The sequence below is a fragment of the Paenibacillus glycanilyticus NBRC 16618 genome (assembly GCF_004000805.1).
Classification (GTDB): domain Bacteria; phylum Bacillota; class Bacilli; order Paenibacillales; family Paenibacillaceae; genus Pristimantibacillus; species Pristimantibacillus glycanilyticus.
In genome coordinates this window covers 1-81,945 of the sequence record NZ_BILY01000033.1, presented here as the reverse complement: position 1 = coordinate 81,945, position 81,945 = coordinate 1, and the positions used below count along the sequence as shown (strand labels likewise).

Sequence of the window (81,945 nt, the reverse complement as noted above, 5' to 3'; positions counted from 1 at the left end):
CCCAAGTAGGCTAGACAAGCAGCGAATAAGACCCCGCAAGGGTCTTATTTTGTTATGTAGCGCATGGATGTGGCGTTTTAGCGCGCAAAAGTAAGAGGTAAGACCCTGCCGGGGTCTTATCTCATTCGAGCAGAGCGGCAATAAACGAAATAAGACCCTCACAGGGTCTTATTCGGTCTGGAGCTATCAACTTGGCGAAGCTCCCCGCCTACCCCTTGCCCATCAGCTTCGAGTCCTTCGGCAGGAAGAACGCGCAAAGTCCAAGCAGCGGGAGGAAGGAGCACAGCTCAATCGTAAAAGCAACGTCCTTCACGTCGGTCAGCCAGCCGAGCAGAACGGAGCCAAGTCCGCCCATGCCGAACGCGAGACCGAAGAATAAACCGGATACGGTGCCGATATGCCTTGGCATCAGCTCCTGCGCATAGACGATGATAACGGAGAAGCCGGACATTAGAATCAGGCCAATCGCGCAGCACAAGACGAGGGCAACTGCCGGGCTTGCGTAAGGGAGCATCAGCGAGAATGGCGCCGTTCCGGCGATGGAAATCCAGATCATGGTCTTGCGGCCGAACTTGTCGGCAAGCGGTCCGCCAAGCAGCGTGCCCACCATGCCCGCGAATTGCAGAGCGAACAAGCAAATTTGCGCGCGCGAGAACGACAACCCGTAATGATCGATGAAATAGAACGAATAATAACCGGTCATGCCCGCAATATACACAAACTTGGAGAACAGCAGGATAATGAGGAGCGCCATCGTGCCGGCCACGAACAACGTGGAATGGGGCGATGGCTGATCCAGCATCCGGTTAGCCGCTTTTTTAATTGATGCGGCAGCTGCTAATTGACCGGCATACCAGCGGCTGATGATTTGTTGTATGACGATTCCGGCAACGGCGAAAATCGTAAACCACAGGAAGCCTTTTTGGCCATGCGGCATTAACAGAAAAGCAACCAACAGCGGCGCCAGCGCCTGGCCGGTGTTGCCGCCGACCTGGAATACCGATTGCGCCATCCCTTTCCCGCCGGATGCTGCCATCCGGGCTACCCGGGAGGATTCCGGATGCAGGACGGACGAGCCCACCCCGATAAGGGCGGAAGAGACGAGCAGCATCCAGAAGCTGTCCGCATATGCGAAGCCAACTACGCCGGCCAGCGAGAAGAGCATGCCAAGCGGCAGCAGGAAGGGCATTGGCCTGCGGTCTGATACGTATCCGATAAACGGCTGAAGCAAGGATGCCGTAATGTTGAGCATAAAGGCTACCCAGCCGATTTTGGTGAAGCTCAGATGCATCTCGGATTGGAACAGCGGAAAAGCGGAAGGCACGGCGGTCTGCATCGCGTCATTCAGCAGATGGGCGAAGCTGACGCCAAACAGCATCCAGATCGCCGGATTGCGCTGCGCCTGTAAAGCAGCGGTCGTATTCATGGAACGGTTCCCCCTTTTCATTTTTTTCAGTATAGCGGGGGAGGCGGAAAACGGTCGTTGCGAAAAGTGCTGCAAATGGAGCAACTTTTGCTATAATGATGGCAGGTGAAGATACATGGAGATGAAAGTAGAGACCAACTGGATCGAGCTGTGGCAAGGAAGCCATAGCTTCAAGAATGTTCCCCATAAGCATGAGGACTGGATGCAGGTTACGCTTCCGATCAAGGGCACGGTTCACTTTACGCAGGAAGAGCGGAGCTATGGCCTGAAGCAAGGCAACGGCTTGCTCCAGCCGCCGGGGACCGAGCATCATTTTTATCTGGGCGAGCAATCATCCGTAATCATTATCAAAGTCCGCGAACGCGGAGACGGCGGGATGGAATCCCTGCAGCCGCATTTCATGGCGGGAGCCGGGCAGGACATCCGGCAGGAATTCCATACCGGAGACATGATAGGCCGGTTCCGTCAATGGATGATGGCGCTGATCGAAGGGCAGGCTTTGGCCGATCCGATTGCGGTGCAGGAGGTGGAGCAGGATGTGCTCGCCTATCTGGGCGGCATGCTTAAGCTTGGCCAGAAGGAGCTGCTGCCGCCGGGCATTAACGATCCGCATATTCGGCGGGCCCTGACCTATCTCCATGACTGCTACGACCATACGATTAACATCGAGGAGCTTGCCGGAATCGCGCTTCAAAGCCGCTATCATTTTATCCGCTCTTTCCGCGAAGCAACCGGTACGACGCCGTATCAATATTTGCTGCGGCTGCGCATTACGGAGGCCATGAACAGACTGCGCCGTTCCGATTCTACGATCGGGCAGATCAGCGTGGATCTCGGCTTCTCGAGCACGAGCCAATTTCATCGCGCTTTCCTGAAAATGACCGGCGTTACCCCGCAGGCGTACCGCCAGCAATAGTAGCGAAGGGCTGTCCCGCATCACGATTGTTAGACTTCCTCTTTCGAGCGAGGTGAGGAATAACGATGTTAACGATTGAACGTTATTTGACGCTGTACGGGCGGTTTGCGAGTGTGCTTGGAGCCGGGGCAGCGGCGGAGGCAACGCTGGAGCAAATAGCAGATGCGCTGTATTGTACAGAACGAAATGCCAAGCTTGTTCTCCGCAAACTGTCAGAGGAGGGCTACATCAAGTGGAAGGCAGGAAGAGGCAGGGGAAACCGCTCACAGATTACCTTCCGGGAAGACCGGGAGAAGCTGCTTCTGGATCTGTCACGACAATATGCCGAAGATGGCGATTATAATAAGGCTTTTCATCTACTCCAGACCTTCGGGGAAGGAACGGCGGCCAACGAGAGATTCATGGAGTGGATGAGAGGCAGCTTTGGCTTCCACAAGCACCAGGGAAAATTGGCCGATGTGCTGCGCCTTCCTATAACAAGGACGATCACGACCCTGGATCCGGCAGAATGCATCTTTTCATTTGATGCGCATATGATTCAGCAGATTTGTGACCGGCTTGTCGTGCTAGAGGAGAATACGGGCCGCGTATTGCCCGGTATCGCCCATGAGTGGGAATGCAATGAAGATGCTACGGCATGGACTTTTCATCTGAGGAAAAGCGTATTATTCCATGACGGAACCGCACTTACCGCAGCCGACGTTGTTTTTACGATAGAGCGGCTGAGAAACGGAAAGCTTAACAGCTGGATTTTGCGGTCGTTGGATAGAGTCGAGGCCGTATCGGAACGAACTGTACGTTTTCATTTACATACACCCAACTGGTTATTTCTTAAATACGCTTGCTCCGTTGTAATGTCAATATTGCCTTCAGGGCTGCTGGGGCAAAGCGAAGAGATGTTCTGGAAGCGTCCCATTGGCACGGGCCCTTTCCAGATTGAAGAGTGGACCAGCGGAAGGCTGTTGCTTGAAGCAAATGTACAATATTTTCAATCGCGTCCTCATTTAGACCAGGTCGAAATCGTACATGTTCCGCAACATGAAGCTCTAAAGGCTAATGTGGCCACATGGAAGCAACTCATCTGTGATCCGAAGCTGCAGGCTGTGACGGAAGAGAACGGCTGGGTTAAGCTTGAATCCAAAAATGTCTGTACGAGTATGCTTAGCTTTAACATGCAAAGAGAAGGACTTCAGCAATCGAAGCTGTTCCGCAGTATCATAGATCAGCTGCTTGATCGGAAACGAATGATTCACGAACTGGGAGGCGCAAGGTATATGCCGGCCAAAGGTTTTTTTCCTGAATCAGAACCTTTTGCTGAAATAGGAGAAGCAGTTTGTGATGAGGAGCTGCGCAAGCAGATTATCCGATACGGTTTCGATCAATCGCCTATTACGTTGTGTTCACATTCGATTCATGAGGCCGATGCCCGCTGGATTCAGAAGCAGTGTGCCGACTATGGCATTAAAATGCTGGTTCGTGTTGAGGCGCCGGAGAATGTGCTGGACGAGGTTGATATGACGCTGTATTCGCTCGTATTTCCTGAAGGCGAGGTTACTTTGATCGAGAGCTGTGAACAGGAAGACAGCTTCTTAAAGAGTATGATGACGCCGGAGCTGTCGGCTTGGACGCTTGATCGATTTGATGAGGCGCTTGCCTGCAGAAATTCGCCGGACCGAATGGCTATCTATGCAGATATTGAAGAGAGACTTCGGAGAGAGTGCCAGGTCTTATTCATGCTTCATAGTAAATTTTATACCGACTACCATCCCTCGTTAAAAGGTGTCCGGATCAATTCGCTTGGCTGGATTGATTTCAAACACATTTGGCGTTCCTAACAATTGGCCGAAGAGATTGATAAAAACCCATCGTTGTTGGGGACTGACCCCCTAGTATGAGACAAATTAAAACACCTTCAAGAGAAAGCCTCCATGTCGTAAGATATGGGGGACAACTTTGGAGGTGTTGTTTTTGCATTGGCAACAAGAGTTAGTTAACCGTTCGGAGGGAAAATGCTGTACCTCTCGAGCATCTTGGATTTGTTTAATGGTGAGGTTGTTGCCAGCAGCATCTCAGATAAGCAAGATACGGCATTCGTACTAGATACGCTTAATCAGTTACCAGATCTTCCTGGAGCTGTTCTGCATAGCGATCAAGGCAGTGTCTATACATCTCAAGCGTATCAAGATGCGATCAAAGGAAAAGGCATTACCATGAGCATGTCCCGCAAGGGAACGCCCGCTGATAATGCCCCCATCGAATCGTTTCATTCCACTCTAAAGTCTGAAACGTTCTATCTCGAAGGTTTAACCCAAACAACGACGGCCATCGTTGAACAGAACGTTCGAGAATACATTACTTACTATAACTTAATTCGAATTCAAACGAAACTAAATAACCAGTCGCCAATTGAATATCGACGACTGGTTGCTTAAACTTGAAAGGTGTTTTGATCCCTGTCTCACAAACGGGGGTCAGTCCCTTGTAAACGATGGGTTTTTGAGTAGTCAGCAACAGGGAAAAGCACGATTAACGCATTTGCTGGAGTAAATCCAATATATGATTCATCTTGACCCTCACATTAATGTGAGGGTATATAATCGATTCGAATCGACGATGCAGGAGGCGTTAAGGATGAAAATCGGAGAGCTTGCGACGCGTACGGGAGTTAGTCTGCGGTCGCTTCGTTACTATGAGGAGCAGGGACTGCTTACTCCCATCCGGCTGGAGAACGGGTACCGGGAATATTCGCCGCTTGCCGAGGAGCAAGTGCGGACGATTCAGCTGTATCTCCAGCTTGGATTATCGACGGAGCAAATCGCCGGTTTCCTGCACTGCGTCTTGAAGAACAAAGAGGCGTTCTGCAAGGAGGTGCTGCCGATCTACCGCGAGAAGCTGGGGGAGATCGAGACGCAGATTCAACTCCTGAGCAGCATTAAACGCAATCTGGAGGACCGCATTCAGTCGATTCTGGAAGAGCAGAAGGAAACGGAGGAATGAAGATGAGCGTTAGAAAAATAGACGGGCAGTCGTTCCATCAGGCTGTTCGCTCGAATGGAGCAACTTTAGTTGAGTTCGGGGCCGCATGGTGCCCGCCGTGCAAGGTGCTGCTGCCGATTCTGGATGAGCTTCAGCAGGAGGAAGGCGAGCGTGTCTCCATCCTTCAAGTGGATTGTGACGAATCGCCGGAGATTGCTTCCGAATTTGGCGTGATGTCGATGCCAACGGTTATCGTTTTCCATAACGGCGAGCCGGTCGACAAATATATCGGACTCCGTCCGAAGGATGTGTACCAGCAGGCAATTGCCCGGTATGCGTAAGGCGTGAGGGGAAATGGCCGGTCACTTATGTGGCCGGCTTTTTCAATTAGCAGGCAGGAATTGGAAGGTTCTTGGGAGAAGTTCAAATAGGCTCATTATCTTCCAGATGGAGGTTATACGAATGGAGTTACAGTCTTACATAAATGATCTGTTCCAGGCGGCTCAGAGCGGCGACGCAGCCAAAGCGCAAGAGCTGATTGAGGCCCATCCGCAGCTTGCCAATACCGAGAATCAAGACGGACTTACCCCGCTTGGCTATGCCGCGCATTTTGGCAACGCGAAAGTTACACGTGTATTGCTGGAGTTAGGCGCAGACGTCAATGCCGTCTCCCATTCCGGCATTTCGTTTATTCCTTCGAATACGGCCCTGCATGCGGCGATCGCGGGGGAACGGAGTCTCGAAGTCATTAAGCTGCTGCTTGCAAAAGGGGCAAATCCAACAATCCTGGACAGCAATGGCCATACCTGCCTGCACTCGGCGGCTTTCCATGATGACAATCTGGAGATGATCCGCCTGTTAATGGAGCATGGAGCGGATATAAACGCCTCGGCGGATGGCGGTGACACGCCATTGTCGCTGGCTGTTCAGCAGGGGCACGAGAACGTGGCGAGCTTGCTTCGGGAGTATGGCGCGCTCCGCTAGAGCGGGGCGAAGCCGTAAGGAACAACTTTTGCAGGCTAAAAGAGAATCACAGCACAGCGCACAGCGCAAAACAGGATTCGGCAACCATGCCTGACCCAAAAAACAGTCCCCCGGCATGCCGAGGGACTGCTTCTATTATTTCAGGCCTTTTTGCGCAAGGAAGGCATCCCACTGCTTCTGCACTTCCGCGTCTACCTTTTCCGCGCCGGAAGCTTTCAGCTTCGAGATATATTCCGGCAGCACTTTGTTAGGATCAACGGCGCCGGTCTCCAGCGCGGTTTCGTATTCGTTCTTCACCGCGTTGATGTTGGCGACCTCCGCTTTGAAATTCTCCTCGTTTACCGTAAAGCCGCTGCTCGCCAGAACGACGGCGTTGTCGTTCAGCTCAATGGTCTTCTGCCATGTATCCGCAGCCATGCCCGGCTTCAGATAAGCGTTAAATTGGTTGCCGAATACCCAGTCGCCGTTAGGCGCGTAACCGGAGCCTTCGATCGGCTCGATGTACTGGTCGTCGACTTTTTTGTAATGCTTGCCTTCAATCCCGTTGCAGATCAGGTTATACAAGTATTTATCCGTATTCAATAGGTTGATAAGCATAAGGGCGCGTTCCGGATTTTTCGAGTTTTTGTTGATGACATGCATGGCGCTTGCGATACCCGTGAAATAGCTCTCGGAGATTGGAACATATACGACATCGTTGCCGCCGTTGATCGCTTTTTCGCCAATCTCGCCGCCAGGCTTCGAAGTGAACTCGATCGATACCGCAACGTTGCCTTTTGCCTTCAAGTCGTTAATGTTCTGGAGGACGGGAGCGTCCTGGTTGATATAGCCCTTCTCGTACCATTCATGCAGCTTCTGGAAGTATGGAAGACGGTCATTGGCCGTGTTCAGGAACGTCGACAGCGTGTAAGCTGAATCGTCTTTTTTATAGTAAACCGGGGAGCCGTCCGTGCCTGCAACGGTTGGGTCGATATACATGCCTCTGGAGTTTTGCGCGAGACCAAGCGGCACGACATCCGGCTCGTTTTCCTTCAAGGTTTGCAGGAACGGCTCGATATCGCTGTAGGTATGGATGCTGGAGACGTCAAGATTGTATTTGTCGATAAAACGTTTCTGGATAATCAAGCTCTTTTGCTTCGCCGCTACTTGATAGATCGGGAAGCCGTACACCTTGCCGTCGGCGGCAAGCATATCCGGCCAGAATTTATCCGGGATATTCGCGCGTGCTTCGGGAGCATACTTGGCAATCATGTCATCCGTAATTTCATGATAAGCGCCGCGGTCGATATAAGGCTGATAGTTGCCAAGCCAGCCCTTGGAGCTCCAGGCAATGTCGAAGTTCTCGTTCGCCGCGAGCATCGCGTTCAGCTTCGGCTCGTATTCGTCGAAGGTGAGCGGTTTCAATTCGACGGTGGCGTTGATCTTTTCCTTCAAGTATTTGTTGATCTCGTCGTTAACGAGCTTTTGATCCGGACCGGGATCAGCCGCTACCGGATAAAGGAATGTAAGCTTAACAGGATCCAGAGCCGGCTCCGTTGACTCGGCAGGCGTATCGCTGGCCGCGGTTGACGGTTCCGCCGAAGGCGTTGGAGCTTTGTTGTTATTGCCGTTATTGTTGCTGGAACAGGCTGCGAGAATGCCAAACAATAAGATGACCGACAGCAGCGTTGCGAACAATCTTTTTTTGTTGTTGTTCACCGTAAACCCTCCAATTATCGTTCCTGTTTTATTATTACTACACGCCGTGAAGCAGACCTTCTTAAGCCGCGCAAAAGTGTGCGGATCACCTCCTAAAAAGAATTGACACACGCTTTTTGTGGCAATTCTTGCTTCGAAAGCATGGGCTTTTGATTGTCATCCCTTCAAAGAACCAACCGTTAACCCTTTGACGAAATACTTCTGGAAAAAGGGGAAGATCACCAGCATCGGCCCGCTGGCCACGATGGCCATCGCCATCCGAACGGTCAGCGTAGGGAACTGCGCAAATTTCAGCTTATCCGCCACCTCGGCCATTGGCGAGTTTGCCAGAAACTCCGCTTGCGATAAGATCCGGACGAGCAGCAGCTGAAGCGGTACGTATTTGTCGTTGTCGATGAAGAGAAGGGCGTTAAACCATTCGTTCCAATACCCGAAAGCAATGAACAAGCCAAGCGTGGCCAAGGCGGGCGTGGAGAGCGGCAAAATGATGATGAAGAAGATCCGGTATTCCTTTGCCCCGTCCACCTTTGCGGATTCGATGATTTCTCTCGAAATTTTGTCGAGGAAGCCTTTCATAATCATGATGTTGAACGGGCTCATCACGGCGGGAATGATCAGGGCGGCCAGCGTGTTTTTCAGATGCAAATATTGCGTCATCAGAATGTAGAACGGAATAAGTCCGCCGTTGAACAGCATCGTGAAGAAGACGTAGAACGTAAGCGGCCGTTGATAGCGGAAGTCGCTGCGCGAGATCGGATAAGCCATCAAGGCGGTCATGAAGAGCGACAGCACGGTACCAATGACGGTAATCGCAATCGTCACCCCGTACCCTCTAAGCAAAGGTTCGGGTTTCTCGAACACAATCCGGTAAGCCTCAAGGCTCCATTCCTTGGGCAGGAATTGATAGCCGAACTGATGCAGGCTGTTCTCCGAGCTCAGCGAGATCGCGATAACGAGAACAAAAGGCATGGCAATAAGCAGACAAACAATCAGGAAATACAGGTTAATGACGATATCGGCGATTTTGATTTTCATGGGTAGGCAGGCCTCCTCGGTCAGAAAAGCGCATTGTCTTTGTCAATGCGGCGGACGATCAGGTTCGCGGTTACGACGGTCACAAGCCCAACGACGGATTGCAGGAATCCGACCGCGGCGGCGGAGTTGATGTCCCCAAGCTTCGTTAAGGCGCGGTAGACGTAGGTATCGATAATGTCCGTGGTAGGGAAGTTAGGGCCGACGTTATTCGGAACAAAGTAATGCAGCCCGAAATCTCCTCTGAAAATATTGCCGAGACCTAAAATAAACAAAATGATAACGAGCGGCTTCAGAAGCGGCAGCGTAATCCGGGTCATCATCTGCACGCGGGAAGCTCCGTCCAGCCGGGCTGCTTCGTAATAATCGGTGCTGATTCCCGTAATGCCGGCGAAGTAGACGAGCGTGGAGAAGCCGACTCCTTTCCAGAGGGCGACAAGCGGAAGGATAAAGATCCACGGCGTTGTCTCGAGGTACCAGTTATGGCCCTTCTGGCCGAACAATTCAAGGATCGTGTTCAAGTACCCGTTCTGGAAGTCGAGAAAAGCGTTGCCGATATAGCCGACCAGCACCATGGAGATGAAATAAGGAAGGAACAAGGTCGTCTGGTACACCTTGATCAGCTTGCTGGTCAGCTCGTTAAGCAGAAGGGCCATGAGGAGCGAGACCGCCATCGTGAGCAGGATGTACGTAAAGTTGTACAGCAGCGTATTGCGTATAATGCGGAAGGCATCCTGCGCTTTGAACAGAAACTCGAAGTTGTCGAAGCCAACCCATTTGCTGCCGAATATGCCTTGGTCATACCGGAAGTATTTGAAGGCCAGGATCAGCCCGACCATAGGCAAATAGGCAATGATCAGTTTGAATAAGACGCCTGGGAGGGCAAGCAGGATCAGCTCGCGGTTTCGCCGGATATGCCAGAGCTCTTTGGCAAGCCAGCTTTTGCGTTTAACGGGAACAGGGGCTGCTGGCTGCTCGTGGCTGCTTGGTAGACCGGCAGGCGGGATGTTAGGCAAGTGAATCTCCTCCAATCTTTGATGAGTCCAGCATGCCATGACCCGAACCGGGCCGGATAGAGTTCATTGTTTGAATAACTGTAGAAGCGGGCTGTACTTATTGCGAATAACTGTTTTATCCCGCTTGCGGCAGCAAAAAAACGCCTGCTTCCTTGGGAGGAAACAGGCGGCTTAGCTTCAGGAGATTGATTTTTTTATGCGGAATTCCTTAGGCGTCGTGCCGAACTTGCTTTTGAATAGGCGGAAAAAATAGCTCTGGTTGCCGTACCCGACCTTCTCCATAATCTCGGTAATGGTGCCGTCCTCCTTGAGCAGCAGCTCCTGCGCCCGGCGCAGGCGGACGTCGTTGAGATATTCCGTAATGGTCATTCCGCAGCTGTCCTTAAACAGCTTGCCGACGTAAGCGGAGCTTAATTTGACGGTTGAGGCGATGGATTGCTGGCTCAAGTTGTAGTCGCTGTATTTTTGCCAGATGAGCTCCTTCACGGTTTCGATAATCATTTCGTTGCGCTCCATGCTGGAGGGCTTCGCTTCCTCGCATATCGCGGTGCAGAGGGACAGAAAAGCGAGATGAAGCTCATCCAGCGTATAGTAATCCTGCGGCAGGAGCGGGATGCGTTCGATGTCGACGGACAGCTGGGTAATGCGGTTGCTCGTAATCTCGGCCGCCGCGTTTTTGATAATCCAGGCCATATCGGCGATCGCTCTTCTCATATCCTCCAGCTGCAGCGCGGCCAGCAAGGCAAAAGCCCGTTCCAGCTCGCTGCCGGCTTCGGTCAGCTTGCCTTTCTTGATGGCCTCGGACAGCTTTTTCTCCACGTCGCCTGACAGAGACTTTTGCTTGTTCTCGAGATTTGTACGTATATCCTGTGTTTCTATAATCGCTTTGTAGCCCATTAGAATACTATACTGGCTAAGCTGATAGGACTGGTAATAGCTTGCGGACAGCTGGGTCAGCTGGGTAACGGTTTCGCCGATCCCGCAAGTGAGAGAGAGGTTGTAATAACGCTCGAGAATCTGCTGGACATCGAAGATAGCGGGTTTGACCGCTGCCGGATCAAGCAGCTCTTCCTTGCCGGACAGCAGGATGGTGAAATGATCCTCCTGCATATCGACCATCTCGCAGCGGAAAGCCCGCGACAGCACTTCCTTCGCGATATTCATAACCGCAAAGCTATGCAGCTTCTTCATGCCGGAGGATGTCCTTCGGTCGTATTCATCGTACCGGTCGAACCGGAGCGTGCAAACCATATACGGCCCGCTTGGCGCCAGCTGCAGCTCGTGCTTTCTGATCAGCTGCCTCATATCCAGCTCGGAAAGGCTGCGGTTATCGGTCAAAAACTTGCGGATATAGTATTTGCGAACAATCTGCTCCGAGCTGATCTCCTGCAGCTGTCCGGAGAGCTGCTCGTAAAGATCGCCCATGGCATCCAATTCGTTGCGCTTGCCCGAATCCGGGGCGGCATTCCTCATATGCGGGAGAATCCGCTTCAGCATTCCTTCGATTGGACCGTACAGCTTGTAGCTCAGCCAGACGGAGATTCCGATGGAGAGCAGGATAAAAGCGCCGGTCAGCGCGAAATTACGGGTCCGCATATCCGAGACGGCCTTCATGATCTCCTTGTAAGGCTGAATGTACAGAATCGTCCAGTCGCCGATGCCGTGCAGGTACGTAACCATCACCTTTTGCCCGCCGGAATTGCCGATCACGAAGCCGGAATCGTTCGATGCTCCGGTCGCCTCGTTAGGTGCTTGTATCAGCTTGCCTATGCTTGCTTGATCGAGAGGCAGGGTCTGCCGGGAATGGCCGCTGTCGAACAGCTGCCCGCCGGACGTTCGGATCAGAATCTCGCCGCTGCTCCCGCTGCTTATGCCGTTCAGCTTGCTTAAGCTGTCGAATACCCAGTCGGGCTTGATGAACAATATAATAGCCGATTGGCTTGGGGTGAACGGACCATACGAATCCGTGACGATAAACGCAAAGGCATCAATCTGGTTGGAATGCTGGAAGCTGAACGGGATGAGCCGGGATGCCGGCAAAGAACCTTCCGAGGAATGGAGCAGCCATTCGAGGATGCTGCTTTTTGTCGTGCCGCCATCTACCAGGAAATCGCTGGAGGAGCCGTACAGCTCCCGGGTTGAAGCGTTATAGACCGCCATCGAATGCAGGAACGAGGAGCTTTCAAGCATATTGTACATTTGCTGATAGCCGCGGATATAGTCCATTTTGGGCAGGTTGTTGCTGAACATCAGCGGAATCAAGGCGTTATCGCGAAAAGCGAAGGTAGACAGGTGGACGATGATTTCGTTCATATAAGAGAGGTTGTATTGGGTCTGGGTCAACACCTTGAGGTTCGCGTCCTCCTGGACATGCTTGACGGACCGCTCGAGCAGGTACGTATTGGCTGCGGACAAGCCGGTAAGGATTAGAGCCATCGTCAGCATGATTGAAAATAACACGCGCTTGAAATATTTTTTCGAGGTAAAGTAGCCGTACGCTTTCATGAGTATCCTGCCCCTTTATCCAGCATGTAGTCTCTCTATGTATAGTTGTAAACGCTGCCAAACCGTTGCGCAAGGGTTATTTTGGCCGGAATCACCTTGGAAAGCAGTGAACCGGATATCGTACGCTTTTTAGCGTTTTGTGCAGTTTACAGTATGGCGTATGCTGTGGCAGTGTGAAGTCAAACAGCAGGCAAAAGGCGGTGGGGCGATGCTTGAAATCTATGTAAGCGCATGGGGAAATGATCATGGGGACGGAAGCGAGGAGAAGCCGTTTCGCAGTATTCGGGAGGCTCAGGCGACCGTTCGTTCTATGGTGAAAAAAGGGGTGACCGGCGGAATAACCGTTATTGTGGGAGAAGGGACCTATACGCTTGATGAACCTCTCCGGTTTGGAAGCGGCGATGCAGGAGGGGAACGCTGCCTTGTTACATACCGCAATGCGGAGGGGCGGACAGCGGAGTTGATTGGCGGGAAAGTCCTGTCCGAATGGAAGGATGCGGGGAATGGAGTATGGACCGCGCAGGTGCCGAAGGGAGTGCGGTTTCATACCTTGTACGCCGATGGCAGACGTATTTCGAAAGCGAGAATGCCTGCCTCCGGTTATTACCGCTCGCTTCCGCTCGAAGAAGACGGACGGGCCGGCATCCGCTATGAGGAAGGGGAGTTTCCGGATATTCCGAAGGAGGACGCGGATAGCTTGCAGATTTATGTATGGCCGGGCGGCGGCGAAGCGAACTGGTTCGCGGAGACCATTCCGGTGGCCGGAATGAAAGAGGGCAAGATTTTATTTAAACGGCCTAGCTGCTGGGAAATTGGAGAAGGCTCCCGTTATTACTTGCAGGGCTCGCGTGCCTTTCTGCGGGAGCCTGGCCAATTCCATCTGGATGAGGCGGCAGGCTTGCTGTATTACCGGCCGCGAAGCGGGTCGCCGCTTCATGAGCGGGTGGTTGCTCCGGCTGTCGGCCGAATTTTGCATATCCAAGGAGATAGTGATGCGGAGAGGGTGTCCGGACTTACATTCTCGGGACTGACGTTTGCCTGCACGGACTTTACGGAGGACTTTCGGATGATGCGGGAAGAGCCCGGCATGGACAACGCGGAGCCCGATGAGAACCGGAACGGTATCGTATACATGCGGAATGCCCGCGGAATCGAGGTTTCGGACTGCGTTATTCGAAATTCCGGAACATGCGGGGTCTATCTCGACCGCAGCGTTGAAGGCGTGCGGCTGCTTCGCAACCGGATCGAGCGGATGGGGCATACCGGCATCTATGCCTCGGGCTATGCGCCGGGAGAAGGAGCTTTTCAAGATCAGCTTGCCGCTTATCGGAACAAAGGGCATTGCATAACGGACAATATCATCACGGATGGCGGCGAGCTTGTTGGTCATGGCAGCGGCATTGTGCTGTATCAGAGCGGAGATAATGAAATTGCTCATAACCGGATAGCGAACATGCCCCGTTACGGGATATCGATGAAGGGTCTTCGCTACCAGCGGATGCCGCAGGAGCTTTGGGGAGTTCCCGTAACCTGGGATAATCATGCTTCGTTTCTGTTCACCCGCAACAATGTCATTCGTCATAACGACCTGTCCAATGTCATGACCGACAGCCAGGACGGAGGCATCATTGAATCCTGGGGAATCGGCCGGGGCAACGCGATTTATGGCAACCGCCTTCATCATAGCGGCATCCATTTTTCCTTCGGATTCGGTATTTATCTGGATGATGCTTCAAGCGATGTGGAGGTGACCCATAATCTTCTTGATCATTTGTACCAGACGGGAGAAGGCAAGCTGTGGATGGCTATATTCTCGAAAGGAATCGGCAACCGGATTATCAACAACTTAATCGCGAATAACGAATCGGAATGCGCCTTTGGCACGCAGGAAATGGCTGGCGAGAGCAATAGGGATATTGTTATCCGTTCGAACATCGTATCGAATTCGGGATACATGTACGCGCATGTGAATTGGAGCGATGAGCGGCTGGCCTCGGCTGACTGTAATTTATACTGGCGAGGCGGCGAGCCTCCGCTTGTGACCAGCGAGGAGCTGCCGTTTCCGGCGGTTGGCGAGAGCAAGGTCTGGGGGAAGCTGTATCATTGGGACTCCTGGCGTTCGCTCGCGGATGGAAAGCTTGATGCGCAGACGATACTGGCACCTGCCGGTTTTGTGGACGAAGCAGCGGGAGACTACCGCTTGCTGCCGGCTTCTCAGGCCTACCGGCTTGGCTGGCAGGATATCGACTTCTCGCGGTTTGGTCCAAGATTGAACCCACAGGAAGGGCAGTGATTGAAACAGAAAACGCCCGGGCGGAAAATCAAGCCGATTCAATAAAAGCGCGACCCCTGGAAGGGCCGCGCTTGTCATATCATAAGGCCAGTTCAAATGCCTCTTAAACGCGTTAACCGCGCTTGCTTATACCGTCGTCCCCAGAGTCTTTTTGCCCGCCGCATAAGTGCCCGCCGCATTAGCTACGCGCGTTCCGAGAGCTTCGCCAAGCGCCAGCCCTTTCGCGAAGAGCGATTGGCTCAGCGGATCATGGGTATCCTCAACGGGAGATGTGACGCCAACGCCGTAATAACTGCCGTACAGCGCATTTGCGGGAATATTGGCCGGCAAGCCGACGATGATCATCCCTTGGTGAAGCATCGGCGTAATCAAGTTCAATAAGGTGGCTTCTATCCCGCCGTGGATGGTTGCAGTCGTGCAGAAAACGGCGCCGATTTTATCAACCAGCGTTCCGTTGGCCCATAAATAGCCGAGTTTGTCGATCCACTCTTTCATGCCGGAACTGATCGTGCCGAAGTGCCCGGGACAGCCCCAGATAATGGCATCCATCTGAGCGAGGTCTTTGACGTTCGCCTGTTTGACGTGATTGATGAAGACCTCCGCTCCTTCCACGCTTTCGGCACCTTTGGCAATGGAGCGGGCAAGTTGTTCCGTGTGGCCTGCTTCGCTATCGTAAACAATATAAATTTTCATCGTTTAATCTCCTCTCTTGGCTCTGAAAAAACGCGATTTCTCATTCGCTTTCTTTTTGCGGTTTGTTGAGCTTCTTAAGCGACTCCCGGTATGCCTTATCGTTCATTTCTTCCTGGCGGTCATCCTGTTCGGGAGTGCCTTTTAACCTTAGAATCGCCTTCCGGTATTCCTGATCGTTAAAGTGTTCGTTGTTCTTGTCTTTCGGCGGTTCAGGCGTAAGGAACCCGCGGATGGCGTTGCGGAATTCGCCGTCTGCGCTTTGCCGGTTCGAGCGATTTTCGTTGTTAGCCAATTCCGCGGCAGGCGCCGCCTCCTTCTCCGCCTTATCCGGCATCTGCACCGCCTCCGCAGTCTTATCCGGCACCTGCACCGCGTCCTCGGCAGGCTTCACCTTGCGGATGAAGAAGGCGAGCACGAGTGCGGCAATCGTCAACCATGTCGCGACGACGAACGATTGGTTAATACCGTAAATCGTCGATTGTATGGTGATTTCGCCCATTTTTGCTTTGTCGGACGGCGAGATGTTGCCGGTGATGATCAGCTCCTTCGCATGCGACGCGGCTTTGTTGGTCATGATGGTGACGAGGATCGCGGTACCAAGCGCGCCGGAGACGTTCCGGAGCGTTTGTGACATGGCCGAGCCATGCGCATTCAGGCGGCGCGGCAGCTGGTTGAGGCCAGCTGTCTGGATGGGCATCATCAGCATGGACATACCGAACATCCGAAGCGTATAGAAGAGCATCATGTGATTGTACGACGAATCGATTGCTAAATGACTGAATTCGTACGTCGTAACGGCTGTAATGGCGAGGCCGACGACGGCCAGCCAGCGTGCGCCGATTTTATCGAACACCATGCCGGTGATCGGCGACATGATACCCATCAGGATAGCGCCCGGGAGCAGCAGCAATCCGGATTCGAGAGGCGTAAAGCCGCGGATATTCTGCAGGAAGATCGGCAATAGAATCATGCCGGAGAACATGGCCATGGTAATAATGGCGTTGATCAACGCGGTAAGCGAGAACATCGGATACTTGAATACGCGCATCTCAAGCAGCGGAGCTTTCATCAATATCGAACGGACAATGAACAGAATGAGCGCAATCGCGCCGACGGCCAAGCAAACGATGACTTCGGTGGAATCCCAGCCTTCCGTACCCGCTTCACTGAAGCCGTATAACAGGCCGCCAAAGCCAAGAGTGGATAGCACGACGCTCAGAATGTCGAGATTAGGCCGGGACGTTTTGATGACGTCCTTCATCGAGAAAGCGCCGAATACAACGGCGAGAATGGAGAGCGGCAATACGATATAGAACAGCACATGCCAGTCGTAGTGCTCGACGACCCAGCCGGAGAGCGTTGGTCCTACGGCCGGTGCGAAAATCATCGCAACGCCCATCAGGCCCATCGCTTTGCCGCGCTCTTCGACGGGGAAGATGGTCAAGGTGACGATAGTCATCAGCGGCATCAGAATGCCGGCGCCGCATGCCTGTACGAGACGCCCGGCTAACAAAGAGCTGAAGTCGCCCGACAGGGCGCATACGATCGTACCGATCGCGAATAAGGATGAGGCGACCAGAAACAACTTCCGGGTCGTAAACCGATTGATCAGATAAGCGCTGATTGGGACCAGCACGCCGTTCACCAGCATGTAGCCGTTGGACAGCCATTGGATCGTGCTTTCGCCGACGTCAAGATCTGCCATCATTTTCGGCAACGCGACGTTAAGCACGGTTTGGCTCAATAGAGCCACGAACGCCGCGATGAGCAAGGAGGCCATTATCGGCCCTTTGCGCAATTGATTGGACACAGCTGTTGTCATGGCTTAAGCTTCCTCCTTGGATTGTTTTAGTAAACGCAATACTTCGTTCTGGAGCCGGCTCAGCTCGCGGTGATCTTGCTCGGTCATGGACAGCAGGGGACGCATCATATTCATGCGCGTCGCATCCGTCTCGCGCCAGAGCTCCTTGCCTTTCTCAGTCAGCTTCATCGTCATCGCCCTGCGATCCGCTTCCGTTCGTTCGCGCTCCAAGATGCCTGCCTTCACCATCCGGTCCACGATGCCGCTCATCGTGCTGTTGCCCACATTCAGCTTCTCGGCCAGCTCGGACATGCGGATTTCGGGGGTTTCGTGCAGTACTCGCAGCACCAAAAGCTGAAGAGCGGTCAAGTTATGCTTGCTAGCCGCTTTGGATAATATCTGGAAAAAGACTTGATTGATTTCGCGATAAGCTTGAAAAATGCCCACGATCCGCTGTTCTTCCACTGCAGCTTTCCTCCAAAAATAGTTTGCGTGCGAATTATTATGAACTAAAGTAATATGAGGTGTCAATCAGACTTCTGGCCGTTAGTTTCCGCAAAGGTCCTGCTGCTTATCCCGTAACCGAGGGTTTGGTACTTCTTTCCCAATGTTGTGAAAAGGTCATATGATGTCGGTTCTGGAAAGAAAATATCCGATCTTCGCAGGACCGATTACCGGTCATTGCATCTTTGAATCAGCCCTGCTATAATCAACGATAATTATTCGAGTTTGAATGAAGGAGTTACGCATATGCGGACATTCGCGTTTAATCAACTTCATCATCACTACAAAAAGCGTTAGCACCCCTGATACAAAAATTCAGGGAGGCTAACGCCATTCGCGTTGGCCTCCCTGCGGCATACGTGACGCGCAGGACCAAGAGGTCCTGCGCGTTTTTTATTTTAAAATATAAGAAAGTATACGTTTTTCTATACTGTGCTTATATTTCATTCGCGAAACGTATGCTGCCCCTCCTAAGGACGGCGCAGCCGTTTACGCTTGCCCAAAATAAAAGGAGAGTGCCGGGTTATGCAAAACGTAAAAGGAACCTACGATTTTTTCGGAAAGGAACAAGCCGTCCGCCAGAAGGTTAGAGGGGTGCTGCAGGAGGTTTTCGAGCTGTACGACTTTGAGAGCATGGAGTCTACGGTGCTTCACGAGCTGGATTTATTGACCTCCAAATATGCGGGCGGCGACGAGATATTGAAGGAGATGTACCGGTTCACGGATCAAGGCGGAAGGAAGCTGGGGCTGCGTTACGATTTGACGATTCCTTTCGCGAAGGTCATGGCTTTGAATCCCGGAATCAAGCTTCCGTACAGACGGTACGAGATCGGGAAGGTTTTTCGCGATGGTCCGGTGAAGCGCGGCCGCTTGCGGGAATTTCTCCAATGCGATGTGGATATGGTAGGCGTTGAGGGGCCAGAAGCGGAAGCGGAGCTGATGCTGATAGCGGTTGAGGTGTTCAAAAGGCTCGCCATTCCGGTCACGCTGCGCTGGAATAACCGCCGGTTTTTAAGCGAAATATTGGGTGCGGTAGGCGTGCCGGCGGAGGAAAGCCTGTCCGTGATGCTTACGCTCGACAAACTTGAGAAGATAGGCAGCGATGGCGTTCTGGCGGAATTGAGGGACAAAGGAATTTCGAGGTCAGCCGTTGAGGAGATTGCAGAGCTTATTGCCATGGATGAACCTTCTTTCGGCCTTCTGGCGGGGCGCTATGGTCTCAAGGAATCGCAAGGAGCTGCCGAGGTCCGCGCTCTTCAGATGCTGATCGACAAGCTTAAGCTTTCGGACATTTGCCGCTTTGATCCTTTTTTATCGCGGGGATTGTCGTTCTATACGGGAACCGTCTATGAGATTTTTGATGCCAGCGGCGTTTATGCATCCAGCATAGGAAGCGGCGGGAGGTACGACGCGATAATCGGCAAGCTGATCGGGAACGAGGATATGACTTACCCGGCGGCAGGCTTGTCGTTAGGCATGGAGTCCATCATGGAAATGATCCGGGACCGGCCATTCCCGGGGCAGGCTCCAAAGGTCGTTGTCCTATCCATCGGCGATACAAGGGGGGATGCCTTGATGGCTGCGACCGTCCTGCGCTCGGGTGGGATTCAGACCGGTATGGAGCCGGCGGGCAGAAAGCTGAAAAAGGCTCTGGCCTCGCTTGAAAGCAGGGCGATCCGTTACGCGCTGCTTATTGGCGAGGAAGAAGCCCGAACCGGCAAAGTGCGGCTGAAAGACATGAAGGCCAGGGAAGAGTATGTGGTTCCGCTTGATGAAGCATTATATCTATTAGAAAAGAACGAAACGTAAGCTAACCGTCTTCGTCACGCCTTCTGCGCCATAACCGTGCTCATCGCATGCTGATGGGGAATGCCGCTGGAGTTGCAGTCGAACACGATCTCGGCGCTGTCTTTAATCAGCCAGTCCCGATAGTGCGACAACAGCTCGCCCGAATGCCATTTGTAGGCATGAGGTTCGTTTTCAGGCGGCGGGGCGATAAACGGTTTATGCACGAATACGTTCAGGACATGGATTCCGCCGGGGTTAGTGAACTGCTTGTAGTTCGCGAATATCTCCTGGCGGAACTCAGGCTTGATGTAATGAAGAACCCCGCTGGAATAAATAATGTCGTATGGCTTGTCGAGACGGAAATCCAGCACATCCGCTTTCAACACGTTAACCTGGACGCCAGCGTATTCGGCCAGCCGTTTTGTTTTCTCAATGCCGGCATCCGAAACGTCGATTCCCGTTACCTCATAACCGTTCCGGGCGAAAAATACCGCGTCCCTGCCTTCACCGCAGCCAATATCCAGAAGCTTCAGCCGCCTGCTCGGCGGCATAGCCTTCAGCACCTCGTATACGCCGCTGTTCGGCTCCGTTCCCCAATAATAATTTTCCGTCTTATATTCTTCTTCATAAATCGTAATCGGCTTATCCTGCGAGACGTAACCAAGCAGTTTGTCGATGCTGACTTCAAGCGTGCGGCATAACTCCGGCACTAGCGAGAGGTCCGGCATAGTCACGGCGTTCTCCCATTTGGATACGGCCTGGAACGAAATGCCCAGCCTGGTCGCCAGCTCCTCTTGCGTTAATCCTCTTTCTTTCCGGTAAATGGCGATGTTCCGCGCCAGTTTCTCCTTCATGTTCGCTCACGCTCCTTTTGATACTCCTCATTCTATTGAAGTTACCCCAGCCGGACAATAACGCATGGATTGAACTTTCGCCGGACTCAACCTGCGGTTGAGATTTGTAGAAGTTTGGCTAAAGAGAGTATACTGGAGGTATCTTGGGCCATTAGCAGGAGGGCAGTCATCCATGTTTACGCAATCAGAACCAATCGGGATTATTCAGAATCATATAAAAGTATTCCAGGCCACGGAAGGGGATACGCCAGCCGTGCTGGGACTGCTGGTGCAGACGGCGGAATGGCTGAAGAGCAGAGGCTCTACGCAGTGGAGCGGACTGCTGCAGGGCGAAGACTCCCATCGTACGCCGGAAGCGATCAAACGCGGGGAAGTGTATATTTTCGTACAGGATGATACGCTTATGGGGATGGTTATGCTGATGCAGCAGGCGAGCCCTTGGGATCGCGAGCTGTGGGGCGAGGAAGGGCATGAGAGCTCGGTCTATCTGCATCGTCTTAATATTAACCGCGCAGCCGCGGGGAGTAATCTCGGCGAGGCTATCGTGCAGTGGTCAAGCACGGGCATTCATTTCCCGGGTAAAGACCGGATCAGGCTGGACTGCATCGCCAATAATCCGAAGCTGAACGACTTCTACCGCAGCACTTGCGGTTATGAATTCAAAGGCACCGCAGCCAATCCAATCGGCGATTTTAACCTGTATGAGAAAAAGGTATCGGAACAGTAATCTTATTCTTGCTATTCCGATAAACTTACTATACAATCTTCTCAATTCATTATTCATTTTATGGTTAAAGGAGAATCCAAGATGATGCAACCGATCCATCCCGCCGAGGTTCAACGACGACTGGAAAGCTTGAAAGATCAAGATGTCTATGTTCATCTTGAGATGACGACAGGAGCATACGCGGCTCATAACGATGCTTCCAAGCATCCGGCCGCTACTTTTATATCGAATGCCGTTATTCAATATTCGCATGGTTTGATATCCGGGAACGGTCCTTTCCGTGTCGGACTCAAAATGCAGCAGGGCTGGGTTTATTCGGAAGGCTTGACCCATTATGAAGAGAGCGAAGCCGAACGGCTTATCCTCGCCGGCCATGACCAGCAGGGCAAGCTTGTTGTCGCTTTGCAACTCAGCCGGGAGCCTTTTTAAGTTGGAGCTTTCTTTTAGAAAGGAGAGTAAAATACATGGAACGTATATTAGTAGTTCTGCCGCATCCGGATGATGAAGCATTTACAATGTCGGGTACGCTGGCGCAGTTGATCGATCAAGGCGCGCAGGTTACCTACGCCTGCCTGACCCTTGGGGAGATGGCGCGGAACATGGGTTTTCCGCCGTTCGCAAGCCGGATAACGCTGCCGCAGATTCGCCGGGGCGAGCTTGAAGAGTCCTGCGCGGCGATAGGAATCCAGGATCTGAGAATGCTTGGCTTCCATGACAAAACGATTGAGTTCGAGGACAAAGTGTTCCTTGATGAACATATTCATGCTCTTATTGAAGAAGTGAAGCCTGACGTTATCTTCACGTTTTATCCGGGCTACAGCGTTCATCCGGACCATGACGCAACCGGGGAAGCCGTTGTTCGGACGGTCGGAAGACTGCCGGAGGAAGAGCGGCCGCCTGTCTATTGCGTAGCTTTCTCCCGAAATCATGAGCAGTTTATCGGCAAGCCGGATATCTCGTTTGACGTGCGGGATTATACGAAGAACAAGATGGCTTCCATCCGGGCTCACCGCTCCCAATTCAACAGTTCCGAAATCTTCGGGAACAAGCAGCACACGGACAAAGAGGTTCAGGAACGCTTGGGAACGGAGAGGTTCTGGACTTATAAGTTTGAAAGCTGGAAATAACCAATAAAAAGCTGGCCCTTGTGCATCGATGCACAAGGGCCGGCTTTTTTAGCATTTATTTTTTCGCAGCTTTTATTTCACCCTCAAGTTTATCGAGCTCGCCTTGCAGCGTCTCGGCAGGAATATCGATAACAACGCTGCCTCCATTGGAGTCTTTTTTAACAGATTCAATAATTTCGGGATCTTGGTACAGCTTGGCGATTGCGCGGTAGGTTTCGTTGTCTTTGTCTTCAACGCGTGTCGCAAATACGTTCAAGTATGGACGAGTTGTTTCCGACAATGGATCGTCATGGAAAATAGCATCCGACAGTTTTAATCCGGCTTGACCTGCGATACCGCCATTAATGATCGAAGCGGCAACGTCCGGCAATACGCGTGGTGTCTGCTGAGCAACAACCGGTACGATTTTCAGTTTATGCGGGTTATCCACGATATCATCCGGCGTGCCGTAAAGGCCAACATTGTCTTTCAGCTTCAGAAGACCGGCAGCTTGCAGGACGAGAAGGCCGCGGCCTTGGTTCGCCGGATCGTTAGGGATCGCGATTTGAGAGCCGTCCGGAATTTCGGATACGTCCTTGTACTTCTTGGAATAGAGACCAAGCGGCGATACAACGGTTGAGCCGATTGGTACAATGTTCAGGTTATGCTCAATGTTGAACTGGCTTAGGAAGGCCAGATGCTGGAACGAGTTCACATCCACTTCCTTGTTGGCAAGCGCCAAGTTCGGCAGGGTGTAGTCGGAGAATTCAACAAGCTCGATTTCCACGTTTAACTGTTCTTTCGCCTTTTTCTTCAGAAGCGGCCAGGTTTCCCCGTCTGTACCGGATACCCCGATTTTGACCTTAATCGGTTCTGCCGGTTTTTCCGGAGCAGCAGATTGTTCTGCCGTCGTGTTTGCAGCCGATGGGGAAGCGTTGGCTGCTGCCTTATTATCCGAGTTAGCCGATGCAGACGTGTTGTTTGCAGCTTTGTTACTGCCGCAGGCCGACAGGACTCCTACGATTAAGATCAGCAGAAGACTTGCAAGTACAGCATGTTTTTTCATGTTTGACACTCCTCTATTTTTGTTTTTATTAAAATATAAGAAAGTATAAGTTTCCTCCATACTGTGCTTATATTTCATCCACGAAACGTCCCGGATTAACGGCGTAAAAACTTGCGAGACACCGTATTGCCGAGGAATTGGGCGATCTGTACAAGGATGATCAGCACCACAATGGTGACGAGCATGACCGAGCCGTCAAAGCGCTGATAACCGTAGGTCATGGCCAGATCGCCAAGCCCGCCGCCTCCGACCGTTCCGGCCATAGCGGAGAAGTCAATAAGCGCTACCGTCATGAAGGTGAGTCCGAGAATAAGAGGGCCAAGCGCTTCCATGATGAGTACCCCGACGATAATTTGCACGGGGCTAGCCCCCATTGCTTTGGCCGCTTCAATGATGCCGGGATCAACGGCAACCAGATTGTTTTCCACAACCCTTGCAATAACGAAGGCCGCGACGATGGTCATCGGGAAGATGGCAGCCCAAGTACCGATTGTCGTACCGATTACGGCCCGGGTGAAGGGGCTGATCGTCACAAGGAAGATAATGAACGGTACGGGCCGGATAATATTGATGGCGATGTTCAGCAGCGAGAAGATAAAGGCGTTCTCCAGAATGTTGCCTTTGCGGGTTACGAAGAGCAGCAGTCCGATAACCAGCCCCAGGATGGCTCCAAATATAAGAGTGAAAATAACCATCGTAATCGTCTGGCCGGTCGCTTCGAGAATGCGTGGCCAGAACGTATTCCAATCAACTTTCATGATCAATAACCTCCCTTACCTCTACGTTTTGGCTTAGCTCGTGAATGAGCGGTTCAAGTTGCGGCGTCCGCTCCGGGAACTCGACGATGAGGCTGCCAAATAGCTGGCCCTGCAGCTCGTTGATGCTTCCGTAAATGATGTTGAAATCCGCGTTGTACTTCCTCGCTGTCTGGGACAGAATGGGCTCGCTTGTCGCTCCGCCTCTGAATACGATCCGGTAAAGCCTGCCTTTGTGGCTTTTCTTGAGTGTTTCCAGCAGCTTCGGAGAAAGCTTGTCGTTCTGCACGGAGCTGATGAAGTTGCGGGTTGTTTGCTTTTGCGGGTTCGCAAATATATCAAACACCTGCCCCTCTTCAATAACCCGGCCGTTCTCCATGACCGCTACTCTATCGCAGATGGAACGGATAACATGCATTTCGTGCGTAATCAGAAGAATGGTGATCTTATACTCTTCGTTCACTCGTTTCAGCAGCTTTAGTATCTCGCCGGTTGTCTCCGGGTCAAGGGCTGAGGTTGCTTCATCGCAAATGAGAATATCCGGCGAAGTAGCCAGAGCCCTCGCAATACCAACGCGCTGCTTCTGGCCTCCCGACAGCTGCTCGGGATACTGGTCGGCTTTATCCTCGAGCCCAACGAAGCTTAGGAGTTCGGCTACCCGGGCTTTAATCTGGTCTTTCGGAATGCGGGCAAGCTTCAGCGGATACGCGATATTGCCGTACACGGTACGGGAGTTGAACAGGTTAAAGGTTTGGAAGATCATCCCGATTCGTCTGCGCAGCTGCCGGAGCTCTCGCGAAGGGATGGAGGTTACGTCCCGGTCGTTAACGACGACTCTACCGCTTGTCGGTTTTTCAAGTAAATTGACCAGCCGAAGCAGGGTGCTTTTGCCGGCGCCGCTGAAGCCGATAACTCCGTAAATCTCTCCTTTGGCGATGGAGAGAGAGACGTTATCGACTGCGTTAACCGCCTTTTTTTGAGACAGGAAGGTTTTGGACACCGATTCAAACTTGATCAAGTGAGGTTCTCTCCTTTAGCGCGTATTACTTTTATAAAGTTTAGTAAACGCATTTGTATAGTCGGTATAAAAATAAAAAGCGGCCTCTTCTCTCGGAAAGAAGAGGCCGCCGAATCAGAACAGGCTCTTCCAGTCTTTGATCAAGACATGGGTTCGCACAGTTCTGAAATGATCAGTCATCTGTATCGAAAACAACATTATGATGGGATGTGTTGCTTATCCATCCCTTGCTGGGCGCGGGTTTTCTTAATTCCGTGTGCCCAACTTGGCATTTACTATAAAGTGTCCCGGGCGGCATTGTCAATCCCTAAAATTTCAAAAAAATTCTAACAGAGAACGCTCTTGACATCCATATTTATACAGTGATAGAGTAGCCTCACATTCTAAACCTGTTTTGTTTGATCGGAATAGTAAGTTTTATACGACATAAGATTTGAAGAGAGGACAGGTGACTTCACTTGGCAAAACAGATCTTGTTTAATGTGTTCGAGATGTCCAGCGCGATGCATAATTCGCATGGGCTCTGGAAGCATCCGGCTAACGAAAGAACGCGTCGCTATAAGGATCTGGACTATTGGACCGAGCTTGCGTTGCTGCTGGAAAGAGGCAGGTTTGATGCACTTTTTCTGGCTGACGTGATAGGGGTCTACGATGTCTATCAGAAAAGCAAAGACGCTTCGATCCGCGATGCGGTTCAGGTACCGCTCAATGATCCGGCGTTCGCCATCCCCGCGATGGCATCGGTGACGGAGCATTTGTCTTTTGCCCTGACCGTCAGCACGACCTATGAGCACCCTTATGCGCATGCCCGCAGAATGAGCACGCTGGATCACCTGACGAAAGGGCGCTTTGCCTGGAATGTCGTAACTTCCTATCTGCCAAGCGCGGCCCGTAATTTCGGGCTAAACGAGATGATTAAGCATGATGACCGGTATGAACTGGCAGATGAATTTCTGGATGTGTCGTATAAGCTGTGGGAAGCGAGCTGGGAAGAGGGCGCTGTCGTAAACGACCGGGAGAACAAAGTATTCGCCGATCCCGCGAAGGTGCATGAGATTAACCATGAAGGACGGTTTTTCCGTGTGCCCGGCCCCCATTTGAGCGAACCTTCGCCGCAGCGTACCCCGGTTATTTACCAGGCGGGCTCTTCGCCCAAAGGCAAGGAATTTGCCGCCAAGCATGCGGAATGCCTGTTTGTTGGCGGACCTACGCCCGAGCACACGAAGCAGTCCATTCAAGAGGTTAAGAGGCTGGCAGAATCATATGGCCGCAATCCGGACGATATCAAGGCCTTTACGTTCTTGAATGTTGTCGTAGCGGAGACGACGGAGGAAGCGGAGGCGAAATTCGAAGAATACAAGCGGCTGTGGAGCGGCGAAGCGGCGAAAGCGCAATACGGCGGCTCCAGCGGGTATGACCTGTCGGAATATACCGACTTGGATGCCGTCTTTGAATATAAGCATACCGAGCATGGCCAATCGCGGGCTGCGTCGCTGACGAAGGATAATCCGAAGAAGCTGACGGTCCGCGAGGTGCTCGAAAGCTTTGATACCCTGAAGCGGAGATTCGCTATCGTTGGCAACCCGCAGCAGGTTGCCGACGGAATTCAAGCCTATTTCGAAGCGACAGGAGTGGATGGCTTTAACCTGACGCATATGATTACGCCGGGCAGTCTCGTCGACTTCGTTGATCTGGTCGTTCCCGAGCTTCAGAAGCGCGGGATTTACAAGACGGAATATGCGCCCGGCACTTACCGGGAGAAGCTGCTTGGTCAAGGCAAGCGTCATCTGCAGAAGGGCCATCCGGGGGCTAAATACCGGCATGCAGAGAAGAGCACCGTGTAGAGGGAAGGAGGAGGTGCCGGAATGACCTCTTCGGTACAACAGTTCACAAAAACGGCAAAGCCGCTGCCCCATGCGCTGGAGCTTGCTTATAAGCTGGGCGGATTGCCGCTGGACTTTAAGCGGCGAGGAGTCACTCTTACGAAGAATCAGCAGGGTAATGAGCTGGATATCACCTTCGGTGAGCAGCAAAGCTTTTCGGTTCGCTGGGATGAACCTTTGGCGGGCCTGGCCTTGCTGGCGGAGGAGAAAGACAGCCGCGTTATTCTTGGCTTGACCCAAATTCAGCTTCGCGGCTCCATTCTGGTCCGGGCTGATTCCCGTATCCGGCGTATGCAGGAAGCGAATGTAATCGGTATTCCGAGGATTGATGACAGCATCCCGGATCCCTGGTATATGTCCGCCGACCGGGCCGTTCAGCGTATTGCGCGCAGTTATCCAGGCTGCAAAATCAAACATGCTTTGCTTAACGTTAACGTGCATACGGTTGATCATCAACAAAATCAAGCCGTTGCCCAGCGGCTGGCTGAAGCGCTGCTGTCGGGCGAAGCAGACGCCGTATACGCGGAGGGTGCACTCGACCAAGGGCTGCGAACGCTGCTCGGAGCACGTTCCATTCATGATGAAATAGTTGCCTTGCCGGTACTCTTAACAGCCCCCAGGACATTTGTTGAACAGCAGCCTGAAGCTGCCGCAAGGCTGATTGCGCATACCGGGGCGGCTGCGCGGTGGGCGGACCAACATGCGGATGATGCGTACCGGCTGCTTGGACATGTGACCGGTGTAGCCGAGAAGGAATTGTCGGACGTGTTCTCCGGCAGGCTGCATGCGCAGCTTGATATCGAACCGTCGTCGGACAAATGGGCGGAGCTGCAGGGAATTCAGGATTGGCTGGCGGACAATCAATATTTGCATCAGCCGCTGGAACCGGAGGAGTATGTTCCGCAAGAGCTGCTCCGCGAAGCCCAGTTGCTGCTGGAAGGAGGAGCTGTCGGGCAGCCGAAGCCAAAGGAACTGTCCCCTTACGCATTAACGGATTTGCCGCAGCATTTTTTTGCGGGTCGCCAACCTGCAAGGGTATTAAAGACGGAGAAGGAAGCGCTCGAGGCGGCTTCTCGGTTCGCGGAATCGGTTAAAGCCGGAGCTTCGGAGCGGGACAGGGAGCGGAGGCTTCCGCTGGCTGAGCTGAGGGAATTGTCCGAAAGCGGCCTGCTTGGCGTGACCGTACCCCAGTCGTACGGAGGGGCTGGCGTCACAGTGGCAGTCTTGACGGAAATCATTCGGATTATTTCCAAAGCGGACAGCTCCCTCGGACAAATCCCGCAAAACCATTATTACTTCCTGAAATCCGTTGAGCTGGTAGGAACGGAGGAGCAGAAAAGGCTCTTCTTCGGGGAAGTGCTGCGAGGAGCCTTGCTCGGTAATGCAATTGCGGAGCGGGGCGTGAAGAAGGACTTCAAGCATATGTCTACGCGGCTTGCGAGAACTGCAGGGAATACGGGCTACCGGTTATCCGGCACGAAATTTTATTCGACGGGCGCCTTGTACGCCCAGTGGATTCCGGTGGCCGCGCTGAATGAAGAGGACAAACGGGTAATCGTCTACGTGCCAAGGCATGCCCAAGGGGTAACGGTCATTGACGACTGGTCCGGCATCGGACAGCGGACTACCGGAAGCGGAAGCGTCATTTTGCGGGATGTGGACATTCCGGAGCATTATGTGCTGCCGCAATACCAGATATTCGACTTGCCCAATACGTATCTGGCGTTCGGGCAAATTCTGCATGCGGCTATTGATGCGGGGATTGCGCAGGCAGCCATCGAGGACGCTGCGGTCTTCGTCAGGGAGAAAACCCGGCCTGTGTATGGCAGCAACGCGGAGCGGGCATCGGATGAGCCCGATCAGATCCGGCGATTTGGCGAGCTTGGCATTAAGCTGTATGCCTCCGAAGCGCTTTTGGAGAAAGCGGCCGCAGCTATCGACAAGGCTGTGCTGGAGCCTACATCGGATCACGTCGGGCAAGCCGGACTGCTTGTTGATTCCGCGAAATACAGCATGACCGAAACGGTGATCGAAATAACGAACGCATTGTTTGAAACGGCGGGCACGGCGTCTATGGACCAGAAATACAACTATGACCGGCATTGGCGGAATGCTCGGATTCATACCCTCCACGATCCGGCACGGCTGAAGCTTCATCATGTCGGCAAATGGGTGCTTAACGGCGAATATCACGAATACAAAATGTAGATGAAGGGGGGAGTTATTATGGAGTACCGGACAATAGGCAGAACGGGCGTTTACGTGTCGAGCTTATGCTTTGGCACCATGTCGTTTGGCGGCAATGCGGACCGCGAAACCTCCCAGGCTTTATATAACCGCAGCCGGGAGGCGGGCATTAACTTTTTCGATACGGCCAACGTGTACAGCGAGGGAATTGCGGAGGGGTGGCTAGGCGAATTTATAGCCGGCCACCGCAATGAGCTGGTTATCAGCTCGAAGGCTGGGTTCCCTGTCGGGCAGGGCTTAAATGACCGCGGGGCATCGCGCAGGCACCTCATTTTGCAGGTGGAGGAAAGCTTGAAGCGGCTCCGTACGGATTGGATCGATTTTTATTTTATACACCGTTTTGATCCGGCAACGGATATCGAGCAGACGGTCCGGGCGCTGGACGATCTTCAGAAGCAGGGCAAAATCGGATTCCCGGCGGTCAGCAACTGGGCAGCCTGGCAAATTGCAAAGGCGCTTGGCATTTCCATTCACCAGAGCCTGGCGCGTTTTGAACTGATTCAGCCTATGTACAATCTGGTCAAGCGGCAGGCGGAGGTGGAAATTTTGCCTCTGGCACAATCGGAGCAGCTTGGCGTGATCTCGTATAGCCCGCTTGGCGGCGGGCTTCTTACCGGCAAATACGGCTTGTCCCATAAACCGGACTCTGGCCGGCTGGTGGAAGTAAAGAACTACGCGACCCGTTATGGGGAAGACAGCTATTACGAGACGGCTGACCGGTTCCGGGCCTACGCGGACGAGCATGGCTATCATCCCGCATCGCTAGCTGTTGCCTGGGCGGGCAGTCATCCTGCTATTACGGCACCAATCATCGGCGCGCGTAGTGTCGAGCAGCTGGAATTCTCCTTGGCTGCCGCGGACATTGCGTTAACCCCCGACCAAAGAAACGAGATTTCCCGGTTGTCGGCAGAGCCGCCGCTTGCGACGGATCGCCGTGAAGAGCAGCAATACGTTTGATTTTATATAAAAACTTAATTGGAAAAGAGGAATGAACGATGAGCGAAACAAACAACTATGGCTTGGAGACTTTGGCGGTGCATGCGGGACAGCAGATTGACCCGACAACCTTATCCCGGGCGGTGCCGATTTACCAGACAACGTCGTACGGCTTTCGCGATACGGAGCATGCGGCCAACCTGTTTGCGCTGAAGGAATTTGGCAATATCTATACGCGGGTCATGAATCCGACCACAGATGTATTCGAGCAGCGTATTGCCGCGCTCGAAGGCGGAGCCGGAGCGCTTGGCGTTGCTTCTGGACAGGCGGCTATTACAACGGCCATTCTCAACATTGCAGGTGCCGGCGACGAGATTGTATCCTCCGCTTCGCTGTACGGCGGCACTTATAATCTGTTTGCCCATACGCTTGCCAAGCTGGGTATCAAGGTTATATTCGTCGATTCCAGCAATCCGGAGAACTTCCGCAGCGCCATTACGGATAAGACAAAAGCAATCTATGGCGAGACGATCGGCAATCCAAAAGGCGATATCCTCGACATTGAAGCGGTAGCGGCAATCGCTCATGAGAACGGTATTCCGCTTATCGTCGATAACACGTTCCCAAGTCCTTACCTGCTGCAGCCGATCAAGCACGGCGCGGATATTGTTGTTCATTCGGCGACTAAATTCATTGGCGGGCATGGCACGACAATCGGCGGCGTAATTGTTGACGGCGGTAATTTCGATTGGGAAGCAAGCGGCAAATTCCCGGGCCTCACCGAGCCGGATCCAAGCTATCATGGCGTGGTGTATACGCAGGCAGTAGGGCCAATCGCCTATATAATCAAAGCTCGTGTACAGTTGCTCCGCGATTTGGGTGCCGCGCTGTCGCCGCTCAGCTCGTTCCTGCTGCTGCAAGGGCTGGAAACGCTCCATCTTCGCCTGGAGCGCCATAGCTCCAATGCGCTGGAAGTGGCGCGGTATCTGGAGAACCATGAAGATGTCGAATGGGTAAGCTACCCTGGCCTGCCAAGCCACCCTTCCTATGAGCTCGCGCAAAAATATTTGCCTAACGGCCAAGGCGCGATCCTTACCTTTGGTATTAAAGGCGGAGCGGAAGCGGGGAAACAGCTTATTCAGAACGTGAAGCTATTCTCGCATCTAGCGAATGTCGGCGACTCCAAGTCGCTTATTATTCATCCTTCCAGCACGACCCATGCCCAGCTGAAGGAAGACGAACAGCTTGCAGCCGGCGTAACGCCGGGGCTGATCCGTCTTTCCATCGGCACGGAATCCATCCGTGATATTATTGACGATCTGGCTCAAGCAATCGAGGCGGCGAAAGGCGTTCCGGTCGCTCAATAACAGTGTGCATTTACAAAAACCTCACTTCATAGTGAGGTTTTTTGCTCTTCTTCCGCGAATACTGAAAGACAGGTTTTCTATAATTTAGGCGAAATGGTATAGTAATTGATAGAATCATTGCAAAAGGGAGAGGATGGCATGAAGCAGGCAGAAGTTACGTCGTTCATCGAGGAGCTGGTGCAGCCGTGGCAGGCCGAGCTGGCAAGCAGCCTTCGGGATATGGTCCACGAGACTGTGCCGGGTGCGGAGGAACGGATTCAATACAAGAAGCCCCATTTTTTGAAAAATGGCAAATACGCCGCGGTTATCTCGACAGCGAAGGATGCCGTCAGCTTTGTTATTTTTAACGCAGCTGAAGTGGAATTCCCTGAAGGGCAGTTCGACGGTCCGCCGGAACGAAAAACAATCAAATTCAAAGCAGGGCAAGCGGCTGATTTCGATGTGCTCGCCAATCTGTTGAAGCAGGCATCAGAGTCGTTGTAATCCGGCAGGAGAGAGCTTGCAAGTTAGTGGAAGGGATTCTCATTAACTTGCAGGCTCTTTTTCTGTTTAAACATTATAATGTTTGTTGACCGCTCCACCTAATCGATGTAATCTAACATTATAACGTTATACTACATGTCTGTTGCAGAAAAAGGTGGCGGAATGGAATTGATATGGCGGAACGTAAAGCTGTTGGACCGTTTAGAGAGGGTCGACATTGTGATGGGTGCGGATGGCCGGATTGCGGAGCTGTCGGATGCATGCACGGCAGAAGGCGGCAATGTAATGGATTGTACCGGCATGTACGCCTCGAGCGGGTGGATTGACCTGCATGTGCATGCGGTTTCAGGGCTTGCGCCATATGGCGATGAGATTGATGAAATTGGCGTGAGGCATGGCGTAACTACGATTGTTGACGCGGGAAGCTGCGGCGCGGACCGGATTGACGAGCTGGCTGCAAGCCGGGCTGAGGCAAGGACGAGAGTATTGGCGCTATTGAACGTATCCCGGCTTGGCCTGCAGCGGGTCGATGAGCTGTCGGAGCTTCAATGGATTGACCGGAAAGAGGCGCTAGAGGCTATTGCCCGTCACCCGGCGTTTATCGTGGGGTTAAAGGCGAGGATGAGCGGAAGCGTTGTCGGCCGAAGCGGCCTGGAGCCTTTGCGGCTGGCGAGGGCTTTGTCCGTAGAAAGCGGTCTGCCGCTTATGGTCCATATCGGCTCGAGACCGCCCGGAGTGGAAGAGATCCTGCCACTGCTTCGGGAGCGCGACGTGGTGACGCATTATTTGAACGGCAAGCGGGATAACCGGTTGTTTGATCATAATGGCGGCGCCTTGCCGGTTCTCAAGGAGGCGCTGGACAGAGGTGTTAGGCTGGACGTTGGGCATGGGACGGCAAGCTTTTCGTTCGAAGTGGCGGAGATGGCGAAACATGCGGGAATCCGGTTTGACACGATCAGCACGGACATTTACCGGGGCAACCGGCTGAACGGTCCGGTGCATAGCTTATCTCAGGTGCTGACGAAGTTTCTAATGTTAGGCTATTCATTGGAAGAGATTATCGCGGCGGTGACGGTCCGACCTGCCGGCTGGCTTGGCAGACCGGAACTTGGGCGCATTCAGATAGGCCAGCCCGCGAACCTGACTTTATTCGAGGTGGTGGACAGCCCGTCGGAGCTGCTGGATTCCGAAGGCGAGAAAAGAACGGCGGGGCAAACGATTCAGGCGAGGGGAGTATATACGAATGGACAGTACTTTGCATGCTAGATACGGGTTGAAGAGAGTTATTAACGCCAGCGGCCGAATGAGCATTCTAGGCGTCTCCGCGCCGACCGATTCGGTTATGGAGGCAATGAAGCTAGGCGGACAAAGCTATGTGGAGATTGCCGATCTGGTCGACAAAGCAGGCGACTATGTTGCAGGGATTATCGGCTCCGAGGCGGCCGTCATCGTGAACTCCGCTTCCAGCGGCATTGCGCTGTCGGTTGCGGGAATCGTGACGAAGGGAAGCCGGCGGTTGGCGGAAAAGCTTCATCAAGAGCCAATCCAGCAGAACGAGATTATTATTCTCAAAGGCCATAACGTGCAATACGGAGCGCCGGTTGAAACGATGGTTTACTTGGGCGGCGGCAGGCTGGTGGAGGTTGGCTACGCGAACGAAGGAACAGCCGGGCATATCGAGGAAGCCATCAATGAACGCACGGCAGCTATCCTGTACGTGAAGTCCCATCATGCCGTGCAGAAGAATATGATCAGCGTCGAGGAAGCCTGGGAAGTCGCGCAGCGCCGGGGCGTGCCGATGATCGTGGACGCGGCGGCGGAAGAGGATCTGCGGAAATACGTCCAATATTCCGACCTTGCCATTTATAGCGGCTCGAAGGCGATTGAAGGACCAACCTCCGGCATTGTAGGCGGCAAGCGGACCTATATCGAGTGGGTGAAAATGCAGCTTCACGGCATCGGACGAAGCATGAAGGTCGGCAAGGAAACGTCCTTTGGCCTGCTTCAGGCGCTGGACGAATACCGCGATAAGCCGGATAACAGCGAGCGGGAGAAGGCAGCGCTGAACAAGCTCCTTCCGCTTTCCGAGCTTCCCGGCATAAAGGTAACGATAGTGCAGGATGAAGCGGGAAGAGCGATATTCCGCGCAAGAATTCAAATCGATCCAGCCCTGTCCGGTACAACGGCAAAGGCCGTCAACGATGGGCTGCGGGAAGGCGACATTGCGATTTATACCCGGGATTACGGCGTAAAACAGGGCTATTTCGATATTGATCCCCGTCCGTTAACGGGCGACGATATGGAAGTCATCGAAGCACGCATACGAGAACTGGCAGGAGGCCGCAACCATGTCTAATATGACGAAACGATTGTATAAAGGACGCGCTGCGCTTAATGTGCTCGCGGGCAGCATCGGTAATGCGAAGGATGTATTCGAGGCGGCGGAGGGCTACGTGTTGGTTGGCGTTTTGTCCAAAAACTACCCGAATGTGGAGGCTGCGGTAGAGGCCATGCGTGAGTACGGTCTCGCGATTGACGATGCCGTATCCATCGGCCTTGGCGCGGGGGATAACCGCCAGGCGACCGTTGTTGCGGAGATTGCGAAGCAGTACGGTGGTACGCACATTAACCAGGTGTTCCCTTCCGTAGGAGCAACGCGCGCTAATCTCGGAGAAAAAGACAGCTGGATTAACAGCTTGGTATCCCCAACCGGTCAGGTTGGTTACGTCAATCTGTCAACGGGACCGGCCAGCGCGGCGGCGCAGGAGCAGGCTATCGTGCCGGTGAAGGCGGCGATTGCGATTGTCCGCGATATGGGCGGCAATGCTCTGAAATATTTTCCGATGAACGGACTAGCCTGCGAAGATGAGCTTCGGGCGGTTGCCAAGGCATGTGCCGAGGAAGGCTTTGCGCTTGAGCCGACAGGCGGCATTGATAAGGGGAACTTCGAGGCTATTCTGCGAATAGCGCTGGAAGCGGGCGTACCGCAGGTTATTCCGCATGTGTATTCCTCGATTATGGATAAGGCAACAGGGGCAACCAGAGTGGAGGATGTGCAAGAGCTGCTGATCACGATGAAAAAGCTGGTCGACCGCTATGGCGGCTAAGCGGATCGCGGCTTTTGGAGAAGTGATGATGCGGCTGCAGACGCCGGGCTTCCAGCTGTTGACGCAGGCGGACAGCTTGTCTTATTCGTTCTCGGGCACGGGCGTTAACGTGATGTCGGCACTCTCGCGGTTTGGTTATGCGGCGTCCCTCATTACGCGGCTGCCGGATAATCCGCTGGGCGAAGCGGCAATCGGAAGCTTGCGCAGGCTTGGAGTGGCAACGGAGCTTATAGAGCGCGGCGGACGATATATCGGCATGTATTTTCTCGAGAATGGCTTTGGTTCCCGTCCTAGCCGCGTCACTTATACGAACCGGCAAGAAAGCAGCTTTAATACGGCTCCTGCCGATATTTACGATTACGACCGGATTTCCGCCGAACTGGACGTTCTTCATCTATGCGGCATTGCGCTGGCGATGAATGACGGCGTCCGGCTCCATATGCGGAAGCTGGCCGAGGCGGTGAAGAAGCGGGGCGGAGTGGTCGTGTTTGATTGCAACTACCGCCCTGCTTTATGGGGCGATGACGGCTATGGCGCGGCGAGGCCTCATTATGAGCGGATGCTGCAGCTGGCGGATATGGTCATGATGAACGAACGGGATGCGATCCATATTTTGGGGATGCAGGCTGCGGCAGCGGAGCGCGAGGAACAGCTCGTCGAACTGATTCCGGTGGCGGCGGACCGTTATGGCATTTCCGTTATCGCAGGCACGCATCGTACCGTTAATGCCGACAATACGCATTCGCTGCGTGGTTTTCTTTACAAGAAGCAAACCTTTTCTTTTTCGCCGGAGCGGTCGTTTATGGTGTATGATCGGATTGGAGCCGGCGATGCTTATACGAGCGGGATCATTCACGGGGAACTGCAGGGGTTTGCTCCCGAGAAGACGGTAAGCTTCGCGGCGGCCGCAGCCCTATTGGCGCATACTACGGCCGGAGATACGCCAATGTCGTCCGAACGGGAGGTTATGAGGGCGATGGCGGAGAAGGCGGCCGATGTGGAAAGGTAGGTAGAACGGCAATGAAGCTGGTACGAAACAACAGCCCTTTGTATATACAAGTGATGAACATTATAAAAGACCGGATTTTGCACGGGGTGTACCCGGTGGATGCGAATATTCCATCCGAGCCGCTGCTGGAGCAGGAATTCCAGGTCAGCAAAATAACGGTACGCAATGCGATCAAGGCGCTGGTGCAGGAAGGGTACCTGGAGACGAGCAGCGGCAAAGGCACGAGAGTCATCCGCAATACCTCCTCCTCCAAGCTGTCCAAGCTGAAACGGTTCACGGAGGTTCTGGTAGAAGAGGGACATCAGATCGGCAAGCAGCTGCTGCGCGCGGGACTTTCGAATAACGAAGAAGGAACGGAGCCGTATCGTCTGTTCGGGCCGCAAGCTTTGAAGATCGACAGGTTGTATCTCCTGAACGGGACGCCCTATATTCATTACACGCATTATTTGCCGGCGAAGCTGCACGGCAGCGCGGACGTTCTTAGGATCCAATCGCTATACGACTGGCTGGAGGAGCAGGGCTTTGTACCCGAGCATTACCGGGATGAATTTGCCGTATCGCCGGCCCCGGACGAAGTGCAGGAAGCACTCGGAATGACTGCGGGACAAGCTATCGTGCTGAAGCGTTCCCGGTTTGCGTATGGCCCCGACGACGATTTGATTGAGTACAGCGTTGGCTTTTATAATACGGATATGCATCCTTACGTCGTTAATTACGATGTGTAAGGACCAAGGAGGCCGACATGGAAACAAACGCCGCGGAGTACAAAACGATTGATGAATATATTGCAAACTTTCCGTCCGAGCTGCAGACGACCCTTCAGAAGATTCGGGAAGTGATACGGGAAGCTGCGCCGGACGCGAAGGAAAAGATCAGCTACCAGATGCCGGCTTTTGAGTTGAACGGAAATTTAGTCTATTATGCCGCGTTCAAAAAGCATATCGGATTTTACCCGACGGCAGCAGGTATCAGCGCTTTTCAGGAGGAGCTGTCCGGCTATAAAGGAGCCAAAGGTTCCGTACAATTCCCGCTGAACAAACCTATTCCGTACGAACTGATCAAGAGGATCACCGAATACCGGGCAGCGGAGAACAGGCAGAAAGGGAAGAAGTAAGATGGCGGATGTTTATTTGGTTCGGCCGGGTCTGGAGTGGAAGGAGCCTTACCTGGATTTTTACCGGGAATGGATCGACAGCGGCGAGGATATCGTCCCTTGGGTGGTGGAACAGGATCCGTCGGACTTCCAGGCGATGATTGGGTGGCTAGAGGACGTCTCGAACGGGATTGGTCTTCAAGAGAGCTGGGTGGCGAACTCCACCTATTGGCTGGCAACGGAAGACCGCAGAATCGTTGGCGCGGTGAACATCCGGCATGCCTTGTCGCCTTGGCTGATGGAAAGGGGAGGGCACATCGGATACGGAATCCGCCCTTCCGCAAGAAGGCAAGGATATGCGACGAAGCTGCTTGCCCAATCTCTCGAGAAGACGAGGGAGCTTGGCATTCAGAAGGTTCTGGTCTGCTGCGACGAGAGTAACGTCGCATCGGCAAGGACGATCTTGAACAATGGCGGAGTTGAGGATACGAGCTTCAAGGAAGAGAACGGGAACGTGATCCGCCGGTTCTGGATAGAGGGTTAGACTTTCTTGATTATGGAGGAAAAGAGGGATCCCGATGAGTAAAGGATTGCTTCACCAACTTGGCTTTATCAGGCAGGTAACGGTAAATACGGTTCGCGGTCTGTCGGAAGCTGCGCTGGATCATGTGCCAGGCGGCTTCAATAACAATATCAGGTGGAACCTGGGGCATATTTACGTGGTTCAGGAAAGGTTTGCTTTTCATTTCGCAGGGGAGTCCGTACACCTTCCCGAAGGCTTTGAGCGGTGGTTTGCAAAAGGCACCAAGCCCGGTGATTGGCAGGACGAAGATCAGCTGCCTGAGCTTGAAGTTTTGCTGGAGCTGCTTGCCGGGCAGCCGATTCGGATTGCGGAAAAATTGCATGATAGAATAGACGAGCAAGTGGCCGTTCCGTTCACCACGGGGACGGGACTTACTCTCCATACGGTTGGCGAATTTCTCAGCTATACCTTGTACCATGAAGGGATTCACTTCAATTCCATCAGTCTGCTCAAGCGTTTCGCCGCTAACGAATCGTAATTGTTCTTTGTAAGCGTTTTGTTTTAAAATTGTCAAATTTCACACAAACCAGTCGAAAAGTTTTGGGCGCATTTTATCAACATGTCACCTTTTATCGCATATGGTGTTGCAAGGTGGTGATGATGGAGTGACATTTACACTTATCGACTGGATCAAGTATACGTTTTGGGGCGTATTCGGGTTTATGATTATCGACTTCGTAATTGCCTTTTCCAAGTCGTTCTGGCAGGGAAGCTTCAAGACATCATTTCTGCCTTATCTAAAGGACATTCTATTCTACGTATATCCTCTATATTTCCTATTATCGATAGTTAACTTGGACCCGACGGAGTGGACGCTGATTACCTTGTTCTTCATAGGCGGCTTATCCCTGATAATCAAGTACGTGCTGGACATTATCGGACGGTTCAAGCCAAAAGCCGAAGACGAAAGCGTGACGTAGCACCCGCACGGCCTAACGAAAAAAGACCCCAAGAGGGTCTTTTTTCGTTTTTCGCGTTGCTCCACAACTTAGTTACGAGGTGAGCCAAATAGCAGGCGAAAAGCCTGCTGCAGCCGATCGGGAGCCTTGGCGCGCGGAGGAACGTGGCGAATAGCAGGCATAAAGCCTGCTGCAGCCATTCGGGCGCCTTGGCACGCGGAGGAATGAGGCGAATAGCAGGCATAAAGCCTGCTGCAGCCATTCGGGAGCCTTGGCACGCGGAGGAACGTGGCGAATAGCAGGCAAAAAGCCTGCCGCCCAAGCGGCATGGCAGCCCGAAGAGGGTGGCGAGTTCCAAGCCACGAGAACGAGCAGGTAGCTAATACAAAACCCGAGCAGAAAAAAAACCCCTGCGAGGGTCTATCTTTCTGCTTCATCCCCAAACGATGAAGCGAGGTTTTTGTGGTGTAACGACGCACGGAGCAGGCGGGCACGGAGCAAGTGAATGTTCTGGAGAAGCGGAGCGTTTGCCTTTGTTTCCGGATTCGGACCACTGTCCGATTGTTCAAAGAATCCGGAAACAACAGCAATCGGAAGAACATTCACTTGCGCAGTGCCAGCCCCAGCGCAGTACCACCGCCTCCCAGCCAGCCCCAAGCCCAACAGTTACCCGCAACTACCTCCCCTCATCGTCCCTATACTCCTGGGGAGTCACGTCAAAAAACTTCTTAAACACGCGGATGAAATACGCGGTATTGTTGTAGCCGACGATCTCGGCGATCTCGAATACCTTGGACGGCGTTGTGCGAAGCAGGAAGGCGGCCTTTTCCATCCGAAGCCGGTACACGTATTCCGTCAGCGGCTCGCCGGTTTCCGCTTTATAGATTTTCGAGAGATACACGGGATGCAGATGGACATGGTCGGCAATAGCCGGCAGCGATACGTCCTTCGCCAGATTGGCATCGATAAACGACCGGACCGCGCGAACAATCGTACTATGGTTATCTTTGAGCTCCTGATCGGCATCCTCGCGGATACCCTGCAGAATCCGGATCGACCATTCCATCAGCTGCGCCGCCGTGGTGTAAGCCGGAGCATGGAAGAACTTGAGTGCCTCAGGCGAAAGAACGGAGGACAACAGCTTGCCGTTCTTGTGAATGATATACGAGAACGCACCGGCCAGCACATGATAAGCTTCAATCAGCTGTTCCGACATATCCTGTTCGCCGCCCGTCTCCAGCATATCGCGGAAAATATGCCGGATCTTCGCCTCGACGTCGTCGAACCGGCCGGCATCCAGAAGGCTGATCAGGGTAGGCGGCTCGTATAAGGACCAGACCGTATTCATCGGGCTGGAATCCAAGGCTTCCTGCGTGGTCACAAACAACCCTTTTCCGTGGCCCATCTTCCGGCGCATGGAGGTAACGGCATGCTCATAGATTTCCTTCACTTGTCCCGGGAACGTTCCTTGGCCCCCTACGAGTACCGAAATAGCCCCCTTGAGATAGTTCTGCACATTGGTCTGAATTTGCGCGGCGTAACGCTCGAGCAAAGACCTGGCTCCGGCGCCAGAAACCGCCGGATTCCTTGGTTTTACAAGAATCACGATGTAATCATGAGCATCCCGGGCATGCCAGATATGATAGTCATTTTGCATGATTTCACTCGTTATATTGCAAATCGCGTACTCCATCAGCGCGGAATCCTGTCCCGGCATTTCGGCAAAACGCTCCTCCATCCGGATCAGCATCATGCACACCTGATCGCCCGCCGCAAAAGGGAGCTCCAGAAGCGCCAGCTTGTCCTCAAGCGTTGACTGATTGCTGCCTCTCAGCAGCTCATTAAGCGTATTAGCCCTCAGCAAAGGAAGGTTCTCGTTCAAGGTGTACAAGGTTTTCCGGTGGGAGGCAACCTCTTCCCATTTCTCCTTGATTTGTTTCACAACGCGCTCAACCGAATCGATCAGATCCTCGTCGCTGACCGGCTTCAGAAGATAGTCAAAGGTATTCTGAACGATCGCTTGCTTGGCATAATCGAAATCGGCATATCCGGTGAGCAAAATAGTCCGGACATGCGGCCATTTGCTATTAATCGCCGTAATGAGCTCTATGCCGGACATCCCCGGCATTTTGATATCGGTAATCACGATATCGATCGCATGGTCTTCCATGATTTGCAGGGCTATTGGCCCGGATAAGGCTTCGTGAACAACGCTAATGCCGCATTCTTCCCAAGGAATCGTCTCGGCAAGGGTCTCGACAACGGACCGTTCATCGTCTACAAGCAAGAGCTGTAACATGCTGCTTCACCTACTCTATTGTTTTGTCACTCCAGGTAATAGTCGTCTTGATTCCCCCCAAGTCTGAGCGGGAATAAGACAAGCCGGCTCCTTCTCCAAACAGATAGATCAATCTTTGATGCACATTCCAAGTCCCGCAGCCCATATTGTCGTCAAGCGGTTTGGTTAAGCTGAGCTGCAGCTTCTGAGTTTCCTCGTCTGTCATTCCGATCCCGCTGTCCTCCACGACTAACCGATACACCCCGTCCTCCGCATATCCGCGGATCCGGATCTCGCCGTTCTCCGCCTGCGGCTCCAATCCGTGGACAATGGCATTTTCGACAATCGGCTGCAAGGTTAACCGCGAGATCGTCTTGTTCATCAGCTCATCCGGCACCTCAATCGTAAACCGCATCCGTTCAAGCCGGAGAGACTGGATTTCCAGGTAATTCGTGACCATGCTAAGCTCCTCGCGGATCGTCGCACCGTCGTTTTCCGATCTCGTAATATAGCGGAAATACTCTCCAAGATTCAATGCCATCGCAACAACGGCTTTTTCGTTTTTCATCCGTGCCATGTTTTTGATATAGAACAGGCAGTTGTACAGAAAATGCGGATTGATCTGGGATTGCAAATGCTTCAGCGTTGCTTCACGCCTCCGCAGCTTCTCCTCGTATACGTTCTCGATCAGCTCCTGGATTCGCTGGGCCATAATGTTGAACCGTCCGAGCAAAAGGCTGAATTCGTTATGGCCTGAATGGCTCAGCCGCACCGAGAAATCGCCGGAAGACAGCCGCTTGGTACCCCGGACAAGCTTGAGCAGTGGGACCTGCACACTTCGGTAAATCACGAATATAACGGCGATACTCATGACGAGCAGGACGGCAATCGACGTATAGAACAAGTTCCGGCTGTTCGTAATCGGACTCAAAATCTGCTGCATCGGAACATAATCGACATAATACCACTTCAGGCTATCCGACTTGATGTAAGAGACGTAATACTCGGTATTGTCCAGCTTCGTACGGAAGCCTCCCCGCTCCCCGAGCTTGGATGATTTCAGCTTCTCCGTGAGAAGATCGATCTTCGCGGCGTTGGCGGAATGATTGCGGATCGATCCCTGCTCCGGATTAAACAGGAACGGATCGCCGCTGTTGTTCACTTTGTTTTCGTCCAGCATGGCCGTCACATGATTGATCGGGAAGCTGATCTTCGTAATGAGCCTCGCGCTGCGCGGATTGGACATCGCCGTCGTTGGTTCGGTGGCATACCAGACAAAGCTGTCGCCCGTATACTCCCAGGATTTGAGGAACGGCCTCGTAAAAGCATCCTCCCGATACGTAATCGTATTGTAATAGTCCGTGGACAAGGCGTCTCCCGTGCGCGGGAAAAACAACGTAATGGTGGAATGCCACTTGCTGGCGGCGTTGTACAGATTCATTTTTTCCAGAATGGCGACGCTCAGCTTTACCCGTTCATAAGGCTGCTCCCGGAAGTCCGGACGCTGGTACTCCTGAATGCTGGAGTCTTGCCCAATCGATACGCCGTAGAGGGATAACTGATAAATATTCGACTCGACCTGGGCGGCGAAAGAAGACAAGCGATTCGTTGTGCCGCTTTGGATTTCGTTCTCGATGACGCGCACGCTTTCCCGGTTGGAATAGGTGTAGAGGGATAGGACCGGGATAAGCAGGAGCAGGACGAGAAGGGAGATTTTCGTAAAAACATTGAACCGCAGCAGCAAGATGATGCCCCCTTCAGATAGTTAAAATATCAATATCGTTGTTGCAATATTAGGATATAGATCACAAATCCCCGTTGCTATAATCGTTATATTACAAGGTCAGGACGACCTAGAAAAGCACAAATTTGTCTGAACATGGAGGATACCGCGGTGAAAGAAACAGCTTTACAGCTACCTGCACAACAAGAAAAACGCCGTGTTTCAAGGAAAAGCTGGAACATGAAACGCAATTGGCCCCTGCACGTGATGCTCCTGCCGGCGCTTGTTCTCGTCATTATTTTCCAATACGTTCCGATGGCCGGAATCGTAATCGCGTTCCAGGATTTCAAGCCTTGGAAAGGGTTAACCGGATCTGAATGGGTCGGCCTCGACAACTTCCGGTTTCTGTTCAAGTATCCGGATATCGGTCAGGTGATTTGGAATACGCTTGTCATCGCTTTTTTCAAAATGGCAGCCGGACTTATCGTTCCGTTCCTGTTCGCCATTCTGCTCAATGAGGTCAGGCTGATGGCCTTCAAACGGGTTACGCAGACGCTTGTCTATCTGCCGCATTTCCTGTCCTGGGTTATTCTTGGGGGCATTCTGCTCGATATTCTCGCTCCGGACGGGGGACTGGTCAACAAAGCCGTAACGGCGCTGGGGTTTGAACCGGTCTTCTTCCTCGGGGACAACAACTGGTTCCGTTTCACGCTTATAATCAGCGATGTCTGGAAGGAGTTCGGCTTCGGAACAATCGTCTTCCTGGCGGCACTGGCGGGAATCAATCCGGCGCTTTACGAGGCTGCGGAGGTGGATGGGGCGTCAAGGCTGAAGCAGACCCTTCACATTACGATGCCGGCGCTGATGCCGATTACCATCGTGCTTGGAACCTTATCGATCGGCAATATTTTGAATGCCGGGTTTGATCAGGTGTTTAACCTGTACAACCCTCTCGTGATGGAGAAGGGAGATATTATCGACACCTTCGTTTATAGGCTGGGGATATTAAACGGGAAAATGAGCTTCGCCACAACGGTCGGACTGTTCAAATCCGTCGTAGCGACGATTCTCATCGCGACATCTTACCGGTTGGCCTATAAATTTGCGAATTATCGCGTCTTCTAAGGAGGTTCTACTTTTGTACCACAAAACGTTAGGCTACAAAATTTTCAACATCGGCAACTATGTGTTTCTTGGCTTTTTGTCTCTTCTATGCATCTTGCCTATTATTCATATTCTGGCCGTATCGTTCAGCAGCATGGCGCCGGCTTCCTCGAATCTGGTAGGCTTCTGGCCGATTGGCTTTACGACGGATGCTTACGAGAAAACGTTCGGCAATTCCAATTTTCTGAACTCGCTTGGCGTTTCGGTTATGAGAACCGTATTATCCACGGTAATCGGCATGGCTCTTTGCCTAATGACCGCTTATCCGCTATCGAAGGAGGATCTTCATTTCCGGGGCCGCACGATGTATATCTGGATTTTTGTCTTTACGATTCTGTTCAGCGGAGGCTTGATTCCAAGCTATATTCTGATTCAGAAGCTAGGCCTGATGGATTCCATCTGGGCGTTAGTGCTGCCCGGCGCGGTGTCGGTATGGAACGTCATTCTGATGCTGAACTTTTTCCGGGGCCTGCCGAAGGAGCTGGAGGAAGCGGCTTATCTGGACGGGGCGGGCCAGCTGAAGACGCTGGTGCTCGTGTTTATTCCATTGTCGATGCCGTCGATCGCGACTTTGTCGCTGTTCACGATGGTCTATCAATGGAACTCCTGGTTCGACGGGATGATCTATATGCGGGATATCAAGGATTATCCGCTGGCTTCGCTCCTCCAGACGATTATCGTCCAGCAGGATTTCAGCAAGATCAACGTCGATCCGAAGCAGCTGGAGAACATTTCGCAGCGTACGGTACGGGCCGCGCAAATTTTTATCGGCGCGCTTCCGATTCTGCTCGTTTATCCGTTCCTGCAGCGGTTCTTTGTTAAAGGGATGGTAATTGGCGCGGTAAAAGAGTAGCGATAGGCAAAGGAGGGGCCGCTTGATGCGGCCCCGATCATGTAAACCATTTGGGAGGTAACTATGTTAAAAAAGAGATTATCGCAATTAACGGCCTGCAGTCTGCTGGCAGCCACTCTTAGCCCGCTTGTTGGAGGGACAGCGATTCATGCCTCGGAAGCGGCTGCGGCAACTTCGTTTAAGGATCTCCAAGGACATTGGGCGGAAGCCGCCGTCAATCGCATGGCTTCGTTTGGAGTTGTAAGCGGTTACGAAAACGGTGCGTTTAAGCCAGGCTCGCCAATCAGCCGTGCAGAATTTATTGCCATGCTGGACCGCATATTCGGATTCGCCGGACAAGAAGCAGCCGGATTTCAGGATGTGGCACCTGATGCGTGGTATTCCGACGCGGTAAAGAGAGCAAGCGGTTCCGGCATTGTTCAAGGCGTGGACGCAAAGCATTTTGCTCCAAGCGCCAGCATAACGCGGGAAGATGCAGCGGTTATGATTGACCGGGCGTTCGAGCTCTCGACGGGCTTGGAAACCGATGCGCAGCTTCAGCAGTTTAAGGATTTGGCGGATGTTTCCGGATACGCAAAGAAAGCGCTTACTTACCTAACGGACGAAAAATACTTAAAAGGCTATAACGGTAAGCTTCAGCCGAAGTCACCGATTACGCGCGCCGAGTCGGCCGTGCTTTTGTCCGGCATGATCGGGGATTTGGTTGCTAAGCCGGGCAAGTACGACGCTGCGCAAGTGGAAGGCAACCTCATCATTCGCTCCACGGATGTTACCGTCGACCGTACGGCGGTGCACGGAAGCCTGCTGCTTGCAGAAGGGATTAAAGAAGGCGATGTGACGCTCAAGGGCGTTACCGTTACAGGCAAGACGGTTGTTAAGGGCGGCGGAAGCCATTCGGTTGTTTTTGACGGTGCCAAGCTGAAGGATGTGCTTATCAACAAGCCAGGCGGTCCGGTTCGCGTTGTTTTCTCAAACGGAACGACGGCGGATCAGGTCCTTATCCAGCATCCGACGGACTTCGAATGGTCGGCGGACAGCCGCGTAGGAAGTCTTCAGGTCCAGTCGGGCGGCGTAACGGTGAATGACAAAGCCGTGCCGGCAGGCACGACAACCACCCTGGGTACGGGTTCCGCGGGAACAACCAATCCTCCTGCAACCAACCCGCCGGCTACGTCCGGGGAGAAGCCCGTACCGCCGACAACGATAGCGGATAACGAGTGGAAGCTCGTATGGAATGACGAATTCAACCAATCAACGATTGATTCAAGCAAGTGGACGGTTCAAGATACCGGCGTTGTTTACAATAACGAGCTTGAGTACTACAAGCCGGATAATGCGGTTATTGAACGGGATGGCGACCGCAGCGTCCTGAGCCTTAAAGCCAAGAAGGAAGAGCATAAAGGAAGCCAATACACCTCCGCGAAGCTTATCTCCAAAGAAAAAGGCGACTGGACCTACGGCAAGGTTGTTGTCCGCGCCAAGCTTCCCGTTCAGCAGGGCATGTGGCCGGCGATTTGGATGATGCCAACCGACGAAGCCCATTACGGGGGCTGGCCGGCTTCCGGCGAGATTGATCTGATGGAGCTGATTGGCGGAGCGAACAAGAACCGCGTCTTTGGCACCCTTCATTACGACAGCGTTCAGCCTGACGGCTCGCATGGGTCCGAACAAGGCAGCTATGTTCTGCCGGAGGGCAAGAGCTTTGCCGACGATTACCACGATTTTCAACTGGAATGGCTCCCTGGCGTCATTCGATTCTATGTAGACGGCCAGCTCTACCAAGAAGTGAGCGACTGGAAAACCAAAGGGCCGGGGCAGCCGGACTATTATACGTATCCCGCGCCGTTTGACCGCCCGTTCTATCTGATTTTGAACCTGGCGATAGGCGGTGATTGGCCTGGTTCGCCAAACGGCGACTTTACGGCCGATCAGATGAATGTCGACTTCGTAAGGGTGTATGAATACAAGAATTTGGACAGCTGGAAGGATGTAACGGGCAATCCGCCGGAGCCATCCCCTAAGCGCGAACCGCAGGCTGACGGCAATCTGCTGTATAACGAAAAGTTTACGCAGTCAACGGATGCAAACGGTGTGCCGCAGGATTGGCAGTTCCTTCTTAACGCCGGCGGCTCAGGCCAAGTGGCCGTCGTGGACGATGCTTCCAAAGGAAAAGCGGCAAAAATCGCAATCGATAACGCAGGTACGGAGATTTACTCCGTTCAGCTGACCCAAATACCGGTGTTTTTGCAGAAGGGTAAAAAGTATAAGGTCACGTATGAGGCGAAGGCCGACGAGGCCCGCACGATAATGTCGAAGGTGAATCAGTTCGAGAAGAACTGGAAAAATTACTCCGGCGAGCAATACGGCAATCTGACGACCGAATGGCAGTCTTATGAATATACGTTCGACATGCTGGAGAGCACCGACAACAACGCGAGATTCGAGTTTAACCTCGGGAAGAACGCGACGACCGTCTATATCGCAAACGTGAAGCTGGTTGAGATCGGCGATGCGTCCCCTCAGCCGGAGGTGCCGGGTGAACGGGCAGCGCTGGCGGACGGCAATCTGATCTACAACGGTACGTTTGACCAAGGGAAAGACCGGCTGGCTTTTTGGACCAAGTCCGTTGCTCCGGGTGCGGAAGCCGCGGTCAGCGTGAATAACTTCCTTGCGTTTCCGATTTATGAGCGGCAGTTAGTCGTTAATGTTGTAGACGGAGGAGCGGATGCGGAAGCCGTAACGGTCTCCCAGCCGAAGCTGGCTCTTGCAGGGAACAGCGAATACGGCATTACTTTTGAGGCCAAGGCCGATGCGCCGCGGAGTATGAAGGTTGAACTGGCCGGCGATCATTCCGCTTCATACCCAGGCGGCAATACCATATCGCTGGGCACCACGCTGCAAGCCTACTCGCTGGAAGCGGTATTGGGGGGCGGCGCGGATACGGCAGAAGCCGAGCTAAAGCTGCTGTTCGGCGGCGAGAGCGGTACGGTCTATGTAGACAACGTCCGGCTGGTGAAGCGCGGAGAGCCGATGACGGTAGCGGGCTATACGCATATTCCGGCGGCAAACGCATGGGAGATGCAGGGGCTGCAGCTCGAAAATGCAAGCGAAGGCGGCAAAAACGTCGCCTACATGGATGAAGGCGATACGCTCAAGTACAAAATCGGCGTAACTCGTTCCGGTGAATATCAATTCTCGGCCAGAGTGGCAAGCGGTAAGGAGCAGTCGCAAGTCCGCCTGCGGATCAAAGACGAGAATGGTACCGTCGTCTCGCAGTCGAGTTATGAACTCGGCAATACCGGCGGCTGGCAGACTTATCAAACCGTCTATATGAATCCTGCCGCGCTGGCAGCCGGACATGACTATTATGTGGAATTCCAGGGCTACGACTATAACACGCTTTGGGTAGACCTGTCGCCTAACCTGGTTCAGAACGGCGGATTCGATACGGATCTTAACGGCTGGAATCTAAGTGCGGGAGGTTCGGCGACGATGAGCCGCTCGGATGGGGGAAGCCTGGTTGCGACGCTCCCGGGCACAAGCGCGAATTGGTGGGACGATACGCTTCAGCAAGGCCAATTAACGATCGAGAAGGGCAAGACTTACAGGCTGGAATTTGATGCTTCCGCTACTAGCGAGAAAGCCGTGCAGGTTGTTGTCTCGCAAAGCAGCGGCGATTTCGCCAAATATTTGGAGGATACTGCCCAGCTTTCCGCAGACCGCAAGCATTACGCGTATTCTTTTGCAATGGCCAGCGATTCCGATCCTTCGTCCGTGCTGGTGTTCGGGCTGGGCAATCCGGCGGGCGCTCTAGGCGAGCATTCGGTAACGTTCGATAACGTGCTGCTGTACGAGGTTAATGCTTCCGCGGAGAGCGGCGGCCAGCCTGCGAACGTCAATCTGCTGCAAAACGGCAATTTCGCGAACGGCCTCGCGGGGTGGTTCTCTTATACGACGGCACCGGGCGAGCTTACGATCGGGGCTAACAACGGAAAGCTGGAGGCTTCGATCGGCGCGGTCGGCGATAACCCTTGGGACCGCCAGGTTATTCAAGAGGGCTTTGCTATTCAGCAGGGAAGCAAGTATGCATTTAGCTTCAAAGCGAAAGCAAGCACGGCAAGGAAGCTGGGTCTTGGCATCGGATGGGTAGATGTGCCGGCAGGCTATGCTTGGCATGGCTATTACGGCCAGCAGGTGGATTTGACGGAAGAGGAGCAGACCTTTACGTTCACCTTTGACGTGACCGATCAGGGGTATAATACGTCCCGCATCTCCTTCGATATGGGCAATATTGCGGGCGGCAACGCCGGTAACGCGACGATTACGATCTCGGACGTTAGCTTGGTCAATCTGGGGCCGATTTAACGCCATTGTATAGATCGAAAGCTTGGTGCTGGGGGAGGGGATAAGCGAAGGCGGCAGGCAATTCCAAGGCATGATAAAATCCGGAGGTGTTCTATGAAAAAGAAAGCATCCCTTCTTATGGCCGGTTCGGCGATTGTATCGATGTTGTTTGTCTCAAGCTCTTACGGGGCTACGGAATTTTGGGAGCCTCTGACGTATTATAATCCCGCTACCTGGCAGAAGGCGGACGGCTACTCGAACGGCGGCATGTTCAACTGTACCTGGCGGGCGAACAACGTAAGCTTTACGAGCGACGGGCATTTGAAGCTGGGCTTGACCAGCTCCGCCTACAACGTGTTTGACTGCGCCGAGTACCGTTCCGTCAACAAATACGGTTACGGTCTGTACGAGGTCAGCATGAAGCCGGCGAAAAACACGGGCATCGTATCTTCCTTCTTCACGTATACCGGTCCGTCTGACGGTACGCCTTGGGATGAGATCGATATCGAGTTCCTCGGCAAAGATACCACCAAGGTTCAGTTTAACTATTACACTAATGGCGTAGGCGGCCATGAGAAAATCGTTGATCTTGGCTTTGATGCGTCGCAAGGCTTCCATACTTACGCGTTTAACTGGCAAGCCGGGTCTATCAAATGGTATGTGGACGGCGTACTGAAGCATACGGCAACCTCCAACATCCCAACCAATCCGGGCAAAATCATGATGAACATCTGGAACGGCAAGGGAGTCGACAGCTGGCTCGGAGCCTACAATGGCGCCAATCCGCTTTATGCCGAGTACGATTGGATGAAATATACGAGCAACTAGTTTTGCGTCAACGGTACGGGGGAACCTGTACCGTTGTTTTTTTCTTGTTTCGGTCGAGCTCTATTTGCTATAGGCGGGCGAGAGGGAGCGAGAGATCAAATAGCCCCTCAGGGGATATATTTCAACTGGCATGGCATAGCCCGTTACAGTAAAATTTTAAGGGTGCATATTCAATTTCCAACATCCTAAAGAAGTGCAATCGATGTTGCAATCTTAGTATAGAACGGGGTAGTCCAACTCCTTATTATAAGTCCTGTAAGCTAATACATTGCACTGGGGGAAACGCAGTTGAAAGAACAAAAGAGAAAGTTGCTGCCGACCATGGTACTCGCGGGAGTGATCTCCCTTACGGCGATTACGAGCGCATGCGGCAACAATAACAATGCACCGGACAATGCCAATGCGAGCAAAGAGCCAAGCAACACGGCTTCTGCGGAAAATACGAATGCAGGCTCGGAAGCGAAAGACGTCAAATACGATCCTCCGATTACCGTTACCTATTTGCGTCCTTGGGGCCCGGATGTCAAATTCAAATCGGGCGAAGACCAGGACAATAACGTTCATACGAAATGGGCGCTTGATAAATTCGGCATTCAGCTCAAGAATCAGTGGATTGCTCCTTCCACGAACAATGCCTTTGAAACGAAGCTTCGCTTGTCTCTGGCAACAAACGAAAAAATGCCGGATATTATTTCGTACCGCGGTGACTTCACGCTGGTAAGAGAGCTGATTGATTCCGGCCGCTTCGTTGATGCAGGCGAGCTGTTCGACAAATATGCGAGCCAGGTATGGAAGGATGCGATGAACGAGGATCCAACCGTATGGTATCCGTACATGGAGGACGGCAAGCGAATTGGCATTCCGATTCTGGATTACGCTTACAATGGCGACCCTGTCATGTGGATCCGTGAAGACTGGATGCAGAAGCTTGGACTGTCGGCGCCAAAAACGTTGGATGATCTCGAAAAAGTGATGGATGCCTTCACGAACCAGGATCCGGACGGTAACGGCAAGAAGGATACTTACGGTCTCGCAATCGGCTTCAAGAACTGGATTAATACATGGATGTCGGACGCGGGCTGGATCTTTGGCGCTTACGGCACAATGCCTAACCAATGGAACAAAACCGCGGACGGCAAGCTCGAATACGGCTCCGTAACCGAAGGCTCCAAGAAGGCGCTGGCCACGCTTCAAAGCTGGATGAGCAAAGGCTATCTGCCAACCGAAGCGGGTCTCTATGACGAGACGAAAGCGGCGGAAGACTTCACGGCGGGCAAAGCGGGTATCGTTGTTGGTCCTCACTGGATGCCGGCATGGCCGCTGGAAGACGTGAAGAAGAACAATAAAGACGCGCAGTACAAAGCTTATCCGCTGCCAGCGGGACCAGACGGCAAAGTGGGACGTCACGGTACATCGAACTCGAACGGCGTAGTCTTGATTAATGCCGAAATGGAGCATCCGGAAGCGTTCTTCGCTTACCAGAATTACCTGTTCGAGCAATACGCGAATCCGCAGGTTGGCGGAGAGTTCGAGAACGGTCTTGCCGAGGGTTACGACTGGGTTACGGTAGACGGCCAGGTGAAGACGGACGCGGCAAGCACGGGCGGTTACGCACCTGAGAAATATACGCTGACTTTTGACGGCGCTCGTATTCCAAGCCTGAACATGCAAGTGCTCTCGAAGCTGGCGAACGGCGAAGAAGCGACTACTCCATTCGAGAAGAAGCTGAAGATGAGCACACCGCAGCCAATGCTGGAAGCAGCTAAAATTGTACAGGAGCAGAAGGATTCGGTTCTGCCTCAAATGTTCACGGGCGCTCCGACCAAGACGATGCAGACAAGCAACGATATTCTGGGCAAGATGGAGAAGGACACCTTCTCGCAAATCATCTACGGCAAAGCTCCGGTTGATTCCTTCGACAAATTCGTGGAGAAGTGGAAATCCTCCGGCGGCGATAAAATCACCCAGGAAGTTAACGAGTGGTACCAATCCGTCAGCGGCGGAACAAAATAATAATAAGTATCCGAACCGCCTCTCATTAGTAGAGGCGGTTTTTTTCGTCCCCCGCTCGTAAAAAGAGCAGGGTTCTTTGCGGCGTAACGCCCGTAAGGGCGCAGGAAACCGGACGGAGCGGGCCGGCACGGAGCAAGTGAATGCTTTTGAGAAGCGGAGTTAATGCTTCCGAAGTAGCTTTCTTGCAGAAAGCTTGTAGTCCGCCTTTGTTTTCAAAGTTTAACCTTAAACCAAATTAGAATCGGAAACTTTGAAAACAACAGCGGTCGAAAGAGCATTCACTTGCGTAGTGCCAGCCATAGCGAAGTAACACCCTCCCCAGCGCCAAAACCAGTTACCCGCAACAACCAACTCTTTTTATGTTATAGTATTGGTTATTTAAACGACTTACGGATAATGACGGGGGAGCTTCACATGGTATGGAACTGGTTCATTCGGAAAAGCAGCGTGCAAAATAAGTTTCTGATCGCTTCGCTGGTGCTGATTATTATACCGCTGGGATTGTTCGGGACGATCTCGCTGCAGATCTCCAAGGATTCCATCACCTCGCAGGTCAGCCAGTCGAACTTGAAGACGCTGGGACAGATTGCGGACAAGACCGACCGGATGCTGGATGACATTATCGCGGTGTCGAACCAGTTCTTCCTCAGCACCGAGGTGAACCACGCGTTTACGCAAGCCTTTGATCCAAGCAGCTACGAATATGCCATGCAGAGGGCTTCCTTCGATCAGATGCTGTCCAATTCCATTTATTCGTTTAACCGGATCAGCTTTCAAGTACTGTTGAGAGGCCTTAACGGCTTTGAATTTCCGGGCAACGGCATGGAGGAGACGTTGTCTCAGCCGGTCAGCTCGTATTCGGACAAGGAGTGGTACCGCGCTGCCGTCTACGGTCAAGGCCAGATTATCTGGGTAACCGAGCCGATGCCGGAGCTGACGGGTGTAGACCGGGGGGCCGCCTTCTACGGCGTAAGGATCAGCAAGCGGTTTGAAAGCGGTTCACCTACGGGCATTGTAGCGGTCAGCGTCGACGAAAGCTCGCTTAACGACTTATACAGCAGCGCGCTCGATAAAGCGCAGGAGATCGAGATCGTAGACGCAAACGGAAGAATCATCTCCTCCGGCCATAAAGACCAGATTCGCGAGTCGCTGGCCAGCCGGCCGTATTATTATAAAATCCGGGATTACGATTCCGGTTATTTCAGGGCGGAGGAAGGCGGAAAGGAGCAGCTCATCTCGTTCCAGACGATCGGCAAGACGAATTGGAAGCTGATTTCGTACACGCCTACGGCGACGGTATTGTCCAGCATCAACCAGCTCCAGACGATCGTTATTCTGGTTTTTGCGGGAGTTGTGCTGCTTGCGTACGCATCCTCTTATTTCATGGCGAGGCGCCTTGCCGTTCCCATCAAAAGATTGTATAACCATTTTGGGCGGGTGGAGCTTGGCGATTTGTCGGTCCGTCTTCCCGTTAACTCGGAGGATGAAATCGGGCATTTGACGAGAAAGTTCAACCGCATGCTCGAACGGATTCAGGAGCTGCTGGAAAATATCCGGCTGGAGCAGGAGCGCAAAAGACATGCGGAGCTCCAGGCGCTGCAATCGCAGATCAACCCGCATTTCCTGTACAATACGCTGGCCTCGATCCGGTTTATGCTCGTGAAGCACAGGCCGGAGACGATTGATTCGGTTATCGTGGCGCTGGTGAAGCTGCTCAAGCAATCCATTTCGAAGCAGGACGAGCTTATCCCGATCGGGGAGGAGCTGGAGATGGTCCGGAATTATTTATACATTCAGCAAATCAGGCAAGGGGACCGGATGGAGGTCCGGTACGAGCTCGAAGAGGAGCTTTACGAATACAAGACCATCAAGCTTATTTTGCAGCCGCTCATCGAAAATGCGATATTCCATGGCCTGGAACGCAAGGGAGAAGGACAACGGCAGCTTATCGTGAGAGGGTATATGGAACGAACCGATATTTGTTTTGAGATCGAGGATAACGGGGTCGGGATGGATCTTGGGGACATGGAATCCAAGGCAGCGGGAGAACAAGACGAAAAATTGGTTCACCGCGGAGGCTACCGGAACGTTCACGAACGGCTTCAGCTTAATTTTGGCGAGAATTACGGAATCAGCGTGCAATCGCAAGCCGGTGCGGGAACGACGGTCCTCGTCCGGATACCCGCTATACACAAATGGGAGGAGGTGCGGACAAGATGAATATTCTCATTGTGGATGATGAACCGATGATCCGGGAATGGTTCCAGATGACGGTGGAGCGGACGGGCGGCGATTACCGGATAGCGGGCGAAGCTTCGAACGGCGAGGATGCTTTAACCTTTTGCCGGACCCATCCGGTTGATCTTGTCGTTACGGATATCAAGATGCCGGGAATGAACGGGATTGACCTGATCAAAGCGCTTAAAGAAGAAATGCCGCATATCCGGTCGGTGGTCTTCAGCTCTTACAGCGAGTTCCAATTCGCGGCGGAAGCGCTGAAGTTTGGGGCAAGCGAATACATATTGAAGGCGGAAATTACGCTGTCCGGGCTGGAACAGATTTTGCAGAAAATCAAAAAGGATATTGACCTGGATCAACGGGCGGCCAGCGAAATAAACGCGCTTAGATACAGCTTGAACGAAAGTCAGGTTACGCTTCGCAATGCCTATTTCCGCGAACTCTTGGAGGGTGGACGGGAGGCGGCGAATGGATTCGCGGAGAGAATGGAGCGTCTGCATATCGGGTTGTCCGAGAAGCATCTTGCCTTGCTTGTTGTGGGAATCGTACAGGGCTCGGAGCCGCTGCGGATCCGGGAGGAAGGGCTGCTGCAGAATGCGGTCATTAACATTCTGGACGAGACGCTGCATCATGAGCTGGGGAACGGCTGCTCCTTCCTCTACAAGCCGAATCTGTATATCATGCTCTGCAATTCGGTTCACACGGGATTAAAGTCGCAGCGCGAATCGCTGCTTGTGCTGGCAAGCCGGGCAAGCGAGCATTTGCAGCGGTTTGTCAGAGCTAACGCCGTGATCGGAATCAGCCATATGTACAGCAGGCTGTCTTATTTGCCGGAGCAGCTGTCCGAAGCGCTTGCCGCTGCGGACCGTCATTTATTTTACGGCGATCCCGGCATTGCCTGGTATGAAGACAACGGCAGTGCAGGCAGCGCGGCTTACAGCAACTTCGGGTCCGGCTGGACGTCAACGTTTCAAGGCTATCTGGATAACGGACTGACGGCTAGAGCCGGCTTGTTCCTCGAGAAAATTATGGACGAGATGGAAACGGGGAGACAGCTGTCAGCCAAGCAGGCAAGGTCGCTGGTGCTGGAGTTGATTTACATTGCGGTTAACCGCGCCAGAACGGTAGGCGTTCCGACGGAAGAGCTGGAGACGCTCTATATTGACGCCCACGTGGAGGTTCAGCGGTATGCAACGTTCCGCGAATTGTCCGGCTGGGCGAGCAGCGTTTTTCATCAGATCATGGATCGGATCAGCGCGCGGCGTCCGCAGTATGGCGAAGCGGTGGAACGGGCATGCGAATATATTACGATGCATTATGCGGAAGATTTGATGCTGCAGGACATCGCGGATCATGTTCATCTGAGCCGGACGTACATCAGTGAATTGTTCAAGAAAGAAACGGGCATGAATTATAACGAGTACCTGATGCAGGTAAGGATGGAAAAAGCGAAGGAGCTTCTGAAACGTCAGACGCTGAAGGTTGCCGATGCCGCGGCGCTTGTCGGTTATTCGAATACGAGCTATTTCATCAAGCTGTTCAAGAGCTATACGGGCTTGTCCCCGGCCGAATACATGGAGCGGCAGCGCAGCGTCTAAATAAATACCGATCCGTCAAACATCGCGATAACGCGGTGTTTTTTTGTGAAATCCGAACAGCGGAGTATGGAATCCGAATATTTTGCTAGTTCCTTAAGGCAGAGGAGCAGGGCTGCTCTTAATTCCTGTACTTTTGTGCTGAAAGACCGGAATCTGGCGTCACTAGCGGTCTCTGCCATTCTTTATACTTCACAGTAGATTCAACAAAGGGAGGTCATAGAAGATATGAAAAGAAGAAAAAGCATCATGACGGCGCTTTGCGTGACGGTGCTGGCCAGCGTTGCGTTAACCGCATGCGGCAGCAACTCCACCGAGCAGCTGAACCCGAAGGACAACGGTTCTTCCGGCGGCAGCAAGACGCTGACATTCTGGCGGGCAGGCACGGATGCGCCGGAGAAAGCGTATTGGACGCGCGTGATTCAGGAATTCGAAGCCAGCCATCCGGGCGTGAAGGTGAACTACAGCGAGGTTCCGTTCGGCAACGACATGGAGACTAAGCTGAATGCCGCTTATGCCAGCGGTACCGCGCCGGATGTGCTGTCTTATACACTGGCATCGGTTGCCCAGCGGGCAAATCTTGGCCAATATGAACCGCTTGACGCTTATACGGATAAGTGGGATGGCAAAAGCGACATGATGGAAAGCGTGCTGAACACCGGCATGTACAAAGACAAGCTGTACGGCCTCGGGTTTATTCCGGATCCTCGCGTTCTGCTATGGCGCAAAGACCTGTTCGAAGCGGCGGGACTTGATCCCGAGAAGCCGCCGGCAAGCTGGGAAGAGCTTGCGAAGGATGCGGAGCTACTGACGAAGAAAGACGGCAATACAACGGTGACGGCGGGTCTGGCCATTCCAACGGCTAACGCTTGGACCTTCTGGCAATCGTTTGTCCTGCAAAACGGCGGCAAAATCATCGATGCGGATAAAAACGAGCCGCTCTTCGATTCTCCGGAATCGATTGAAGCGACGCAGTATATTGTGGACCTGGTGAAAAAAGGCGTAACGATTCCGAACGACTCGGCGAAATCCAACGAGAACCTGTTCCCGAACGGCAAAGCCGCAATCGCTTACGACAGCCCGGCTGCTTACGTGAATACACAAAAGGATCATCCGGAATTGGCCGGCAAGATTGGCGTATCCGGTCCAATCGAGCGCAAAACAAAAGCTACCTTCGCCGGTATGCGCCTGCTCTTCATGAGCTCGCAAAGCAAGCAGAAGGATCTGGCGTTTGAATTCATGCAGACGGTTATGTCCAAGGAAGAGACATGGAACCGATACAAGGAGCTTGGCACGCCGGTTGTCTTGAACTCGCTGAAGGATGATTACATCAAAGACAAACCTGAAATGAACCAAGCGGTATTCGATGCGGTATCCTACGGGGAAGGCGCCGCAAAGGTCACTTACTCCAGCAAAATGTACGAGATTATCAGCCAGCATCTGGAAGCAGCTTTCTACAACACGAAATCGGCGGAGCAAGCGATGAAGGATGCGGCCGCAGAGCTGAAAAAAGAGCTGCCAAACTTGATTACCAACTAACGGGCATCCATTTAGCCTGGTATAGGCGCCTGCTGCCGCTAGAAGGGCAGGCGCCTTTTTTAAAGGATTTTTCGTTATTGAAGGAAGAGAGGTGAGGCGTTATGAATTCCGTGAATTCGGCGGCTGCAGCAAGCAAAGCGACAACTTCGAAGAGCCGGCGGCGCGCCCCAATCGATAAGGCCGGGTATTTGTTTATTGCCCCGGGTTATCTCGTTTATTTCGCGTTTATTTTTATCCCGCTGCTGGTGGGCTTGTATTACAGCTTTACGAACTATAACTTTTACTCGACGCCGGCTTTTGTTGGTTTCGACAACTACGTAAGGCTGTTCCATGACAAGCTGTTTGGCACGGCGGTGTACAACACGTTTATTTATTCCTTGTTTTCGATTTTTCCGCAGATGGCATTAGGCCTCTTGCTCGCGGTACTGCTGAACGGAAAGCTGAGAGGCCGCCTATTCGCCCGCGTCAGCGTTTATATTCCGAACGTCACCTCCATGGTTGCGGTATCGATGATCTGGCTATGGATTTACGATCCGTCGCTCGGGATATTGAACCGCGTGCTGAAGACGGTTGGCCTTGCCCCGGTGCAATGGCTGTACGATCCAAGCACGGCAATGGCCGCCATCATTATGATGGGAATCTGGAAATCGATCGGCTACACGATGATCGTGTATTTGTCCGGTCTGCAGTCCATCCCGGCAAGCCTTTATGAAGCCGCTCATATGGATGGCGCAACGAAGGTCCGGCAGTTTTTTGCCATCACGATTCCGATGCTTAAGCCAACAACGTTCTTTATTCTGGTTATGTCCTGCATCAACTCGTTTATGGTGTTTGAGCAGGTCAACATTTTGACCAACGGCGGACCGTTGAACAAAACGACAACCATCGTTCATCAGATTTACCTGCGCGGCTTCCAGGATTTCCAGATGGGCTACGCATCGGCGATGGCGATGGTCTTGTTCGTGATTACGCTGCTTATTACTTTGCTGAATTTCCGTCTCGGAAATAAAGGGGAATGACACCGATGTGGATTAGGAGGCGGACCCGTAATGACTAGAAAATGGCCTACTGTACTTTTTTCAATCGTTATGTTTATCATTGCATTGCTTATGCTGTTCCCGTTCTTGTTAATGGTGGTTACTTCGCTGAAAACGATGGGCGAGATTCAGTCCCCGACATTTACGTTTATTCCGAAACATTGGTTATTCGACAATTACGCGGAAGCCATGGGACGAGGCGAATGGCTCCGATACTTCTATAATTCGTTTATTGTAACCGGCGTTACCGTTGTATTCAGCCTGGTGTTTAACTCCATGGCAGGCTTTGCTTTTGCGAGGCTTCGTTTCCCGGGACGGGACGTGCTATTCTTCTCCGTGCTGATCGGCATTATGGTGCCGCCGCAGGCGACGATGATTCCAACCTTCCTGATGATGAAGATGTTCCCGTTCTTTGGGGGCAACGACTGGCAGGGGCAAGGCGGCTTTGGCTTCATTAACAGCTATACGGGTCTGGTGCTGCCGTTTATTGCGGGCTCCTTCGGGATTTTCCTGTGCCGGCAATATTTCTTGAACTTTCCTCGGGCGCTTGACGAGGCGGCGCAAATTGACGGAGCGAATGTCTTCCGCGTATTCTTCCAGATCTATCTGCCGCTCAGCAAGCCGATTCTGGCAACGCTGGCGATCTTCAAAACTACGGCAACGTGGAACGATTACATGTGGCCGCTTATTATGACCAACACGGAGCATATGCGGACCGTGCAGCTTGGCCTTACCATTTTCCGCAGCGAGACGAACGTAGAATGGAATTTGCTCATGGCGGCAACTACCTTAGTCGTGTTGCCTCTTGTATTATTATTCTTGGCAGCGCAGAAATACTTTGTGCAGGGGATTGTAACAACAGGTCTGAAATAAGGGGTGCTTTCATGCGAACGATTATGATTATGCTCGATACCTTGAACCGAAGAGCTTTATCCGCTTACGGCGGCGAGGGCGTTCGGACGCCTAATATCGACCGGCTTGCGGAGCAGTCCGTCGTCTTCGACCAGCATTGGTCCGGGTCGCTGCCTTGCATGCCGGCGCGGCGCGATATGCTGACGGGACGGGCTGCTTTTCTGGAAAAGGGCTGGGGCGGCATTGAACCGTTTGACCGCACGTTGCCGGCGTCTCTGAGGGAGGCCGGCGTGTTCAGCCATATCGTGACCGACCATTATCATTATTTTGCCACGGGCGGCGAGAACTATTGCCAGTCCTTCTCCACGTGGGATTTCCACCGGGGGCAGGAGGATGATCCATGGGTTTCTTCTATTAAAGATTTGCCTGCGCCGGAACGTTATTACGGTCAGGTACGCGCGCAATGCCAGAAGAACCGTACGCAATTTCTTCGCGAAGAGGATTATCCGGGGCCAAGGACCATTCAGGCGGCATGCGACTGGCTGGAGAAGAACGGACGCGAGGACCGGTATTTCTTGACGGTGGAAGCTTTTGACCCGCATGAGCCGTTTGATACGCCCGATCATTATTTGCAAATGTACCAGGACAGCTACGAAGGTCCGGCCTACAGCTGGCCGAAATACGGCACTGTTGACGTACCGCCGGAGGCGCTTGCCCATATTCAGAAGCGTTATGCGGCAACTCTTACGATGATCGACCATTGGCTTGGCAAGCTGCTGGATACGATGGAACGGCTGGATATCCTGGACGATACTCTTGTTATTTTTACAACCGACCACGGTTTATTGCTTGGCGAGCACGAACAGACGGGCAAAAACGTCATGCATGTGTATAACGAGCTGGCCAATATCCCGCTAATGATTCGTCTGCCTGAAGGCCGGGCCGCGGGCACCCGCATCCAGGCGCTTACGCAAAATATCGATCTTATGCCTACGATCCTGGACTATATGGGAGCTTCGATTCCGGATACGGTGCAAGGGGCTTCGCTTCGCGGATTGCTCGAAGGAACGCAGGAGAAGGTGAGGGAAGCGGCTTTGTACGGCTATCACGGGATGTGCGTCAATGTAACGGATGGCCGTTATACGTATATGCGCGCACCGGTCTCCAAGGATAATTATCCTTGTTACGCTTACACAGCTATGCCGACCACTTTCCGTTCCTATCTCGGACGCGTAGCGCCGGAGCGTATTGAAGCGGGCCGGTTCCTGCCTTATACGTCCTATCCGGTGTTCAAAATTCCGGAAAGCACGCAAGGCGTAACGTATGCCCGGAATCAATTCGTCATGGAGACGCGGCTTTATGATCTTGCTCGGGATGAGCATCAGGAGCATCCGCTTCAGGATGATGAGGCCGAGGCACGGATGATGGAGCTGCTCGTTGCGGGCATGAAGCAGGCGGGAGCACCGGAAGAGCAGTACGTCCGGCTTGGTTTACTAGAAAAAGAATAGAGCAGATGGCAGTATAAGGCCTTCCGTTAGTTTACGTGCGGAAAGCGTTGTACTGCCTTTTCTTATTATGGTAGTGTTGAAATAAGAGAGTTACAAGAAAAGCTAGTTAGATGGATCATAGACACTTCTTATACGGGGAGGAAGGTGAAGATGGCACAGGAACAGGAATTAGAGAGCAACACGGTAAAATCCTGCTGTTCAACCGATCGTTCATCGGTTGTGATCGCACCTAAGAATTTGAAGCTGAAAGCAGCGGTCAAACCGGCGGACTCCAAGCCGGCTGTTGATCCGGATACCGATACTTCGGGGATGGTGTTTATTCCGGGCGGAACCTTCCTGATGGGAACCAATGATAAGGAAGGCTTTGCGGCAGACGGGGAAGGACCGGTTCATAGCGTTACCGTAAACAGCTTTTATATGGATGAAACGGCGGTAACGAACGAGCAGTTCGGACGTTTTATTGCGGCAACGGGCTACGTCACCGAAGCCCAAAGGTTCGGCTGGTCTTATGTGTTCCATCTGTTCGTTTCGGAGGCGGAAGCGGCGAAGGTGAAGACGGTGCCGCAGACGGCCCCTTGGTGGTACCCGGTAGAGGGCGCGGACTGGAACCATCCGGAAGGACCCGATTCTCATATCGAAGGCCGCGAGGATCATCCGGTTATTCATGTCAGCTGGAACGATGCGATGGCGTATTGCGAGTGGGCGGGCAGGCGCCTGCCGACGGAAGCGGAGTGGGAATACGCGGGCCGCGGCGGACTTGCGCAGAAGCGTTACCCTTGGGGCGATGAGCTGAAGCAAGGCGGCGAGCATAACTGCAACATCTGGCAGGGTAAATTCCCGGTCAAAAATCACGCCAGCGACGGTTACCTGGGAACCGCTCCGGCTAAGAGCTTCAAGCCCAATGGCTATGGCCTCTATAATATGGCGGGCAACGTCTGGGAATGGTGCTCGGACTGGTTCAGCCCGGCGTACTATCAAAGCGGCGAGAACGATAACCCGCTAGGCCCTCGTACTGGAGAAGGGCGCGTCATGCGGGGCGGCTCGTATCTCTGCCACAGCTCCTACTGCAACCGCTACCGGGTAGCGGCGCGCAGCAAGAACACGCCCGACAGCTCCACCGGCAATTGCGGGTTCCGCACGGTGCTGTCCGCACCGCAGCAATAATAGAGCAAAGCCGTCTATCAAGCACGCCGTTAGCTTGGTAGACGGCTTTTTTTTGTAGCCCGATGCACCTGCGACGCGGGGGCTGGGGCTATTTCACCTACCTAAACCGTGCTTTCTGAGCTTAACGATGTGCGACATCGTTAAGCGACTCGAAAGAGCCCACGTTTGCTCTCTTAACGATGTCGCACATCGTTAAGGAACGCTCAAACCTCCTCAAACTAGCTCACAGCGCCGTTTTCCTCGAGCTTAACGATGTCCCGCATCGTTAAGCTGCTCGAAAAAGCCCACGTTAGCTCTCTTAACGATGTCGCACATCGTTAAGAAGCGCCCACCCCCCAACAAACTATGCTCACAGCGCCGTTTTCCTTGAGCTTAACGATGCCCCGCATCGTTAAGCGACCTCTCCCATCCATCCACCTCACCGACAGGTCACAATCTTATCCTTTCAGGTCACCGGATTGGTAGTGAGACTCCCCCTCGAAATCCTACAATGAACTCATGAACCACGGCATACCGGGGTCAACAAACTTACAAGAGTTGATAAAGGGAAGGGAGCTCTCAACGATGTTAAAGAGCAAAAAGATGCTTATCACGCTTAGCTTGCTGGCTGTATCGATGTCGCTTGCCGCATGCGGCGGCAACAATAACGGCAACGGTACAACGGCTAGCAATGCCAATGCCTCCGCAAGCACCAATACGAACGCTAACGCAACGGCTTCGGAATCGCCAAGCGCGGACGCTGCGGCAACCGTGGAAGCGAACGGGCCAACGGAAGCGAAGCCTGCCGAGCTGACCATCTGGCCGGATACGGCGGAAGACAAACTCGCTGTTATCCAAGCGGCAGCGGATAAATACACCGCCGCAACAGGGATTAAGATCAACATTAAGCCGGTAGCGATGAATGATCAACCGGATGTGCTAGCGCTTGACGGTCCCGCCGGCAAAGGTCCGGACCTGTTCTACCAGCCGGGCATCGGCAGCTTGGTCGTGAAAGGTCTTGTACAAGAGGTGAAAGCTTCGGACGAGGTAAAAGGCACTTACACGCCGGAAGCACTCGCGGCGCTTAGCCAAGACGGCGTTCTGTACGGCCTCCCATTAGTAACGGAAACTTACGCTCTTTTCTATAATAAGAAGCTTGTCCCTAATGCCCCTGCAACGATTGCCGACCTCGAGCAAATCATGAAAGACCAGACCGACGCGAAGAAACAAAACTACGGCTTCCTCTTTGAAGCGGCAAACTTCTACTTCGCTTGGGGCTTCCTCGGCGGCGAAGGCGGTTATATTTTCAAAGACAACGCCGGCAAATACGATATCAACGATATCGGTCTGAACAAGGAAGGCACGGTAAAAGGCGCCTCCCTGATCCAAAGCTGGTTCAACAACGGCTACCTGCCTAAAGGCGTTAACGGCGACATCGTTGGCGGTCTGTTCACGCAAGGCAAAGTTGGCGCGGTTATCAACGGACCGTGGGCCATCAACGATTACAAAAAAGCGCTCGGCGACGATCTGGCCGTTGCTCCAATCCCTACCCTTGAAGGCGGCGCGCATCCAACCTCCTTTATCGGCGTGAAAGGCTGGATGCTATCCAAGTTCTCCAAATCCCCAGAGTGGGCGGCGGATTTTGCGGCCTTCCTGACGAACGAAGAGAACGCGCTTGAGTACTTCAAGAAAACAGGCGAGGTTCCTCCGGTTATCAACGTCCTGAACAATCCGGTTCTGACGGGCGATCCGCTTGTAGCCGGCTTCTCGCAGCAAATCCAATACGGCCAGCCGTTCCCGACCGTTCCCGAGCTTGACCATGTATGGGATCCGATGGCGAACGCCCTGAAATTCATCACGGAAGGCAAAGACGTGCAAGCTTCCCTGGACGATGCCGTGAAACTCATTAACGACAAGATGAAAATGGCCGGCGCGAAGTAAGGCAATCCTCGTCCGCCATACCATGAAACAAGGAAAGGGGCTCCTCACAGCCCCTTTCTCCATTACATCGCATTCGGAAATATGGAAGGTGAACCAAACATGAACATCAACGCCCTGGAGCCCGTGTCGCAAACCAGACAAAGCCATCATAATCCCGCCCTCGCGACCGTCCTGTCCATCGTTCCTGGATTAGGCCAGCTGTACAACCGTCGCTGGATCAAAGGGATTGTATTTCTTGTAATTGGCTTAAGCTTGATCATTGCGTTATCCGTGCCTATCGCAAACAGCATCGCAGGAATGATTACGCTCGGGGACAACCCGGAGACCGACGATTCCCGTAATTTGCTCGTCCAAGGTTTGTTATCCTCCATCATTGGCGTTATCCTGCTAGGCCTGTACGTGCTGAATGTGCTGGATGCCCGGAAGGATGCGAAAAAACGCCGAGAGGGCATCCGCACGCCATCCGTCCGGCAGGCCTTCCAGGACAGCTGGGAGCATGGCTTCCCGTATTTCGTCGTTGTGCCGAATTTCATCATGATGGCGCTGATCGTCATTTTCCCGCTGCTGTTTATGATCTCTCTCGCTTTTACCAACTACAACCTGTACAATTCACCGCCTGCCCATCTGCTGGACTGGGTTGGTTTTGCGAACTTTAAAGCTTTATTCACGGAAGCCGTGTGGAGCAAAAGCTTATTTACCGTTCTTTCCTGGACGGTCGTATGGACACTTGTCGCGACAACGCTGCAAATTATGCTGGCTTTTTTCCTTGCGGTAATGATCAATGACAGCCGAGTCAGGTTCAAACGCCTGATCCGTACGGTTATGATTCTCCCCTGGGCGGTTCCGTCATTTATGACCGTGCTTGTATTTACGGCGATGTTTAACGATACGTTTGGCGCGATTAACCGGGATATTTTCTCCCACTTTGGCGTGTCGATTCCGTGGCTCTCCGATCCGACCTGGGCGCGCGTGGCGATTATCGGCATTCAAGTATGGCTTGGTTTCCCGTACGTATTTACGCTGATTACCGGGGTACTTCAAGGAATCTCGAAGGACTGGTATGAAGCAGCCGATGTGGACGGGGGAAGCCGCTGGAAAAAGTTCCGTTTCATCACGATGCCGCATGTGCTGTTCGCAACGGCTCCGCTGCTCATTATGCAATACTCGTATAACTTCAATAACTTCAATATTATTTATTTGTTCAACAAGGGCGGTCCTCCGGTTCCGGGCCAGAACTCGGGTGCAACCGATATCCTGATCTCGTGGGTGTACAGCCTGACGTTTAAGGAAAACAACTACAAAATGGCTGCCGCCGTATCCATCATCATGGGTATCGTCGTCGCGGCGTTTGCTCTCTATCAATTCAGCAGAACCCGTTCCTTCAGAGAGGAGGATATGTACTAAAATGAAACGTTCGCTCAAATCCGCTCTGGAAGTGTCCGGCATTTATCTGGTTGTCCTGATCATGTTCCTCATTATTTTGTACCCGCTGCTCTGGGCGTTCAGCATGTCCCTCAACCCGGGCACCAGCTTGTTCTCGCTCAAGATGATCCCGGACAACTGGTCGCTCGAGCATTACGAATGGCTGTTCAACAATCCGAGCAGCAACTACACCCTATGGTACAAAAATACGCTGATCATCGCGTTTGCGAACGGCATCGCCTCGGTCTGCATCGTATCCATCGTGGCTTACGTGTTCTCGCGGTTCCGGTTTGTCGGACGGAAGAACAGCATCTACACGTTCCTGCTGCTGCAGATGTTCCCGGTCTTGATGGGGATGGTGGCGATCTACCTGCTGCTCAATACCGTAAACCTGCTGGATACGTTTTTGGGTTTAATCCTGATTTATGTGTTTGGCGGCTTGCCGATGAACCTGTTCCTTGTAAAAGGGTACCTCGATACGATTCCGCGCGATCTCGACGAATCGGCCAAAATCGACGGAGCGGGCTACCTGACGATTTTCTTCCGCATTCTGGTGCCGCTTGCCAGCCCGATTATCGCGGTTGTTGCCTTGTTTACGTTTATGGCGCCGTTCTTCGACTTCCTGACGCCGCAGATCATTATCCGCAGCCCGGAGAAGTTTACGCTGGCGCTAGGCTTGTACAACTTCATTAACGATAAGTTCGCGAACAACTTTACGATGTTTGCCGCAGGCACAATCCTGATTGCGATTCCGATCTCGATTGTCTTCCTGCTGCTGCAAAGGTTCCTTATTTCCGGTCTTGCGGATGGGGCAACCAAAGGTTAACAATTCATTTTAGGAGGAATGGGATCAATGCCATCATTATTGAAAAAGCTGATGATTCTGTGCATGGCGCTCCTTATTGCGATCCCCCCGCTGTCCGCTAATGCGGACGGCGTTTCCGGGGTTAATAATGAAGACGCTTACATTCGAATTCATAATCCTTGGCAAGGGTATTCCCTTTATGAGGATGCCGAAGGTAAAGTGCGTTACGGTTTTCCCGCAGAAAACGATCCTTATGCGCAATGGACATTGGAGGAGAAGGATGGACATAAGCGCATCAAGAACCGCGCTACCGGCCATTACATGAACTCGGAGCAAGTGACGGATGCAAATATTACAAATGCGGTGGAGAGCTCGGCTGCAAGCGAAGGCTCGTTATTCGACACTTGGGATATTGCGGAAGTAGCAAGCAAGCCGGGGGAGTTCAATATTGTCAGTACGCGCAATCCATCCTGGATTGTGAACTTCCAGATTCAAGACGGCAAGGTGCAGGCGAACAACTGGGCGCAAAAGGATTGGGGAAGCGCGACATGGACGCTGGATCCCGCCGAAGCAACCGAGCCGGTTCGGATCGTTAGTCCGTGGAACGGCTCCTATTTATATGAAGAAGATGGAGAAGTGAAATACGGAGAAATCGCTTTGAACGATACGTCTTCGCAATGGTTCGTGGAAGACAAGGATGGCTACCAACGTCTACGCAACCGAGCAACCGGACATTACCTTCATTCGCAGGCGATTACCGCGGAGCAAATGACGAATCCGGTTGGTATTTCCGCGATTGACGAGGGCTGGACATCGGATTTATGGTTCCTGGAAGCGGCTGATGACAATGGCGGCATCAACATCGTCAGCTCCCGCGACAACAGCTGGATCGTTAATATTCAGGGCACCGGCAACGGCCCGGACGGCATCGTCCGCGCGAACAACTGGGCGCAGAAGAGCTGGGGCAGCGCCGTCTGGAGGCTTGAGCCTGCGGCGGATTCCGCTCCGAAGCGGATCAAGAACAATTGGAAGGGCACCTATTTGTATGAAGAGAACGGCCAGATCAAATATGGCGAACCCGCCTATACCGATAAGGCGTCGCAATGGATTCTAATCGACACGGCAAACGGGACGCTGCTGCGCAATCTAGCAACCGGTCATTACGCAACAAGCGTCGATTACGTAGGAGCAACACCGCTCTCCGCGGAGAACTCGCCAAGCGCGGATTCGGCCTGGATAGTTGCGGCCGCCAAGAATGACAGCGGCGGTGAAGTCGAGGGCTACGTCACGCTCCGAAGCGCGGCAAGCGCCAACAGCTTCATCAACGTACAGAATCAGGACGGCTTCGCGCAGGGCAATAACTGGGCGCAGGCAACGTGGGGCAGCGCGCAATGGGCGCTGGAGGATCCGGCTCCGCCGAAGGAGCCCGTTATTCCGTATATCCGGATCAAGAACAACTGGCTGCAGCTGTATTTGTTCGAGGATGCAAACGGCGTTGTCCAGTACGGCAACGTACAGCCTTCGGACCGGAATGCGCAATGGCTGGTTGAGGAGCATGACGGCGTGAAGCGGATCAAGAACCGCGGGACCGGTCACTACTTAAACAATGAAGGAGTAGCAGGCGACCGGGACGCGCTGAAATCGACGGCGTTGGCCGACGAATCATCAGCGGGCGACTGGACGATCGAGACCTATCAAGGCTACAAGCTGATTGGCAAGCCTGGCGATGCCAGCGGCAAATACATTAACGTCGAGAACAAGCTGAAGCACGCGCAGCTTAGCGTCGTGCCGAAGGATTGGGGCAGCCCGAAATGGGAGTTTATTACGGTAGGCGAGACTGCGCCTGCTTATGTGCGCCTGAAGAACAGCTATTTTGGCCAATATCTCTTTGAGGACGAGAATGGCAAGGTCGCTTACGGCCAGCCTGCGGCAGAGGATCCGGCTTCCCAGTGGTCCCTCGAATCCGCTCCGCAAGGCGTATATATCGTGAACAAGGCGACCGGCCATATGATTTCGAACGAGAATATTAATCGTGCCGAGAATGAAGCAAACCCTCATCTAAAGCCTCTGGAAAGCTTGACGCTTGATAAGTCATGGGGCAGCGTGCAGTGGGAGATGACGGATGTTGAGGGAGCGGCGAATACGAAAGTATTCAGCAACGGCTGGAACGCGAACTGGAATAACGAACCTGCACGCATTCATATGCAGGACCAGACCGGTTATGGTCAGGCGAGCCCGATTCCTGCCGACTGGGGCAGCGCGCAGTGGGTGCTGGAGGCTGCACCTCAAGCACCGGCCGGGCTGCCGGAAGGTTATATCCGCATCAAGAACGAAGCTTCCGGTCAATACCTGTATGAGAATGGCAATAACGTGGTTTTGTACGGAACGCCGGCTGCCAATAACGCGGCTTCGCATTGGAAGATGACCAGTAAGGAAGGCAAGCAGCTGATCGTAAACCGGGCGACGGGCAACGCGATTTCGATTGAACATGAACAAAGCTACCTCGAGACTACGGCATCGCCGGCTGCAGACGACACGAAGGTGCAATGGGTAGTGGAAAATGGTCCTTCAGCCGGCCTTTATCTGCTCCGCAGCGCAGCTGTTGGTTACGAAGACAACTATATTCATACCGAAGACCTGCAGGGCTACGCTCAGTATGAATTGAGATCGATTGAAAGCCGCGGCGTGCAATGGAAATTCGAGACGGCGCCTGCTGAAGCGGTAACGGTGCCGCCGGTTGACGGTCCGGCAAATGCGGTAACTCCGGTATTAAAGGAGCTTAACTCGGTCCGGATTGTGGATGCTGTCAGCGGCAAAGCACTGATTGAACGTAATGGCGTAATTGTGGCGGATACGCCTGCTGCTGCCGACGGCAAAGCGGCAGAATGGCTGCCGCAGGATTATAACGGCCATAAGCAATACGTGAATCAGGCAAGCGGCCGCAAGCTAGCCGTGAAGGCAAGCGGTCAAGCAACCGTCTTAACCGATGGGGCAAGCTTGTCCACGCAATGGAATGTCTCTTCTTACGGAGGTTATCAAGTGCTCGGCAATGCTTCTGCCACAGGGCAATATTTGACGGTTGGTGCCGCTGGCGCTGTATCCATTCAAGCCTTGGAAACATCCGAAGCTGCGGCGCATTGGCAGCTGCAAGCGGTGAAGAGCGATGTCCGTTACGAAGCGGAAGACGCGTTTATGACGGGCGGGGTAACGGCGAATGAAACTTCCGTTGCCGGCTTTACGCAAGAGGATGCAGCCTTACTTTTTGCCGTCAATACGGACAAAGCAGACAACTATTCCGCTAAGCTTCGTTTCCGGAATAACGACAGCCGTACAGCAACGTTAGCCCTTTACGTCAACGGTCTGAAGCAAACCGCTGCCGCCGAGTTCCCAAGCACGGGCAGCAGTTGGTCAGACCTTACCCTCGAGCTGCCGCTTCGCGCAGGCATGAATACCGTATCGCTTCAATACGATAACGGCAGTACGGGCGGTGTTAACGTAGATTACCTCCTCGTGCGGAACGCCATAAGCAAGGATTACCGCGGAGCGACCGTTCCGTTTACAACCTATGAAGCGGAGCATGGCATAACAAACGGTACTCTTATAGAAGAAGACCGTACGTTCAAGACTTTCGCTTCCGAGGCCTCCGGCAGAGAGGCGGTTCGTCTGGATGCAACAGGGCAATATGTCGAGTTCAAAACAACGGAACGGGCAAATGCACTGACCATGCGTTATATCATCCCGGATTCTCCGGCGGGTGACGGCGAAGAGCATACGCTGACGCTTTATATTAATGGCAATAAACAAGGCAAGATCAACCTTTCCAGCAAGTACAGCTGGGTATACGGCAAATATCCGTGGACGAATAATCCGGCAAACGGAGACGCTCATCGTTTCTATGATGAGTCCCGCTTATTAATAGGCGATGTGGCGGCAGGTTCGACAATCCGTCTCGTGAAGGAGGCTGACGATAACGCCGATTATTACGTGGTGGATCTGGTTGATCTGGAGCAGGCGCCTGACGCATATTCGAAGCCGAATAGTTATTTATCGGTGACGGATTTTGGCGCAACGGCCAATGACAGCTCCGACGATTCGGCCGCATTCGAAGCCGCAATCGCGGCTGCCAAGGAGCAAGGTGCCGGCGTATGGATTCCGGCAGGAAGCTTTAATCTTGCGCAAGGACCTCTCCATATCGATAATGTAACGATCCGCGGTGCTGGAATCTGGCATACGGAGCTGCATGGCGCAGGCTTCCTGGCGGAAGGAAGCAAGGTTCGCGTCTACGATCTCTACATGGATCTTGGCGTAACGGGACGTCATGACGAGCTGCGCGAAGCGGGCTTTGACGGAACGTTTGGCAAAGGCTCCATCCTACAGAATGTATGGATCGAGCATGCCAAGGCCGGCATTTGGTCGATGCGCAGCGATGAGGGAGTCGTGACGGACGGCTTGTACGTTGGCGGAGTGCGTATTCGCGATACTTACGCAGACGGCATCAATTTTACAACGGGTACGCGAAATTCGATGATTGAGCAGACGTTTATCCGCAACTCCGGCGATGACAGCATCGCGCTTTGGTCGCAGAAGCCGGAAGGCGTATCCGACGATGACAGCCGGGTGAGCAGCAATACCGTACGTTTCAATACGGTTCAGCTGCCATGGCTGGCCGATAACGTGGCTATTTTCGGAGGACGCGATAACAAGGTGCAGGATAATATCCTGACGGATACGGTTGGCTTTGGCGCGGGGATTGCGGTATCGACACGCTTTAATCCGGTCGCCTTTGACGGCACCACGCTTATCGAGCGCAATACGCTGATCCGTACCGGCGGCCGCGAGCCAAGCTGGGGTCAAAACTTCGGTGCAATCTGGCTGTTCACGGGTGATAAGCCGATTGACGCCGACATTACCATTCGAGACAACACGGCACTCGACAGCACTTATCAAGGCTTGTACGTAAACGGACCAAACGCGATTGCTAACGGTACCCGCAGCATTACGATCGAGAACTATGTCATTGACGGCACCGGTACATGGGGCATCCATGTTAATAATGACGTAAGTGGCTCCATTAATCTGGATAATGTCATTGTCCGCAATACGAAGATTGGTCCTGTTTTTAATGCGAAGTCCACTGGGTTTGAATTGCGCACGATTACGCATGAAGACAACTCGGGCTCCGGCCATACGGGCGGGGGCGGTTCAACACCGGTTAGGTCTTCCGTTAACTATGACGCCGATCTGAATGCCGGACTAACCGCGGGCAAAAAGGAAATCGTCATCGACCTGCCAGTAGGCGATAACTCGGGTGCAGCCGAATTCTCTGCCGCTGCACTGAAGGCGGCTGCATCCGCAACGCAAGAAACATCCATTGTTATCCGTTATGGCGGAATGACCTACACGCTTCCATCGACGATATGGACGATTCTGAAGGAAGCGGGTTATGCGGATGCATTGGCAGCTGCCGATGCCAAGCTGACGCTGACCCTCTCGCCGGTTTCCGGCACGTTAGCCGACGAAATGAAGAGCAAAGCCGCTTCCGCGGGCTTTACTCTTGCCGGCAATCCGGTTTCCTTCGAGCTGACGCTGCAATCCGGCGGCCAGTCCATGCCGGTCCATCAATTCGGCAAGCAGTTTGTTGCAAGAAGCTTTACGATTAATGGTCAGGTAGATCAAGACCACAGCTCTGTTATTGTTTACGAACCGGCAACGGGCCAGTTCAGAACGGTTCCGGCGTTGTTCGCAAGCCAAGGCGGAGATACGGCCGTGACGGTATTTAGCACAACAAACAGCTTGTACGCTGTTGCGGTGACGGATGTCTCCTTCAAGGATATCGCTGCCCATTGGGCCAAAGACGATATTCTGCTGCTGGCGAACAAACGGATAGTGAACGGCGTATCAACGGATCTGTTCGCGCCTAATCGCAATATAACGAGAGCAGAGTTCGCGGCGCTTGTCGTCAAAGCGCTTGGCCTTGCATCAGGCAGTGAAACATCAGTCCCGTCCTTTACGGATGTTGCTTCATCCGCCTGGTACGCTTCTTATGTGAAGACAGCCGTTCAATACGGCATTGTCAAAGGCATGAGCGACGGGACCTTCCGTCCGAATCAGGAAATTACCCGTCAGGAAATGGCGGTTATGCTGGCACGGGCATTGGTTCTGGTTACGAAGCGCGGGTCTGCGCCAATCCAAGCCGAAGCGCCGGAAGCGGCCTTCCCGCAAGACGGCAGTCAGATTGCCGATTGGGCGAAATCCGCAATCAACGAGCTTGTTGCCGCCGGAATCATGCAAGGCAAATCTGCCGGCAAGTTTGCGCCGCTCGACCAAGCATCGCGCGCTGAAGCAGCCGTAACGCTGAAGCGACTCCTGCAGGCAGGCGGTCTGATGAACAAATCATAGCAAGTCCGGGCAAGCCGGTCAGGGAGAGTTTCCCGGACCGGCTGTTTGCCATGCTCTCAAGGTCACAATCTTATTATTAAAAGTTACAATTAGAGTAGTCGGAAAGAATCAGGCCGTTGTATGATGAGGTATCTAACCTTGAGCCAAGGAGACGAGTGACATGTTCAACAGAGCTAACAAGAAAGCGCTTCCAATTATGATGGGATCGCTGCTCGTCGTTGCTATTCTAATCGCATTCTCGACGATGTACGGACAAACATCCAACCCGGCCAAATCCCCGGCCGATTCCAATACAGCCCCGATCCAAGAAGAAGCGGAGGAAAGGCCCATAGCAGACAGCGATACCGACCGGCTGGTTATGGTTTTCCCCGCAGGCAACGTGCCGAAGGATCTGAGCCTTGTTGAAGATAAAATCAATGACTACCTCATGAAGAAAATAAACGCAACCGTGGATATCCGCACGATCGACATGGGCTCCTGGTGGGATAAGACGGGGCTGATGTTCGCATCCGGCGAGCAGATGGACATTATTTTTACGGCTGGCTGGATGCGCTTTGGTGACGAGATTGCGAAGGGCCGTTATCTGCCGCTGGATGAATTGCTGGACAAATACGGAGCGGGTATCCGCAAGATTCTGGATCCTTCCATTCTGGAGGCCAGCAAAGTAAACGGCAAGCTGTACGGCATTGTGACCAACAAGGAGTTTGCCTCCAGCAAAGGACTTGTGCTCCGTCAGGATCTGGTCGACAAGTACGATATCGATCTGTCGCAGGTCAGGACACTAGCCGATTTTGGTCCGATCTTCGAGAAGATTAAGCGGGATGAACCGGAACTGGCCCCGCTGCAAGCAAGGGCAGACCGCAGTCCGCTTACGTTTATGATGCAATACGGCATATTCGACATGCTGGGAGAAGGTCCGGGCGTTCTGCGCCGCGAAGGGCAGTCGACGAAGGTGCTGAGTATGGCGGAGACTCCTGAATTTATGGCGTACGCCAAGCTGCTATACGAGTGGAACCGGAAGGGTTACCTCAATGCGGATGCGACAACGTCGAAGGATAATGAATATGACGCGGTAAAAGCCGGCAATGCCTTCGCTTACGCAGAGTCGCTGAAGCCAGGCTTCGAGATTCAAGCCTCCCGGGATACCGGATATCCGATGGTAAGCGTAGAGCTGACGAGACCCTACACCACCACGGCGGATACAACAAGCGCGATGTTTGCGATCACCCGCAACGCGAAGCATCCGGAGAAATCGATGATGCTGCTTAATCTTTTGTACACGGATCCTTATTTGCTGAATCTGCTGGATTGGGGCATTGAAGGCATTCATTATGTCAAGAAATCCGACAACGTCATTGGCTACCCGCCTGGCGTTGACGCGAAGACGGTTGGCTATAATCTGAACCAGCCGTGGATGTTCGGCAATCAATTGAATTCCTACCTGTGGGATAACGAGAATCCGGGATTATGGCAGGAATACCGCAGCTTTAACGAGCAAGCGGATAAGTCGAAGGCGTTAGGCTTTGTCTTTAACCCGGAGCGGGTGAAGGCGGAGATTGCGGCTTCGATTCTGGTCGAGAAGGAGTTTATGCCGGCTTTTAACACGGGTGCCCAGGATCCGGAGAAAATCATTCCGATGTACGTAAGCAAGCTGAAGGCGGCGGGAGCCGATAAGGTTGTCCAGGAGAAGCAGCGCCAGCTTGATTTATGGCTTGCTGACCATTAGCTGCCGACAATGCCCCAATGAGGAGAGGAGGAAGGTCATGAGACAAGCAACGATGCGATCCAGACTGATACTTGGCTTTGGTCTCGTTATTATTCCTCTCGTCATTTTACTGTTGTGGAACAATCTTTACGCGACGAAGGTTGTCCATTCCCAGGTGGCGCAGTCGAACCGCAACATGCTCACCATGTATATGAACGATATGGACCAGGTTCTTGGCGAGATCGAGAACTATCTTTATAAAGCGGCGGAGCAGGATCAAAGCCTGATTTCGCTCAGCCAATACGATAAGGACAGCTGGGAGTATTATCTATCCACGACGCAGACGGCAAACGATCTGGATTTGAACATCAACTATTACGACGCGGCGGATGTGTTGTTCGCTTACGGCGGGAAATACAAGGAGCTTCTGGTCGCCCAGCAGCAATCCGTTACCTATGCCCGCAAGCAGGAGATACAATCCAAGCTGAAGGAGCTGCTTGCGGATCACGATCCGGCGCTTCGGGCGGGCTGGAAGGTAGTCGAGCTGAAGGGGCAATACGCGCTCGTCCGGGTCGTGGATACGAATTACGACTCCTATATCGGAGCCTGGATTGACCTCAACCGGTTGATGGAGCCAATCCGCCAGCTGGGTCAGGGTGGCAAGGCGGAAGCGCTTCTGGTATCGGGGGAGGGAAAGCCTCTTTCAACGGTTGGAACATCCATTCGCCAAGAGGTTGAAGCCTTTGACCTGACGGCTTATATGGACAACGGAAATGCGGCCTACAATATTGTCAAGCTTGGCAATCCGTATTTGCTTGTAGCCAAGAGCTCCCGGATGGCGGATATGAACCTGATCTTCCTGCTGCCGGAGCGCAAGCTTCTCGAAGGGCTTCCGATCTTCCGCAAAATGACGTATCTCATTCCGATGCTGGCGGCGATCATGCTGGGACTTTATCTCTTATTCCTGCAAAATTCGATCGTGAAGCCGATCCATCATTTCATTAAAGGGATGCGGAAAATCCGATCAGGCGACTTAAGCGTCCGGATGGAGGATTACAAGCTTCAGGAGTTTATCACGCTCAAAGAGACGTTTAACGGCATGGCCCAGCAGATTGAGCATTTGAAGATAGATATTTACGAGGAGCAGCTGCGGACGCAGAAGGCGGAGCTGAAGCATCTGCAAGCCCAGATACACCCCCATTTCTTTATGAATTCTCTCAATATCGTCTATCAGCTTGCCCAGATCAAAGACTATGAAGTCATCCAGAACATGTCCCTTCATCTTGTGAGGTATTTCCGGTTTACAACCCGTACTCAAGTATCAACGGTGACCGTGAAGGAAGAAGTCGAGCATATCTTCCATTATCTATCGATTCAGAAATACCGGTTCCCGGAGACGCTAGCTTTTGATTTCGAGGTTGATCCGGCGCTCGAGAAGGTCAATATTCCGCCCCTGACTATTCAGCCGATGGTGGAGAACGCAATGGTGCACGGCTTCTCGATCCGTACGGGCTCGCCGTTCCATATCCGGGTGAAGATATCGGCCGAGGGCGAAGGGGAGGACGCAGAGTTGATCATTGAGGTGGAGGATAACGGGAAAGGTCTAACGGAGGAGCAAATGGAGCAATTGCGCGTAAAGGTGCATTCTCTTGAACCCGGAGACGGCAGCTTGGGGCTGTGGAACGTTGTCCGGCGATGCAGGCTCTACTATAAAGGAACGGTCAGAATGGCATTTGGCAGCGCGGATCCGCAAGGCGCGGTTGTAACGCTCCGGGTGCCGAGATACAAAACGGGAGAAAGGGAGCCGGGACTATGATACGGGTACTTATTGTCGATGATGAGATCTATGCGGTAAAAGGACTCCGTTCGGGCGTACGATGGGAATTGATCGGGGTAGACGAGGTGCATGAAGCGTATCATGCTCCAATGGCGCAGCAGCTGCTGCTTGAACAGCCGATCGATATTGTCATATGCGATATCGAAATGCCGGAGATCAGCGGCCTCGAACTGATGGAATGGGTAAAAGCGCAAGGCATGCAGCCGGAGACAATCGTCTTGACCTGCCATTCCGAGTTCGAGTACGCCAAGCGCGCGATCCACTTAGGCAGCTTTGAATATTTGCTGAAGCCCGTTGTTTATACCGAGCTGGAGGAGACGCTGCTTACCGCCATCTCCCGGGTGAAGGAGAAGCGGAGAATAAGCGAGACCGACGACCAGTACAACAAGATCGTTGAGCTGTGGAACAGCCGCAAGCCGATGCTTGTGGAACGGTTCTGGCAGGATCTGCTCGAACGGAGAGTTTCAAGCAATCCGGACGCTATACGTCAGTCGCTCTCCGCTTACGATATGCGGATGAGTACGGTCGAACGGGTGCGCCTCATCCTAATCAGCGTGGAGAGCTGGGAACGTCCGCTTAACGAACGGGATGAGCTTATCATGGAATTTGCGCTGCGCAAATCGGCCGAAGAGCTGCTGCTCGAGAAGCTTCCCGGCAACGTTATCCAGGATCATCGGGGCAATATTCTTGTGGTGCTGCATCTAGGCGAGGTCGAAGCGGCTAGAGAGGAAATCGAGGCTTTGTGCCGGAATTACCTCGAAGCCTGCAGGCAATATTTCTATTGCCGACTCTCTTGTTATGTGGGTCAATTAACCGCCGTAACGGAAGTACTGCAAAGCTATCTGACGCTGCTTAACAAGGAATACCGCAATGTGAGCATGGCGGGCGGCGTAATCTGGAGCGAGGACCCGCTGAGCAATACGGCCAGACCAGCCGCTACCTTCACCGAGTCCATGCTGGATTGGGCGGATTTGCTGGAGCAGGGGAGCACGGCAGAGCTCTCTCTCAAGCTCGCAGAGTGGACCGATTCTATGGATTCTACGAAAGCAACGGTTGAGACGTTAACCGCTTCCTACCATGCGCTCTTGCAGGTCATCTATTACGCGATGCACCGCAAGGGGCTTCAAGCCCAGCAGCTTTACGAGAATCACGCCTGCTCCGGCGTGGAGACCGCAACCCGTTCCGTCGTACAGTTCAAGCTATGGGTAAGCTGCATAGCCGAAGCCGCGGGCAGTCTGTTTGCGAGAACGATGTCCGTTAGTCCAATTGTTCAAAAGGTAAAGGCGCATATCGCCGAGCATCTGAACGAAGAGTTGTCCCGCGAGCAGCTGGCGTCTATTGCTTTTGTGAATCCGGCCTATCTGTCCCGCTTGTTCCGGAAGGAGACCGGCATGGTACTGACCGACTATATATTGAAGGAACGAATGGAAAGGGCCGCGGAGCTGCTGGCTACGACGGACCGCAGCATCAGCGAGATTGCCGACGGGCTCAGCTACGGGAATTTCTCGTACTTTGCCAGATTGTTCCGCAAGATTCACGGAGTGACGCCGCAGGAATACCGCAAGCCTTACCGCAAAGTACAGTAATATCAACGGAGAAATCCTTTTTAACCCGCCACCTTTTCAGGTGGTTTTTTGTTTTTCCTTCATAAAATTTCCTTTCGCGGGCATCATGAAGTTAAACGAATTGGCGGGAGGATGTATATGGAGCATAACGGACAACCATTAGAGCAGCCATCGAAACCATTCGCATCCGTCAACGATAATTTAGCTTTTATCAAGCAGTCGCTTGGCTCGCCCAACGATTTGTTGATTCGTACGTTTCGAATGGCGGAGGGAGAAAAAGCGGCGGTTGTATGCATTGAGGGCCTGGCTGACAAGCAGGTTATTCAAAATCAGGTCATCAGCCAGCTGATACAAGTCAGCGGAAGCCATTTTACCCGTACGGAACGTACCGAGAATACCGGCCAAATGGATGATGAATACAGCAGAGGGCTGGAGGCGCAAACGACCGAGCAGCTGTCTCTGCAGGACATGAGGCGTTCTTCGGATTGGGATGACATTATGCTGACAATCCTGTCCGGAGACGCCGCTCTATTTGTGGAAGACATGGAAGAGACGGTTCTGATCGGAAGCAAGGGCTGGAAGAGCCGGGCCATAGAAGAGCCGCAGACCGAGTCGCTTATCCGCGGACCAAGGGATGGCTTTACGGAAGATCTAAGGACCAATACGGCTTTGATTAGAAGAAGAATCCGGGATCCCCATCTCCGGTTTGAATCCTATTGCATCGGAAGAAGATCCAGGAAGGATGTAACGGTCGCTTATATAGACGGTATCGTCAATCCTATGCTCGTGAACGAAGTAAAGCGGAGAATCAGTACGATTGACATTGATGATCCGGAAGGCTCCGGCTTTATCGAGCAATGGATCCAGGACCATTACTGGTCGCCCTTCCCCCAGATTCTGAATACGGAACGTCCGGATAAGGTGGCGGGTGCTCTGCTGCAAGGAAGAGTGGGAATACTTGTCGACGGTACGCCGTTTCAGTTGATCCTGCCGATAACGATAGCTTCCTTTATTCAATCGCCGGAGGATTATTACCAGAACTGGATACTATCCAGCGTTCTTCGGCTTTTGCGCGTCATGGCGGTGTTTGTGGCGTTATTCCTTCCGGGCATGTATATCGCCGTATTGGAATATCATCACGGGATGCTGCCGTCCAAGCTTGCCTTTTCCGTAGCGGGAACGAGGGAAGGGGTTCCTTTTCCGGCAGTAGTCGAGACTTTTCTGATGGAGGCTACCTTAGAGCTTTTGCGAGAAGCCGGGGTGAGACTGCCCAAATCGATTGGTCAGACTATTGGCGTTGTCGGCGGTCTGGTCATAGGCGAGGCAGCCGTAACGGCAGGCATCGTAAGTCCGGTCATGGTTGTTGTCGTAGCTGTAACGGCTATCGCTTCCTTTGCGATTCCTTCTTACGGCTTTGCCATTACCATCAGGCTTATGAGGTTCCTTATTATGATTGCGGCAAGCGTGTTTGGGCTGTACGGCGTCGTGCTTGCGATGATTGTCACTTGCATTCATCTGGTGAATCTGAGGAGCTTCGGTATTCCGTATACGGCACCGCTTGCTCCGCTGCGATTATCCGATTGGCGTGACCTTATTTATCGGCTGCCCGTTATACGCTTATCCCATAGGCCGGAGATTTTAGAAACGATGGATACGAAGAGACTGACCAAAAAAAGCAAAAGAAAGGGAACGCCATGAGAATTAACAGCTACGGCGAAAAGCCTCTGTCTACCTTGGAGATGGGCATGACTATCGTTTCCATGCTGGTTGGCGTAGGCGTTCTGACGCTGCCCCGCTCGGTGGCAACCTACACAAGCTCGTTTGACGGCTGGATGAGTATTTTGCTCGCAGGCGGCATTGCTCTTCTTGCCGGCTGGCTTGTCTCAAAGGTGGCGGTCCGGGCGGGGAACAAAAACTTTCTGGATTATTCCGTAACCTTGGTGGGCCGGCCGTTCACTTATCTCATTGCCGCTCTCCAATTCAGCTATTTTTTGGGGTTCTGCTCCTATGAGACGAGAGCGATCGCGAATATTTCAAAACAATATTTATTTGATAGAACTCCGGTTGAGTATATCTCCCTCGTTTTTATTCTTGTTGTCGTCTATGGTGTATCCGGCAGCAGATCGGGACTGCTTCGGCTTAATGTTTTGTTTCTGCCTTCCGTCCTTATTATGATTGTGATTGTCGTCTGTTTTGGATACAGATGGTTTGAGTTTGGGAATTTGAAGCCATTTATGATTACGCCGCCAATAGGCATTGCCCAAGGGATGAAGGAGGTTATTTACTCCTTGCTTGGGTTCGAGATTATTCTCTACTATATCGTGTTTATGGAACGCCCCGAGAAAGCGCCTAAGGCGGTTATGTCGGGTATTGCGCTGACGGTTTTCATTTACCTGGTTATCTACCAACTGGTCATAGGGATTTTCTCCAATATCGGAGCCATGAATATCGTTTATCCAACTATCGAGCTTGCTAAGGAAATCCAGTTCCCCGGCAACTTTTTCGAACGCTTCGAATCGTTGTTTTTTGTCATTTGGATTATGACGATTTACAATACGGCGGCAATGGGATTTGATTTGGCGAATGAGTGTTTGTCTTTTTTATTCAAAAGATCGACCAAACGTTACCGGTTGCTTATTATCGCGCCTATCGCCTATTTGATCTGTATGGCACCTGGGGACATGTCTCAATTCGCAACCCTTGGAAATATGATCAGTTATATGGCGATGCTGTCCGGCATTTTGTTGCCGATCTCTCTTCTGATGTTTGGAGGAAAGAAGAACAACAAGGAGGAGAAGGCAAATGACAAGAGCGGTGCATAGACGGATGCTGCCTTTGCTTTTAATGACTTCTGTTCTGCTGACAGGCTGCTGGGATCGTGTTGAGATTGACCAGCGCGGTTTTGTCGTTGGGGTAGGAATCGACGAGCCGGACAAGAAAGAGGGAGAGAAGCAAGGCAGCAACATTCAAGATCACGACACGCAGTCGCAGGATAAACAGAGCGGCGTTTCCTCCAAGCAGACTTTTAAGGTGCTCTACCAGATTGTTATGCCGGCAGGTCTGAGCACCAACAAATCGGACGGAAGCTCTGAGGGCGATAAAGCCTATTTCAATATGTCGGTGGAAGAAAACGCGATGGCTACCTCCATGGCCAAGCTTTCTCAGCGTTTAAGCCGCGCTCCTTTTTTTGAACATTTAAAAGTTATTATCATTTCGGAAAGCATTGCCCGTAAACCCCAAAAATTTGCTGAAGCCATTGATTTCTTCTTGCGGGAGAGTCAGATGAGGCGGTCAACCAGGGTGATGGTCACCCGGGATAAGGCGGGAAATATTCTGAATACGCATCCGCCGGATCAGAAGCTGCCGGCACAATATCTTGAAGAGCTGTCGGATAATACGAAGGAAAGCTCGAGGATTTTGCCTGAATCGCGTATCGGTGATGTCCATGAATTTCTGCTCAAGCACAAAAGCTTTGCCATTCAGGGGGTTATGAACGGTAACCGGAACTACTCTACAGTAACGGAAGCCGCAGTCTTTAACGGAACTTCGAATCAAATGGTTGGTTTCTTGAATTCTAAGGAAACTGCCGGGCTTAACTTTATGGAAGGGCACGTTAAAGGCGGTCAAATTAAATTCACCTTTGAAGACCGGCTAGGCGTATTCAGCATCGAACGCGTGAGCAGGAAGTTAGATTGTACATTTGGCCGGGATAACCTGCCTTCTTTCATTTTTCATATTGAAGTGGAAGGGTCTGTGGACGAGGTGTTCCATGCGCCGGATACGTTGAAGGAGCCTGCTATATCCGCAATGGAAACCGGCGTTCAGAAGGAAATCGTTAAATTGATGGAGTCCACGGCCAATAAACTGCAGCATGAATATAACTGCGATGTAATGGGACTCCGCGAATATTTGTTCCATAATCATTACAGATGGTTCAAGCAGCATGAGAACCAGTGGGAAGAGGAAGGCAAACTCTTTTCTACCCGCCCGGTGCAAATGGATGTAAAGGTAAGCGTAAGGAGAAGCGGCAACATTAATTTAACGGAGGACTAGAATGGATTTGTTAAAGAGAATGATCGGACTGCTGCCGTCGGCCAGTATATTGTTCAGTGCTGCTCTATGCGTGATCATCCCGATGTGCTTCTATTGGGTATCCAACCGGATGCGCAGACACGATCCTCCATGGAAGCAAGAAATGCCCGAGGATGAATGCAGCCAAACGATGCTGCCCGCCGGTTCTTCTAATGATCAATATGAAGAGTGAGAGATAAAGCGTAATTAATTTTGAAAAAAAGCTTGCAATCGCATTGCGATCTATGATATATTCTAATTCCGGCCGAGAGAGACAAGCGGTTCGGACGAAAAGCTGAACATCATTGAGAAATTCGATG

61 protein-coding genes and 1 pseudogene are annotated in these 81,945 nt (G+C 52.8%); 48 read left to right on the top strand and 14 right to left on the bottom strand.

What is annotated here, in order from left to right; genetic code table 11:
* Positions 1-208: 208 nt before the first annotated feature.
* Positions 209-1,426, bottom strand: coding sequence for an MFS transporter (locus tag PGL01S_RS22740; RefSeq protein WP_127496859.1), 1,218 nt, complete (start codon positions 1,424-1,426; stop codon positions 209-211).
* Positions 1,427-1,541: 115 nt separating this feature from the next.
* Between PGL01S_RS22740 and PGL01S_RS22735 the strand changes: the two genes are divergently transcribed.
* From PGL01S_RS22735 to PGL01S_RS22710, 6 genes and pseudogenes are all read left to right on the top strand, one after another.
* Positions 1,542-2,342, top strand: a complete 801-nt coding sequence (locus PGL01S_RS22735; RefSeq protein WP_127496858.1) for an AraC family transcriptional regulator — start codon at positions 1,542-1,544, stop codon at positions 2,340-2,342.
* Positions 2,343-2,407: 65 nt separating this feature from the next.
* Complete coding sequence (locus PGL01S_RS22730) at positions 2,408-4,177, top strand: SgrR family transcriptional regulator (protein ID WP_127496857.1); 1,770 nt, start codon at positions 2,408-2,410, stop codon at positions 4,175-4,177.
* Between the two features lie 159 nt (positions 4,178-4,336).
* Positions 4,337-4,774 (top strand): annotated as a pseudogene (locus PGL01S_RS22725) (transposase); the annotation flags it as partial.
* A gap of 199 nt (positions 4,775-4,973) precedes the next feature.
* The gene (locus PGL01S_RS22720; RefSeq protein WP_127496856.1) at positions 4,974-5,339 is read left to right on the top strand and encodes a MerR family transcriptional regulator; all 366 of its coding nucleotides are present in this window, start codon (positions 4,974-4,976) and stop codon (positions 5,337-5,339) included.
* A gap of 2 nt (positions 5,340-5,341) precedes the next feature.
* Entirely contained in the window at positions 5,342-5,659 is a 318-nt protein-coding gene (locus tag PGL01S_RS22715) for a thioredoxin family protein (protein WP_116394238.1), read from the top strand.
* Between the two features lie 121 nt (positions 5,660-5,780).
* A complete protein-coding gene (locus tag PGL01S_RS22710; RefSeq protein ID WP_127496855.1) occupies positions 5,781-6,302 on the top strand; it encodes an ankyrin repeat domain-containing protein in 522 nt (173 codons plus the stop codon).
* Positions 6,303-6,437: 135 nt separating this feature from the next.
* Here the strand turns inward: PGL01S_RS22710 and PGL01S_RS22705 are convergent, their stop codons facing one another.
* The 4 genes from PGL01S_RS22705 to PGL01S_RS22690 form a co-directional block, all read right to left on the bottom strand.
* Positions 6,438-8,000 carry an ABC transporter substrate-binding protein gene (locus PGL01S_RS22705; protein ID WP_127496854.1) on the bottom strand — a complete coding sequence of 521 codons (1,563 nt, stop codon included), beginning with the start codon at positions 7,998-8,000 and terminating at the stop codon, positions 6,438-6,440.
* Positions 8,001-8,156: 156 nt separating this feature from the next.
* The gene (locus PGL01S_RS22700) at positions 8,157-9,035 is read right to left on the bottom strand and encodes a carbohydrate ABC transporter permease (protein WP_127496853.1); all 879 of its coding nucleotides are present in this window, start codon (positions 9,033-9,035) and stop codon (positions 8,157-8,159) included.
* Between the two features lie 20 nt (positions 9,036-9,055).
* Positions 9,056-10,048, bottom strand: coding sequence for an ABC transporter permease (locus PGL01S_RS22695; protein ID WP_127496852.1), 993 nt, complete (start codon positions 10,046-10,048; stop codon positions 9,056-9,058).
* Positions 10,049-10,225: 177 nt separating this feature from the next.
* Complete coding sequence (locus PGL01S_RS22690; RefSeq protein ID WP_127496851.1) at positions 10,226-12,553, bottom strand: helix-turn-helix domain-containing protein; 2,328 nt, start codon at positions 12,551-12,553, stop codon at positions 10,226-10,228.
* Positions 12,554-12,761: 208 nt separating this feature from the next.
* On the opposite strand from PGL01S_RS22690, the gene PGL01S_RS22685 reads away from it, so the two are divergent.
* Complete coding sequence (locus PGL01S_RS22685; protein ID WP_164775565.1) at positions 12,762-14,846, top strand: right-handed parallel beta-helix repeat-containing protein; 2,085 nt, start codon at positions 12,762-12,764, stop codon at positions 14,844-14,846.
* Positions 14,847-14,972: 126 nt separating this feature from the next.
* On the opposite strand, the gene PGL01S_RS22680 is transcribed toward PGL01S_RS22685, so the two are convergent.
* From PGL01S_RS22680 to PGL01S_RS22670, 3 genes are read right to left on the bottom strand one after another with little or no spacing between them, the layout of a single operon-like run.
* On the bottom strand, positions 14,973-15,539 hold the full coding sequence (locus tag PGL01S_RS22680) for an NAD(P)H-dependent oxidoreductase (protein WP_127496849.1): 567 nt from the start codon (positions 15,537-15,539) through the stop codon (positions 14,973-14,975).
* 40 nt (positions 15,540-15,579) lie between these two features.
* Complete coding sequence (locus PGL01S_RS22675; RefSeq protein ID WP_127496848.1) at positions 15,580-17,361, bottom strand: DHA2 family efflux MFS transporter permease subunit; 1,782 nt, start codon at positions 17,359-17,361, stop codon at positions 15,580-15,582.
* 3 nt (positions 17,362-17,364) lie between these two features.
* Entirely contained in the window at positions 17,365-17,805 is a 441-nt protein-coding gene (locus PGL01S_RS22670; protein ID WP_127496847.1) for a MarR family winged helix-turn-helix transcriptional regulator, read from the bottom strand.
* 564 nt (positions 17,806-18,369) lie between these two features.
* Here PGL01S_RS22670 and PGL01S_RS22665 point away from each other — a divergent pair.
* Positions 18,370-19,653: a histidine--tRNA ligase gene (locus PGL01S_RS22665; protein ID WP_127496846.1), complete on the top strand. Its 1,284-nt coding sequence runs from the start codon at positions 18,370-18,372 to the stop codon at positions 19,651-19,653.
* 14 nt (positions 19,654-19,667) lie between these two features.
* Here PGL01S_RS22665 and PGL01S_RS22660 read toward each other — a convergent pair whose 3' ends face one another.
* Positions 19,668-20,486, bottom strand: a complete 819-nt coding sequence (locus PGL01S_RS22660) for a methyltransferase domain-containing protein (protein ID WP_127496845.1) — start codon at positions 20,484-20,486, stop codon at positions 19,668-19,670.
* A gap of 172 nt (positions 20,487-20,658) precedes the next feature.
* Here PGL01S_RS22660 and PGL01S_RS22655 point away from each other — a divergent pair, with 172 nt between their 5' ends.
* The 3 genes from PGL01S_RS22655 (at position 20,659) to bshB2 (ending at position 22,340) form a co-directional block, all read left to right on the top strand.
* Entirely contained in the window at positions 20,659-21,213 is a 555-nt protein-coding gene (locus PGL01S_RS22655) for a GNAT family N-acetyltransferase (RefSeq protein WP_127496844.1), read from the top strand.
* Positions 21,214-21,297: 84 nt separating this feature from the next.
* Positions 21,298-21,642, top strand: coding sequence for a YojF family protein (locus PGL01S_RS22650; RefSeq protein WP_116394239.1), 345 nt, complete (start codon positions 21,298-21,300; stop codon positions 21,640-21,642).
* A gap of 35 nt (positions 21,643-21,677) precedes the next feature.
* A complete protein-coding gene (gene bshB2 / locus PGL01S_RS22645) occupies positions 21,678-22,340 on the top strand; it encodes a bacillithiol biosynthesis deacetylase BshB2 (RefSeq protein WP_116394191.1) in 663 nt (220 codons plus the stop codon).
* A gap of 55 nt (positions 22,341-22,395) precedes the next feature.
* Here the strand turns inward: bshB2 and PGL01S_RS22640 are convergent, their stop codons facing one another.
* From PGL01S_RS22640 to PGL01S_RS22630, 3 genes are all read right to left on the bottom strand, one after another.
* Positions 22,396-23,385, bottom strand: a complete 990-nt coding sequence (locus PGL01S_RS22640) for a MetQ/NlpA family ABC transporter substrate-binding protein (RefSeq protein ID WP_127496843.1) — start codon at positions 23,383-23,385, stop codon at positions 22,396-22,398.
* Positions 23,386-23,480: 95 nt separating this feature from the next.
* Entirely contained in the window at positions 23,481-24,143 is a 663-nt protein-coding gene (locus PGL01S_RS22635) for a methionine ABC transporter permease (RefSeq protein ID WP_127496842.1), read from the bottom strand.
* Complete coding sequence (locus PGL01S_RS22630; protein WP_127496841.1) at positions 24,133-25,158, bottom strand: methionine ABC transporter ATP-binding protein; 1,026 nt, start codon at positions 25,156-25,158, stop codon at positions 24,133-24,135. The genes PGL01S_RS22635 and PGL01S_RS22630 overlap by 11 nt, the downstream gene beginning before the upstream one ends.
* A 458-nt stretch (positions 25,159-25,616) precedes the next feature.
* Here PGL01S_RS22630 and PGL01S_RS22625 point away from each other — a divergent pair, with 458 nt between their 5' ends.
* The 14 genes from PGL01S_RS22625 to PGL01S_RS22560 all read left to right on the top strand — a co-directional run bounded on the left by PGL01S_RS22625 (position 25,617) and on the right by PGL01S_RS22560 (position 38,786).
* Positions 25,617-27,002, top strand: coding sequence for an LLM class flavin-dependent oxidoreductase (locus tag PGL01S_RS22625; RefSeq protein WP_127496840.1), 1,386 nt, complete (start codon positions 25,617-25,619; stop codon positions 27,000-27,002).
* A 21-nt stretch (positions 27,003-27,023) separates the two neighbouring features.
* Positions 27,024-29,249, top strand: a complete 2,226-nt coding sequence (locus PGL01S_RS22620) for an SfnB family sulfur acquisition oxidoreductase (protein WP_218032380.1) — start codon at positions 27,024-27,026, stop codon at positions 29,247-29,249.
* An 18-nt stretch (positions 29,250-29,267) separates the two neighbouring features.
* On the top strand, positions 29,268-30,245 hold the full coding sequence (locus tag PGL01S_RS22615; RefSeq protein ID WP_127496839.1) for an aldo/keto reductase: 978 nt from the start codon (positions 29,268-29,270) through the stop codon (positions 30,243-30,245).
* A gap of 38 nt (positions 30,246-30,283) precedes the next feature.
* Entirely contained in the window at positions 30,284-31,591 is a 1,308-nt protein-coding gene (locus PGL01S_RS22610; protein ID WP_127496838.1) for a homocysteine synthase, read from the top strand.
* Between the two features lie 138 nt (positions 31,592-31,729).
* Positions 31,730-32,074 carry a DUF1801 domain-containing protein gene (locus PGL01S_RS22605; RefSeq protein ID WP_127496837.1) on the top strand — a complete coding sequence of 115 codons (345 nt, stop codon included), beginning with the start codon at positions 31,730-31,732 and terminating at the stop codon, positions 32,072-32,074.
* Between the two features lie 162 nt (positions 32,075-32,236).
* Positions 32,237-33,340: an amidohydrolase/deacetylase family metallohydrolase gene (locus PGL01S_RS22600; protein ID WP_127496836.1), complete on the top strand. Its 1,104-nt coding sequence runs from the start codon at positions 32,237-32,239 to the stop codon at positions 33,338-33,340.
* Positions 33,318-34,430: a DgaE family pyridoxal phosphate-dependent ammonia lyase gene (locus tag PGL01S_RS22595; RefSeq protein ID WP_127496835.1), complete on the top strand. Its 1,113-nt coding sequence runs from the start codon at positions 33,318-33,320 to the stop codon at positions 34,428-34,430. The genes PGL01S_RS22600 and PGL01S_RS22595 overlap by 23 nt, the downstream gene beginning before the upstream one ends.
* Positions 34,423-35,181, top strand: a complete 759-nt coding sequence (dagF, locus tag PGL01S_RS22590; protein ID WP_127496834.1) for a 2-dehydro-3-deoxy-phosphogluconate aldolase — start codon at positions 34,423-34,425, stop codon at positions 35,179-35,181. The genes PGL01S_RS22595 and dagF overlap by 8 nt, the downstream gene beginning before the upstream one ends.
* Positions 35,171-36,190: a sugar kinase gene (locus tag PGL01S_RS22585; protein WP_127496833.1), complete on the top strand. Its 1,020-nt coding sequence runs from the start codon at positions 35,171-35,173 to the stop codon at positions 36,188-36,190. Before dagF ends, PGL01S_RS22585 begins: the two co-directional genes overlap by 11 nt.
* 11 nt (positions 36,191-36,201) lie before the next feature.
* Positions 36,202-36,915, top strand: a complete 714-nt coding sequence (locus PGL01S_RS22580; RefSeq protein WP_127496832.1) for a GntR family transcriptional regulator — start codon at positions 36,202-36,204, stop codon at positions 36,913-36,915.
* 17 nt (positions 36,916-36,932) lie between these two features.
* Complete coding sequence (locus PGL01S_RS22575) at positions 36,933-37,304, top strand: iron chaperone (RefSeq protein WP_127496831.1); 372 nt, start codon at positions 36,933-36,935, stop codon at positions 37,302-37,304.
* 1 nt (position 37,305) lies between these two features.
* A complete protein-coding gene (locus PGL01S_RS22570; protein WP_127496830.1) occupies positions 37,306-37,827 on the top strand; it encodes a GNAT family N-acetyltransferase in 522 nt (173 codons plus the stop codon).
* 34 nt (positions 37,828-37,861) lie between these two features.
* Entirely contained in the window at positions 37,862-38,344 is a 483-nt protein-coding gene (locus PGL01S_RS22565; protein ID WP_127496829.1) for a DinB family protein, read from the top strand.
* 127 nt (positions 38,345-38,471) lie between these two features.
* Positions 38,472-38,786 carry a hypothetical protein gene (locus tag PGL01S_RS22560; RefSeq protein ID WP_127496828.1) on the top strand — a complete coding sequence of 105 codons (315 nt, stop codon included), beginning with the start codon at positions 38,472-38,474 and terminating at the stop codon, positions 38,784-38,786.
* Between the two features lie 655 nt (positions 38,787-39,441).
* On the opposite strand, the gene PGL01S_RS22555 is transcribed toward PGL01S_RS22560, so the two are convergent.
* Positions 39,442-41,064, bottom strand: coding sequence for a response regulator (locus PGL01S_RS22555; protein WP_127496827.1), 1,623 nt, complete (start codon positions 41,062-41,064; stop codon positions 39,442-39,444).
* A 10-nt stretch (positions 41,065-41,074) separates the two neighbouring features.
* Entirely contained in the window at positions 41,075-42,787 is a 1,713-nt protein-coding gene (locus PGL01S_RS22550) for a sensor histidine kinase (RefSeq protein WP_127496826.1), read from the bottom strand.
* Between the two features lie 219 nt (positions 42,788-43,006).
* Here PGL01S_RS22550 and PGL01S_RS22545 point away from each other — a divergent pair, with 219 nt between their 5' ends.
* From PGL01S_RS22545 to PGL01S_RS22435, 23 genes are all read left to right on the top strand, one after another.
* The gene (locus tag PGL01S_RS22545) at positions 43,007-43,891 is read left to right on the top strand and encodes an ABC transporter permease (protein ID WP_127496825.1); all 885 of its coding nucleotides are present in this window, start codon (positions 43,007-43,009) and stop codon (positions 43,889-43,891) included.
* 13 nt (positions 43,892-43,904) lie between these two features.
* A complete protein-coding gene (locus tag PGL01S_RS22540) occupies positions 43,905-44,783 on the top strand; it encodes a carbohydrate ABC transporter permease (RefSeq protein WP_116394205.1) in 879 nt (292 codons plus the stop codon).
* Positions 44,784-44,846: 63 nt separating this feature from the next.
* The gene (locus tag PGL01S_RS22535; RefSeq protein ID WP_127496824.1) at positions 44,847-49,148 is read left to right on the top strand and encodes a carbohydrate binding domain-containing protein; all 4,302 of its coding nucleotides are present in this window, start codon (positions 44,847-44,849) and stop codon (positions 49,146-49,148) included.
* 141 nt (positions 49,149-49,289) lie between these two features.
* A complete protein-coding gene (gene bglS / locus PGL01S_RS22530; protein ID WP_373312762.1) occupies positions 49,290-49,955 on the top strand; it encodes a beta-glucanase in 666 nt (221 codons plus the stop codon).
* Positions 49,956-50,243: 288 nt separating this feature from the next.
* The gene (locus PGL01S_RS22525; protein WP_127496822.1) at positions 50,244-51,968 is read left to right on the top strand and encodes an extracellular solute-binding protein; all 1,725 of its coding nucleotides are present in this window, start codon (positions 50,244-50,246) and stop codon (positions 51,966-51,968) included.
* A 414-nt stretch (positions 51,969-52,382) separates the two neighbouring features.
* Positions 52,383-54,188, top strand: a complete 1,806-nt coding sequence (locus PGL01S_RS22520; protein ID WP_127496821.1) for a cache domain-containing sensor histidine kinase — start codon at positions 52,383-52,385, stop codon at positions 54,186-54,188.
* Positions 54,185-55,804, top strand: a complete 1,620-nt coding sequence (locus tag PGL01S_RS22515; RefSeq protein WP_127496820.1) for a response regulator transcription factor — start codon at positions 54,185-54,187, stop codon at positions 55,802-55,804. Before PGL01S_RS22520 ends, PGL01S_RS22515 begins: the two co-directional genes overlap by 4 nt.
* A 225-nt stretch (positions 55,805-56,029) precedes the next feature.
* Positions 56,030-57,340, top strand: coding sequence for an ABC transporter substrate-binding protein (locus PGL01S_RS22510; protein WP_127496819.1), 1,311 nt, complete (start codon positions 56,030-56,032; stop codon positions 57,338-57,340).
* A 101-nt stretch (positions 57,341-57,441) separates the two neighbouring features.
* Positions 57,442-58,359, top strand: coding sequence for a carbohydrate ABC transporter permease (locus tag PGL01S_RS22505; RefSeq protein ID WP_127496818.1), 918 nt, complete (start codon positions 57,442-57,444; stop codon positions 58,357-58,359).
* 30 nt (positions 58,360-58,389) lie between these two features.
* Positions 58,390-59,250, top strand: a complete 861-nt coding sequence (locus PGL01S_RS22500) for a carbohydrate ABC transporter permease (RefSeq protein WP_127496817.1) — start codon at positions 58,390-58,392, stop codon at positions 59,248-59,250.
* A gap of 11 nt (positions 59,251-59,261) precedes the next feature.
* On the top strand, positions 59,262-60,737 hold the full coding sequence (locus PGL01S_RS22495; protein ID WP_127496816.1) for a sulfatase: 1,476 nt from the start codon (positions 59,262-59,264) through the stop codon (positions 60,735-60,737).
* Positions 60,738-60,887: 150 nt separating this feature from the next.
* Entirely contained in the window at positions 60,888-61,901 is a 1,014-nt protein-coding gene (locus tag PGL01S_RS22490; protein ID WP_127496815.1) for a formylglycine-generating enzyme family protein, read from the top strand.
* Positions 61,902-62,465: 564 nt separating this feature from the next.
* Complete coding sequence (locus tag PGL01S_RS22485; protein ID WP_127496814.1) at positions 62,466-63,821, top strand: extracellular solute-binding protein; 1,356 nt, start codon at positions 62,466-62,468, stop codon at positions 63,819-63,821.
* 99 nt (positions 63,822-63,920) lie between these two features.
* Complete coding sequence (locus tag PGL01S_RS22480; protein WP_127496813.1) at positions 63,921-65,225, top strand: sugar ABC transporter permease; 1,305 nt, start codon at positions 63,921-63,923, stop codon at positions 65,223-65,225.
* Position 65,226: 1 nt separating this feature from the next.
* The gene (locus PGL01S_RS22475; RefSeq protein WP_127496812.1) at positions 65,227-66,069 is read left to right on the top strand and encodes a sugar ABC transporter permease; all 843 of its coding nucleotides are present in this window, start codon (positions 65,227-65,229) and stop codon (positions 66,067-66,069) included.
* A 27-nt stretch (positions 66,070-66,096) separates the two neighbouring features.
* Positions 66,097-72,447: an S-layer homology domain-containing protein gene (locus PGL01S_RS22470; protein WP_164775564.1), complete on the top strand. Its 6,351-nt coding sequence runs from the start codon at positions 66,097-66,099 to the stop codon at positions 72,445-72,447.
* A 160-nt stretch (positions 72,448-72,607) separates the two neighbouring features.
* Positions 72,608-74,173 (top strand): ABC transporter substrate-binding protein, encoded by a 1,566-nt coding sequence (locus PGL01S_RS22465; protein ID WP_127496810.1) that lies wholly within the window; start codon positions 72,608-72,610, stop codon positions 74,171-74,173.
* 37 nt (positions 74,174-74,210) lie between these two features.
* Positions 74,211-75,968, top strand: coding sequence for a sensor histidine kinase (locus tag PGL01S_RS22460; protein ID WP_127496809.1), 1,758 nt, complete (start codon positions 74,211-74,213; stop codon positions 75,966-75,968).
* Positions 75,965-77,575 carry a response regulator transcription factor gene (locus tag PGL01S_RS22455; RefSeq protein ID WP_127496808.1) on the top strand — a complete coding sequence of 537 codons (1,611 nt, stop codon included), beginning with the start codon at positions 75,965-75,967 and terminating at the stop codon, positions 77,573-77,575. The genes PGL01S_RS22460 and PGL01S_RS22455 overlap by 4 nt, the downstream gene beginning before the upstream one ends.
* Positions 77,576-77,692: 117 nt before the next feature.
* Positions 77,693-79,252, top strand: a complete 1,560-nt coding sequence (locus PGL01S_RS22450) for a spore germination protein (RefSeq protein ID WP_127496807.1) — start codon at positions 77,693-77,695, stop codon at positions 79,250-79,252.
* Positions 79,249-80,376: a GerAB/ArcD/ProY family transporter gene (locus tag PGL01S_RS22445; protein WP_127496806.1), complete on the top strand. Its 1,128-nt coding sequence runs from the start codon at positions 79,249-79,251 to the stop codon at positions 80,374-80,376. Before PGL01S_RS22450 ends, PGL01S_RS22445 begins: the two co-directional genes overlap by 4 nt.
* Positions 80,357-81,607 carry a Ger(x)C family spore germination protein gene (locus PGL01S_RS22440; RefSeq protein ID WP_127496805.1) on the top strand — a complete coding sequence of 417 codons (1,251 nt, stop codon included), beginning with the start codon at positions 80,357-80,359 and terminating at the stop codon, positions 81,605-81,607. The genes PGL01S_RS22445 and PGL01S_RS22440 overlap by 20 nt, the downstream gene beginning before the upstream one ends.
* A 1-nt stretch (position 81,608) precedes the next feature.
* The gene (locus tag PGL01S_RS22435; RefSeq protein ID WP_127496804.1) at positions 81,609-81,818 is read left to right on the top strand and encodes a hypothetical protein; all 210 of its coding nucleotides are present in this window, start codon (positions 81,609-81,611) and stop codon (positions 81,816-81,818) included.
* Positions 81,819-81,945 lie beyond the last annotated feature (127 nt).

Coding starts and splice junctions, on each gene's coding strand:
- PGL01S_RS22740 (WP_127496859.1), bottom strand. CDS start 1,426: ATGAATACGACCGCTGCTTTACAGGCGCAGCGCAATCCGGCGATCTGG.
- PGL01S_RS22735 (WP_127496858.1), top strand. CDS start 1,542: ATGGAGATGAAAGTAGAGACCAACTGGATCGAGCTGTGGCAAGGAAGC.
- PGL01S_RS22730 (WP_127496857.1), top strand. CDS start 2,408: ATGTTAACGATTGAACGTTATTTGACGCTGTACGGGCGGTTTGCGAGT.
- PGL01S_RS22720 (WP_127496856.1), top strand. CDS start 4,974: ATGAAAATCGGAGAGCTTGCGACGCGTACGGGAGTTAGTCTGCGGTCG.
- PGL01S_RS22715 (WP_116394238.1), top strand. CDS start 5,342: ATGAGCGTTAGAAAAATAGACGGGCAGTCGTTCCATCAGGCTGTTCGC.
- PGL01S_RS22710 (WP_127496855.1), top strand. CDS start 5,781: ATGGAGTTACAGTCTTACATAAATGATCTGTTCCAGGCGGCTCAGAGC.
- PGL01S_RS22700 (WP_127496853.1), bottom strand. CDS start 9,035: ATGAAAATCAAAATCGCCGATATCGTCATTAACCTGTATTTCCTGATT.
- PGL01S_RS22690 (WP_127496851.1), bottom strand. CDS start 12,553: ATGAAAGCGTACGGCTACTTTACCTCGAAAAAATATTTCAAGCGCGTG.
- PGL01S_RS22685 (WP_164775565.1), top strand. CDS start 12,762: ATGCTTGAAATCTATGTAAGCGCATGGGGAAATGATCATGGGGACGGA.
- PGL01S_RS22680 (WP_127496849.1), bottom strand. CDS start 15,539: ATGAAAATTTATATTGTTTACGATAGCGAAGCAGGCCACACGGAACAA.
- PGL01S_RS22675 (WP_127496848.1), bottom strand. CDS start 17,361: ATGACAACAGCTGTGTCCAATCAATTGCGCAAAGGGCCGATAATGGCC.
- PGL01S_RS22665 (WP_127496846.1), top strand. CDS start 18,370: ATGCAAAACGTAAAAGGAACCTACGATTTTTTCGGAAAGGAACAAGCC.
- PGL01S_RS22660 (WP_127496845.1), bottom strand. CDS start 20,486: ATGAAGGAGAAACTGGCGCGGAACATCGCCATTTACCGGAAAGAAAGA.
- PGL01S_RS22655 (WP_127496844.1), top strand. CDS start 20,659: ATGTTTACGCAATCAGAACCAATCGGGATTATTCAGAATCATATAAAA.
- PGL01S_RS22650 (WP_116394239.1), top strand. CDS start 21,298: ATGCAACCGATCCATCCCGCCGAGGTTCAACGACGACTGGAAAGCTTG.
- bshB2 (WP_116394191.1), top strand. CDS start 21,678: ATGGAACGTATATTAGTAGTTCTGCCGCATCCGGATGATGAAGCATTT.
- PGL01S_RS22640 (WP_127496843.1), bottom strand. CDS start 23,385: ATGAAAAAACATGCTGTACTTGCAAGTCTTCTGCTGATCTTAATCGTA.
- PGL01S_RS22635 (WP_127496842.1), bottom strand. CDS start 24,143: ATGAAAGTTGATTGGAATACGTTCTGGCCACGCATTCTCGAAGCGACC.
- PGL01S_RS22620 (WP_218032380.1), top strand. CDS start 27,024: ATGACCTCTTCGGTACAACAGTTCACAAAAACGGCAAAGCCGCTGCCC.
- PGL01S_RS22615 (WP_127496839.1), top strand. CDS start 29,268: ATGGAGTACCGGACAATAGGCAGAACGGGCGTTTACGTGTCGAGCTTA.
- PGL01S_RS22610 (WP_127496838.1), top strand. CDS start 30,284: ATGAGCGAAACAAACAACTATGGCTTGGAGACTTTGGCGGTGCATGCG.
- PGL01S_RS22605 (WP_127496837.1), top strand. CDS start 31,730: ATGAAGCAGGCAGAAGTTACGTCGTTCATCGAGGAGCTGGTGCAGCCG.
- PGL01S_RS22600 (WP_127496836.1), top strand. CDS start 32,237: ATGGAATTGATATGGCGGAACGTAAAGCTGTTGGACCGTTTAGAGAGG.
- PGL01S_RS22595 (WP_127496835.1), top strand. CDS start 33,318: ATGGACAGTACTTTGCATGCTAGATACGGGTTGAAGAGAGTTATTAAC.
- dagF (WP_127496834.1), top strand. CDS start 34,423: ATGTCTAATATGACGAAACGATTGTATAAAGGACGCGCTGCGCTTAAT.
- PGL01S_RS22585 (WP_127496833.1), top strand. CDS start 35,171: ATGGCGGCTAAGCGGATCGCGGCTTTTGGAGAAGTGATGATGCGGCTG.
- PGL01S_RS22580 (WP_127496832.1), top strand. CDS start 36,202: ATGAAGCTGGTACGAAACAACAGCCCTTTGTATATACAAGTGATGAAC.
- PGL01S_RS22575 (WP_127496831.1), top strand. CDS start 36,933: ATGGAAACAAACGCCGCGGAGTACAAAACGATTGATGAATATATTGCA.
- PGL01S_RS22570 (WP_127496830.1), top strand. CDS start 37,306: ATGGCGGATGTTTATTTGGTTCGGCCGGGTCTGGAGTGGAAGGAGCCT.
- PGL01S_RS22565 (WP_127496829.1), top strand. CDS start 37,862: ATGAGTAAAGGATTGCTTCACCAACTTGGCTTTATCAGGCAGGTAACG.
- PGL01S_RS22555 (WP_127496827.1), bottom strand. CDS start 41,064: ATGTTACAGCTCTTGCTTGTAGACGATGAACGGTCCGTTGTCGAGACC.
- PGL01S_RS22545 (WP_127496825.1), top strand. CDS start 43,007: ATGAAACGCAATTGGCCCCTGCACGTGATGCTCCTGCCGGCGCTTGTT.
- PGL01S_RS22535 (WP_127496824.1), top strand. CDS start 44,847: ATGTTAAAAAAGAGATTATCGCAATTAACGGCCTGCAGTCTGCTGGCA.
- bglS (WP_373312762.1), top strand. CDS start 49,290: ATGTTGTTTGTCTCAAGCTCTTACGGGGCTACGGAATTTTGGGAGCCT.
- PGL01S_RS22520 (WP_127496821.1), top strand. CDS start 52,383: ATGGTATGGAACTGGTTCATTCGGAAAAGCAGCGTGCAAAATAAGTTT.
- PGL01S_RS22515 (WP_127496820.1), top strand. CDS start 54,185: ATGAATATTCTCATTGTGGATGATGAACCGATGATCCGGGAATGGTTC.
- PGL01S_RS22510 (WP_127496819.1), top strand. CDS start 56,030: ATGAAAAGAAGAAAAAGCATCATGACGGCGCTTTGCGTGACGGTGCTG.
- PGL01S_RS22505 (WP_127496818.1), top strand. CDS start 57,442: ATGAATTCCGTGAATTCGGCGGCTGCAGCAAGCAAAGCGACAACTTCG.
- PGL01S_RS22500 (WP_127496817.1), top strand. CDS start 58,390: ATGACTAGAAAATGGCCTACTGTACTTTTTTCAATCGTTATGTTTATC.
- PGL01S_RS22495 (WP_127496816.1), top strand. CDS start 59,262: ATGCGAACGATTATGATTATGCTCGATACCTTGAACCGAAGAGCTTTA.
- PGL01S_RS22490 (WP_127496815.1), top strand. CDS start 60,888: ATGGCACAGGAACAGGAATTAGAGAGCAACACGGTAAAATCCTGCTGT.
- PGL01S_RS22485 (WP_127496814.1), top strand. CDS start 62,466: ATGTTAAAGAGCAAAAAGATGCTTATCACGCTTAGCTTGCTGGCTGTA.
- PGL01S_RS22480 (WP_127496813.1), top strand. CDS start 63,921: ATGAACATCAACGCCCTGGAGCCCGTGTCGCAAACCAGACAAAGCCAT.
- PGL01S_RS22475 (WP_127496812.1), top strand. CDS start 65,227: ATGAAACGTTCGCTCAAATCCGCTCTGGAAGTGTCCGGCATTTATCTG.
- PGL01S_RS22470 (WP_164775564.1), top strand. CDS start 66,097: ATGCCATCATTATTGAAAAAGCTGATGATTCTGTGCATGGCGCTCCTT.
- PGL01S_RS22465 (WP_127496810.1), top strand. CDS start 72,608: ATGTTCAACAGAGCTAACAAGAAAGCGCTTCCAATTATGATGGGATCG.
- PGL01S_RS22460 (WP_127496809.1), top strand. CDS start 74,211: ATGAGACAAGCAACGATGCGATCCAGACTGATACTTGGCTTTGGTCTC.
- PGL01S_RS22455 (WP_127496808.1), top strand. CDS start 75,965: ATGATACGGGTACTTATTGTCGATGATGAGATCTATGCGGTAAAAGGA.
- PGL01S_RS22450 (WP_127496807.1), top strand. CDS start 77,693: ATGGAGCATAACGGACAACCATTAGAGCAGCCATCGAAACCATTCGCA.
- PGL01S_RS22445 (WP_127496806.1), top strand. CDS start 79,249: ATGAGAATTAACAGCTACGGCGAAAAGCCTCTGTCTACCTTGGAGATG.
- PGL01S_RS22440 (WP_127496805.1), top strand. CDS start 80,357: ATGACAAGAGCGGTGCATAGACGGATGCTGCCTTTGCTTTTAATGACT.
- PGL01S_RS22435 (WP_127496804.1), top strand. CDS start 81,609: ATGGATTTGTTAAAGAGAATGATCGGACTGCTGCCGTCGGCCAGTATA.